This is a genomic window from Flavobacterium sp. FG68 (assembly GCF_057808895.1).
In genome coordinates this window covers 1-115,343 of sequence record NZ_JBMDIY010000004.1, presented here as the reverse complement: position 1 = coordinate 115,343, position 115,343 = coordinate 1, and the positions used below count along the sequence as shown (strand labels likewise).

103 protein-coding genes, 1 tRNA gene and 1 pseudogene (1 of these 105 running past the window's edge) are annotated in these 115,343 nt (G+C 34.1%); 44 read left to right on the top strand and 61 right to left on the bottom strand.

Annotated features, from left to right (window positions below; genetic code table 11):
• The 3 genes from ACODSB_RS03960 to ACODSB_RS03950 all read left to right on the top strand — a co-directional run.
• A protein-coding gene (locus tag ACODSB_RS03960) for an MATE family efflux transporter (RefSeq protein ID WP_488936095.1) crosses the window boundary here: on the top strand, positions 1–855 show its 3' portion. It extends 573 nt beyond the left edge of the window; 855 of the gene's 1,428 nt are visible here — the last part of the coding sequence; its start codon lies off the left edge, out of view; its stop codon occupies positions 853–855.
• Positions 856–951: 96 nt separating this feature from the next.
• Complete coding sequence (locus ACODSB_RS03955; protein ID WP_488936094.1) at positions 952–1,494, top strand: DUF6934 family protein; 543 nt, start codon at positions 952–954, stop codon at positions 1,492–1,494.
• A 16-nt stretch (positions 1,495–1,510) separates the two neighbouring features.
• Positions 1,511–1,735 carry a hypothetical protein gene (locus ACODSB_RS03950; protein WP_488936093.1) on the top strand — a complete coding sequence of 75 codons (225 nt, stop codon included), beginning with the start codon at positions 1,511–1,513 and terminating at the stop codon, positions 1,733–1,735.
• Between the two features lie 57 nt (positions 1,736–1,792).
• On the opposite strand, the gene dusB is transcribed toward ACODSB_RS03950, so the two are convergent.
• From dusB to ACODSB_RS03865, 17 genes are all read right to left on the bottom strand, one after another.
• On the bottom strand, positions 1,793–2,785 hold the full coding sequence (gene dusB / locus ACODSB_RS03945; RefSeq protein WP_488936092.1) for a tRNA dihydrouridine synthase DusB: 993 nt from the start codon (positions 2,783–2,785) through the stop codon (positions 1,793–1,795).
• A 161-nt stretch (positions 2,786–2,946) separates the two neighbouring features.
• Positions 2,947–4,239 (bottom strand): flexirubin biosynthesis putative acyl-CoA ligase FlxY, encoded by a 1,293-nt coding sequence (gene flxY, locus ACODSB_RS03940; protein WP_488936091.1) that lies wholly within the window; start codon positions 4,237–4,239, stop codon positions 2,947–2,949.
• A complete protein-coding gene (locus ACODSB_RS03935) occupies positions 4,236–5,903 on the bottom strand; it encodes a C45 family autoproteolytic acyltransferase/hydrolase (RefSeq protein ID WP_488936090.1) in 1,668 nt (555 codons plus the stop codon). The genes flxY and ACODSB_RS03935 overlap by 4 nt, the downstream gene beginning before the upstream one ends.
• A gap of 5 nt (positions 5,904–5,908) precedes the next feature.
• Positions 5,909–7,426, bottom strand: coding sequence for a phytoene desaturase family protein (locus ACODSB_RS03930; RefSeq protein WP_488936089.1), 1,518 nt, complete (start codon positions 7,424–7,426; stop codon positions 5,909–5,911).
• A complete protein-coding gene (locus ACODSB_RS03925) occupies positions 7,423–11,103 on the bottom strand; it encodes an MMPL family transporter (RefSeq protein WP_488936088.1) in 3,681 nt (1,226 codons plus the stop codon). The genes ACODSB_RS03930 and ACODSB_RS03925 overlap by 4 nt, the downstream gene beginning before the upstream one ends.
• Before the next feature lie 242 nt (positions 11,104–11,345).
• Positions 11,346–12,533, bottom strand: a complete 1,188-nt coding sequence (locus tag ACODSB_RS03920; protein WP_488936087.1) for a DUF2062 domain-containing protein — start codon at positions 12,531–12,533, stop codon at positions 11,346–11,348.
• 18 nt (positions 12,534–12,551) lie between these two features.
• Positions 12,552–13,037: a hypothetical protein gene (locus ACODSB_RS03915; RefSeq protein WP_488936086.1), complete on the bottom strand. Its 486-nt coding sequence runs from the start codon at positions 13,035–13,037 to the stop codon at positions 12,552–12,554.
• A gap of 2 nt (positions 13,038–13,039) precedes the next feature.
• A complete protein-coding gene (locus ACODSB_RS03910) occupies positions 13,040–13,411 on the bottom strand; it encodes an ApeI family dehydratase (protein WP_488936085.1) in 372 nt (123 codons plus the stop codon).
• A 7-nt stretch (positions 13,412–13,418) separates the two neighbouring features.
• Positions 13,419–14,030: an outer membrane beta-barrel protein gene (locus ACODSB_RS03905; protein WP_488936084.1), complete on the bottom strand. Its 612-nt coding sequence runs from the start codon at positions 14,028–14,030 to the stop codon at positions 13,419–13,421.
• Positions 14,030–14,629: a porin family protein gene (locus ACODSB_RS03900; protein WP_488936083.1), complete on the bottom strand. Its 600-nt coding sequence runs from the start codon at positions 14,627–14,629 to the stop codon at positions 14,030–14,032. The genes ACODSB_RS03905 and ACODSB_RS03900 overlap by 1 nt, the downstream gene beginning before the upstream one ends.
• A gap of 37 nt (positions 14,630–14,666) precedes the next feature.
• Positions 14,667–15,302, bottom strand: coding sequence for a flexirubin biosynthesis protein LolB2 (gene lolB2 / locus ACODSB_RS03895; protein WP_053472954.1), 636 nt, complete (start codon positions 15,300–15,302; stop codon positions 14,667–14,669).
• Complete coding sequence (gene lolA2 / locus ACODSB_RS03890) at positions 15,268–15,894, bottom strand: flexirubin biosynthesis/transport protein LolA2 (protein WP_180857043.1); 627 nt, start codon at positions 15,892–15,894, stop codon at positions 15,268–15,270. The genes lolB2 and lolA2 overlap by 35 nt, the downstream gene beginning before the upstream one ends.
• Before the next feature lie 117 nt (positions 15,895–16,011).
• Positions 16,012–16,725, bottom strand: coding sequence for a polysaccharide deacetylase family protein (locus ACODSB_RS03885; protein WP_488936082.1), 714 nt, complete (start codon positions 16,723–16,725; stop codon positions 16,012–16,014).
• A gap of 68 nt (positions 16,726–16,793) precedes the next feature.
• On the bottom strand, positions 16,794–17,855 hold the full coding sequence (locus ACODSB_RS03880) for a beta-ketoacyl synthase N-terminal-like domain-containing protein (RefSeq protein WP_488936081.1): 1,062 nt from the start codon (positions 17,853–17,855) through the stop codon (positions 16,794–16,796).
• A gap of 1 nt (position 17,856) precedes the next feature.
• Positions 17,857–19,056 (bottom strand): beta-ketoacyl-[acyl-carrier-protein] synthase family protein, encoded by a 1,200-nt coding sequence (locus ACODSB_RS03875; protein ID WP_488936080.1) that lies wholly within the window; start codon positions 19,054–19,056, stop codon positions 17,857–17,859.
• 137 nt (positions 19,057–19,193) lie between these two features.
• Positions 19,194–19,451, bottom strand: coding sequence for a phosphopantetheine-binding protein (locus tag ACODSB_RS03870; RefSeq protein WP_012023174.1), 258 nt, complete (start codon positions 19,449–19,451; stop codon positions 19,194–19,196).
• A 2-nt stretch (positions 19,452–19,453) separates the two neighbouring features.
• The gene (locus tag ACODSB_RS03865) at positions 19,454–20,071 is read right to left on the bottom strand and encodes a 3-oxoacyl-ACP synthase (protein ID WP_488936079.1); all 618 of its coding nucleotides are present in this window, start codon (positions 20,069–20,071) and stop codon (positions 19,454–19,456) included.
• A 24-nt stretch (positions 20,072–20,095) separates the two neighbouring features.
• Here ACODSB_RS03865 and ACODSB_RS03860 point away from each other — a divergent pair, with 24 nt between their 5' ends.
• Entirely contained in the window at positions 20,096–20,281 is a 186-nt protein-coding gene (locus tag ACODSB_RS03860) for a hypothetical protein (RefSeq protein WP_291149061.1), read from the top strand.
• Here ACODSB_RS03860 and ACODSB_RS03855 read toward each other — a convergent pair.
• From ACODSB_RS03855 to flxA, 18 genes are all read right to left on the bottom strand, one after another.
• On the bottom strand, positions 20,252–20,833 hold the full coding sequence (locus tag ACODSB_RS03855; protein WP_488936078.1) for a Fic/DOC family protein: 582 nt from the start codon (positions 20,831–20,833) through the stop codon (positions 20,252–20,254). The two genes, ACODSB_RS03860 and ACODSB_RS03855, sit on opposite strands and share 30 nt — an antisense overlap.
• Positions 20,834–20,836: 3 nt before the next feature.
• The gene (locus tag ACODSB_RS03850; RefSeq protein WP_488936077.1) at positions 20,837–21,976 is read right to left on the bottom strand and encodes a beta-ketoacyl synthase N-terminal-like domain-containing protein; all 1,140 of its coding nucleotides are present in this window, start codon (positions 21,974–21,976) and stop codon (positions 20,837–20,839) included.
• A gap of 212 nt (positions 21,977–22,188) precedes the next feature.
• Positions 22,189–22,638 (bottom strand): acyl-CoA thioesterase, encoded by a 450-nt coding sequence (locus ACODSB_RS03845; RefSeq protein ID WP_232679599.1) that lies wholly within the window; start codon positions 22,636–22,638, stop codon positions 22,189–22,191.
• Positions 22,613–23,896 carry an ABC transporter permease gene (locus ACODSB_RS03840; protein WP_488936076.1) on the bottom strand — a complete coding sequence of 428 codons (1,284 nt, stop codon included), beginning with the start codon at positions 23,894–23,896 and terminating at the stop codon, positions 22,613–22,615. The genes ACODSB_RS03845 and ACODSB_RS03840 overlap by 26 nt, the downstream gene beginning before the upstream one ends.
• A complete protein-coding gene (locus ACODSB_RS03835) occupies positions 23,886–24,638 on the bottom strand; it encodes an ABC transporter ATP-binding protein (protein ID WP_488936075.1) in 753 nt (250 codons plus the stop codon). The genes ACODSB_RS03840 and ACODSB_RS03835 overlap by 11 nt, the downstream gene beginning before the upstream one ends.
• A 4-nt stretch (positions 24,639–24,642) precedes the next feature.
• Positions 24,643–25,641, bottom strand: coding sequence for a BtrH-related acyltransferase DarH (gene darH / locus ACODSB_RS03830; RefSeq protein WP_488936074.1), 999 nt, complete (start codon positions 25,639–25,641; stop codon positions 24,643–24,645).
• Positions 25,641–26,045, bottom strand: a complete 405-nt coding sequence (DarG, locus tag ACODSB_RS03825; RefSeq protein ID WP_488936073.1) for a flexirubin biosynthesis protein DarG — start codon at positions 26,043–26,045, stop codon at positions 25,641–25,643. The genes darH and DarG overlap by 1 nt, the downstream gene beginning before the upstream one ends.
• Before the next feature lie 28 nt (positions 26,046–26,073).
• Positions 26,074–26,541 carry a hotdog family protein gene (locus ACODSB_RS03820; protein ID WP_256636558.1) on the bottom strand — a complete coding sequence of 156 codons (468 nt, stop codon included), beginning with the start codon at positions 26,539–26,541 and terminating at the stop codon, positions 26,074–26,076.
• 1 nt (position 26,542) lies between these two features.
• Positions 26,543–26,974 carry a hotdog family protein gene (locus ACODSB_RS03815; RefSeq protein WP_488936072.1) on the bottom strand — a complete coding sequence of 144 codons (432 nt, stop codon included), beginning with the start codon at positions 26,972–26,974 and terminating at the stop codon, positions 26,543–26,545.
• On the bottom strand, positions 26,974–28,107 hold the full coding sequence (gene darB, locus ACODSB_RS03810) for a dialkylresorcinol biosynthesis protein DarB (protein WP_488936071.1): 1,134 nt from the start codon (positions 28,105–28,107) through the stop codon (positions 26,974–26,976). The genes ACODSB_RS03815 and darB overlap by 1 nt, the downstream gene beginning before the upstream one ends.
• A gap of 15 nt (positions 28,108–28,122) precedes the next feature.
• A complete protein-coding gene (locus ACODSB_RS03805; RefSeq protein WP_488936070.1) occupies positions 28,123–29,025 on the bottom strand; it encodes a dialkylresorcinol condensing enzyme DarA in 903 nt (300 codons plus the stop codon).
• Between the two features lie 183 nt (positions 29,026–29,208).
• The gene (locus tag ACODSB_RS03800) at positions 29,209–30,090 is read right to left on the bottom strand and encodes a lysophospholipid acyltransferase family protein (RefSeq protein ID WP_488936069.1); all 882 of its coding nucleotides are present in this window, start codon (positions 30,088–30,090) and stop codon (positions 29,209–29,211) included.
• Positions 30,090–30,344 carry an acyl carrier protein gene (locus ACODSB_RS03795; RefSeq protein WP_053472936.1) on the bottom strand — a complete coding sequence of 85 codons (255 nt, stop codon included), beginning with the start codon at positions 30,342–30,344 and terminating at the stop codon, positions 30,090–30,092. Before ACODSB_RS03795 ends, ACODSB_RS03800 begins: the two co-directional genes overlap by 1 nt.
• A complete protein-coding gene (locus ACODSB_RS03790) occupies positions 30,337–31,572 on the bottom strand; it encodes a beta-ketoacyl-[acyl-carrier-protein] synthase family protein (protein WP_053472935.1) in 1,236 nt (411 codons plus the stop codon). Before ACODSB_RS03790 ends, ACODSB_RS03795 begins: the two co-directional genes overlap by 8 nt.
• 90 nt (positions 31,573–31,662) lie before the next feature.
• A complete protein-coding gene (gene flxB / locus ACODSB_RS03785) occupies positions 31,663–32,394 on the bottom strand; it encodes a flexirubin biosynthesis SDR family reductase FlxB (RefSeq protein WP_488936068.1) in 732 nt (243 codons plus the stop codon).
• Between the two features lie 11 nt (positions 32,395–32,405).
• Entirely contained in the window at positions 32,406–33,632 is a 1,227-nt protein-coding gene (locus ACODSB_RS03780) for a WG repeat-containing protein (RefSeq protein WP_488936067.1), read from the bottom strand.
• 41 nt (positions 33,633–33,673) lie between these two features.
• Entirely contained in the window at positions 33,674–34,783 is a 1,110-nt protein-coding gene (locus tag ACODSB_RS03775) for a WG repeat-containing protein (protein WP_053473034.1), read from the bottom strand.
• 27 nt (positions 34,784–34,810) lie between these two features.
• Positions 34,811–36,331, bottom strand: a complete 1,521-nt coding sequence (gene flxA / locus ACODSB_RS03770; RefSeq protein ID WP_488936066.1) for a flexirubin biosynthesis tyrosine ammonia-lyase FlxA — start codon at positions 36,329–36,331, stop codon at positions 34,811–34,813.
• 101 nt (positions 36,332–36,432) lie between these two features.
• On the opposite strand from flxA, the gene ACODSB_RS03765 reads away from it, so the two are divergent.
• Positions 36,433–37,683 carry an NAD(P)/FAD-dependent oxidoreductase gene (locus ACODSB_RS03765; RefSeq protein WP_488936065.1) on the top strand — a complete coding sequence of 417 codons (1,251 nt, stop codon included), beginning with the start codon at positions 36,433–36,435 and terminating at the stop codon, positions 37,681–37,683.
• A 190-nt stretch (positions 37,684–37,873) separates the two neighbouring features.
• Here the strand turns inward: ACODSB_RS03765 and ACODSB_RS03760 are convergent, their stop codons facing one another.
• From ACODSB_RS03760 to ACODSB_RS03720, 9 genes and pseudogenes are all read right to left on the bottom strand, one after another.
• A complete protein-coding gene (locus ACODSB_RS03760) occupies positions 37,874–38,479 on the bottom strand; it encodes a hypothetical protein (RefSeq protein WP_256636566.1) in 606 nt (201 codons plus the stop codon).
• Positions 38,480–38,798: 319 nt separating this feature from the next.
• Positions 38,799–39,283: pseudogene (locus tag ACODSB_RS03755) on the bottom strand (IS1 family transposase); the annotation flags it as partial.
• A 310-nt stretch (positions 39,284–39,593) separates the two neighbouring features.
• Positions 39,594–40,253 (bottom strand): hypothetical protein, encoded by a 660-nt coding sequence (locus ACODSB_RS03750; protein WP_488936064.1) that lies wholly within the window; start codon positions 40,251–40,253, stop codon positions 39,594–39,596.
• Between the two features lie 2 nt (positions 40,254–40,255).
• The gene (locus ACODSB_RS03745; protein WP_488936063.1) at positions 40,256–43,750 is read right to left on the bottom strand and encodes a DUF6443 domain-containing protein; all 3,495 of its coding nucleotides are present in this window, start codon (positions 43,748–43,750) and stop codon (positions 40,256–40,258) included.
• Positions 43,751–43,763: 13 nt separating this feature from the next.
• Positions 43,764–47,150, bottom strand: a complete 3,387-nt coding sequence (locus ACODSB_RS03740; protein ID WP_488936062.1) for an RHS repeat domain-containing protein — start codon at positions 47,148–47,150, stop codon at positions 43,764–43,766.
• A gap of 481 nt (positions 47,151–47,631) precedes the next feature.
• On the bottom strand, positions 47,632–49,332 hold the full coding sequence (locus ACODSB_RS03735) for a sodium/sugar symporter (RefSeq protein ID WP_488936061.1): 1,701 nt from the start codon (positions 49,330–49,332) through the stop codon (positions 47,632–47,634).
• Between the two features lie 248 nt (positions 49,333–49,580).
• Positions 49,581–50,642 carry a UDP-glucose--hexose-1-phosphate uridylyltransferase gene (locus ACODSB_RS03730; RefSeq protein WP_488936060.1) on the bottom strand — a complete coding sequence of 354 codons (1,062 nt, stop codon included), beginning with the start codon at positions 50,640–50,642 and terminating at the stop codon, positions 49,581–49,583.
• A gap of 15 nt (positions 50,643–50,657) precedes the next feature.
• Complete coding sequence (gene galK, locus ACODSB_RS03725; RefSeq protein WP_053472927.1) at positions 50,658–51,818, bottom strand: galactokinase; 1,161 nt, start codon at positions 51,816–51,818, stop codon at positions 50,658–50,660.
• A gap of 25 nt (positions 51,819–51,843) precedes the next feature.
• Positions 51,844–52,899, bottom strand: coding sequence for an aldose epimerase family protein (locus ACODSB_RS03720; protein ID WP_488936059.1), 1,056 nt, complete (start codon positions 52,897–52,899; stop codon positions 51,844–51,846).
• 103 nt (positions 52,900–53,002) lie between these two features.
• On the opposite strand from ACODSB_RS03720, the gene ACODSB_RS03715 reads away from it, so the two are divergent.
• On the top strand, positions 53,003–54,001 hold the full coding sequence (locus ACODSB_RS03715; protein ID WP_488936058.1) for a GntR family transcriptional regulator: 999 nt from the start codon (positions 53,003–53,005) through the stop codon (positions 53,999–54,001).
• A 405-nt stretch (positions 54,002–54,406) separates the two neighbouring features.
• Here the strand turns inward: ACODSB_RS03715 and ACODSB_RS03710 are convergent, their stop codons facing one another.
• Positions 54,407–55,096, bottom strand: coding sequence for an NUDIX hydrolase (locus ACODSB_RS03710; protein WP_053473033.1), 690 nt, complete (start codon positions 55,094–55,096; stop codon positions 54,407–54,409).
• 561 nt (positions 55,097–55,657) lie between these two features.
• Between ACODSB_RS03710 and ACODSB_RS03705 the strand changes: the two genes are divergently transcribed.
• The 14 genes from ACODSB_RS03705 (at position 55,658) to ACODSB_RS03640 (ending at position 77,338) form a co-directional block, all read left to right on the top strand.
• On the top strand, positions 55,658–58,714 hold the full coding sequence (locus ACODSB_RS03705; RefSeq protein WP_488936057.1) for a SusC/RagA family TonB-linked outer membrane protein: 3,057 nt from the start codon (positions 55,658–55,660) through the stop codon (positions 58,712–58,714).
• A gap of 30 nt (positions 58,715–58,744) precedes the next feature.
• On the top strand, positions 58,745–60,304 hold the full coding sequence (locus tag ACODSB_RS03700) for a RagB/SusD family nutrient uptake outer membrane protein (RefSeq protein ID WP_053472923.1): 1,560 nt from the start codon (positions 58,745–58,747) through the stop codon (positions 60,302–60,304).
• 158 nt (positions 60,305–60,462) lie between these two features.
• The gene (locus ACODSB_RS03695; protein ID WP_488936056.1) at positions 60,463–62,004 is read left to right on the top strand and encodes an alpha-N-arabinofuranosidase; all 1,542 of its coding nucleotides are present in this window, start codon (positions 60,463–60,465) and stop codon (positions 62,002–62,004) included.
• Between the two features lie 12 nt (positions 62,005–62,016).
• A complete protein-coding gene (locus ACODSB_RS03690; protein WP_488936055.1) occupies positions 62,017–63,636 on the top strand; it encodes an arabinan endo-1,5-alpha-L-arabinosidase in 1,620 nt (539 codons plus the stop codon).
• 180 nt (positions 63,637–63,816) lie between these two features.
• A complete protein-coding gene (locus tag ACODSB_RS03685) occupies positions 63,817–64,761 on the top strand; it encodes a glycoside hydrolase family 43 protein (protein WP_488936054.1) in 945 nt (314 codons plus the stop codon).
• Between the two features lie 123 nt (positions 64,762–64,884).
• The gene (locus tag ACODSB_RS03680; protein ID WP_488936053.1) at positions 64,885–65,865 is read left to right on the top strand and encodes an arabinan endo-1,5-alpha-L-arabinosidase; all 981 of its coding nucleotides are present in this window, start codon (positions 64,885–64,887) and stop codon (positions 65,863–65,865) included.
• A gap of 13 nt (positions 65,866–65,878) precedes the next feature.
• Positions 65,879–67,861: a glycoside hydrolase family 127 protein gene (locus ACODSB_RS03675; RefSeq protein WP_488936052.1), complete on the top strand. Its 1,983-nt coding sequence runs from the start codon at positions 65,879–65,881 to the stop codon at positions 67,859–67,861.
• A gap of 164 nt (positions 67,862–68,025) precedes the next feature.
• On the top strand, positions 68,026–70,011 hold the full coding sequence (locus ACODSB_RS03670; RefSeq protein WP_488936051.1) for an alpha-L-arabinofuranosidase C-terminal domain-containing protein: 1,986 nt from the start codon (positions 68,026–68,028) through the stop codon (positions 70,009–70,011).
• A 167-nt stretch (positions 70,012–70,178) separates the two neighbouring features.
• Positions 70,179–71,870, top strand: a complete 1,692-nt coding sequence (locus ACODSB_RS03665) for a ribulokinase (protein ID WP_488936050.1) — start codon at positions 70,179–70,181, stop codon at positions 71,868–71,870.
• Positions 71,854–72,555 carry an L-ribulose-5-phosphate 4-epimerase gene (locus ACODSB_RS03660; RefSeq protein WP_488936049.1) on the top strand — a complete coding sequence of 234 codons (702 nt, stop codon included), beginning with the start codon at positions 71,854–71,856 and terminating at the stop codon, positions 72,553–72,555. The genes ACODSB_RS03665 and ACODSB_RS03660 overlap by 17 nt, the downstream gene beginning before the upstream one ends.
• 127 nt (positions 72,556–72,682) lie before the next feature.
• Entirely contained in the window at positions 72,683–74,191 is a 1,509-nt protein-coding gene (gene araA / locus ACODSB_RS03655; RefSeq protein ID WP_488936048.1) for an L-arabinose isomerase, read from the top strand.
• A 95-nt stretch (positions 74,192–74,286) separates the two neighbouring features.
• Positions 74,287–75,465: an aldose epimerase family protein gene (locus ACODSB_RS03650; protein WP_488936047.1), complete on the top strand. Its 1,179-nt coding sequence runs from the start codon at positions 74,287–74,289 to the stop codon at positions 75,463–75,465.
• Between the two features lie 205 nt (positions 75,466–75,670).
• Complete coding sequence (locus ACODSB_RS03645) at positions 75,671–76,135, top strand: OsmC family protein (protein WP_488936046.1); 465 nt, start codon at positions 75,671–75,673, stop codon at positions 76,133–76,135.
• A gap of 102 nt (positions 76,136–76,237) precedes the next feature.
• Positions 76,238–77,338, top strand: a complete 1,101-nt coding sequence (locus ACODSB_RS03640) for an acyltransferase family protein (RefSeq protein ID WP_488936045.1) — start codon at positions 76,238–76,240, stop codon at positions 77,336–77,338.
• A 64-nt stretch (positions 77,339–77,402) separates the two neighbouring features.
• Here ACODSB_RS03640 and ACODSB_RS03635 read toward each other — a convergent pair.
• Positions 77,403–77,482: transfer RNA gene (locus tag ACODSB_RS03635), tRNA-Leu, on the bottom strand.
• A gap of 218 nt (positions 77,483–77,700) precedes the next feature.
• Here ACODSB_RS03635 and ACODSB_RS03630 point away from each other — a divergent pair.
• The 4 genes from ACODSB_RS03630 (at position 77,701) to ACODSB_RS03615 (ending at position 81,102) form a co-directional block, all read left to right on the top strand.
• Positions 77,701–78,642, top strand: coding sequence for a ribose-phosphate pyrophosphokinase (locus tag ACODSB_RS03630; RefSeq protein ID WP_053472911.1), 942 nt, complete (start codon positions 77,701–77,703; stop codon positions 78,640–78,642).
• Between the two features lie 122 nt (positions 78,643–78,764).
• Positions 78,765–79,376: a 50S ribosomal protein L25/general stress protein Ctc gene (locus ACODSB_RS03625; protein WP_053472910.1), complete on the top strand. Its 612-nt coding sequence runs from the start codon at positions 78,765–78,767 to the stop codon at positions 79,374–79,376.
• Positions 79,377–79,724: 348 nt separating this feature from the next.
• The gene (gene pth / locus ACODSB_RS03620) at positions 79,725–80,351 is read left to right on the top strand and encodes an aminoacyl-tRNA hydrolase (RefSeq protein WP_053472909.1); all 627 of its coding nucleotides are present in this window, start codon (positions 79,725–79,727) and stop codon (positions 80,349–80,351) included.
• A gap of 139 nt (positions 80,352–80,490) precedes the next feature.
• Positions 80,491–81,102, top strand: a complete 612-nt coding sequence (locus ACODSB_RS03615; RefSeq protein WP_053472908.1) for a superoxide dismutase — start codon at positions 80,491–80,493, stop codon at positions 81,100–81,102.
• A 64-nt stretch (positions 81,103–81,166) separates the two neighbouring features.
• On the opposite strand, the gene ACODSB_RS03610 is transcribed toward ACODSB_RS03615, so the two are convergent.
• The 3 genes from ACODSB_RS03610 to ACODSB_RS03600 form a co-directional block, all read right to left on the bottom strand.
• A complete protein-coding gene (locus tag ACODSB_RS03610) occupies positions 81,167–81,472 on the bottom strand; it encodes a hypothetical protein (protein ID WP_488936044.1) in 306 nt (101 codons plus the stop codon).
• Between the two features lie 428 nt (positions 81,473–81,900).
• Positions 81,901–83,799, bottom strand: coding sequence for an amidophosphoribosyltransferase (locus ACODSB_RS03605; RefSeq protein ID WP_053473031.1), 1,899 nt, complete (start codon positions 83,797–83,799; stop codon positions 81,901–81,903).
• 82 nt (positions 83,800–83,881) lie between these two features.
• Positions 83,882–84,805, bottom strand: coding sequence for a PfkB family carbohydrate kinase (locus ACODSB_RS03600; protein WP_053472906.1), 924 nt, complete (start codon positions 84,803–84,805; stop codon positions 83,882–83,884).
• Between the two features lie 245 nt (positions 84,806–85,050).
• Between ACODSB_RS03600 and ACODSB_RS03595 the strand changes: the two genes are divergently transcribed.
• The gene (locus tag ACODSB_RS03595; RefSeq protein ID WP_256636585.1) at positions 85,051–85,329 is read left to right on the top strand and encodes a hypothetical protein; all 279 of its coding nucleotides are present in this window, start codon (positions 85,051–85,053) and stop codon (positions 85,327–85,329) included.
• A gap of 263 nt (positions 85,330–85,592) precedes the next feature.
• Here ACODSB_RS03595 and ACODSB_RS03590 read toward each other — a convergent pair whose 3' ends face one another.
• From ACODSB_RS03590 to ACODSB_RS03580, 3 genes are read right to left on the bottom strand one after another with little or no spacing between them, the layout of a single operon-like run.
• A complete protein-coding gene (locus ACODSB_RS03590) occupies positions 85,593–85,766 on the bottom strand; it encodes a hypothetical protein (protein ID WP_256636586.1) in 174 nt (57 codons plus the stop codon).
• A gap of 12 nt (positions 85,767–85,778) precedes the next feature.
• Positions 85,779–86,183: a hypothetical protein gene (locus ACODSB_RS03585; RefSeq protein ID WP_488936043.1), complete on the bottom strand. Its 405-nt coding sequence runs from the start codon at positions 86,181–86,183 to the stop codon at positions 85,779–85,781.
• Complete coding sequence (locus tag ACODSB_RS03580) at positions 86,167–86,754, bottom strand: RNA polymerase sigma factor (RefSeq protein WP_488936042.1); 588 nt, start codon at positions 86,752–86,754, stop codon at positions 86,167–86,169. The genes ACODSB_RS03585 and ACODSB_RS03580 overlap by 17 nt, the downstream gene beginning before the upstream one ends.
• Before the next feature lie 437 nt (positions 86,755–87,191).
• Here ACODSB_RS03580 and ACODSB_RS03575 point away from each other — a divergent pair, with 437 nt between their 5' ends.
• Positions 87,192–87,539, top strand: a complete 348-nt coding sequence (locus ACODSB_RS03575) for a DUF6249 domain-containing protein (protein ID WP_180857093.1) — start codon at positions 87,192–87,194, stop codon at positions 87,537–87,539.
• A gap of 70 nt (positions 87,540–87,609) precedes the next feature.
• On the opposite strand, the gene rnhA is transcribed toward ACODSB_RS03575, so the two are convergent.
• Positions 87,610–88,089 carry a ribonuclease HI gene (gene rnhA, locus ACODSB_RS03570; protein ID WP_053472902.1) on the bottom strand — a complete coding sequence of 160 codons (480 nt, stop codon included), beginning with the start codon at positions 88,087–88,089 and terminating at the stop codon, positions 87,610–87,612.
• Positions 88,090–88,240: 151 nt separating this feature from the next.
• The gene (gene purN / locus ACODSB_RS03565) at positions 88,241–88,819 is read right to left on the bottom strand and encodes a phosphoribosylglycinamide formyltransferase (protein ID WP_053472901.1); all 579 of its coding nucleotides are present in this window, start codon (positions 88,817–88,819) and stop codon (positions 88,241–88,243) included.
• Positions 88,820–88,994: 175 nt separating this feature from the next.
• Between purN and ACODSB_RS03560 the strand changes: the two genes are divergently transcribed.
• From ACODSB_RS03560 to ACODSB_RS03485, 16 genes are all read left to right on the top strand, one after another.
• Positions 88,995–89,231, top strand: a complete 237-nt coding sequence (locus ACODSB_RS03560) for an acyl carrier protein (protein WP_007137004.1) — start codon at positions 88,995–88,997, stop codon at positions 89,229–89,231.
• Between the two features lie 242 nt (positions 89,232–89,473).
• A complete protein-coding gene (gene fabF, locus ACODSB_RS03555; protein WP_053472900.1) occupies positions 89,474–90,727 on the top strand; it encodes a beta-ketoacyl-ACP synthase II in 1,254 nt (417 codons plus the stop codon).
• A 9-nt stretch (positions 90,728–90,736) separates the two neighbouring features.
• A complete protein-coding gene (gene rnc, locus ACODSB_RS03550; protein ID WP_053472899.1) occupies positions 90,737–91,477 on the top strand; it encodes a ribonuclease III in 741 nt (246 codons plus the stop codon).
• A 125-nt stretch (positions 91,478–91,602) separates the two neighbouring features.
• The gene (locus ACODSB_RS03545; RefSeq protein WP_053472898.1) at positions 91,603–92,091 is read left to right on the top strand and encodes an IPExxxVDY family protein; all 489 of its coding nucleotides are present in this window, start codon (positions 91,603–91,605) and stop codon (positions 92,089–92,091) included.
• Positions 92,092–92,096: 5 nt separating this feature from the next.
• Positions 92,097–93,530, top strand: coding sequence for a pyruvate kinase (pyk, locus tag ACODSB_RS03540; protein WP_053472897.1), 1,434 nt, complete (start codon positions 92,097–92,099; stop codon positions 93,528–93,530).
• A 400-nt stretch (positions 93,531–93,930) separates the two neighbouring features.
• The gene (locus tag ACODSB_RS03535) at positions 93,931–95,598 is read left to right on the top strand and encodes an arylsulfatase (protein WP_488936041.1); all 1,668 of its coding nucleotides are present in this window, start codon (positions 93,931–93,933) and stop codon (positions 95,596–95,598) included.
• Between the two features lie 63 nt (positions 95,599–95,661).
• Positions 95,662–96,675: an HAD family hydrolase gene (locus ACODSB_RS03530; RefSeq protein WP_488936040.1), complete on the top strand. Its 1,014-nt coding sequence runs from the start codon at positions 95,662–95,664 to the stop codon at positions 96,673–96,675.
• 97 nt (positions 96,676–96,772) lie between these two features.
• Positions 96,773–97,603: a hypothetical protein gene (locus tag ACODSB_RS03525; protein WP_488936039.1), complete on the top strand. Its 831-nt coding sequence runs from the start codon at positions 96,773–96,775 to the stop codon at positions 97,601–97,603.
• 39 nt (positions 97,604–97,642) lie between these two features.
• Positions 97,643–99,094, top strand: coding sequence for a DUF1254 domain-containing protein (locus ACODSB_RS03520; protein ID WP_488936038.1), 1,452 nt, complete (start codon positions 97,643–97,645; stop codon positions 99,092–99,094).
• A gap of 36 nt (positions 99,095–99,130) precedes the next feature.
• A complete protein-coding gene (locus ACODSB_RS03515; protein WP_488936037.1) occupies positions 99,131–100,603 on the top strand; it encodes a DUF1254 domain-containing protein in 1,473 nt (490 codons plus the stop codon).
• 10 nt (positions 100,604–100,613) lie between these two features.
• Entirely contained in the window at positions 100,614–102,014 is a 1,401-nt protein-coding gene (locus tag ACODSB_RS03510) for a DUF2252 domain-containing protein (RefSeq protein ID WP_488936036.1), read from the top strand.
• Positions 102,015–102,236: 222 nt separating this feature from the next.
• On the top strand, positions 102,237–102,815 hold the full coding sequence (locus ACODSB_RS03505) for a DUF4136 domain-containing protein (RefSeq protein WP_053472892.1): 579 nt from the start codon (positions 102,237–102,239) through the stop codon (positions 102,813–102,815).
• 130 nt (positions 102,816–102,945) lie between these two features.
• The gene (locus ACODSB_RS03500; protein WP_488936035.1) at positions 102,946–104,136 is read left to right on the top strand and encodes a helix-turn-helix domain-containing protein; all 1,191 of its coding nucleotides are present in this window, start codon (positions 102,946–102,948) and stop codon (positions 104,134–104,136) included.
• A gap of 51 nt (positions 104,137–104,187) precedes the next feature.
• The gene (locus ACODSB_RS03495) at positions 104,188–105,156 is read left to right on the top strand and encodes a SphA family protein (RefSeq protein WP_488936034.1); all 969 of its coding nucleotides are present in this window, start codon (positions 104,188–104,190) and stop codon (positions 105,154–105,156) included.
• A 62-nt stretch (positions 105,157–105,218) separates the two neighbouring features.
• Complete coding sequence (locus ACODSB_RS03490; RefSeq protein WP_488936033.1) at positions 105,219–106,415, top strand: BamA/TamA family outer membrane protein; 1,197 nt, start codon at positions 105,219–105,221, stop codon at positions 106,413–106,415.
• Positions 106,416–106,482: 67 nt separating this feature from the next.
• The gene (locus ACODSB_RS03485) at positions 106,483–107,022 is read left to right on the top strand and encodes an alpha-ketoglutarate-dependent dioxygenase AlkB (RefSeq protein ID WP_180857102.1); all 540 of its coding nucleotides are present in this window, start codon (positions 106,483–106,485) and stop codon (positions 107,020–107,022) included.
• An 84-nt stretch (positions 107,023–107,106) separates the two neighbouring features.
• On the opposite strand, the gene ACODSB_RS03480 is transcribed toward ACODSB_RS03485, so the two are convergent.
• Entirely contained in the window at positions 107,107–107,967 is an 861-nt protein-coding gene (locus ACODSB_RS03480; protein ID WP_488936032.1) for a CPBP family intramembrane glutamic endopeptidase, read from the bottom strand.
• 77 nt (positions 107,968–108,044) lie between these two features.
• Positions 108,045–108,842 carry an AraC family transcriptional regulator gene (locus ACODSB_RS03475; protein WP_488936031.1) on the bottom strand — a complete coding sequence of 266 codons (798 nt, stop codon included), beginning with the start codon at positions 108,840–108,842 and terminating at the stop codon, positions 108,045–108,047.
• Between the two features lie 240 nt (positions 108,843–109,082).
• Here ACODSB_RS03475 and ACODSB_RS03470 point away from each other — a divergent pair, with 240 nt between their 5' ends.
• On the top strand, positions 109,083–110,279 hold the full coding sequence (locus ACODSB_RS03470; RefSeq protein WP_053472887.1) for a C1 family peptidase: 1,197 nt from the start codon (positions 109,083–109,085) through the stop codon (positions 110,277–110,279).
• Between the two features lie 98 nt (positions 110,280–110,377).
• On the opposite strand, the gene ACODSB_RS03465 is transcribed toward ACODSB_RS03470, so the two are convergent.
• The 4 genes from ACODSB_RS03465 to ACODSB_RS03450 form a co-directional block, all read right to left on the bottom strand.
• Complete coding sequence (locus ACODSB_RS03465) at positions 110,378–111,568, bottom strand: hypothetical protein (protein ID WP_488936030.1); 1,191 nt, start codon at positions 111,566–111,568, stop codon at positions 110,378–110,380.
• Positions 111,565–112,011: a hypothetical protein gene (locus ACODSB_RS03460; RefSeq protein WP_488936029.1), complete on the bottom strand. Its 447-nt coding sequence runs from the start codon at positions 112,009–112,011 to the stop codon at positions 111,565–111,567. Before ACODSB_RS03460 ends, ACODSB_RS03465 begins: the two co-directional genes overlap by 4 nt.
• Before the next feature lie 99 nt (positions 112,012–112,110).
• Positions 112,111–112,806 (bottom strand): hypothetical protein, encoded by a 696-nt coding sequence (locus ACODSB_RS03455; RefSeq protein WP_488936028.1) that lies wholly within the window; start codon positions 112,804–112,806, stop codon positions 112,111–112,113.
• A gap of 270 nt (positions 112,807–113,076) precedes the next feature.
• On the bottom strand, positions 113,077–113,466 hold the full coding sequence (locus tag ACODSB_RS03450) for a helix-turn-helix transcriptional regulator (protein WP_488936027.1): 390 nt from the start codon (positions 113,464–113,466) through the stop codon (positions 113,077–113,079).
• 286 nt (positions 113,467–113,752) lie between these two features.
• Here ACODSB_RS03450 and ACODSB_RS03445 point away from each other — a divergent pair, with 286 nt between their 5' ends.
• The gene (locus tag ACODSB_RS03445) at positions 113,753–114,427 is read left to right on the top strand and encodes a hypothetical protein (RefSeq protein ID WP_488936026.1); all 675 of its coding nucleotides are present in this window, start codon (positions 113,753–113,755) and stop codon (positions 114,425–114,427) included.
• A gap of 608 nt (positions 114,428–115,035) precedes the next feature.
• Here ACODSB_RS03445 and ACODSB_RS03440 read toward each other — a convergent pair.
• A complete protein-coding gene (locus ACODSB_RS03440) occupies positions 115,036–115,200 on the bottom strand; it encodes a hypothetical protein (RefSeq protein ID WP_488936025.1) in 165 nt (54 codons plus the stop codon).
• Positions 115,201–115,343: the final 143 nt, after the last annotated feature.

The window sequence follows — 115,343 nt, the reverse complement described above, 5'->3', positions numbered from 1 at the left end:
AAAAGTCTTTGGATTGCCAACATTTGTAATATTATTTTATGTCCGATTTTAATTAACGGTTTTGGACCAATTCCTGCCTTTGGTTTAGTTGGAGCTGCCTTGGCAACAACTTTAGGAAGAAGCATTGGAGTTTTATATCAGGTTTATCACTTGTTCTCTGGAAATGGAATTTTAAAAATTAAAATCGCTTATTTCGCTCCAGACTTTAAGCAGATAAAAGCTTTGGTTAAGATTGCTGCACCAGGAATTTTACAATTTGTAATTGCATCATGCAGCTGGATTTTCTTAGCACAATTAGTCGCAACAACTGGTGGAGACCACGGTTCTGCAGGATATCAAACGGCACTTAGAATCATGATGTTTTTTATTCTTCCAGCTTGGGGATTGAGTAATGCTGCGGCAACTTTGGTTGGACAGAATTTAGGAGCAAAACAAATTGAACGCGCCGAAAAATCAGTTTATACAACAGCAAGATATAACGTAATTTTCATGGCCACGATTATGATTATTACTTTAGGCTTTGGCCAATATATTATTTCATTTTTCACCAATGATGAAGCTGTAAAAACAATTGCTGTCGAAGCCTTACAAATTATGAGCATCGGATTTATCTTTTACGGAATCGGGATGGTTTTGATTAATACTTTTAATGGAGCGGGAGATACATGGACACCAACCGGAATTAATTTCTTCGGATTTTGGCTGTTCCAAATTCCGCTGGCTTTTGTATTAGCCAAACATTTTAATATGGGACCAACCGGAGTTTTCATAGCAATTCCCGTTGCCGAAACCGCTATAACTTTAGCTGGAATCTTTTTCTATAAAAGAGGAAAGTGGAAAAGAGTTCAAGTGTAATAAAATAAAAAATGCCTTCGAATTTGAAGGCATTTTTTATTTGTAAGAAATTTATATTAAATTTGTTTCTTTGTTTTTTATTGAATTTAATATTTTATGATTAAAATTAATTTAGAAAATACCTTTGAAGCTAAATACGTAAGTCCAAATTTTGATCAATATATTTTTGAATCTCTATTAAAAGATAGCACAATAATTCAGCTTAAAGTTAAGTTTAGCAATATTGCAGAATCCTTATTACCCAATGTCTATAATTTAGCTTTTGGTCCATTTGATGTAAATGGAAAAATTAATGATTCTATAAATCTTAAACACAATGATAGTAATAAAGTTTTCTCGACAATTATTTTGTTTTCGATAACTTTTTTAAAAAACAATCCTCATACTTCAATTGGCATTGATGGCTCAGATGATTTACGAGCCAATCTATATCATCGAATGTTTAGATATAATTACAAAGATTTAAAAGATTTTTTAGTGATTATCGGAGTAGATTGGTACGTGAGATTACTGCGAAATGGTACAATTGAATTAGATAGTAATGGATCAGCGTTTTTTAAACCAAAACCAGAATCGTTTGATTTTCAGAGAAAAACTAACGATCTTTATAGATACTATATGTTTAATTTAAATCAATAATGTTTAAATTTGCTTTATGAAAGATTCTATCCAAAATAAGATTAATAAAATTCAGGAAATTGCTTTAGCTTCTGCTTCTGAGAAAAACATTGCTGATGAGAGAGATGTTACAGAATCAAATTATAGCGATAATTTGACTAAATCAATTCGAAATAAAAAAGAAGCTGAATTGTTTTTTTCTGAGTTAAAATCAGCTATTGATCTGGCTAAGAGAAATTCTACAAGAAATGTTTTAGAATAAAAATATAAAAAAAGGCCTTCAATATTGAAGGCCTTTTTTATTCTTAAAGATTATATTTTAAACAAACTCATATCCAGCATAAACCTGTTCGATTTCTTTCATAATCGCAAACAAATCTTCTGGAGCATCAGTCGTAACTAATTTCTGTTTGAATTCTTTAAAAGAATGAATCCCTTTAAAATAGTTGGTATAATGACGACGCATTTCTACAATTCCTAAACGCTCGCCTTTCCAGTCCATTGACCATTGCAAATGATTTCTGGCAGCTTCAACACGATCAATAACCGTTGGAGCAGGTAAATGCTCACCTGTTTTAAAATAATGCTTGATTTCATTAAAAATCCACGGATAACCAATCGCCGCGCGGCCAATCATGATACCGTCAATTCCGTATTCATTTTTATATTTTAATGCTTTTTCCGGACTGTCGATATCGCCGTTTCCAAAAATAGGCATTGTAATTCTTGGATTGTTTTTTACTCTTGCAATGTGTGACCAGTCAGAATGACCTTTGTACATTTGAGCACGAGTTCTGGCGTGAATTGTAAAAGCCTGAACACCAATATCCTGAAGTCTTTCGGCAACTTCATCAATATTAATTGAACTTTCGTCCCAGCCTAAACGTGTTTTTACCGTAACAGGCAAATCCGTCCCTTTGATAACGGCTTGCGTCAAACGCACCATCAAATCAACATCTTTTAAAACCCCGGCACCGGCACCTTTACAAACTACTTTTTTTACCGGACATCCAAAATTGATATCTACTAGATCTGGTTTTACAGTAGAAACAATTTTAGAAGACATCTCCATTGCTTCTTCGTCACCGCCAAAAATCTGAATTCCAACTGGACGTTCATAATCAAAAATATCCAGTTTCATGCGGCTTTTTATAGCATCACGAATTAATCCTTCCGACGAAATAAATTCAGAATACATCATGTCAGCGCCATGCGTTTTGCATAATCTGCGAAACGGCGGATCACTAACATCTTCCATCGGTGCGAGTAATAAAGGAAATTCGGGTAATTCTATGTTGCCAATCTTGACCATCTTCATAATTTTTTGCAAAATTACAACATTTAGTTTAATTCACAGCAAAACATTCAAGAAGCTGAAAATAAACCATATAAGTGATATAAGTTCATTTAATTAAAACGTTCATATGCGAAATCTTTTAAATGAACTTATATCACTTATATGGTGGAAAAACTTTACATGTTTCTGTAGTCAAAAAATCGAATTGGTTTGCGGCTCATTGGGTTAAAAACTAAAGGGTTTAAAGTTTCCTTTGAAGCAAATTCTATTTTTGGCGTTACTCTCAATTTTGCTCTAAAGTGATCTTTAATTTCCTGCAGAAATTCTGGCGTTTGATTTTTAACGGCAATTTTTATCACGATTTCATCAGTGCCTAAATCGTTTGTAGAAATTTCGATAATATGATTTTCGATATTATCAAATCCGCTTAAAACATCGTTCATTGCCGGCGGATAAAGCGTTGTTCCTTTATATTTTATCATTTGTTTTTTACGGCCAAGAACAGGACCAACACGCAAAGTATTTCTCCCGCAGGCGCAAGGCTCGTTATGAAGCTGTACAATATCTCCGGTTTTAAAACGTAATAATGGCATCGCTTCAATACCTAAAGTAGTAAAAGTAAGTTCGCCTGTTTCTCCGTCTTTAACAGGTAAATTATTTTCGTCCAGAACTTCAACAATGATTAATTCCGGATGATGATGTCCGCCATTTCCGTGTTCACATTCTGTAAAAGCCGTACTCATTTCGGTAGAAGCATAAGTCGAAAACAACTTAATATTCCATTTATCCGTGATTTTTTTAGATAAAGTATTCATCGAAAAATCCTGATCACGCAAAGATTCTCCAATGCAAATTGCCCCTTTTATACTCGAATTATTATAATCGATTCCGTGAATTTCGGCATATTCAATCAACTTCAATAAAAAGGACGGAACGGTAATTAAATAACTTGGATTGTATTTTAAAATCGAATCCCATTGCATTTCCGGAATTCCGGCACCAACACGAATCACGCCGACTTTCAATTTTCGAAGACCTAGAAAATAAGCCAGACCCGCCATAAATTTTCTGTCGATTGTCGTCATTAATTGTACAACATCGCCTTCGGCAATTCCGGCGCAGGCAAATGAAATAGCTTCATTATAAGCCAAACGATCTAAATCAGAATCGGTTAAACCAAAAGTTACAGGATCGCCTAAAGTTCCAGAAGTCGAGGCGTAGTCGATAATTTTATTTTGCGGAACACATACAAAATCATCGTTATATTGCTGTAAATCTTCTTTTGTAGTAACAGGTAAATGTTGTAAATCTTCTAAAGTTTTAATTTTTGAAATATCAATATTCTGTCCGGCAAAAAGTCTTTTATAAAAAGGAGAATTTTGACTTATATATTCTAAAAGCTCTGTTAGTTTTTTTTCTTGAAAAATTTTAATTTCTTCTAAAGAATCTTTTTCTATTGCTGGAATCATTTTAATTTTCTTTTGATTTTTTTTAAATATTTTTCAATTTTTTCTTTTTCAGGCAGTGTCGTAATTTCTTTGGTCAAAGCTTTTTCAAAATTAAGTTTTGCCTGCTGAAAATCTTTTATTTGGTAAAAGTACAATCCTGCCTTATAATATACAACCCAATAATCAGGGTTTAATGATTGATAGTTTTGAATGAATTCTGGAGAAATCGTTTCCTTATTTTCAAGCAAAGAATCTATTTTATGATCTTCAACTTTGAATTTTTTATAATTGCGAAAAGCGGCTGTTTCTAAAAACGGATCTTTGGCAATATTTAAATTTCCTTTTTGAAAAGAATTTACAGCATCATTTTTTCTTTCGCCAAAAACAGAATTCAAATCGTAACAAACAAATTCGCCCAATTGATACGGATTTGCCGAAACCCAAACTAATTTTTCTTTAGGTTTAAAAATAATTCCGTGATGCGCCATTAATTGGTTCAAAGCTTTTTCGGAACCATAACCTAGCGGAATATCTTTTAAACCGTTTTTGTTTCGAAGAATTTCTGAAGCAATTTCCGGATTCACTTTTGGATTTTCTGCCAGAAGTTCCTGCATTCTTTCAAAGCGATATTCAGAATGACTGGTTACAATTTGTTCCTGATTTCGTTTATCATTTTTAAATTCATCGCCTTGAAAATGATTCGTACAAATTAACTGATCGGTATTTGGAACATCATAAACATCCATTTTTGTTGGGGAAACTTCAATCAAAATCGCTTTATTGTCGTTTGCACTTCCCACCATTATTGATTCAGAAACAAAAACTTTTCTCTTTTTTGCAATCGAAACGGCTTCGTCTATATTCTTGGCATGCTGTAAAATTTCACGGGTCAAAATTGAAATAGGTGTTTTGGCAATCAGCGGAATTTTAGATTTCGAAGCATTAATCGTTACCGTTAAACCTTCCTGGTTCATTCCGGAAACAGCACCAACCATTCCCGGCCAGGTAACCATCATAAATTTGTAACCTGCTTTCGGGTTTATGAACGCAACGATTTTATTTTCCGCGAAAGCGTCATTTACATAGAAATCAAAATTACGTCCGAGGATTAAATTTCCATCTTCCGTTTTTTCATTCCACGCCGCAAAAGACGAACAGCCAACCAAAGCTAAATCTTGTAAAGCGTGGCCAATATCATGCGCCGCATGAAGATATAAGCCACGCTGATATTTAGGCGCAATGTTATCAAGTTCATCCGAAGTATATTCAGAAACGCCATAAATTTCCGTTTGATATTCTTCGGGAACATTCAAATATAATTTTCGATTGTACCATCTTAAAAACTGGCGGAGTATTTTTTGCTGAAAATTAGACGGGATAAAATCTTTTACTTTGGAGAAAAAAACGCGCTGTTGATTTTTTAAAAGAGAATCGGTTAAAGCTCCGGTGTTTAAACCAATTTCCAGCGGATCGCCTTCGGCATACAATTCCCAAATGCCTTGTTTATTTTTTAAAAGCGAATTTTTACCTGAAATAAAAACCGAATCAGATTTTTTTACAACGATTGGTTTTGCCGAATTATAGTGAGAAAGATCCGGTTTATGATGCATTGATTTTGATGTTCCGCAAGAAACAAGCAAAAATGTAAAACCGATAAAGAAGATAAATAAAATTCGGTTTTTCATGATTTCTATTCAGATTCGGAATTGATTTTCGTAACCAAATATTCTTTGCCCACAATTTCAGAACAGGTTGAAACAGCACCAATTGTTACGCCCAAAACGCCGTGCATATTGATACTCTGCCCTGTAAGATATAAATTATCCAATTTGGTTTTTGCAGGAATCAGCGTTTTCATCGGATTGTTTGAATCCTTAACATAACCGTACATATTTCCGTTGTAACCGCCAATATAATCGCGATACGAAAGCGGAGTAGAAGTGTGAATTGATTTTATACAATCCCTAATTCCCAGAAATTTAATTTCAATTTCTTTTAAAAATTTTTCGGCTTTTCGGGATTTAAATTCCTCATAATTTTCGCCGCGGTCGCTTTCTTCTGCAGTTGTATTAAAAGTGTCGGCCCAGGGCGCAACATCTTCATATTTCATATAAGTAATAAAGGTCATTCCTTCGGCCCAGATCTCTTCTTTTTTTGAAGCATTCATCGAAGCCATAAAACCTTTTGGCCACGAATCTTCATCATATTCATGTGCCGTCCAGACTTCGCTGGTTTTCTTGAAATGATAAAAATTATGATTGATATATTTAAAAGTTTCCGGCTTAAAAACAATATATAAACTAAAGGCCGAAATAACGCCTTCAAGACTTTGCACACGATTGACAAAAGCTTTCCTGAAGTTTTCTTCCCCCGCCATTTTTAAAGTCGTTTTCGGTTCGATATTCGAAATAAACATGGAGCCAAAAACTTTTGTTCCGTCTTTTAATTCAACAAAATTGACTTTATTATCTTCAACATTAAAACGCGTAACTTCTTTATACTTGTAAAATTCTCCGCCGTATTTTTTGAGTTGTTTTAAAAGCTGTTTTGTAATCTGGCTTCCGCCGTTAATACATCGCCACGAACTTTGAATGTATGAGTTTACCGAAAGCGCATGAACGTAAAAAGGCGATTTATCCGGAATGCCGGCATACAAAAAATTAGAACCGGCAAGAACTGCTTTTAGTTTTTCATTCTGGGTACATTCTTCAATTGTTTCTTTTGCATTTAATGCCAGAATTTCGTTGTCGTATTTACCTTCCCAGTTTAAGTTATAAAGCGGAAAAGCGTCACAGATGGTTTGCAGTTTTTCGCAGTACTTTTCAATATTTGCTTTTTCTTCGGGAAAAAAAGCAGTTAGTTGATCAACAAAATTTTGATAACCCTGCGCATGCGGATATTCGTTTTTATCGTCTTCAAACGAAATCATATCGTAACAATTCTCGTCTAATTTTTTTAAATTAAGATGATCAATAATACCGATATATTTAAAATATTTATACAAATTTTGACCTTCGGCTAAACCTCCGATATAATGAATTCCGGTATCAAAAATAGTTTTATCACGAACAAAAGTCTGCAGATTCCCGCCGTATTGATTGTTCTTTTCGAGCACACAAACGCTGTAGCCTTCTTTAGCCAAAATTATAGACGAAACCAATCCGCCTAAACCGCTGCCAACAATTACTACATCGTACTGCTCTTTCATTGCTTTTTATTTAGTACAATTATCGCATTTTCTTCTGAAAAAATTTCGAAACCATAATCAACTAGTTTCGTTTTTAAATTAGAAGAATTAACTAAAATTATTGAAGAAGCGGCAATCACTTTTTCAAGATCCGAAGCATAATTTTCATCAGAAATTAAAACTACGTCATATTGATTTTCAACTACAGAATCTAATTGATCGAGATAAGATATTTTTCTCTTTTTTAGAAAATAATTTGTTTTGGCAACCAATACTTTTTCTTCGTCGTTTATAAAAGAAACTATTTTTCGCTGCGGTTCCTGCAATGCTAATAAAACGTCTAATTGCCCATAATCATTGCCAAGATGTAAAATTTTAGCTTTAGGATTAATGTGTTTATTTAAATTGAAATACGTTTCTAAATTCTGTTTTAAATCTTTTCTTACAGCATCGCCAATTTCAATTTCTTTATAATCGTAACTATTAATCAGCATTTTTTTGAAATAATCCGGCCCTTCTAACTGCTGACGAATTTTGCGATGTTCTGCTTTAAAAAAGGTACTTATTTGTTTTGTTCTTTCGGCATAATTGTTTCCAAACGAAGTATTTTCAGGAGTAATTCTTTCTAAAATAGTAACGGTTAAATTTCCATCATGAATGATAAAATCACCCTTCGGAATTAACTCTGAAGCACCATGAATAACAACCGGAATTATGTCTAATTTAAATTCTTCGGCAAGGAAAAAAGCACCTTTATGGAATCGTTTTATTACATTGTTTTCTGAACGTGTTCCTTCGGGAAAAACCATTAACGAATATCCTTCGTTTACTTTTTTACGTAAATGTTCAACGCCGCCTTCCAAACCTTCAGAAACAGGATAAAAACCCGCTTTTCTAACCACGCCGCCAAAAATAGGAGAGTTGTAAACCCAGTCGCTTACCAAAAATATAATTTTTGGACTCAGCATTCCAATCGACAAAATATCTAAAAACGAAGAATGATTGGCAATAATAACGGCAGGTTTTTCAAACGTTTCATTAAAATTATTAACGACTTTTTTGTGTATAAAAGGGTTCGAATACAATACCGATTTCATGTATTTTGAAACGATATATCTAAAACCTTTCATTTTTGTTTTTTTACTGAGCGGCAAAATCGGCATTAATGTAAAACTGAAAAATGACATTAAAATTCCGCCCATGCCGTAATAGAAAAATGACATTATGCCATAAAGAAAAGTGCGCAATTGAAAAGGCGGGTTTCCTTTTTTAGGACGATTTGATAAAAATAATTTAAACAGAATCGGGTAAAAAATAAACGTAATAATTAATGCCGCAAAAACCCCAATTAACGAAACGGAAGAAATAGAACGCAAGGCCGGATGTTTGGCAAATATCATTGCGCCAATTCCTAAAATGGTTGTAATTACTGCCAGAATAATGGAAGTTCTGTAAATGGCAATTTCGTTTTTGCCGTTTGTATATTCTTTCTGTAAAGCACTTGTCATGAAAATACTGAAATCGACACCGTGACCAAAAATCAAAGTACAGACAATCATGCTGAAAATATTCATTTGAATCCCAAAAATGCCCATAATTCCAGCTGTTACAATTCCCGTTAAAGCAATTGGAATACAGCTTACGATTACTAATTCAATTCTTCTAAAAAAGAAAAACAGAATTAAAATTACAGCAACAAAAGAGTAATTGACAAGTGAATTAAAATCGGTTTTTAAAGTGCTGAAAAACGTTTCGTTCATTTGCTGACGATCAATTGCAATAAGATTTTCTTTTGCAGAAGTCGATTTTACAAATTTGTCGCGCTGTTCCGGCGTGACTTTTACTAAAGTCGAAATCGTATAAAAACCGTTTTTTTCGGTTACGAATTCTTTCAGCTGTAATGCCTGAATTTTTAAATAATCTTTTGTAGAAATTGGTTTGAAATCAAAATCTAAATGATCAAAAAACAGTGAATAAGTGGTTGGCTTAAAGCCGAGTTTTGAACCTTCGGCGATTAATTGAGATTTTAAAATTTGTTTTTTTTCTGCGTTCCAAAATGAATTCCATTTTTCGATTTTCTGAAGCTGTTCTTTCTGCGAAAGCACAATTCCGCCAACAGAACTAAAATTCAATATTTTGTCTTGCTTTTTTTCTTCGGATAAATCAGAAAAAAGCTTGCTGTTGTTTTGCAAAACTTCTTCCAGGCTTTTTCCGTAAGCCGCGACATAAATGGTTTTTGAAGTTAAGCTGGTACTTTCTTCTAATTGTTTTTCGGTCGCCTTAATATCTTTCGGAACAAAATTTAACTGCGACAAATCGTTGTTGAAACCAACATCGTTATATGTAAAACAACAAATAATGGTAATAATAACGCAAAAACCAATTAAGAATTTGTTGTTATGAAATGAAAAATGAGCCAGTTTATCGATCGCATTTTTCTTATGTTCAAAATTGTTTTCTTTTGGTTTGTATAAATGCGGTACAATTAAAAGAGAAAAAATTCCGGTTGCCATAACAATAACGGCAGCAAAAATTCCGAGATCATTTAGGGCATCTGATTTTACAAAAAGCAGACATAAAAAAGCAACAGCAGTTGTTGAACTGCTCATAATTACCGGCATTGTAATGTCTTTATACAATGTTTTGATGTCGCTGTTATGTTTATAATGCGTTAAAATGTGAAGCGAATAATCGATCGTAATTCCTAATAAAATAGAACCAATTCCAAGAGATATGGCTGAGATTTGTTCTTTTACAAAATATAAAAAGGCAACGGCGAATAAAGCCCCGAAAACCGTTGGAAGGAAAATAATTAGCGGAATAAATATTTTTCTGTAAAACAAAATCAGGATCAGCATTAGCGTAATCATCGCAATTGTTGTCGTTAAAACAATATCACTTTTAATTTGGTTGGCATTTGCAACGGCAATCAAAGCAGAACCAAAATAAGTAACAGAAGTTTTTCCTTTAAACTTGGTGTTTAAATTTTCCTGAATTGATTTTAGCTTTTCAGCAAAAAGGGTATTCTTTTCTGTTTCGCTCGATGAAATATCTGAAGTTATAAAAAGCAGTAATTTCTTTTTATCCTTTGTCATTACAAAACCATTGTCGAGCGTAAAATCGTCGCCAATATTTAATTGCTGTAATTTTTTTAAAGCGATAAACGAAATTCCAAGTGGATCTTGCAGAATAAAATCTTTGGTAATAAATCCCGAAGGCGAAATAATTGATTTGTAATTTCCCTGAACGGTTGCTGCAATACTGTCTTTTTGAAGTTTAGTTTGAATGGCAGCATAATCTTTATCTTCAAGAAAAAGCGGCAGATTATTGTAAACGAAATCAATAGTTTCCTGAATGTTTTCTTCATCAACTTTTCCCTGAATTCCGGTTATGTAAGGTTTACAGGATTTAACAACGCTGTCTGAAAAAGCAGCAGCCATTTCTTTTAAATCTTCGGCAGAACCTTTTTTTTCGAGTTTGAAAATAACGGTCGTTTTATCGGCAAAGTTTAATTGTTTTAAAACTTTTGCTGTTGCATCGGCTTTATCGTTTGTTGGGATAAGTTTGGTAATGTCTTCTTCAAACTTAATTCGGGAAGCAAAAAATCCAAATACCAAAAGCATCAAAACGGCCAGTATAACCGAGAGCGATTTTCTTCGGTTTACAAATAAATGAATGGCGTAAAAGTATTGATGCATAATTATTTATTATTGTTTTTTTGCCACAGATTATACGGATTAAAATGATTTTTTTTGCCGCGAATTTCACGAATTTTCACGAATTAATTTTTTGAAATTCAAAGCAACGAAAATCTGTGTAAATCACTTTAATCTGTGGCAAAAAATATTTTCATTATTTCTGTATCATTAATTCGTGAAAATTCGTGGCAAACCGACACGATAGAAAAATCATTTTAATCCGTATAATCTGTGGCAAAACCTTATTTGATATTCGTTTTGTTTTTAGAACTAAAAGCGCTTAAAAGCAAATAACTTATAAGTCCGGCTGATAGTGCTAAAACGGATGCTAAAATAAGACTTCCGACGATATATTGTGCAGCGTTTTTTTGAATATCGTCAAGTGTGGCCGAACTATCTAAAATTAGCGGCGCATCGCTCGTAATAAAAAGACTTCCTGTTTTTAAAGAACCGTAGATTACCAGCGGAATAAACGGAGGAAAACTCACATTTGAAGATAAAAAAGCAATGACTTTATTAAGCCTGAACAAAGCGGCAAAAGTAAAAAGAAGTATGGTTTGAAATCCCCAAAAAGGAGAAATTCCAATAAAAATTCCCAAAGCAATTGAGGCAGATTTCGTAAAATTAGAATCGTTGCTTTCTAAAATATCTTCTAGGAAAAACTTTTTAAAACCTTTTTTTTTTGCTCGCCGAAAGAAATCGCGAGGTTTAATATAAAGCAAAGCATTAATTACCAAAACAGTATTTAAAATACTAATTCGGGTAAAATCCCTGAAAGGACGAAAATGCGAAACACGTTCTGCCGGATCATATAAAACCTGAATTGGAATGTTTTTTACCACAATTCCTTTCCATGCCGAACGAACAATCACTTCGATTTCAAACTCAAATTTATTGGTATAAAATCGTTTTGGAATTAATTTCAAAGGATATAATCTAAAACCAGATTGTGTGTCCTGAAGTTCAATTCCGGTTTCAAACTTAAACCAGAAATTGGAAAATTTGTTTCCGAAACTGCTTTTCTTAGGAACATTTTCCTGCGTCATATTTCGGCTTCCAATTAAAAGCGAATTCGGTTCGTCTTGAATTGCTGAAATAAAATCTGGAATATCAGATGCGAAATGCTGCCCGTCAGAATCTATCGTGATGGCATATTCAAAGTTGAGTTCAATTGCTTTTCTAAAACCATTTCGCAGCGCTCTTCCTTTTCCTAAATTTTTAGGATGATGAATTTGTGTAAACTGCGAATATTGTTTTAAAATTTCGTTGGTTTCATCTGTTGAACCATCATTGACAATAATGATATTTTGAGTGAAATCTAAAATAGAATCCAACACTTTTTTCAATGTTTTATGGTTATTGTAAGTGGGTACAATAACACAAAAAGAAGTTGAATCGAGCAATTCCTGCTTTGATAAAATAGGTTTCATTGAGAATTTTTCATGAGCTTATTTTACAAACTGTTTCTCCTTTTCAGAGAAACTTTTTGATTGTAAAACAAAGTCTTTTAGATAATCTTTCAAAGCGCCATTTTGCTCGGCATAATGTGCTATGATGAATTTTTTATCTTCTTTAATATTTTTTCTGTAACCTGTAATTCCGGGAACATTTTCCTGAATACTCAATCGAATCATTCTGATTTCGATATTATTAGGTTCGCTTTTTATAGTCGATTCCAAAAGTTTTGCACCTTCTTTAAAACGAGAAATCTTGCTTCCTAATACACTTTCAAATTTAGAATCTAATAAAATTGAAGCGGCTTTGTAAGCCACTAAAATTTTATCATCGTTGTTTGAAACTCCGGAAAGTTTTTCGATAAATTCCTTAGAATTGGTTTCTGATTTTGCAACATCAGTATACATTTTGCGGATAGCAGCCAAATCCGGCGTTCCTGCAAAATTTATCCATAGAAGTAATGACAATAGTAATTTCATAATTATAATTTTTTATACACATTGCTTAATTTTAAAGCTATGGTATCGTTAAAATATGTGGTGTTTTTCACCTTTACCAAATCATCTTCTGTGGTTGTAATATCAATTTCTAAACGCAGTTCCGGATTTGTTTCCGGGTTTATTAATGCCATGAATTTTACATTCGAAAGTGTTTGTATAATCAACGAACTTTTTGTGATTGACTCCGCAAGTTCTTTAATAATCTGAATCATGCAAACGCCCGGCATTATTGGGTTTCCAGGAAAATGACCTTTAAAAACCTCATGATTGGCATTAACTAATATACGAAAATTATATTTAGCATCGCCTGTTTTCTCCTCCGAAAGCACTTTGTAAAAGTCTTTTAAAACCATATTTTTATTATTTCACATCAAAAGAATAGGTAACACCTATTTGAAAATTGACATTAGTATTATAATCACCAAAAAAATAATGTTCGTTTGAATTATTATGATAATAATCGCTGTCTAAAACATCATAAAGGCCTTTTTTAAATCGAATCTCAAACCCAAGTCCCGAAGGTATTTTATAAGCAAGGCCTGTAACAAATGAAAGATCATTATTTGTTTTTCTAAAAGCTAAGTTGTCGTCTAAAAGAACGTCTAAAGCCGGACCAAACTGTACTTCTAAACCTTGTGCAAATTTAAATTTGTTAATCAAACCAATCGACAAATAACTTATTTGTAAATCCTGATAAACAGTTCTTTCTGTCTGCGTATTGGGGTCAATAAAATTTCGGGCAACATTATTAGAACCCTGCCTGATATAATTTATTTCGGGCTGAAGCGCATAACGTTTCGATATATTTATTTCTCCAAAACCGCCAATATAAAAATCTGGTCTGTAATCAGCATGCGTTTCGGAAATTGTAGAAAGACTCAAACCAGCCCTTAAACAAGGATTAAAAGTTACCTGAGCTTTTGAGGTAAAGATTCCGATAAATAAAAAAGCAAATACGATTATTTTCCTCATTATTTTACTTTAAAAGTATAGCTGATTCCTATTTGGAAAACCTGATTTAAAATAACATCATTATAATAATAATCATCATTGTTATTATTAAGTCCGTCATAGCCATAAATATCAATCAATCCTTGTTTGATTCTCGCTTCAAAAGTCAATCCATTTGGCAGCGTATATCCAACACCTCCCACAATTGCAAGGTCAAAACCTTCAGGATTGCTGTTGATATAATTATCACCAACTTTTATATCTAAAGATGGACCGGCTAAAACATGAAAACCTTTACCTCCAAAATGATATTTGGCAACGGCACCAAGTGTAAGATAGTTTAATTCATACTTTTCAGAATAATAACGGCCGTTTTCGAAATATCTTCCTTCATCACCTTGTCTTGAATACGTTATCTCAGGCTGTAACGAAAAATATTTATTAAATTTAATATCCACTAGTCCACCAATGTAAAAATCTGTTTTAGACCTATTATCATCAATATTGGTTAATGTTGAAATATTCAAACCGCCTCTAAGGCCGGGACTAACTTTTACCTGCGCTTGTGATTTTACAAGACCGATAAATAAAACGAATGCAATTAAGGTTATTTTTTTCATCTTTTTATTAGTTTAATTTTATGATTAGTTTAAGTTTCTACTCTGATTTAAAATAATTTAGCTCAATTTTAAGCTTAATATTTTGATGAATTATCTGAATCTTCTCAGCAAAAATATTGTTTTCTGAATGGAAAAACAGTGTAAATTTTTCTTTTGTTTTAGAGGCATGAACGATCTTTTCTAATTTTTGATCTTTTTTTGAGATAAAAATATAATTGTCTCTTTTGCCATCTGCCGATTTATAAATGTCATTTGATTCGTTTTCAAATTGTTCCTGAATCAAATATTGCTTTTTTAAAAGCAGTCGAAAATCTTCTTTTAATGTATTAATTAAAATTTTTCGATCTAATTCTGAAACAATCGAATTGACTTTAAAATCATTTTCAGAAATTTCAAAATCCATTAATTTATTTCCGAATTCCGTTGTAAAAACAATTCGGTGTGTGGTGTCGTTTATTTTTTTTGCAATGAAAATTCCCGACAATTCATTTCCGTAAACAGATATATTAGTTTTATAAACATAATCCGTTTTTGAATCTGAAAAATACGGAACCTCTACAGCCGTTTTGTCTAATTTTTTCGGCGTATAGTTTTTTGTGACCGAGCCGCAAGAAACCAAAACAATTGCCAGAAAGCAATTAATTAGTAAAAACTGAATCGTCGATTTTTGCATTGATTACTTTATTTTTAAGTACAATTCTGGTATAATCCTCAGATGATTCTAATAATTTTACCTGAACAACAGTTGCTTCTTCCTTGTCAAAAGTCAGTTCGATTTGTTTGATGTATTTTTTCAGCGTCGCATCTTTCGGAATAAATTTCGCTAAGTTCTGACCTTTCAGTTTAAAATACGAAATCGTAAATTCTTTATCATCAAACATATTTCCGCTTACGCTTCCCACGATTAATTTATTAATTCTCGCAAAGATTTTACTGTTGCCAATATCAACCGCGCTTTTCTTTCCTTCGTCGTTAATCAGTATTTTTCCGTTCTTGAAAACAATGCTGTAATTATATGGTTTTTTATATTGCCATTGCAAAAGTGCAGGTTCTTTAAAAACCATTTTTCCCGAAGTTTCAATGTCTTTCGAAAGGAAATCCAAATGTTTGTACTGAACAAAATCTGTACTTAAAGTTTTGATTTTTTTCGCCACAACATTTACATCTTGTTTAAAAGAAGCAATTTCAGCATCGGTCATTTTTTGTTCCTGAGCGAACAAACCACTTGAAATAAATAGAATTAGTAATGCTATTTTAGTTTTCATAAATTTTTTTAAAATTGTGCTTTAAAATTTTTTTGCCACAGATTAAAAGGATTTACACAGATTATTATTTAATAAAAAATCCGTTTTAATCTGCGTTTTCGCTTTAGCGAATCCGTTTCATCCGCGTTCAATTTCATAAGCATTAAGATTCAGTAATTCTTCAATCGAAACCACTTCATAATCATTCTGCTGTAAAAATTGCAAAAACTGTTCCAATACTAAAACAGAGTGCGATCCGGTATCGTGCAAAAGTACAATTCCGCCCGGAGAAACCCGTTTTATAATGCGATTGAAAATTAATTCCTGATTTTTAGTTCCCCCATCAAGAGAACGAATATTCCAGCCAATTGTTTTATGTCCGGTGATTTTTAAAGCTCTTCTAATCGAAGGCGTCGTAACTCCGTAAGGCGGACGAAAGAAGTTTATTTTCTTAGAAGTAAATTTTTCCAGCAATTCATCTGTTTTACGAAGTTCCTCCGTTATTTTATCTTCATGATAAAAATCGAAAAATTTAGAATGAGAATAAGAATGATTTCCAACCAAATGTCCTTCTTCAATTACTTTTTGAATAATTTCAGGATGTTTTTCAATGTTTTTTCCAATGCAGAAAAATGTGGCTTTAGCATTGTATTTTTTCAGAAGATCTAAAACTTTCAAAGTAAATTCACTAGGACCATCATCGAAAGTTAAGGCAATTTTTTTCTCTGTTTCCAGCGGATTATTGCAGAAAGATTTTACATGATAATTAGAAGAAATTATAGAAGAGCCAACAGCATTTATTCCGATCCAGATAAAAATTATAGCAAAAAAATACCATAGATTTATTGCCATAAAAAAATTCAGAAGAAAAACTAAAAGCAATAAAAAGATAAAAAAGATCGAAATGTTTTTATGCGTTATCATTTTGAAAGTAACGTAAAACTATGATTTTTTCCGTTTAATTGATTGTACAATAAAATGGTTTTGTAAACTGGTTTTACAGCCGAATTTACTTTTATAATTTCTGGAATTTCCTGTGTTTTTAAAATCTTCGAAGCCATCCAAAAAGCAAAAGCCGAAGCCGTATCATATTCGCCGCTCAAATGTTTGTAGTATAAAACAGGAATTTTGGCGAAAGCATTTTCGGCAAGATTTTTATAATAATTTTCGAAAGAAGCATTTCCGTCAAAACCTAAAACCAAAGCGTCAACATCAGAAATTTCTAGATTATTTGATTTCAAAAATGATTTAATTTCAGATTCAATTTCGTTTTCTTCCAGCGTATTTACGATTGCAATATCCAGAAGTTCAGCATAAGTGTTTTCTTTTCTTTCGTTTTCTAAAACAAAAAAACTCGCACCTTCACCATAAACAGCTCCGCTGGTTTTAGAATTTAAAACATCATAAGGAGCAGTATTATCTGCTTTAATACGTCCGTTTAGTTTAAAAAGTGAAGTCGTATAATCACCATTTTCATCAACGCCGCCCACTAAAATTGAATTCGCTTCGTCTTCCTCAATCTGCATTTTAGCATCCAAAAGTGCCGATTCAAAAGAAACCGCACCGTTTACATACGTAAAATTATAACCTTTACATTGCTGTAAAAGTGCAATTTGCGCACCAACTGTATTATGTGTAGATTGAATAAAAGAAGTTGGCGTTAAAAACTCTTCTTTATTATCTAAAATGCTTTTCAGGAATTTTTCAGAATCTTCGATACAGCCTAAACCCGTTCCGGTAATAATTGCATCGACTTTTTCGACATTCGCATCTTTCATGGCTAAAGCCGAAGCTACGATTCCGTTTTTTACACCTTTTGCCATTCTGCGGCTTGCAGCTGGCGAAATATATTCTTTGTATGCCGGCGAAACAATTGCCAATACATTTTCGTCGTGATTAACATTGGCCTCTTCTAAAAAAACAGTATCAAATGTTTTTTGAGTCGAAATACAGCCTACTCCATTTATATATGTTTTTTTCATTTTAGCTTTTTGAAAATATAAGGGTCGAACAATTTCCTCCAAATCCAAAAGAATTAGATAAAACGTGTTCGATGTTTTTATTTTTTAGAGAAGTCTGCGGAGTCAAATCGAATTCTTCCATCTGCGTTTCAAAATTCAAATTCGGATAAACCACATTATTCTGAATCGCCAAAACACTGTAAACGGCTTCAATTGCTGCCGCCGCCGCTAAAGTATGACCCGTAAAAGGTTTTGTCGAACTAAAATCCGGAACTTTTTCTTCTTCATAAATTCGGCGTAAAGCTCTTCCTTCAGATAAATCGTTGTTTGGCGTTGCGGTTCCGTGAACATTGATGTAATCAATTTCAGAAGGTTTTAAACCCGAAACTTCAAACGCTTTTTTCATCGCCAGAAAAGCGCCGTCTCCATTTTCTGAAGAAGCCGTTTGGTGAAAAGCATCATTTGCATTTCCGTAACCGGAAACTCTTGCCAATACTTTTTTGTTTTGCTTTTCAACAATTTCATCCGATTCTAAAACCAAAAAAGCTGCAGCTTCCCCAAGATTTAATCCTTTTCTGTTATTGTCGAAAGGTTTGTTGTAATCGTCAGATAAAATCATCAAAGTCTTAAATCCGTTGATGGTGAATTTTGACAAAGCATCGGCTCCGCCCACAATTACGCGATCCAATTTTCCGGTTTTGATTAATCTTGCACCCAGCATAATAGAATTTGCTGCAGATGAACAAGCCGTGCTGATAGTCGAAACCATTCCTTTTAAACCTAGTTCTTCTGCAATTTTATCCGCAACATCGCCGCCGTCGTGACAGGTAATATATTTTACCAATTCCGGTTTTTCGAAATAATCATAATAATGTTTCTCCGTCATGTCCATTCCACCCACACTTGTAGCCGAAATAAGCCCGGTTCTAAATTCATTTATAGAGGTTATCCCGGCATTTTCAACAGCTTGTTTTGCTGCCAAAGTACCAATCATAGCGGTTCTCGAAAAATTATTATCACTGTTTAATTCCAGTTCGCTGATCAATTCATCGTTGGTTTTTTTGATTTCACCCACTTTAATAACATCCGCATGAACTGTAGAAATATTAGAGATACGGGAAATCCCGATTTTATTTTCGATTAACGAATGATAATTTTCCTCAACCGAATTCCCGATTGCGGAGATAATTCCCATTCCCGTTATTGCAACACCTTTTGCCATTTTAGATTTTAGAGTTTTGATTTTAGATTCTAGAACTTTGTCAAAGTTTTAAACTTTGACAAAGTTGACGGATTTTAAAACATTTTAGATTTTAGATTCTAATAGGAAATCTAAAATCTGAAGTCTAAAATCTAAAATTATTTCGTTCTGTTAGCGCTAATGTAAGCCGCCATAGTTTCGATAGACTGGAAAATTGTTTTCCCTTCTTTCGGATCTACTAATTTAATTCCGTAATCTTTGTCTAAAATCACGATCAATTCAAGTGCATCAATCGAGTCTAAACCTAAACCATCTCCAAACAACGGATCGTTATCAGCAATGTCTTCGATTGTGATATCTTCAAGGTTTAAAGTCGTAATGATTTTATTTTTTAATTCTTCTTTTAATGCTTCCATGATTATTTATTGTATAATGTATTGATAGTTTCGTTTTTATATTCTGTGTTTTCGTCTTTACTTATTGTACAGAGAAAAGCTTTATAATTGTCATTAAAAAATTCTACCCAGCCGCATAAAACCATATCTGCTTTATTCGTATTCAACAGAATATTAGAATAATTCGACATAAATTCCGTGTTAAAGGTGTCAAATATAAAGAAAGAATTTTCACTTTTCAGCTGATGACGGATACTTATTTCGCCCAGACAGATATTTGGGAGCGTATAAACGAAAACCGCCGGACTTGGAAAATAGTTTTCTTTGTCTGAAATTGATTCCTGATATTTTACATCGGTATCTAAACTCGACGATTTATTGGCCAAAACCAAAGCGATATTATGTTCTTTTTCTTCTGAAGTTATCGGACTCAAAAGCAACTCAGATCCTAAAAAAGCCAGTTTACTCAAAGCGTCCATTTTGAAAAATTTTGGATACTGCATTTCAAAATTGCGATACGCTTGTTTGGAGAAATCAGCAAAATCTGTTGGTTCAATTTTGAATACAGAATTTCCGTTCAAAACAATTTCGTTGTTTTGGATTGTGATGTAGGATTGTATGTTGGTTTTATTTTGAGTCATTATTTTTTGTAACTTTGTCAAGTTATGAAATTCTACGAAAAATATCCGCAATTAAAACAGAAAAGCTTTTTGTCAAAAGTGCTTGCTGATACTGTATTCTCTACAATGTCTTTGGAAGACCAACAGGTTTCTAAGAGTAAGGTTGTTAAAATTGTTGATGCCATTTTAAAGGAGAAAGAATTAAAAGGAAATCAATTCTTCACTAATTAATTGATTTAATAATTTATAATCTCCATTGTCAGCCGCTTTCATTGCGCTAATATAAAATTTTCTGCTTTCGCCTTCTCTGTGATATAACTCTAAAGGTTGATATCCAAACTTTAATGCGATAAGATTCATCAAAATCCTTCCAGTCCTTCCATTTCCATTATTGAAAGGATGAATTTTTATAAACTCATAGTGTGCATAAACTAAACAATCAATATGATCTTCTAAAGTTTTAGAAATGGAAATTTTAAAATTAAGATTATCTAGAAACTGATACATAGCTTGTAAAACCATTACTGGTTTTGGAGGAATTAGCTGTCCAACAGAAACTTCTGTTGTTCTCCATTTTCCAGCCCAATCATAAAGCTGTTCAAATGCAATTTTATGAATTTCCAAAACAAGTGAAGTTGAAATCTCAACATCAGTTTCTAGTTCAAAAGTAAAAAGTTCTGCTTTAGCAATTCCAGATGCTTCAAATTCATTGATTTGATTTTTATCAGTCAAACCAAGTAAATTATCATCAGGAAAAGGTGTCCAATTAGTTTGATTTTCCATATCTCATTTCATTTTTTCAAAAACAACAGCCGTATTACAACCTCCAAACCCAGAAGCCGTTTTCAAAAAATACTCAATCTTCTTTTCTTCATTTTTCTCAATCACATTGATTGTTTCACTAACCCCAATTTCATCAAAACCTTTTGATTCAAAAAGCATATTTTGATTGGCTGATTCAATCGCAATTACGGTTTCTAATAATCCCGAAGCGCCTAATGTATGACCGTAAAAACCTTTTAAACTATTTACGGGAACATTTTGTAAACCTAAACGATTAAACGCAATCGCTTCCATTTCGTCGTTAAACGGAGTTGCAGTTCCGTGTGCTGAAATATAATCTAGTTTGTTGGCTTCGATTTGAGCTTCTTTTAAAGCATTCTGAATACTTCTGAATAAACCTTCACCCGTTCTTGAAGGACCCGAAATATGATTCGCATCGTTTATTGAACTGTCGCCTATAACTTTTATTTTAGCGTTTTTAGCTTTCGCCGAAATTAAAACTGCTGCTGCTGCTTCGCCTAAACTTACTCCGGTCCTATTTTTAGAATACGGTTTACAGGGTAATTCGCTCATTGCCTGAAAGGCATTAAAACCAGACAAAACAAATTCTGAAACTTCATCTCCAGCCACTACAAAAATGTTGTCATAAAGTTCAGACTGAATCATTCTTTTAGCAATTGAAACTGCCAAAATTCCCGAAACACAAGCATTTGAAATAACAATGGGCTGAGTTTGAAATTCGAAGAAATCTGAAATGGTTTTTGCTAAAATATCTAAATGTGCGTTATTAAAACTTTCGTCAGAATCATTTGCTAAAGCCGTAACATTTCCTTTTGTGGTAGAAAGTATAAAAGCCGTTTTTGAATTTAATTCAACTCCAGAATTTTTGATAATGGGCTCTAAAGCCAAAATCATCATTTTCTCTAAACGGGAATATTGAGTTTCAGTGCTTATTTTTGAAAAAGCACTGTTTATTTTTTCATCAGAAATAATCGAAGCATAAAATGAATTGGGCATTAAAGAAATGTCATTATGAAGCTGTATGCCGGAATCGCCGCGAAGAATAGCTTCAACATTTGACTCGACATCAAAACCTAAGGGTGTGATACAATTGGTTTGCGTAATGTATATTTCTTTTAACATTTTATGATTCTCAGTTTCTTCTGCAAGGTTTTCAAAACCTTGTAGGTATTTATTTTAAAGCTTTGTCTGAAAAAATGGCTCGCAGATTTTACAGATTAAACAGGTTTACACAGATTATTTTATTTTATACCTACAAGGTTTTGAAAACCTTGCAGGAAACGAATCTTGGTTATTTTATTTTTTTATTCGTGAAAATTAGTGCAATCCGTGTTTTATAATAGTAATCCAACTTTCTTTTTCCATTCCGCATAAAAAGGAGGATTTGTCAGCATTAAATTTCCTTCTTTATCTAAAAAAACCTGAACGGTTTCGCCTGTGCAGGCAATTTCACCTTTGTCATCAATAATTTTAAAACGGTAAATCATTTTTGCAGCGGGCGTATCGACAACTGTTGTTTCGATTGTAACTACATCGCCGTAACGCAAAGACAATTTATGTTCGCAGGTCGATTTTACAATTGGCGTTGTATATCCGGTTTTGGCAATGTCTAAATACGTAAGTCCGTGCTGGCGGCCAAACGCTTCGCGTCCATCTTCAAAATAAGTTATATAATTGCCGTGCCAAACGATTCCAAGCGGATCAGTTTCGTTAAAACGAATTCTGATTTCGTGTGTAACGGTCAGGTTTGTAGCTTCGTTAAACTGCTCTTTTCTTTTTATCATAAAATAATGCGATGGCTGTGGTAAGAATAAAAAACAAAAATAGTAAACTTATTTTTGGGATGATTTCCAGGAAAGTAACGTTACGTAATAAAACGTCATAGAAAGCATCTAATCCCCAGTTCATTGGAGACGATTTAGCAATAATCTGCATGATTTTTGGCATGGCAAAAACCGGAACCCAGATGCCGCCAATTGCTGCTAAAATGATCACGCTTGTTGCGCCAAACGGAGCCGATTGTTCCTGTGTGCTTGCAATTGTTCCCAATAAAATTCCAAACCCGATGGCGGCAAAACCTGAAAATAAGGCAACGACACTCATTAATGCCAAATGTCCTTCGATATTTAAAGACGGCAATCCGATGGATGGAAATAGAAAAACGGCAACGGCAACCATCATATAAAACTGAATCATACAAATGACAGAATAAGTGATCGTTTTACCAATAATCACAACTAAACTAGAAACAGGATTTGTTCTTAATCGAACAAAAGTTCCTTGCGATTTTTCTTTTACAATATTAATTGATAACGGAATCACGATAAAAAATATCGCAAAAAGTGTCCACGCCGGAACGTTATGCTGAACCGAATTTGGACGAACTTCTTTGTTATTAATCTTCGGAATTATCTCTTTGAAAGAAATGAAACTTTTTTGCTCAAAATTGGTGCTACCTTCTCCTAATTGTTTTTCGAAAGTGGTGTAAATTGATTTGGTTTCAATTTGCGAAATCATTTTGTCGATCGAACTCATGACCGCATTTTTAAAACTCATTTGAACCGCCGGATCAAAATACAGTTTTACTTCTTTTTCTTTAATTATGGGTTGAGGTTCGCTTGTCGCAGTACTGTCAGTCATGCCTAAACTGCTGACAATTTTTTCGACATTTTGATCAACTTTGGCTTGTAAATCTGAGCTTAATTTTTGTGGAATTATAATCGCCAGCTGAAATTTCCCTTTGTAAACATTCTCTCGGGCAACATCTTCTGTAATTGTTTTATTGTCGATTTGTGTTACGACGGTAAACAGATTGCTTTTTTCTAAATTATCGAAAACGGTTTTCGAAACAGAACCTTTATCATTATCAACCAATAAAATTGGAATTTTAGAATCGCTTACTGTTTTAAAAGTGCTATCCTGAATTAGTGTAACGGTAATGACCAAAACTAATGGCATTATAAACAGAATAATTAAGCCGCCTAAATCGCGTTTAAGCAGTAAAAATTCTTTTACGATCGACATCCAAATTTTATATAGCATCTCTCAAGTCTTTACCAGTTAATGAAATAAAAACGTCTTCGAGATTTCGGGCATCTTCAACAGAATTAATTAAAGTTGAAGGCGTTCCTTTTGCGTAAATTCGGCCTCGGTCTAAAATGGCAATATTGGTGCAGAAATCTTCGGCTTCAGCCAAATGATGCGAAGTATAAATAATAGATGTTCCGTTTTGGTTCAACACTTTTAGATAATCTATAATGGCATTTTTAGACTGCACATCAACACCAACAGTTGGTTCATCTAAAAATAAAACTTTTGGTTTATGCAGAATTCCGGCAATTAAATTGACACGGCGTTTCATCCCGCCCGAAAAAGTTTCAACAGGTTTATCGGCAAATTTTAAAAGGCCCAAAAGATCTAAAGTTTCGATTACTTTATCTTTTAAATCGGAGCCTTTTAAGCCGTACATACTTCCAAAATAATGCAGGTTTTCTCTCGCCGTAAGAGTAGGGTATAAGGCATATTCTTGAGGAACAACGCCTATAATTTTTTTAATTTTTGAAGAATGATGCTGATAATCTAAATCATCAATTGAGAAATGTCCCGATGTTGGTTTTACCAATCCGCAGAGCATTGAAATTAAGGTTGTTTTTCCGGCACCATTTGGACCGAGTAAACCAAAAATTTCTCCTTCATTTATATCTAACGAAACGTCGTTCAAAGAAAACTGATCGGCTTCTTTGTACTTTTTCGAAAGGGATTCTATTTTAATTATGGATTGCAAAATATTAGCTGATGGCTTTTTTTAATTTTTTGAAAAAGATTTCTTCTCTGTTGGCAATGTCTAAAAGTTCATCGGCAATAGTGTTGTAAGCGTCTTCTTTAGCACTTCTGTTTTTATAAATACGTGAAGCTTCAACGGCAAAATCACGCCATGAATCTCCAATTTTTGTCATTTCTTTCGAAAGTTCTTTCAATTTTTCATTACCTAAAATAACCGAAGCTTCTTGTAAAAATGCCGCATAAATAAAACGGAAACCACCGCCTCCAGTTCCAATTTCTTCCTGCATACGAACCATTTGTGCCAAATAATGATTGGCTTTTTTAGTTCCATGTTTTATAGGCCATTTTCTAATTTGCTTTGAAACAAATTTGATTCCGCGAACACCTACAATTGGCATTGGCGCTAACATATCTCGGCACGTATTTTTAATTCCTTTAATGATGGCACTTTTTAAATCAACGTCTTTCGGAACCTGAATTGGATAATACATTTGTCCGCGCGGCGCAAAAGCACCTTTTGCAAAACGTACTTTGTCTAATTCTTCGTGCGTTAAAGTCGTAACGGTTTCCATTACAGGATCGCTTACTAAATAATCGGTTTCGGTTTTTCCGTAAACGACTAAATTATGCGCGTTGAAGTGGAAACGATATTCGTCTGGGAAATAACTTAAATTGTAAACACCAACTTGTAATCCTGTTGGAATATTATTTTTTAAATTTTCGTCTAATGCTTTATTGGCATTTGATACCGATGAAAATTTTTGTCTTTTTATTTTTAAATTTAAACGATTGGCCACTTTATTGAAAATTTGTCCAGGCAAAGTTCTGTAACTAATTGCCGGAGCATAATTGACTTTTATAAAAGGCAGATATACAAAAAACAATCCGGAGCCAATACCAAAAACCATCGGTTCGCTGATGTTTAGTCCGCTATTTTTTAGCAGATTCGACGCTACTCCATTCTCGCAATGAGCAGACTGATGATGTGTGAAAGTTAACTCCATTATTTGGTGATGCTGTTTTTTAATTCTTCAATTGAAATTTCAAAGGTGTCGGCGTATTTCTTTAAAACCTTATCGTTTAGTTTTGCAAAAACGCTTGGTTTAAAATGCCTTTTTACACGCCATTTCCAAAGTCCTACGTAACTTGATAAAATAGTAAGATCCATTTTATTTACTTCCATAAAATAAACAATCGGGCTTACTTCGCCATTTAAAACCTGTTGTCTGGCTTCGGCAATACGCTCGTTTATTTCATCAATAGAATTAGAGAGTGCTATTGTTTTGGGTTCCCAGCCTGTGCTTAGCGTTGTGGTATAATTGCCGTTTTCATCAGTTGCGTATAAAAGCTCTTTCACGTTGTTTTTAGTTAAGTTGCTTTTATCCTGAGGTACTTTATCTTTTTCCATTACCTAGTTATATTTTCAAGTGGAATTATTACGAAACTGAAACTGTCTTTTGAATGAACAAATTAATTTCGCATTCTAAGAGTATCTGATCTTCAACAGAACTTTGACAGCTCATTGTGCATAAAGTGTAATCGTCGCCGGCAAATTTTGAAACTAAATTTGCTTTGGTAATTATAGTCTCGCCGACTTTTGGCAGCGAATGAATTTTTACATTTTTTAAGGCACTAATAAATCCAATTACATTTACGTTCTCATTTTCTGTTCCGTCTTCGTCAAAAAAGTATTTTTTTCCAACGATTGACGAACAAGTCTGCGCCGTATTTTCAATTAAACCTGCTTCGATAAAAACAGTATTCTGAACAAAAATATTGTCTTCTTTTATCAAAAAAGTGGTTTCTACAAAGTTGGCATCAATATCCAAAATCAAATCGACCATAAGCATTGGCGCTCGGTGCGGTAAATAATTTTGTATGTCAACTCCGGTATTCAAAATCATATTATTTAGCTAAAACGGTTTTCATTTGTCCGTTTGCAATTTCTTCATTATTTAATGTCGTAACGATATTCACCAAAGTGATTCCTGCAAATTCCTGCAAAATAGTTACTTCAGATTGAATGTTGTCGTTTAATTGAGGCAGTTTTTTAATTTCAATTTCTTTAATAGAACCAATGTAACCCGTTGGTGCAGTTTCGTTTCTTAAAAAGAACTGATATCCTGTATGCAATGCCACAGATTGTGCCATATGTTCAATTAAACCGGCTTCCAGAAAAATATCTTTTTTTACGAAAATATTATCCTGCTGAATTGTTAAACCAGAAACCAAAGAAGTTTCGGTATAAGAATGCATAGCATCAACCATTACAAAAGGGAACTTTTGAGGTAATAAATTTTCGACTGTTTCTTTTTCTAAAAGTGCCATTGTTTCCATTAGCAAACTGTTAAATAAGCATATGCAAAAGAAAATCTTCCGCTCTCCGGAACTGATAAAAGAATTTTATCTCCTTTTTTTAAATTTCCTGAATTCATTAATTCTTCTAAAGCCAGATAAATAGAAGCAGAACCTACATTTCCAACTCTGGAAAGGTTCATGAACCATTTGTCATCGCTCATTCCGATTCCTTTTTCGGTTAATCCTTTTTTCAGTCCTTCCACAAAAAAATTAGAAGAAACATGAGGAATAAAATAAGTAATATCGTCAGATTTGATGTTATTTTTTTCCATCGCATCTCTCATGCTTTCGGCACCTTTTGACAGGATAAATTCATCTAAAAGTTTAACGTCTTGTTTAATTGAGAAAACAGATTCGTTCAGCCATTGTTCCGGTGCATAATCGCTCCATGATTTTATTTCTCCGTTTTCTAATTTATCACCTCCGGCATACATGCAGGTTTCTAATTCGTATGCATACGAAAAAGCTTCCATCCATTCTATTTTAAGAGAAATTGTTCCTCGTGGCTTATTTTCTAATAAAAAAGCTCCGGCACCGTCAGATAACATCCAGCGTAAAAAATCTTTTTTGAAAGCGATAATGGGCTGTTCTTCCAGATTTTTTAAATTGTCGGCTTCGTGATTGTATTTTTGAGCATTCAGCCAGGTTGAAACTTTTTCAGATCCCGTGCAGATTGCATTTTTTGAATTTCCAGAACGTACGGAAAGAAAACCAAATTTAAGGGAGTTCATTCCGGCACAGCAAACTCCTGTTGAAGAGTTTAATTCTACTGATTTATTTTTTAGCAGACCATGAACCATCGCCGCGTGCGAAGGCAGAAAAATGTCCGGCGTTGAGGTCCCGCATGAAAGTACTTCTAAATCCTGAGGCGTAAAATTTTCGTCGAACAACGGCAAAATAGCATTGCGTGTTAATTCGGCATTACTGTGTGTGCTTTTTCCTGCTTTATCAACAGCGTAATAACGGCTTGTAATTTTGTTATTGCGCAAAATAATACGTCTTGCTTTTGAGGCAGTATCGTTGATAAGTCCTAAATAAGCTTCCATTTCATCATTTGAAACAGCTTCGTTAGGCAAATATTTTGCAGCTTTTGTTATATATACTTCAAACATAATCTAAATTCTCGTCTAAACTCCTTGATAATATTGAGTTTGTCTTTTTATGGTTTTTAACTTAAAAGGGTAGGAAATAAAGTGCAATATATACACTATTGGTGAGATTAACCAAATTGCCAAGAATAAATAAACATTAAATACTTTTAGAAGCTTTTTTCGGTTTTTTTGATTTTTAAAAATCAGGTTTGACCATTTATTGAAAATTTTATTAGCCGTTTTGTCTACTGTTACTAAGTACGGACTAATTTTTACAGCTCCAATTCCTACCAATTTTGGCTGTAAATCGTCTAAATCATTCTCATTAAATGATGAAAGTATTACTTCTCCAAATTTTGGAGATTCATTAATGTCTTTTTCTGAAACTCCCGGCAACGGAAAAATACCTAAATATTTTTTCTTAACACCAGAAAACATCCATTCTACAATTGTAATAACACTTATTAAATTTCCAACACGATCTACCAGAGCAACATTGCCTACTAATTGTGCATTGGCTTCTTTTAGTAATGTTTTAATTTTTTCCTGCGCCATAATCCACATGTTTCTTGAACCGCTAATGGTTACAACAGGAATATTGTTCAGAATTTTTTTGGCTTCGTCACTTTTCAAAAACGAGTTTATTGGGATTGAAGGTGATAAATACCAAACCTGATAATGGAAAAGTACCAAATCAAATTTTGTGTTTAAAATTTCTTCAGGAACTGGTTTTAATGCCGTTGGAATCTGTAAAAAAGATTCTGGAAAGGCATCAAAAAAAGCATCTTTACTCCACGGAAACGGGAAGGGTTTTTCTAATTGTATTTCGTGAAAAGTCACCTTTATATTCTCTGAATTTAGAAATGGTTTTGCGATGTTTTGCGCAATGGTTTCTAACTGTCCTGATTGAGAATAATAAATAACAAGAACATTTTTCATTGAGGTTTGTTTGCTTTGGTTGCGAACAAAAATAAGTAAATTTATTTAAACGGATTTTTCTTGTTTGTTGCGAGGTTTATGGCCCGCGGATTTTACGGATGAAACGGGTTTACACAGGTTTTTTATAGGCAGATAAATAAAAAGGAATCCGCGTAAACCCGTTTCATCCGTAAAACCAGTGGTCTATTTCTTCAAATCATTCCAAAAATCGAAATAATTAAACCATTGCAAAGGGTATTTTTTCAGGATGCTTTCTACGCTTGTTACGTATTCTTTCAGCAATCCTTTTTCGTCACGGTGTTTTACTGTGGCTTCTCTTGCATATAAATGATAATGTAAATTTGGCTCTTTCATAACATAAACAAACACAACCGGAACTTTTAATCTTGATGCAATTAAAAATGGCCCGGCAGGGAAGTTGGCTTCTTTGCCTAAGATGTTTTCAGAAAGTGATTTTGTGCCTTCAAAATAACGGTCTCCTGTAAAACAAACCAATTCGTTATTAGCCAAAGCCGCATTGATCTCAAATATATGAGACAAGTCTTCTTTGATAATGATGAATTTTACGGTTGGTTTTTGGGTAATGCTTTCCAGATAATTTTTAATGGCAGAATGTTCTAAATCTGTAGTAACTAAATTGATTTGAAAATCAAGATCGATATCGCCTAAGAAATGTTCTGCAATTTCAAAATTTCCAACGTGGGCGCTAATTAAAACACCGCCTTTTTTTTCGGCGAGGAGCTTTTTTAAAATTTCAATTCCGTCAAATTCATAGGTGAATTTGTTTCGCATTCCTGCCGAAATGGAAACTTTATCAATAATGGTTTGTCCAAAAGTGTAATAACTTTTGAAAACCATTTTTTTTGATTTAAAATAGGAGTATTGAAGCCTTTCTTTAAAGTAATAAAAAATAGCGCGATTGCTTTTCTTTAAAAATAAAAAGTAATAAGAAGCAACAAAGTAGAGTAAAACATAAGCAGATTTGACACCCGCTTTTTGAATCAAAAAAACGAATATTCTATAACCTAAAACAGTTCCTTTTGATTTGCCATCCCATTCACTCATTAAGCTGTTTTGGCTTTTAATTTGGTTTCGATAAGGTCATAAAAGCTTTGGAAATCAGAAATTCCAACAAAATCTGCCTCAACTAGTTTTACGCCAAAGTTTGATTCTATTGAAACTACTAAATCAACATAATCTAAACTATCTAAGCCAAGCGTATCTTTTAAATTAGCATTTGGTTCAATGTCGTCATTGTCTACTTCAAATTCATCAACTAAAAAACCATTGATTTTTGCTATAATATCTTCTTTATTCATCGTTCAATTTAAACTTTTTAACCACCAACGCCGAGTTGGTTCCTCCGAAACCGAAAGAATTGGACAAAAATATGTCAAATTTTTTGTTTAACGTAGTTTTAACTAAATTTAATTTTGAAGCATCTTCATCTGGGTTGTCTAAATTGATGTTTGGTGCAATGAAATCGTTCAGCATCATGATGATAGAGTAAATAATTTCGCTTGCTCCTGCCATCCAGCATTCGTGGCCTGTCATTGATTTTGTTGAACTTACATAAGGGTTTTTCTCACCAAAAACTTCAAAAATAGCTTTGGCTTCGTTTGCATCGCCAACCGGAGTTGAGGTTGCGTGTGCATTTATGTACTCAATATCTGACGCTTTTAGTTTAGCATCGTCAAGTGCTCTTTGCATTGCTGTAGCGGGACCTTCAACATTTGGAGTTGAGATATGTCCGCCGTTTGATGAAAATCCGTAACCTGAAACTTCGGCAATAATATTGGCACCACGTGCAATTGCAGATTCGTAACTTTCCAGAATTAGAGTTGCACCGCCGCCACTCGGAATTAATCCGTCACGTCCGGCATCAAAAGGTCTTGAAGCTTTTTCAGGATCACTTTCTCTGTTAGAAAAAACACCTAAACCATCAAAACTGCTCATTGCATATTTATTGATTTCCTGCGCTCCTCCGGTTATAATGATATCCTGAAAACCACTTTTTATTAAAAAGTAAGCTAATCCAATAGAATGTGAACCGCTCGCACAGGCAGCACTTACGGTTAAATTAATGCCGCGAAGTTTAAAAATCGTGGAAAGATTCATCGTTACCGTAGAATTCATCGATTTAAAAATTGCTCCTGAACCAATTAAGGCAGTATCTTTTTTCTCGCGCACGATATCTGTAGCGTCAATTATTGCTTTAGAAACGCTGTCGTTTCCGTACATAATTCCCACTTCGCGAGTGTCAAAAAAAGCATCGTCTATATTCGCATTTTTCAGTGCTTCGATAGTAGCCATATAAGCATATTCGGTTTCTTCACCAATGCTCATACGTTGTCTTCGGGTCAATAGGTTTTTTAAATCAGCTTTAGGAACCATTCCGGTTAAGGCTGACTGAAAACCAAATTCTTTTCGTTCTGAATCAAACTGAATACCCGATTTTCCGTTATACAATGATTCCTTTACTTCATCTAAAGAAGTTCCGATACAAGAATAAATTCCCATTCCAGTAATTACAACTCTCTTATTCATCGTCTTTCAAAGTAATTTTTTATCCTTAAAGTGTAATTTTTAAACAAAGGCACAATTTTTTTAATCTATTTATTATGCAAACATAGTATTTTAAGAATATATTCCTCCGTTTATATTAATAATCTCGCCGGTAATATAGCTCGATTTTTTTGAAATCAAAAAGCTTACCAAATCTGCAACTTCTTCGGCTTCGCCAAAACGATTTACCGGAATCAGCTTTAATAATTCTTTTTCGTCAAGCGCACTTGTCATATCTGTTCTAATGAAACCTGGCGCAACTGCGTTTACCGTTATATTACGTTTTGCAACTTCTTGTGCCAATGCTTTTGTTGCGGCAACAATTGCACCTTTTGCAGCCGAATAATTGGTTTGTCCTGCTGTTCCTTTTACTCCGGAAACAGAAACCATATTTACAATTCGGCCGTATTTATTGCGAAGCATTTTTTGAATAAAAAACTGCGTTACATTAAAAAATCCGTTTAAACTTGTGTTTACAACACTGTTCCAGTCTTCGGGAGTCATCCACATAAAAAGACCGTCTTTTGTAATTCCGGCATTGTTTACAATAGCTTCTACAATAGCTTCCGGATTTGATTCCTGCCATTGCGTTAAAACAGTTTGTACCTGTTCAAAATTGGCAACATCAAAACCTAAAATTTCTCCGGTTGCGCCTAATTTTTGTATTTCCTGAAGTGTTTCTTCGGCAGCAGTTTTGTTTGAATGATAATTGATCAGAATATGATAATTAGATTCAACGGCTAATTTTTTACAAATAGCACTACCAATTCCTCTTGAACCGCCTGTTACTAATACACATTTCATTTATGTTGATTTTATTTTTTTTTCTTAGTTGCTGGTTTGCTGGCCGGTTTTGCTGTTGTTTTTGTTTCAGCTTTTGGACTTTCGGCAGCTACACTTGTTTCCTTTTTTTCTCTTTCTGCTGTTTGCGAAAACAATTCAGCATTTTCAAACCATTGATTTCCTAATACAGTTCCGTCAGGTCTTAAAAATCCCCATTTTCCTTCATTTTTTACTCTTGCAAGACCATCAATAAAACCTTTATCCTGCTGTACAAAAAGTGCAATAACGAATCCGTTTGAAGTGATGCCGTATTGTGTTGGAATTACTAGTTTTCCACTTTCATTAATAAATCCCCAATTACTTTCTTTTACAGGAGCTAAACCATTTGTGCTAAAAACTTCTGCATCGCTGTACGTTGGTTCTATTACAAATGTTCCTTTTAAATTGATGTAACCCCATTTTTTTCCAACTAAAACCGGAGCTAGATTTTTTGAGAATGCTTTTCCTTTGTCATATATAGGCAGGATTACCCAATTTCCGTTTAAATCAATAAAACCAATCTTTCCGTTCTTTTTGGCATAGGTTAAATCCTGAGTTTCAAAATCCCAGATTTTTTCGGCACCATCAACAGGAGTGAATTTTCCCCCGCTTACAAGTCCGAAGGTTTTGTCTTTTCTTGCCCAGGTTGTGCCTTTAAAATAGTTTCCAATTTCTGCGTAAGCCGGTTCAACTAATTCTTTTCCGGAAGTATTTATAATTCCCCAGTTTTTATTTAGTTCTACTCTTGCATAGCCATTTTCAAAAGGTTTGATTTGGTCGTATTTTGGTTCTAAAACCACGGCAAGTTTTGAATTGATTAATCCAACTTTGTTTCCTTGTCTTATAAAAGCAACGCCATTATTAAAATCGAATATTTTTTCAGTAGAAGGCGCTTTTAAAATTTCACCTTTTGTATTAATATAAACCCAGTCCTTATCTTTTTGTACAACTGCAATTCCGCCGTTAAAATCTTTAGCATTATTAAAAGACGCCGGAATTACCCAGCTTCCTTTGGTATCAATAAAACCCCATTTTCCGTTGTCTTCTACGGCTGCTAAACCTTCAGAAAAACTTTTGGCAGATTTATATTGAGGTTCAATTTTAAAGGATCCGTCTTTGGAAATATATCCAATTTTTGAATTCTTTTTAACTAATGCCAGTTCTTGACTATTAACAAATTGAATAAAACTTAGCAACAAAAAAATAAGTGTTTTTTTCATGATTTTTAAGATTCAATATTAATAATATAAAAATTCTTTTTTTATTCCTGAAAGAGTTCAGCATTTTGAAACCATTCGATTAAAAGCTTTCCATCTGGTTTAAGGAAACCCCATTTACCGTTACGTTTTACTCTTGCTAATCCGCCAATAAATCCTTTTTCTTCACGCATATAGCTTCCAAATGCTGCTGAAATTTCATAATCTGCCGGAATAACTACTTTTCCGCTTTCATTAATAAATCCCCAGCCGTATCCTTTGTTTACAGCAGCAAGTCCGTTTTCGCTAAAAGGTTCTGCATCATTGTACATTGGCTGTACCACACATATTCCTTCTAAATTGGTATAACCCCATTTTTCCCGAATGCGAACAGGCGCTAGATTATTAGAGAATGGTTTTGTTTTGTCAAATAGAGGTTTAAGAACCCATTGTCCTTCAAAATTTATAAATCCCCATTTTGCGTCTTTTTTCGCAGCAATTAAATCCTGCGTTCCAAAAGCGCCAAATTCACTTACATCGTCTATTTTAATAAACTGTCCGTTATGAACCAGTCCATAATCTTTTCCTTTTTTAGCCCAGGTTGTGTTGTTGTAGTAATCTCCAACTTCGTCATAAATGGCTTCAACAACTTCTTTTCCAGATGGGTCAACAATTCCCCATTTATCATTTACGGCAGCTTTTGCATAACCATTATAAAAAGCTCTGATCACATCATATTTTGGAGCCAGAACAATTTCAAATTTATTATTGATGATCCCAACTTTATCTGCTTGTCTAAAAAATGCTGCTCCGTAATGAAAATCAAATAATTTATCAGATTCCGGATTACCTTTTAATATTTCGCCTTGTTTGTTGATGTAATACCAAACGGCTTTTTTTTCAATAGCAGCGATTCCGCTGTTGAAATCTCTTGCATTATCAAATGTTGGAGGAATTACAAAAGTTCCTTTTCTGTCCACATATCCCCATTTTCCATTTTGTTTAACAGCTGCTAATCCATCAGAAAAATCTCTTGCGCTGTCAAATTTTGGTTCAACGGCAAAAGTTCCTTCTTTTGTAATAAGACCAAATTTACCGTCTTTTTTAACTAAAGCAAGTTCTTGAGCATTAACTAATTGAAAAGCTATTAGAAATAAAAAAAATATTTTCTTCATGTTTTTTAAAATATGATTCCTGTCCAATTAATTGTTAATCAAATAATCTTTTACATTTTGAACAAATGGATACATTACCTGATCTTCCTTAAATGTTGGAATTATATTTCTAACATCATCATACCATTTTTTGCTTACAGACGAAATTTTATCTTTTTGTCCTAAATAATCAATTGCCTGAACAATCGTAATCATTTCGATTGACAATACTTCAAAAGCATTTTCGATTACTTTTGATGTAATTACCGCAGCGTTTGTTCCCATACTTACAATGTCCTGATTGTCATTGTTATTTGGAATACTATGAACGTACATTGGATTTGAAAGCATCTGACTTTCGGCAGTTGTTGAAGTTGCTGTAAACTGAACTCCCTGCATTCCGAAATTAAATCCTAATGTTCCTAAATTCACAAACGGAGGAAGCAATTCGTTGATTTTTGAATTTAATAAATAATTCAACTGACGTTCTGCAAGCATCGTTAATTTTGTAATAACAATTTTTAGTTTATCCATTTCCAGCGAAATATAATCTCCGTGGAAATTTCCTCCGTGATAAACGTGTTGATTTTTTACGTCGATAATTGGGTTGTCGTTTGCCGAGTTAAATTCGTCTTCCAGAATAGAAGCTACATTATTAATCGTTTCTAAAACCGGTCCTAAAATTTGAGGAACGCATCTTAATGAATAATATTCCTGAACTTTTTCTTTGAAGATTTCTTCGGTGTTTTCTCCAGAATATAAATGGTCTTCCCTTTTACGGATTAAAGTACTGTCTGAAAGATTCTGACGCATTTTAGCCGCAATTTCCTGCTGTCCTTTATGACGTTTTGTTTGGTTTAATTCTGCAGAGAAATGATCATCATAAGCCTGAACCAATTCGTTTATGGCACAAGAGGATTTTAATGACCAGTCTAATAATTTTTTAGCGTGATATACATTTACAACACCAATTCCTGTCATTACAGAAGTTCCGTTGATTAATGCCAGACCTTCTCTAATTTCTACCTGAATTGGTTTTAAACCTTCAATTTCAAAAACTTCCGGAGTTGGTCTTCTTTCTCCTTTATAAAAAACTTCACCTTCACCAATTAAAACTAAAGCTAAATGTGATAATTGTACTAAGTCACCGCTGGCACCAACGCCGCCGTGTTCAAAGATTAAAGGCGTAATATCTCTGTTAATAAGTTCAGACATTAAATGAATTACTGACGGATGAACACCAGAATTTCCTAATGAAAGCGTATTTAATCGAGCCAAAATAGCTGCTTTTGCACAAGCTGCATTTAATGGTTTTCCAGTTCCAGAAGAGTGGCTGCGGATTAAATTATATTGAAGCTGAATTTGATCAGACTCTTTAATTCTGTATTGCGCCATTGGGCCAAAGCCTGTGTTTACGCCGTAAATTACTTTATTTCCAGAGAATTCTTTTAAGAAATTGAAGCTTTCGTTTACTCGGTTTAGAACTACATCACTAATTGTAACTTTTTGATTCCCAAAGATTATGGCTTCAAACTCTGCTAAACTTAAATATTCATTAATTGTATTCATTAACTCGTTTTTGGTTGTGCTAATTTAATTTTATTTATCAAAATAAATGTAGTTATTTTGATGATGGCAAATGTAGGTTAATAATTGATAATATTTTTATTATGATAAAGGAGTTTGTAGATGTTTTAGTAATAGGCGCCGGACCATCCGGATGTGTATCGGCATCCTATCTTCATAAAAACAATGTTAAGGTGAAAGTTGTTGAGAAACAGAAGTTTCCGAGACTTGTTGTGGGCGAAAGCTTAATTCCGAGAGTAATGGATCATTTTGCGGAAGCAGAATTGTTTGATGCTCTTAATTCAATGAACTTTGAAAAGAAATTGGGAGCCCGTTTTATTAGGGGAGAAGAGATTTGTGTTTTTGATTTCAGTAAAAAATTTGGCGAAGGCTGGGATTGGACCTGGCAGATTCCAAGAGCTGATTTTGACAATACAATGGCGCAGGAAGTGGTTCGTAAAGGTGTTGACCTTGAATTTGAAACGGAAGTTTTAGAGGTTTCTTTTGAAGGAAAAAAATCAAAAACAATTGTAAAAGATAAAGACGGAAATTTAAAAGAGATTCATGCTAAATTTATCGTTGATTCCAGCGGATACGGCCGTGTTTTGCCAAGACTTTTAGATTTAGATACGCCGTCGAAATTAGACCCGCATTCTTCGATTTTTACACACGTAAAAGATATTAACAGACCGGAAGGTGAGGAAGGAACTCAGATTTCATTTGATATTTTGGAGACTGAAGTCTGGCTTTGGGTAATTCCGTTTTCTAACGGAAATACGAGTTTAGGTGTTGTTGGGCCAACAGATTTTATTAATTCGCTTTCTGAAAATAAAGATAATGCCGAGGCTTTGAAAAACGCTATTCAGCTATCAGATTATTATATTAAAAGATTTAAAGGCACAGAATTTTTATTTGAACCTGTAAAGCTGGAAAATTATTCGAGAGCCGTAAAAAGAATGTACGGAGATGGTTTTGCTTTAACAGGAAACAGTTCTGAATTTCTTGATCCGGTTTTTTCATCCGGAGTAGCTTTTGCAACGGAGTCTGGAATGCTGGCGGCAAAATTATATTTAAAAGAATCGCAGGGAATTCCTGTGGACTGGGAAGTGGAGTTTACACAATATATGAAACGTGGAATTTCAGTATTTACAACATATGTGAAGGAATGGTATACCGGAAACCTTCAGACTTTGTTTTTCCATCAGCCGGAAAATCCTGAAGTAAAAGAAAAAATTTGTGCTGTTTTAGCTGGATATGTTTGGAACGAAGAGAATTCGTTTGTCAAGAAACATGATCATGTAATAGCCAATATGGCGTATTTACTAAATATGCAAAAAGAACAAAGCCCTGAATAATCAGGGCTTTTTTTATTCGAAAAACAATTCATTCCGTAGGAATGTCTGCTTGGTAGAATTAAATTAGAATTGCGGTTATACGTTCCATAGGGACGTTTGATTTTTGTAACAGATGTCCCTACAGGACACAATTCAAAAACAAAACTATTTTTTCTACCAACGAGATATTCCTACGAAATATTAAATGTTTTTATTTGAATGCTTTTTTCAATAAAAGCTTAGATAATGATTTTGCAGTTTTGGCGAATCCTTCTCCAATTCTTGTTTCATTGCTAAAATTACTTCCCCATTGATCTCCGGGAGCTTCTTCGCTTGTAATTTCTAATAAAACATTTGATTTGTTTGCTGTTTCAACAAATTTAAGATTTGTAGTAACTTTTGCAGGCTGTTTCATAATTCCTGCATCCCAGCCAGGATAAATCCATACCGTTTGTACAATTAAAGTATAAGGAGTATTTAATCCTTCCTGAAAATTTACATCTTTTCCAGCTTTAGATAATACGATGTTTCCTATTTCTAAAAATTTAGGAGTCCAGATTTGATCTTTTGCAACAACCCATCTTTTTTCCCAAAGATTTCCGTTTCCTTTTGCTTTTTCGTCTAAATCGGCTTTGTGTTCTTTAATGTATTGTGCTTCAGATTTTTTTTCTTTCATCATAGTGAAGCTGCTATAATCAAATATGGTATTGATTTCTTTTTGATCTTTTAAGAAATCAAAGTTTCCTTTTACTACTTCCATGTCCTGAGCAAAAGCGGTTCCGGAAATAATAAATAAAGCAAAAATTAATTTTTTCATTTTTTATTTATTTTGGTTAATTACTGGGCTAAAAGTAATTAAAATGTTTATACAAACATTTTTCTTGTTAAAATAAAAATATTTTAAGACATAAAAAAAAGGGATTCCAATTTTGGAATCCCTTTTCACAATGCTACGATAATCAGTAATGTAATTACAATTAAAACTGTTGTTTGTGGTTTTAAACGCTTTTGGATTTACTTTAAAACCTGCAAAGCTCATTAAAACGATTATTAAAGTGTTGAAGAAGAACAATAATTACTTCAGATTGCTCATGAACGCAAAGTTGGCACGAGCGAGACGCTCGCGCCAGCGAGGGGAATATTTTTTTAGCTTCTGATAATTTTAAAGTATCCAGAACACACAGCTCAGTGTTTTGTTGGTTAGCTTTCCAAGATTAAAACTCACAACGGTTTTAGATTTCTTTTCTAAAGCATAGACTAGCCATATATAATTTTTTTTGTACCTAATGTATGTACACAGCTCATCAACTTCATAACTTTTACCTTTGCTTATAATTGGTTTGGGAATACTTCTGGCAATTGATACAATCCTTTTTAATAATGTTGTCGCTGATATTTTCAATATTCTTGCCGTACTCCTTATTCCTAGGCCTTCTTTTGTGAACCGAATGATACTTTCATTAATATCAGGCTTGTAAGCTTGATAACTATAACTTTCAACTCTAGTTTTCTTGCAAAGTCTGCAAATATATCTTTGATTACCAGACTTTGTTTTCCCATATTTTATCATATTTTTAATTTCACCAACACATCTGCAACACCAAGTCGGGTTTGAAGTCATTTCTTTCGATTTAATGCATTATAAAATAAAAAAACAACCCGAAGGTTGTTTTTAATTTTAATGCGATATTATTATAAATCGTTGATAATCTGCAAATGTTAGATGAAATTATTAACAACCAACACATCTGATACATTACCTGATTTTTAGTTCATGAGTAAGATGCTCAAGCCGGTGAGAAGCCACTCTGTTATAGAATGGCTTTTTACTTTGATTTCGTTCACAAAACAAGATGCTCGCGTCAGCAGAAGAAACATTACCTAGATTGCGGTGCGAAGTCAGAGATTAAATTTATAGCCATGGCTGGACTTTATTTCGTTCTCTCTAAATTTATTAATTCATGTAAACTTTTAAATTGATTATTACCTATCGGAAATAAATTTAACACAAATAAATCTCCTTTATGTTCAACAAAACTTATAGATTTTTTCTTTCTAACTCCACCGTAACCAAAATCTTTTCTAGTTTCATTTTTAATAGAAATATTAAAAAAAGTAAATACTGTTTCTATCTCATAAAACTCAGATTTATTTACATTTAATATTTCACCATCAGTGTAATAATAAATTAGTTTAGTATTAAATGGATAATTATTCAAATCTATATATCTAGAATTTTCATCTTCCGCATCTGAATTATCAAACAGATTAATATCTGAACTATTGTTTGGTTTTTTATCAGTTTTAACTATCTTAAAATCTTGATGCACCCTTCCAAGTTTAGTCACTGTCACAAAATAATTTTTATCAAGGATAGCATTAAAACCTATAAATTCATTATTTATATAAAAACTTCGACTATAGTTAACCCTTTTTTCTGAAATATTAGTAAACTCACTCATTTTAATTTTAGGTTTTACATTGTCAAATCTAATTTGTGAATCTAAAACAAAAAAGGCAATAGTTTTATATATCATATAAAAAAGTACACAAAAGAAAACAGTAAAAGCAAGAGGATTTTTTTTAATCATGTCTAATTCGTAATTTGGTTTGTTGCAATTGGTGTAATAGTGTTATATTGTATTCCTGCTGGAATTAACTGGGAAGAAACAGGAACAATTCGATTAAGAATAATTGTTGCAGCTGTGACTAATATTCCCACTGGTTTAATTCCTAGACTTACTGAACTTGATGTATTATCTCCATTTAAATTAGCATTTCCATTAATAGAAATATTACTATCCAAAATATTATAAGCTGTAGTTACTGATACGCCTAAACCTAACCGTCCAAAAAGAGATATTTCGCCACCGTTGGTCGTTCCTGAGGTTCCAATTTCTGAATTAAAATTAAGAACTTGAAGATTCAATTGCCTATCAATTGAATAGTCAGTACCACCTGTACTCATATTATAATTAGTTTTAGAACTAGTATTAAATATTTTTGCATTACCTATCGTTTTTGAAGTGCTATAATCAAGTTTAATTAAAGGATTTTCTGGAATAATATCAGCTTGCGTTGTACCTACACTTGTTTCTGATGTAACTTGAGATATTCCCTCTTCAATTGGACCTGCAGAGACATTGTTATTATTTTGTGCTACAGCACTACTAGCATCACTATGCCCCCAAGCCCCAAAAAATCTTCCAACTGCATCCCAACCTCTTCTAATTGCTCCGTGAGGACAATTAGGGTCGTCACACATTCCTGTTGGATCTATTCTATTTATTGGACTATTTGAACAATAATGATACAGTGTCTTGTTAGGGGAATGCTCTGCCAATGGGTCAATATTCATCCATCTACCTAAAGCAGGGTCATAATTCCTCGCTCCATAATCGTAGAAGTTAAGTCCCAGCTCGTCTTGCAGTTCTTTTCCATTATACTTATACTTATTTTCTACACCAGTTTTAATAGTATTATACCCTTCCTGTTTTAATCCAAAAGGATAGAAATTACTTTCTTCTTTAATAGCAAGTGTTTTATCATAACTCAAACGAACGTTACCTAAATGATCTTTGTACTGGTAAATATATCTATAAGCCCCAGATACAGGTTCCACATAACCTTCAGTGGTTGGAAAAAACTTTAACACAGCGTTATCATACTGATAACCTCCCAGATAATCCGTTGTTGTTGCACTTGCCGGAGAAACAGTAGTTACAATTTTTTGCACTTTCTGCCCCGCAGCATTGTAAATATACACAATATTGCCAGTAGTCGCAAAGGTAATTTTGGCCGGCAGGTTTAAGTGGTTATAGGTTATAGCTGTTATGTTTTTGTTGTTATCAGAAATCATATTCCCGTTAGCATCATAAGTATAATCATTGACAGTATTGGCGGCACTGTCCACAAAACCATACCCTTTATAAGTTGTGGCATTGTCTGCCACTTTTGCCAGCTGATTGCTGTAAGAGTTCAGATAAGTATAAGCCAGGTTATCAATCTGGTTTGCTGCCGTATCACTGTTTCCGTTACGCAGCAGGGTCATGATATTTCCATTTTTATCATAGGTCAGGGTTTCATTATAAGCATTATTAGCTGCTGCTGTCCCCCTTTTGAACACTGCATCTTTTAATCGGTTCAGGTTATCGTATTTATAACCGTAAGTACGGATAACCGGAGTAGTTTCAGAAGCACTTGTCCATTGCGTTTCGGCAATATTTCCATTGTATAATGCCAGTACCCCGCTGATACCTGAAGGAATGGTATTGTAATTTATTTTAAAAGCAAATAAATCCTTAGGATCCCCTGATTTGGCCAGTGCGTTTATATCGTTTATAGCAGTCAGCCATCCGCGGATATTATAGGTGTAATCCACTTTCTGTATTGGCAGGGCTTCTGTATTTCCTGTTTTTTTAGAAATCAGCTGTCCCAGTTCATCATAAGTATTGCTGGTCATAAGTTCAACTGTTCCCGAGTTGATCTGATGAGTCTGGGTAAGCAGACGATCCTGTGCAGAGTAGGTAAAGACATCTTTGGTCATAAGTTCCGTATCTGTGCTGAGCCTTCTGTGCCTTGTTATACTGTACTGCGGTTTTCCTGAAAAATCAAGCCTTTTGTCTGTATAGGTATATCCACCTAAATGATTTGTGGTATAAGTCCTGATTGGTCTTGCGTTATTATCATAAAAAGTAGCTGAGGTTTCTCCCAGTACAGCGGTGCTGGTGGTGGGGATCCTTGTCCAGGATGCAGCTGCAAGGCCTTTTATCTGTGCGGCTGTCAGCACGGTCTGTGTTTCCACAGCTGTAGGCACGGCGATTGTCGGCGTGCTTGGAAAAGTATAATTGTCATAATAATTTACCGTAAGGAGTTTAAAAGCCGCTGGGGAAACGACATTGGTATAATAAGCGGCTATACCGTCAATAGTTCCGCTGGCCTGTTTGCTTTCGTTAATTACCGATGCGCTGTTTTGTGCTGTCTGCAGGTTAATCCTTCCGGCAGCGGTTGCCGCAGCAGTAGTTGACCATCCTGTATATACCGGACGATTGAAAGCATCGTATTTGGTTATAAGCCATCCCACGGTTGTTAAATCCGAAAAAGGGGAATTTGCAGGACCTGTTGCGGTAACACGGTCCAGTTTGTCATATACGATAAACTCCCATTGTTTCCCCGGCAGTTTTTTCTCTGCCAAACGATTGCGGCTGTCGTATTTGTACTGGTAGCATAAATCGTTTAATATGGCAGCGGTAATGGCAGTGTCTGCTTTTGGCGGGATTACATAGGTTAGGTTTCCGTAAATATCATACACATAATAGGTATCGTGTTTAACCCCAGCATCATAGGTTCTTTTTAAAACAACTTTTCCTTCCTTGTCTTTAAATTCTACCGTTGATCCACCAGTTTCTACAGGACTGGCAGCCGTATTTTCATCATAGGTCACCGTTTTTATAAGTTGTGCGGCATTATAAAAAACATTGGCTGAGGCATTTCCTAAAGCAATATCATATAAACCGGATGCTGAATTCCATGTCGTAGTAACAGTGAACAATTTTACATCACTGGCAATATTGGTCTGGTAATCCATTTTTATTTCATGTCCTGTTCCCGAGCGCCAGTCGTTGCCCGGTGCGGCCTGTTTCAGGACACGGTTCAAGGGAGAAGACTCCAGTTCTTTTCGGCTGAAAGGAAAGGCTGTAGCTTCGAGTGCAGGATTTCCGTTTACGGTGCTATTAGGGCTCCCATAATAGGATACCAGTTTTGCTTTTGCGGCGGCATCAAAAGCCATGGCAGAGGTTTCGGCTTTAAAAGGCAGATATTCTTCGACCTGTCTTCCAAAACCGTCATATTCCATATGGGTTACGATGTCTTTTCCTGATTTGGACTGCTGATAGTCTATTTTCTGCACTGGTCTTCCCAGTCCGTCAAAATAGGTTACGGTCTGTGCGGCCTGCAGAATTGTTGGTGCTGTTATTTTTACGGTACTTGGTGTTTTGTAAGTAACGGTTTTGACGTAATTCTCGGTTTGTGTCTGGCTGTTTACCATAAGGGGAAACAAAACCAAAAGTAGTTTTAATATGTTTTTCATGTTGCTTTTGGTTTTATGGCTTGTAATTGTACTGGTTCTCAGATAGGATATTTCCGTTATTGTCTTTAACCAGTTCCAGTCTGTTGTTACTGTCATACTGGTAAGCAGCAGTAAATCCTTTAGGATCTGTTACGGTGCTTACTCCAACCAGCGGTTTATACGTATAAGTGGTAACCATGGCATTTGGCAGTGCTGTTCTTAAGGCGTTAAGGGCAGTAGTCAGTTCCGCTTCAGTTCCTGTGTCTGATTTGGTCTGCAGGTTTGTTACATAAGCAGTAACCTCGGTGTAAGCGGCATTTTCAATTTTGGCAATAGGCTTTGTCTGGCCGTATCCCCAGATAATGGAAACCGGCGTGCCGCTTTCAAGTGTATATTGTATAATGTTTCCTTTAGTATCATACTGGTCAAAGGTGATTTTTTTATCTGCAGCAGCTATAGCAGAAACCCCTTTATTGGCATACACATATTTAGGCAGTAATAAACTGTTTGTATTTATACTTTTCTCGTAACTGGTTTTCTGCTCAGAGAGTTTTACGGTATTTCTAAAAGTCTGCGTATCCAGAGGAGGTTCAGCCATATTAGTGGCGATTAAAGAACTTACCAATGGTTCGCCTGCCATTTCAGCATCTTTGGCATAAAAATATTTAGTTTCCAGTGTATCCAGATTTGAACTACTTGAGGTTTGTGACGATAATAATGTATGATTAATGCCTCTGTAATTATAATTAGTGGTTGTGCTTACAGGATTATTTCCATTGCTGTCATAAGCAATATCCTGAGTAGATTTTAAGTAATGCCAGAATGCATAGTTTTTATAGGCTACAATGCTCAGGTTATCAATATTATTAATATTTGTGATTGTTTTTGGGAGTGTAGCTCCATAACAAGGATGTTGATAATATTCTGTTATGTTGTTATTACCTGGGGCTATGCATTCAAAACTGTCTACTAAGGAAAAAAATAGTCCATTAATGAATTTTATATGCTTATGATTTGCAATACATCTAATCATTGAAGTTCTTTTGGTTAAGTCTGCCTCTGTACATTGATAATTAACAGGTGCTGAAAGAATTTTTTCGTAATTTTTTCTGGCACTGTAAGATATAATTTCTTTTCTTAAAGCAGATCTTTCTTCATACTCGTTTATAGTTTGTTTAACTGTTTTAAGATCTTTATTGAAATAGGTTACTTTTTTCAATAATCCATTATCCCAGCCTAAATTAGAAAAAGGGGCGCTTCTTACATCATAAGTCCCTAGCACAAAACCATCTGCCCCGTCACGGTGAACAATAAATTCGTGTTCTTCTCCTCCGTTTAAAAAAGAATCTGATCCGTATGAAATAGTTACATAATTATAAAATACATTGGAATTTCCGGTATCAAATAAAGAAGTTAAACTGCTTGAAGATAAATTTAAATAGGTTGCTGTGCTTGTTACTCCTTGAACACCAGGACCTCCTTCTAAAATTTTCTCGACTTTATATAAATCTATATAGTAAGGATCCTGTCCTTTATTTCCTGTTGATTTGGCCAGGTCGTCTTTTTTTGCATAAAAAAACCTTTTAATTACCGGAGCAGATGATGTAGAAGCATAGTCAGAGGTGCGCTGTACTCTTATACCGCCAGTAGCAACATTACCCGGTACAGTAGTAACTCCTCCAGGAAGATAATTATAATTTAGTGTTGATGAAGTACAAAACCAGTCAGAACTTAGACTAATACGGTAAGTTTGGTTTGCTGTGGCAACAAAATAGAAAACTTTAGCTCCAGAAGCAGTATTGGGTGTTATTTGATAAGGACCAGTAGCCAGAGCAGAATTATTATCTGTCCTATAAAGCGTTTCGTATCTGCTTGCTGTAGTATTATAAACACTTATGGTTGCTTTGTTTTTGCCTATGTTCAACTCTGGATCTGAACAGTAAAAGCTTACACCAGCTACAATAGGGATGTTTTGTGTTGTACCGCCATTAGTATACATGGATTGTGAAGATGCATTATTTGTTTCTTCTGTAGTTATAGCACTTATAGATTGATAAACCCTGGCAGGTTCAACAGTTATCTGACCATAATAATCATTTGGTTCATAATCGAATGTAGTATATCCTTTTGCTGGATAAGTAATTTTTGTCAGCAGACCAATTTTTGCAAAATTTCCATCAGGATCCTTATTCGCGCCATTATAATTTACAGATTGTAACTCGTAAGCCGTAAGAGCAGGTACAATATTGGTATTGCTTTTACCATTATAATAGCCCCAATGGTCCTGGCTTAAAGATAACCTTGCCGGAAAACTGTTTCTGTTGTTGTATTCAAACTGATAGTTTTGGTTGATGTCCTTAAACTGAATTTTATCAAGAAATACCCTGTTATTAGGAGTTGTGGTATAAGTAAAATTGATACGGTCAATTTCTGCGGCATTTTTATCTTTAATGGTAATTTGAGATATTTTGTTATTGCCGGTTGTTACATCTGCGCTGGAAGCAGTAAGATAGGTAAATGCAACTTCTCCATAAAAAGGGTTTGTACTTTTTATTGATTTTATTGCTTTGCCTGCTAAGCTTATGGTGTGGTCATACATTGGGCTTAAACCGCCTGTATACTGTTCAAGGTTACCAGTGGCATCATATTGAATGCGCGGGTAAAGCATTCTGTAAGTTTGGGATTGTGAAGCTGTATAAGTAGCCCCGACAGCATCATAAGTAAACTGAATTTCATCTCCTTTAGGGTGTACAATCCTGCTTATATACCATGATGAAACAGTTATATTAGGAATAGAATGACCTCCTCCTACAACTCTTTGTGTGGTGATTTCCTGATTGTCAAAATAATATTTGACACCATCAGGTGCTGTAATTACAAAATTGATACTTTCAGGGGATAGTGTATACTCAATTTTTAATTCCTGAGCCGGCATCAAAACTACACCGCCTTCGTTGTTAAGTAAAAATTTACCTGAATATTTACCAAAATTAAAACTAAAAATGTCAGATTCTGTATCCACATCATTTTCTCCAATATACTGGTAAAAATCTAAAGCGGGAGGAGAATAGCGTCCCATTGATTCTGTTATTGATATTGGAATAGGATATTCTCCTCTGGTTTCATCTGGTTTATCTCTTATTATTCTTGTAATGGTACCACCAAAACTAAGATTCCAGCTTTGTCCTACATTTGAAGAAATCTCATCCACCTTTATACCATTTGAACTGTAAAACATAGTAATAGGAACTTCTAGATTTGCCGTTTTATAGGTGTAAAGAGGAATATTTATATTTTGTGATCCTGTAAATAATCCAATAGGAGTATTCCCGTAAGTACCCAACGAGTAAGCCGTAGGGGAAGGAGGAATGATATTCGGGACATATTTACTTGGATCATTTTCAGCAATTTGTGCTTTCAAAGAGACTGTCAAGAAAAAAAGGACATAGCACAGTAATAGTTGAATAGAATTTTGAAAACTGGTTTTTTGATTAAAAGAAAATTTCAAAAAGAATAGCGGTAGAAATTTTTTCATTGGCTTAATTAGAATATAAATTAAAATTTGCACACAAATCTAATAAAGTACTCTGTTAGTTTTTTACGGGAAACCTCATTTATAATATAATTTTTATTTTTTATAAAAAAGAAGAAAGCTGTTGATTTTTTTTAATTTTTATAAAAATATATCTTTAAAACAATTAAAAATTGATAAAACAGCAATATGAAAACTTAAATATCTTTTATGAAATTCTTTTATGAGGTAAAATTTAATATTGTTGACTATTTAATTTCAGTTTTTAAATTGAAAATAGGCGTATTTTTTACAAACTATTGTAATCAACAAAATAAAAAAGGGATCCCATACAGGATCCCTTTTCACTTCAAAATTACTTATTAAAAAATTACCAGAATTTAACGTACAATGCTACGATAATCAGTAATGTAATTACAATTAAAACTGTTGTTTGTGGTTTTACTTTAAACATTTCAGAGTCTATTTCAAACGCTTTTGGATTTACTTTTGGACCAGCAAAACTGATTCCGATCATAGCTAACATCGTAAAGAAAAATGATAATCCCATACAGATGTGGAAAGGAATTTCGTATACAGGAACACCGCCTATAACTTTTCCAGTTGGCCATGCGGTATATAGTAAAGTTTCGTTTCCAAATAAAGCCGGAGCATATTCGTTGAATAATACAGATAAAAGAAATCCTAAAATTACCCCAACAATAGCGGCAGTTCCAGTAGTTCTTTTCCAGAACATACCAAGGAAGAACATAGCGAAAACTCCAGGGCTAATGAAACCAGTGTATTTTTGAATGAATGTGAATCCACCTTCTCCTCCAATTCCAAGAAGGTCATTCCATGTAAATAAAACAGCCAAAAGCATAGCAGCGAAAACAGCAATTCTACCAATATTTACCTGTTGTTTTTCGCCAGCTTGTTTTTGAATATATTTTTTATGAACATCTAAAGTATAAATAGTAGAGATACTGTTTACTTTTCCAGCTAATGAAGCTACAATTGCAGCAGTTAATGCCGCAACAGAAAGTCCTTTAAGGCCCGTTGGAAGAAACGTTAACACAGCCGAATAAGCTCCATCTTTTCCACCAACTAATTGAGGTAAATGACCGTCTTTGTACAAAACAAAAGCTGCAATTCCAGGAAGCATTACAATTAAAGGCATTAATAATTTTAGCATACCAGCAAATAAAATTCCGGTACGAGCCGTTTGTAAATCTGCACCAAGAGCTCTTTGTGTAATGTATTGGTTACATCCCCAATAGTTTAAGTTGATGATCCAGATACCTGCAAGGTAAGACATCAAACCTGGGAAAGTTAAATATTTATTGATTTCAAGTTGAGATGAAGTTGCGGTTGGTCTTGGTATAATCATTTTGAAATGTTCAGGAGCTTCTCTCATTAAAACTTTAAAACCTGCAATTGCATTTTCTCCAACTCCAAAAGCACTCCCAACAGTTGTAAGCGCAATGTATGAAGTTACTAAACCTCCAATGATTAAAACCGCTACCTGAATAACATCTGTATAAGCCACAACTTTCATTCCTCCAAGAGAAATAAATAAGGCAAACACAGCCAGACCGATCATAATAATGTGAAGATATCCTCCACCGGCAAGACCGTCAATGGCAACTGCCCCTAAATACAGGATAGAAGTTAAGTTTACAAATACATATAAAAACAACCAGAAAACAGCCATAATCAACGCAGTCGATTCGTTATAACGTGTTTTTAAGAATTGAGGCATAGTATATATCTTATTTTTAAGATACACCGGAATGAACCAAACGGCTACAATAATTAAGGCAACAGCAGCAAGCCATTCATAAGCAGCAACGGCGATTCCTAAAAAGAAACCTTCACCACTCATCCCGATGAATTGTTCTGCTGAAATGTTTGATGCAATTAACGAAGCTCCAATTGCCCACCAGGTTAAATTTCCTTCGGCAAGAAAATAAGCTTTAGCATCGTGCTCGTCTTGTTTACGTTTGCGATAAACGGTGTAACCGTAGACAGATACTACGATAAAATAAATAATAAAAACCGCATAATCTGCGAGTGCGAGGTTTGACTTCATTGTTAATAGTATTTTAGATAATTAGTATAGGTGATTGTTTAAGTTAAAAGTTGAAATTAATATTTATGTGGTTTAATGTGTTTAAAAATGAAATATGTGTTTTTATTCTGTTATTTTTTTATTAAAAAAAGAACGAAAGCCAAATTTAAAATAAAAACTTAAAAAACAATCATTTTAAATGTGCTATTTACATTTATAAACAAATTATTCTGTTAAATTTTCAAATTACAGGCTATCAGCGTAAAAATTTAGTCAATTTTTACTGCATTTTTATAATGCACTTCCGCTTGTTGTCTTAAAATTTCGGCACTTTTCTCCGGAGTAATATCTCTTTGAGATTCTCCCATCATTTCGTAACCCACCATGAATTTTTTTACAGTTGCAGAACGAAGCAATGGCGGATAAAAATGCATGTGGAAATGCCATTCCGGATGATCAAAACCATCTGTTGGTGCCTGGTGAATTCCAGACGAATATGGAAATGAAGTGTTGAATAAATTATCGTATTTGATCGTTAATTGCTTTAAAATTTTGGCGTAAGCCGAAACTTCTTCAGCCGTAAAATCAGTGATTTTGCTAATCGCTCTTTTGCTTACAATCATTGTTTCGTAAGGCCAGATTGCCCAAAACGGAACTAATGCCACAAAATATTCGTTTTCAATCACGATACGGCTTCCTACTTTTAATTCGGCCTGAACGTAATCTTCTAATAAAGTTCTTTGGTTTTTATCAAAATACGATTTTAAGCTGTTATGTGTTTTTTCAACCTGAGTTGGCAATGAAGACTGTGCCCAGATTTGTCCGTGCGGGTGCGGATTGCTGCAGCCCATAACACTTCCTTTATTTTCAAAAATCTGAACGTGGTTAATATATTTTATATTTCCTAAATCTGTATATTCCTTCTGCCAGGTTTTTACAATATTTTCAATGTCTGAAACTTCCATTTCCGGAAGCGTAAGATCGTGTCTTGGAGAAAAACAAACCACTCTCGAAATTCCCTGTTCTGGTTTTGCCTTAAAAAATGTGTGCTTAATATCTTCTTCAAAAATAATTTCATCCTGTTTTAAAGCAGCAAAATCATTGTCGAAAACAAAGCTGTTTTTGTATGCAGGATTACTTACTCCGTTTGCACGAACATTTCCCGGACATAAATAGCACTCGGGATCGTGTTTAGGAAGTGATTCTGTCGAAATGGTTTCATTTTGTCCCTGCCACGGACGTTTTGCACGATGAGGTGAAACCAAAACCCATTCATTAATTAAGGGATTAAAACGTCTGTGGGGATCTTCGTTAATGTCAAAATTTTTCATTGTGTTGTGTCGGTATTAAAGTAATGTTGTTCCGTTTGAGATTTTTACATCATAAAATTTTAATTCAATCCCAAATGTATCTAAATAAAGATTTGAAAACTTACTTTTTACCTGATTTTCATGTCCTTTTTTAATTAAATTTATGGTGCAGCCTCCAAAACCGCCTCCCATAACGCGAGAACCAATAATGGCATCATCTGCTTTTGCAGTGTCTACAAGCATGTCTAACTCAGCGCAGCTTACTTCATATTCCTGCGATAAACCATAATGCGTTTCAAAAAGCAATTGTCCTAAAAGTTCAATATCTCCATTGTCCAGCGCTTCGCAGGCTTTTATAACCCGGTTGATTTCTTTTACAACAAAATGAACTCTTTTAAAAACCGTTTCGCTCATTTTATCCTGAATACTTAAAAGCTGTTCTTCAGAACAATCCCTGAAACTTTTTACTTCAGGAAAATTACTTTTAATAATAGCCAAACCTTGTTCACACTCAATTCTGCGCGTGTTATACTCTGATGTAAAAAGAGAATGTTTTACATTACTATCCATTAAAATCAAGGAATAATCTTTAAAATCGGCATTGTGATATTCAAAATCAAGCGTGTTACAATCTAATTTTATAACTTTATTTTCAAGACCGTGAACGCTCGAAAACTGATCCATAATTCCGCAGTTAATTCCAACCCAGTGTTCTGCTTTTTGTCCTAATAATGCTATATCAACTTTTTCGATTTTTAAATCGAAAAGCTGTTTGATTCCAAATAAAGTTCCGCACTCTAAAGCTGCAGAAGAAGACAATCCGGAACCAACCGGAATATTACTGCTAAAAACACAATTGAAACCATCAAACGAATATCCGTTATCCTGCAATTGTTTTATAACACCGCGAATATAATTTGTCCAGACAACATCGCTAAGTTTTACTTCCTGAGTTAAATCAATTTCAAATTCTTCATTTAAATCAATTGCGATTACTTTTGATTTTTTTGAATTGTTTTTTTCAAATGCAAAACAAATCACTTTATCAATTGCAGCCGGTAAAACAAAACCGTCATTGTAATCAATATGTTCTCCAATAATATTAATTCTTCCCGGAGAAAGCACCACTTTTTCTGGCTTAGAGCCAAATGATTTCTCAAAAAAAGCAGTAGTATTTTGTATTAAAATATCATTCATTATAGTGTAATTGGTTCGTTGTTTTTTAGTTTATATTTTCAAATTTATAAACGGTTTTCTGGTTATATTCTTCGCCTTTTTTCAAAATAGAATTTGGAAAATGTGCCTGATTTGGAGCATCTGGAAAATTTTGATTTTCAAAACAAATGCCGCTTGTTTTATGGTAAACAACATCGTTTTTCCCTTTTAAAATATCAAAACAGTTTCCGCCTACATATATATGTACACTTGGCTGATCTGTATAAACGCTCATTTTTAAATTATTTTTTGAACTTGATAAAATTGCCGCAACGTTGTTTGTCGGTTCGATCACAAAAGAATTATCTATCGACGCTGGGCAGTTTTTAGCTGTTCTAAAATCAAATTCATGATTTGTAAGATCAATAAATTTTCCGGTTGGAATATTTTCGTGGTTTGTCTCGACTATTTTTTCGGCATCAATAAAAACGGTTTGATCTAAAACACTTCCATCGTGTCCGTCGAGATTAAAATAACTGTGATGCGTTAAATTTATAACCGTATCTTCTGTTGAAACCGCTTTATAATCTAATTTCAATTCATTTTCTTCTGTTAAAGTATACGTTAAATCAACATGTAATTCTCCCGGATAATTTTCATCTAAATCTTGACTTATTAAGCTAAATGTTATCGAAGGATTTTCTCCTAAAGTTTGATTGGTAACATTCCATACTTTTCTTCCAAAACCATTATTTCCGCCGTGAAGGGAATTTCCGTTATTGTTTTTGGCCAACTCATAGGTTTTTCCATTCAATGAAAAAGTTCCTTTATTAATTCTTCCCGCATAACGTCCAACGGTTGTTCCAAAATAAGGAGCACTTGGCAGTAAATAAGATTCTAAATAAGAAGAAACAGAATCAAAACCCAAAACCACATCAACAAGATTTCCATTTGAAACCGGAACTTGTAATGACGTCACAGTCGCTCCATAATTTGTAATCTCGACTTTCATACCATTTTTATTCGATAATTCTAAAGAAAGAATTTCGTTATTATCTGGAGTGAAACCAAAGGATTTAGAATTATAAGTTTCTTTTAAATGCGATTTATGTTTTATTTCCATGTAAATTTTGCCAAAAGTGAAATTCAAAAATAGAAACATTTCTTTAGTTTTACATACCAGTACCTACCAGTTTTTGTATATTGCACAAAATTTCACTTTTCCTATGAATATAATTTCGATTCAAAACAACATTGGTCTGCCAAAATATAAGCAGATAATTCTTTCAATAGAAAAAGCAATTGAAGAAGAAAAATTAGTAAAAGGCGACAGGCTTCCATCAGTAAATAAAGTATGTCTGGCGTTTTCATTATCACGCGATACCGTTTTGCTGGGCTATGAAGAACTCAAAAAAAGAGGGATTATTTATGCCATTCCCGGAAAAGGATATTACGTTAAAAGCGTTGAAATCACTATAAAACAAAAGATTTTTTTACTTTTTGATGAGTTGAATATTTTTAAGGAAGATATTTATAACTCGTTTTTAAACAACATTGGAAAAAATGTTCAGGTCGATATTTTCTTTCACCATTTCAATAGTCAGGTTTTTCAAAAGCTGATAAACGACAGCAACGGCAATTATACCAAATACATTTTGATGCCCACAAATTTAAAAGATATCGTTGCCTCGATAAAAACCCTACCAGTAGGTGACGTAATTATACTGGATCAAACAAATTCAGATTTAAAAATATATCCGGCAATTTATCAAAACCACCAAAAGGATATTTTTGAAGGACTGAAAAGAGGAAAAGAGCGCTTGCGTAAATACAAAAAACTGATTTTAATTTTTCCTGGTTTTCGCGAACCGCTGGGAATGAAATTGGGTTTTGAAGATTTTTGTGCCGAATATAATTTTGAATCGGAAGTTATTGCCGAATTTACAAACAGAGAAATTACCGAAGGGGATTTATATATCATTCCGAATGATCGTGATTTAGTTCGCGTAATCGAAAACGCCAGAGATAAAAACTTAAAACTCGGAGCTGATTTTGGAATTATATCTTATAATGAAACACCGCTGAAAAAAATTGCCGCGAACGGAATCACCACTATTTCGACACATTTTGAAGCCATGGGAAAAATCCTCGCCGAAATGGTTCTTAAAGGAAAAAAGGAACAAATAGAAAACAAATCATCGTTAATTATGAGAAATTCTTTGTAAAGAGTTGATAAAGAATTTTAGCAAAATGATTGTTTATATCACAGTAAAACAGCTTTTTGTTTGAAAAATCTAATAGTAAATTAATAAAAAACAATTTCTTGTTTTTGAAGATATATTTTGCTTACATTTGCAAATGTAAATTTTACACTTATTAATTTGTTTTAACGGTTAGTGTTCATAATGACCGCTTAAAGCAAGGTTAAAAAAGATAATAAATAATTTTGTTTATTTTTTTAATAGTAGTTTTATTGAAGAAAAAACCCTGAAAATTGTGGATTTCAGGGTTTTGTTTTTTATGGATATTGCCACAGATTAAAAGGATTAAAATGATTTTAAAATCTGTGCAAATCCTTTTAATCTGTGGCTAAATAAAACTTATAATCTGTAGTATCTGCGTGAGACTTTTTATAAATTCAATACAAAATCGTTAAGTAATTTTTCTTCATACTTCTCTTTATTAAAAGTGTATAAATAAGATCCTTTTCTGGACGACTGCATATCTTTTTCTTCCAGTTTATTCAGGATTTCAAGAGAATTTATTTTACTGATAAAGTTTCTCTTATCTAATTCTTTGCTTAAAATCGCTTCATACAATTCTAAAAGCTGACGCATTGTGAATTTTTCAGGCAGCAATTCAAATCCGATTGGTTTTATCGAGGTTTTATAACGAAGCCTTTTTATCGCATTTTGAACCATGTCGTTATGGTCAAAAATTAAATGCGGTGCTTCATTAATAGGAAACCATTCAGCGTGATAATTTTTAATTAATTCTTCATTGTGGTTTTCGATATTAATCAAAGCAAAATACGAAACCGAAATTGTTCTTTCGACAGGATCACGATCAATTTCACTGTAAGCATATAACTGCTCCATATAAATATCGTTAAGACCTGTATATGTATTTAAAATTCGGATAGCCGCATCGTCTAAAACTTCATCACGTTTTAAAAATCCCCCAATTAAAGACCATTTTCCCTTTTCAGGTTCAAAGTCCCTTTGAATTAAAAGTATTTTTAAACCGTCACTGTCGAATCCAAAAATAATACAATCTACCGCTAGTAAAACCTTATCGGCAGAGCTATAACTGTTTAGCATATTCAATATTTTATTGGTAAAGATATAAACTTCCTCAATTGTTTCATAATTTATTAATGTAGATTTCACACTTACAATAATAACACTTCAAAAATAGAGTTAAAAAAATCACTTTTTGGACAAAAATAACATTCATTTTTCTTTTTTAAGATTTTTTTAATTCAAAAACAGGATAATACAGGACAGTTTTTTGAAAAAAAGTTAAAACCACCAATTGTTTAAATAGGTTTTTATTTACAAAAATAGCAATTAAATTGTATTTAAATAATTAAAAAACAACTCATTTATATCTTTTTTTAATAAGGCGGTTTTTTGATTAAAAAGTGGCTTTTTGATTAAAAGTGTACTTTTTACACAATTAACGCATCAAAAAAGTTTCTTTTTTTGAAATAAATAGCAATTTTTTAAACGTTACAAATACACTTAAATTACGATATATGTTTTTTTTAAGATGTTTTTTTGTCATATTAATTTGTTTTTGCGCATTTTTTTTATTTAAATTTACAAATGTAAGATTAACACTTATTAACTAACCACAAAACCAACCTTAAACAAACCATTATGATAACAAACCAACAATTAATTTTTTACTGCAATTTTTTATTGCCAAAAAAAGACTGGATTTTAGCAATTTGCATGCTAATTTTTTCTGTTAATCAAATGTCGGCTCAAGGCAAAACGATTAGCGGAGTTGTTACTTCGGCACAAGACAATCTGCCTTTGCCGGGAGCAAACATTATGATAAAAGGAACCAAAACAGTTGTTACAACTGGATTTGACGGAGAGTATACGATTAAGGCATCTTCAACAGATGTTTTAGTTTATTCATTTATAGGATTTCAAATTCGTGAAATCCCAGTAGCAAATCAATTAAAAATAGACGTAGCCTTAAGCGAAGACACCAACAAATTAAATGAAGTTGTTGTTATTGGTTACGGAACTCAAAAGAAATCAGATTTAACCGGTTCTGTAAGTGTTGTAAACTTAGAGTCGGCAAAAAAAACAGTTACTTATGATGCGGCAAAAATGCTGCAAGGGCAAGTTCCGGGTGTAACCGTACAATCATCAGGAGAGCCGGGAGGTTTTGTCAATATCAAAATTAGAGGAATAACTTCCTTTACCAATAACAATCCGCTTTTTGTAATTGACGGTATTATGGTAGACGCTCCTTATGATTTTGCTCCGGGAGAAATAGAGTCAATGCAGGTTTTAAAAGATGCCTCTTCGGCAGCGATTTATGGTGTTCGCGGTGCAAATGGAGTTGTAATTATTACCACAAAAAAAGGTAAAGCGGGCCGAATGGACGTTAAATTCAAATCGATTGTAGGACTTCAGAATGTAGCTAAAAAATGGGATGTTACAGATCGTGAAGGTTATCAAAAAATTACCAGCGAAGCCGAAAGAAACAGAGATATTAGAGCGGGTGTTCCGGTAAGTATTGCACCGGGAAATGATCCAAACAGCCCTTCTTATATTACAAATGTAAACACAGACTGGCAAAAAGAAGCTCTGCAAACGGGAGTTGTACAAAATCAAGCGCTTACACTTAACGGAGGTGCAGAAAATATAGCCTATAGTTTTAATGTCGATTATTTTAAAAACACGAGTTATATTAAAACGCCTCAGGATTATGAAAGATTGTCTACCAATTTGAATTTAAATGGTAAAAAAGGAAAATTCAAATACGGTGTAAAAATAGGCTACACACAATCTGATAAAGAAATTTTTAATGAATACAATGCGGGGCAAACGGTTATCAGCGATATTCTGGGTGCAGTTCCAACAATGCCGGTTTATGATTCTAACCGATTGGGCGGCTACGGCGGAACAGATAATTTAACGCAAAGAGCAATTTCGATGAATCCAATTGGATATAATAATTTAATTGAAAATAATGGAAAAAGAAACCGTTTCCTTGGTGATGTATGGGGAGAAATTGAAATCGTAAAAGGATTAAAATATAAACTCGATGTAAGTTACGACAGAACCGATTGGCAAAACAGAAAATTCATTCCGCCAAGTGATTTAGGATGGTATTATATCACCACAAATGACGAAGCTTCTCTAGACATTTCTAACGGAAATGAATTAAGAACGTTTTTGAATAATTTATTAACTTATGAGGTTACGCTTGGGAAACATAAAATAGACGCTCTTGCCGGATGGATTCAGGAAAGAAGAGAAAATTACAATCACTGGTCAAGAGGAGTAGGTTTTAAACCGGGCGAAATCAGCATGATGCAGTACGCAGATTCCAGAGACGCAGGAGAATACAAGTTTACCATAACCGGAATATCGTATATCAGCAGATTAAATTATTCTTATGATGACAGATATTTGCTGCAGGCCAATTTTAGACAAGATAAAACCTCTCTTTTTAGTGAGATCAATAATTCGGCAAATTTTTATTCTTTTTCAGGAGGATGGAAAATCAGCAATGAAAAATTCATAACCTTACCAAAATGGATCAGCAATATTAAACTTCGCGGCGGTTACGGTACATTGGGTAACAATACAATTCCGCAATACTTTTTTGCTTCAACAGTGAACAGTTTCGCCGGATACGATTTCAACAACGAACTCGCGCCAGGTACAACCGTAGTAAGTTCTCTTGACCCAAATGTAAAATGGGAGAAAACAAGCAGCAATAACATTGCCTTAGAACTTGGTTTTTTTAATAACGACTTACAATTTACAGCAGAATATTTTTCTAAAAAAGTTACAGATATCTTAGTTACTGTGCCTCTGCCGTTTTCTACAGGAGCTTTTCCGGCAAGTATTTTTACTAATGCAGGAGACATGAAAAATCATGGTTTAGAATTTACAGCATCATATAGTAATCATCATCATAAATTTAAATATGATATCTCAGCCAATTTTGGAACACTGAAAAATGAAGTTACCAAAATTGGAGTGAACTCAAATCCACTTTATGGAGCAGTTTCAAAAACAGAAGTAGGAAGATCTGTGGGTGAACTTTTTGCGTGGGAAGCGATTGGTATTTTCCAAAATGCAGCTGAGGTTGCGGCTTCTCCAACACAAACGGGTGCGGCTCCCGGAGATATTAAATTTAAAGATGTAAACGGCGACGGCGCCATTACAGATGCCGATAGAACTTTTCAAGGTGTAACAATTCCTAAATATGGTTTCGGAGTGAATTTTAGCGCTTCTTATGCCAATTTTGATTTCTCAATGTTCTGGCAGGGCAGCGGCGGAAATAAAATTTTCAATGCCATGTACCGTAATTTGATGATTGGGCAATATACTAACCATCACACAGATGAATTAAATTATTGGACGCCAACCAATACAAATACGAATGTTCCGGCTCCGGTTATTGGTGATCCTAACGGAAATTCAAGAGACTCCAATAGATTTATTGAAAGCGGTGATTATGTAAGACTGCAAACAATGGAATTAGGATATAACATTCCGTTAAAAGATAAATTTATTCAAAGTGCTAAGGTTTACATAAATGGGCAGAACTTATTAACGATCACAAAATATAAGGGTTACGATCCTGATTTTAATAGTGACGGACTACTTTCAAGAGGATATGATGCAGGATCTTTTCCAAATCCAAGAACTATTTCTTTGGGTGTTGAAGTAAATTTTTAAACGAGCCTAACCAACTAAAAACGTATTAAAATGAAATATAAAATATTTAACTATATAGCGATTTTCTTTTCACTGGCTGTTGTAACAACAAGCTGTGTTGATGATGAAGATTTGACCCAACTCGACCCAAATAATGATGCAGTAGATTCTTTTTGGAAAACAGATCAGGATGCATTGGAAGGAATTAATGCCGTATACGGGAGTTTATTAACAGATGGAACGTACATGAGAAGTACGCCATTATTATTAGATGCAAAAGCCGATGATTCTCGCACAAACAGCCCTTGGCCATCTATGTACAACGTTGGACATTTTAACTCCAATGTAGCTGATGCTGCCATTTACGGATGGGCTTTTGAAACGTATTATCAAGGTATTTATCGTGCCAATCAGGTCTTGACAAATGTTCCAGATATTCAATTTGAAAATGAAGCGCTTAAAAACAGAATTTTAGGGCAAGCTTATTTTTTAAGAGGATTGTATTTATTTCACGCCGTAAATATGTTTAAAAATGTACCAATTCCGTTAGATGTTGAGGTATATCATCCGCAGAAATCAAATGAAGAAGGCTGGGCTCAAGTTATTGCCGATTTTAAAACAGCAGCCGAATTACTGCCTAATTCTTACGTTGGAGTTACAGGTCCGGATGCAGGCCAAAAAGGACGTGCTACAAAAGGAGCAGCGTTAGGATATTTAGGAAAAGCCTATTTATTTACTAAAGACTTTACAAACGCCAGAACTACTTTTAAACAAGTAATTGATTTAGGAGTGTATTCTTTAGTTTCAAACTATCGGGACAATTTTACAACAGCAAACGAAAACAATTCAGAATCCCTGTTTGAAGTGCAATTTAGCAGAGATGCCGGCGGTGTTGATTTAGGCTGGGGCGGTGCACCCGCATCTGGCTGGGGAAAAACATCTGCACGTGCCATTACGTATGCGCCAAGAGCTTTTGGATGGACAGATGTGCAGCCAACATGGGCATTATTTAATGAATTTCAGGAAGAAAAAACAAAAACAGGAGACGTTGATCCGCGTTTAGATGCCACAATATTTTACAATAAACCCGGAACAAAATTATACGGAAGAGATTTTGCTGCTTTTTATGCCTCAAGCCCAGGAGATTTAAACGATTTGTTCTGCAGAAAATATCAAAATTCTGATGGTGAATTTGCAGACGAATACGACTGGCGTTCGGGAATTAACGAACGATTGTTAAGATACGCCGATATACTTTTAATGTATGCCGAAACTTTGAACGAAACAGGCGATACACCGGGAGCATATACATACATTCAAATGGTTAGAAACCGAGTAAATCTGCCCGATTTATCAGTTACAAAACCGGGAATGAACCAAGACCAGATGAGAGAACAAATCGGGCACGAAAGATTTTTAGAATTTCCATTGGAAGGCCACCGTTTTGATGACATACGCCGCTGGGGTTGGCTTCAAAATCCAACAAAATTAGCATGGCTGAAAACAAGAGATGCTGAGTTTAATTCGTATACAGCAGGACGTGAATATTTCCCAATTCCGCAGTTAGAAATGGATAATAATCCGGGAACAAAACAGAATGACAGTTATTGAGTTTTCAGTCGCAGTCTCAGTTTTCAGTGAGACTGGGACTGTAAACTGAAAACTGAGACTGCAAACCGAGACTAAAAATAAATTTTGAGTTAGTTAGAATACCTAATATCATGTGAAGAATTCAAAATCTTCACATGATATTCCAACATTAAAAACCTATGAAAAAAGCACTATTAATTACATTTCTTATCGCCTTTTGTAATCAGGCAGGATTCTCCCAAAGCACAGTTGTTACTATAAAAAACAACGCAGATGCTCCAACAATCAACAAAAATATCTACGGGCATTTTGCAGAACATTTAGGACGCTGTATTTACGGAGGTTTTTTTGTGGGAGATACTTCAAAAATACCTAACACAAAAGGAGTTAGAAATGATATTATCGCGGCTTTAAAAGATTTAAAAATTCCAAATTTAAGATGGCCCGGAGGATGTTTTGCCGATACTTACCATTGGAAAGACGGAATTGGCCCAAAAGAACAAAGACCAACAATTGTAAACCAATGGTGGGGAGGTGTAACCGAAGATAACAGTTTTGGAACACATGACTTTTTAAACCTTTGCGAAGTACTGGGAGCAGAACCGTATTTATCAGGAAACGTAGGCAGCGGAACCGTTCAGGAATTATCAGACTGGGTTCAGTATACCAATTTTGGAGGTAAAAGTCCGATGAGTGATTTGCGTGTAAAAAACGGAAGAACAGAACCTTGGAAAGTAAAATTCTGGGGAATTGGAAACGAAGCCTGGGGCTGCGGCGGAAATATGACAGCAGATTATTACGCTGGCGAATACCGCAAATTTACCACATTTATGTCAGATTGGAATAATTCTGGCGGGATCACCCGCATCGCATCTGGAGCAAACAGCAGTGACTACAACTGGACAGAAGTTTTAATGAAAAACATTCCGCTAAATATGTTAGGCGGAGTCGGCGTTCACCATTATGCCGTAATTGACTGGGGCAAAAAAGGAGACGGAGTTAATTTTTCTGAAGAAGAATATTTCAAAACCATGCAGTCTGCCTTAAAAATGGAAGAACTGGTTACCAAACATGCAGTCGTAATGGATAAATACGATCCAGAGAAAAAAGTGGCTATGGTTGTAGATGAATGGGGCGGATGGTACGAAGTAGAAAAAGGAACAAACCCAGGATTTTTATATCAGCAAAACACGATGCGCGATGCCGTTTTAGCCGGAGCAACTTTAAACATTTTCAATAATCATGCAGACAGAGTTCGTATGGCAAATTTGGCACAATGTGTAAATGTTCTGCAAGCCGTAATCCTTACCGATAAGGCTAAAATGATTGTAACGCCAACCTATCATGTAATGAAAATGTACAGCGTTCATCAGGATGCAAAATTACTGCCAATCACTTTTCAGTCGCCATTGTATACCGTTAAAGGAGAAACACTTCCTGCGGTATCCGTTTCAGCATCAAAAGATAAAAACGGAGCCGTTCATATTTCAGTAGTCAATGTTGATGCTAAAAATAAAAACAAAATAGAAATCGACACCAACGATCTTGGCGTTAAAAACTTTACAGCAACAGTTTTAACATCAGCAAAATTGCAGGATTACAATTCATTCGATACACCAAACAAAATTGTACCAACAGTTTTTAAAGGTTTTGAAAACAAAAAAGGAAAACTTGAAATTACTATTCCTCCTTTCTCAGTAATTGTTTTAGAAGGAAAATAAAAGATAAAAAAGATGAAAAAATTAAATTCCATTTTAAAAATAGTTCCTTTCATCGGGTTTTTGGTGATAGCTGTTTTATCCGGCTGTTCCAAAGATGATCCGGCGCTAGAAACTCCTACTCCGCCCGTAGTCGTAGATCCGCCTGTGGTTACGCCAGCTTTTCCCGGGCCGACTTATGCAGATAATTATACAGCAATAGGAAGCTGGGGAAACAGAACCCAATGGAATTTAGCCAATGTACACGATCCGTCAGTAGAAAAATCGGGAGAGTATTATTATATGTACCAAACTGACGCTTCTTATGGAAATGCCCATGAAGGAAACGGACATTTTTTCTACAGAAGATCAAAAGATTTAATCAATTGGGAATTCATGGGATCTTCAATGACTCAGGCTCCGGCTTGGGTAAAAGATTCCTTAAATAATAAAAGAGCCAGAATGAATCCGGCACTTCCTCCAATTGCAAACCCAAATTATGGATATTGGGCACCATGCGTGCGTAAAGTCGGGAACATCTACAGAATGTATTACAGCATTGTAGTAACCAATCCAATTACAGGAACAGATACAAATACTTCCTGGACAGAACGTGCTTTTATAGGTTTGGCAGAAACGAATGATTTGGCTTCAAACAATTGGACAGATAAAGGAATGGTAGTCTGCTCAGAACCCGACGGCGTAAAAAGTTACGTCCGAAACGGAGGAAACGATTGGGATGCTTATTTTAAATTCAACGCCATCGATCCAAGTTTTATTGAAACTCCAGAAGGCGATCAATATTTAATTTATGGTTCATGGCATTCCGGAATTGCTGCTTTAAAGCTAAATCCGACAACCGGAAAACCAGACAAATTAAAAACAATCGATGATTACGGAACACGAATCGCCGGACGCGGAAATGTAAATACAAACCGCTGGCAGGCACTCGAAGGTCCTGAAATTATTTACAATCCAGATACGCAGTTTTATTATTTATTTCTGGCTTATGACGAATTATCGGTTGCCTATAATACTCGTGTAGCACGTTCAAAAAACATTTTAGGACCTTATGTAACCAATACAGGAATCAGTATTACCAATGGAGCAGAATGTTACCCAATGGTAACGCATCCATATCAATTTAAAAACCATACGGGCTGGGTTGGATTTTCGCACTGTGCTGTTTTTCAAAATCCTACAACCAAACAATGGTATTACGCTTCACAAGCACGATTGCCCAAAGGTGTTGCCGGAATCAACGTTTCAAACGCTGTCATGATGGGACATATTCACGGAATTCAATGGACAGAAGACGGCTGGCCTGTTGTAGAACCGGAACGCTATGCAGGAGTTCCAGCAACTACAATTGCAGAAGCCAGTTTAGTGGGAACCTGGGAACAAATTACAATGAATTACCAATATAAAACCATGCAGAAATCGGTTACGATTTATTTAACAGCCGATAAAAAAGTAAGCGGTGATGTAACCGGAACCTGGTCGTATGACGCGACTAAAAAAATTGCAACCATAAACGGAGTTAAATGTAACGTAGTTGATGCCTGGGATTGGGAATCAGCAACAAGAAAAGTGACTTTAACTTATACCGGAATAAACAGCGCAGGATTAGCCGTTTGGGGAAAGAAAATAAATTAGGGTAATGCCACAGATTTCACAGATTAAAAGGATTAAAAAATCTGTGTGATAAAAAATAAGTCACGAATTACACAAATTAAATTCGAGAAAATTGGTGCAATTCGTGGCAAAAAAAATAAAGCCAAAGATTTAAAAAAATCATTTTAATCCATTTAATCTGTGGCAAAAAAAGCAATAATAATGAAGAACCTATTTACAAGCCTATCCATTTTGCTTTTATCGATTGCAGGAACTGCCCAATCGATAAAAACAAACAATCCTATTATAAAAGACAAATACACTGGAGATCCGGCAGCATTGGTTTATAAAGACAAAGTGTATTTATATGCCGGTCACGACGAAGCACCAAATGATTTTCATTTCTATAAAATGAATGAATGGCTGGTATATTCTTCATCAGATATGAAAACGTGGGAATCGCATCCCGTGCCCCTAAAAGTAACCGATTTTAAATGGGCAAAAAATGATGCATGGGCTTCGCAGGTAATTGAAAGAAACGGAAAATTTTATTGGTATGTAACGGTCGAACATGGTTCTATACCCGGAAAATCAATTGGAGTTGCCGTTTCAGACAGTCCAACAGGCCCTTTTAAAGATGCCTTGGGAAAAGCCTTAATTACAAACGACATGACCAAATTTTCAAATATAAGCTGGGACGATATCGACCCAACAGTTTATATCGATACCGACGGACAAGCTTATTTGTTTTGGGGAAATACGGCCTGTCATTACGCCAAATTAAAAGAAAACATGATCGAAATCGACGGTGAAATTCATCACATAGAATTACCGCATTTTACCGAAGCACCATGGATTCACAAACATAAAAACTGGTATTATTTATCATACGCCTATGAATTTCCCGAAAAAATCGCATACGCGATGAGCAAATCCATTAACGGACCATGGGAATTTAAAGGAATTTTAAACGAAATCGCAGGAAACAGCAACACCAATCATCAGTCGATAATTGAGTTTAAAGGACAATCCTATTTCATTTATCACAACGGAGCATCAATTCCTGACGGAGGAAGTTTTAGAAGATCAGTCTGCGTTGATAAATTATTTTATAACAAAGACGGAACAATGAAAAGAGTAATTATGACATCAGAAGGAATTCAATGATTAGTGTTCAGTATTCAGGTTTTTAGTGATCAGTCACAGTCACAGTCACAGTTTTCAGTTTCAGTTTATATGAGCTAAAAACATTCAGCTAAAACCAAACTTAAATTTACTTATATAACTTATATGGTTTACAAAAACATAAAATACGCACTCTCTATTCTAATCTTCTGGATTGGTTTAGTTTCATATGCACAGGAAATTGTAGTACACGACCCCGTTGTCATCAAACAAAAAGATACGTATTATTTGTTCTGCACCGGAAAAGGAATAAGTGTTTTTAGTTCCAAAGATTTAAAAAACTGGAATCCCGAACCACAAGTTTTTGCAGAAAAACCAGTTTGGGCAGATGGCGTTGCAGCCGATTTCAAAAACCATATTTGGGCGCCGGATATTTCATTCCATAACAATACTTATTATCTGTATTATTCCGTTTCGGCTTTCGCCAAAAATACTTCGGCGATTGGCGTTGCGACTAATACAACTTTAGATTCAAAAGATAAAAATTACAAATGGGTCGATCAGGGAATTGTCATTCAATCGCAACCCAATCGAGATATGTGGAATGCTATTGACCCGAATTTAATCTTCGATGAAAACAATACACCATGGCTTGCTTTCGGTTCTTTTTGGGAAGGACTAAAAATGGTAAAACTAAATTCTGACTTAAAATCAATCGCACAGCCTCAGGAATGGCATACGATTTCGAAACGTAAAAGAACTTTTGAATTACCAGATTCCGATCCCGGAGATGGCGCACTCGAAGCTCCTTTTATCTTTAAGAAAAACGGTTATTATTATCAATTTCTTTCTTGGGATTTATGCTGCCGCGGAGAAAAAAGCACTTATAAAGTGGTCGTAGGAAGATCAAAAAATGTAACCGGACCTTATGTTAATAAAGACGGGAAATTATTGACAGAAGGCGGCGGAAGTGTAGTCGTTCAGGGCGATGAAAATTATTTTGGTGCAGGCCATAACAGTGTTTATACATTTGACGGTAAAGACTATATTTTTTACCATGCTTACGAAAAGAAATCAAACGGAACGCCAAGATTAGTAGTAAAAGAAATGAAATGGGACGCAGATTTATGGCCAATTTTAAAATAGAATAATCAATAGAATGAAAAAATATACTTTCATATTAATACCAATTTTAATCGCATTTTTTGTTTTGATTTCCTGCAAAGAAACCAAAAACGATGTCGTGCAGTCTACTAAAACTTCGGCCTTAAAAGCAGGTTACGAAATAGAACCAGTCAACATTCAAAATTTAAAATTGACAGATTCTTTTTGGCTGCCAATTATCAAAAGAGTGCAGGAAGTTACGATTTCATACGCCATTCAGAAATGTAATGAAGAAGGCCGTTTCGAAAATTTCTTAATTGCAGGAAAACAAAAAACAGGAGAAGTTCGCGGGCAAATGCCTTTTGACGATACCGATGTTTATAAGATTATTGAAGGTGCATCAAATACTTTAATTTCTGCTCCAAATCCTAAGTTGGAAAAAGTGCTCGATTCCCTAATTGCCATTGTAAAAATTGGTCAGGAAAAAGACGGTTATTTAACCACATGGAGAACCATAAATCCTGCAAAACCGCCAGCTCCGTGGGTTCCGGTTATAGAAGGAAAACGCTGGGAATCATTACAAATTAGCCATGAATGCTACAATGCCGGACATTTGATCGAAGCTGCCGTTGTACATTATGAAGCCACAGGAAAAAGAAATTTTCTTGATATCGCGATCAAAAATGCAGATCTGTTAGTGAAAACTTTTGGCGATAAACCGGGTCAGGTAAAAGGAGTTCCGGGACATCAAATTGTAGAAACAGGTTTGATTAAATTATATCAAATTACAGGAAAAGAAGAGTATCTAAAACTGGCAAAATACTTTCTAGACAATCGCGGAAATCCAAACAATCATAAATTATATGGCGAATATGCACAGGATCATATTCCGGTAATTCAGCAAAATGAAGTAGTTGGACATGCCGTAAGAGCTGTTTATATGTACGCAGGAATGACTGATATTGCCGCCATGACAAAAGATCAAGGTTATACTAATGCCGTAAATAATTTATGGGAAAACATGGTAAACAAAAAAATGTACATCACAGGTGGAATTGGTTCAAGACATGACGGAGAAGCTTTTGGAGCCAATTACGAATTGCCAAACTTAACCGCATACAACGAAACCTGCGCTGCAATTGGCGACGTTTACTGGAACCACAGACTGCATAATTTATACGGAAAATCACAATATTTTGATGTGATCGAAAGAACCATGTACAACGGATTAATCTCTGGAATTTCGTTAGATGGAAAAGAATTTTTCTATCCAAATGCCTTAGAAGCCGATGGTGTTTTTAAATCAAACAGAGGCTCTTGTACGCGTCAGGCTTGGTTTGACTGTTCTTGCTGCCCAACCAATTTAATTCGTTTTATTCCGTCGATTCCGGGGCTTATTTATTCGAAATCAAAAGATGTTTTATATGTGAATTTGTATGCTTCAAACAACGCATCATTCGCTCTAGGAAAAACCGATTTACAGATTTCACAACAAACATCTTATCCTTGGAATGGAAAAATTACAATCTCAGTAAATCCAAAAAAAGAAAGCCAATTCACAATTAAATTTAGAGTTCCGGGCTGGGCAAGAAATGAAGTTTTACCGGGAGATTTATATTCTTATAAAAAAGCTTCAACTGAAAAACCAACTATTAGTTTGAATGGAGAAACATTGACAATTCAGCCTGAAAATGGATATTATATCATTACAAGAAATTGGAAAAAAGGCGATAAAATCAATCTTAATTTCCCAATGGAAGTTCAGGAAGTAGAAACGAATTCAAAAGTAGAAACTAATAAAAATAAAGTTTCTTTAGAATACGGGCCAATCGTTTACGCCGTAGAAGAAATCGACAACAAAACCAATTTCGACAAAATAAATGTAGCGTCTGAAGATACTTTCAAAGTAAAAAAAGAAGCCAATTTATTGCAAGGCGTAAACGTCATCGAAAATGAAAAATTCAAAGCAATTCCATATTATTCTTGGTCAAATCGCGGAGTTGGGAAAATGAAAGTTTGGTTGGACTATAAGAACTAAGATTCTATTCCTGCAAGGTTTCCAAAACCTTGTAGGTTTAATTTTTAAACTTAAGGAACTTAATAATACCTACAAGGTTTTGGAAACCTTGCAGGAGAACAAAAAATTAAAAATCCGTTTTTATCCGCGTCCTCTGCGTGCCATAAAAACATAAACATAAAAAAATGAAGCCCAATTTAATTACCAAAATTACCCTTTGCGGAGTGTTACTGACAAGCATGTACACATCGGCACAAAAAAATAACCTTGAGGTTGATGCATCCAAAACAATCACAAAAATTCAGCCCACGATGTACGGAGTATTTTTTGAAGACATCAATTTTGCTGCCGATGGAGGTTTGTACGCCGAAATGATTAAAAACAGATCGTTCGAATTTCTTTTTCCAATGATGGGATGGAACGAGCCAAACAGCGATCGTCATAAACTAAACCAGCAATCCGGAATTGCAACAGTAATTCAGTATTCTCAAAAAGGAACAAACCACAATTATTGCAGAGTTACGATTAACGATGCAAATGGTTATCAATTGGTAAACGAAGGCTTCAGAGGAATGGGGATCAAGAAAGATTTGAAATACAATCTGACTTTAAAAGCATCTAAAATATCAGGAAACATTTCGAAAATTAAATTCCAGTTTATAGATAAAGACAACAAAGTTTTAGGAGAAACTTCGATTGTTCCAACATCAAAAGACTGGTCAAATTATAGTGCACAATTAACATCAAATGCAACAGAAGCCAAAGCAAAACTCAAAATCACTTTTGAAGGAAACGGAGTAATCGATCTGGATAATATTTCATTGTTTCCGGAAGATACCTGGGCAGGAAGAAAAAACGGACTTCGTAAAGATTTAGTACAATTATTATACGATTTAAAACCGGGATTTTTACGTTTTCCAGGAGGCTGTATTGTTGAAGGAAGAACTTTGGCAGAACGTTATCAATGGAAAAAATCAGTTGGAAATGTTGAAGAAAGAGAAACCGCAGTAAACCGCTGGAACATGGAATTTGCACACAGACCCGCACCGGATTATTTCCAAAGTTTTGGTTTAGGATTTTTCGAATATTTTCAGCTTTCAGAAGATATTGGCGCTTCTCCGCTTCCCATTTTAAGCTGCGGAATGGCATGTCAGTTTAACACCGGACAATTAGTTCCGATGGATCAGTTAGATCCTTATGTGCAGGATGCATTAGACTTAATCGAATTCGCAAATGGCGGAACAGAAACCGCTTGGGGAAAAGTTAGGGCTGATATGGGACATCCAAAACCATTCAACTTAAAATTCATTGGAGTTGGAAATGAACAATGGGGACCAGATTATATTGAGCGTTTTAAAGTTTTTCAAAAAGCTATCAAATCAAAATATCCAAACATTACAATTGTTTCAGGTTCAGGACCATTTCCCGACGGAGATTTTTATGATTACGGCATGAAAGAATTGAAGCAGTTAAATGCAGAAATTGTTGACGAACATTATTATAAAGATCCGGCCTGGTTTCGTAAAAATGTAACACGTTACGATAATTATGACAGAAAAGGGCCAAAGATTTTTGCCGGAGAATATGCAGCGCAAAGTGTGGCGATTGCAAGTCCTGATAATAAAAACAATTGGGAATGCGCGTTTTCTGAAGCCGCTTTTATGACCGGAATGGAGCGAAATGCTGAGGTTGTTCATTTAACATCTTACGCACCGTTATTGGCGCATGTTGAAGGCTGGCAGTGGACTCCAGATATGATTTGGTTTAACAATTTACAGTCGTACGGAACGCCAAATTATTATGTTCAAAAGTTATTTTCTAATAATAAAGGAACAGATTTGCTCCACATTACAAAAGATGGAAAAGCTGTTACAGGGCAAAATGATTTGTTTGCATCGGGAGTAAAAGATGTGAATTCTAAAGAAGTAATTCTGAAAATTGTGAATGCTTCTCCAATGGCTCAAAATGCTTCAATTGATGTCAAAGGAGCAAAATTAGAAGCAAAAGGAACAGCGGTAATTTTAAAAGGAGATGGAATAAATGATGAGAATTCTTTTGAAAATCCGACTAAAATCAGCCCAAAAGAAAGTGAATTTAAAGTGTCTGGAAATAAAGTTCAATATGATTTTCCGGCATACTCGGTTACCGTTTTGAAAATTAAGATGAAATAATCGCAATGTAATAAATGTAACACTAACATTTATTTTTTGTTTTAGTCTTAAACCCTTGTTTTAATGCATTATTTGTAAAAATTCAGAAGCTATATTTTATTAAGTGTTTTTAATACACTTATAAATTATTTATAATTATATTTGTCATTATTTAAAATTAATTTCGAATGAAAAATTACGTAATAGGATTAGACTACGGAACAGATTCTGTTCGTGCGGTGCTTATCGATACTGAGAATGGACAGGAATTAGCATCTAATGTTTCTCATTACAAAAGATGGAAAAACAAACAATATTGTGACGCATCTATAAATCAATTTCGTCAGCATCCTTTAGACCATATTGAAGGTTTAGAAATCACAATTCAAACCGTTATAAAAGAAAGTAAAGTTGACCCGGAACTGGTTCGCGGAATTTGTATCGATACAACAGGATCTTCTCCTGTTCCGGTAACAAAAGACGGAACTCCTCTTGCATTGACAAAAGGTTTTGAGGAAAACCCAAATGCAATGATGGTTTTATGGAAAGATCATACATCAATAAACGAAGCAAACGAAATCAACGAACTGGCACTAAGCTGGGGTGGAGAAGATGTTACGAAATATGTGGGCGGAATTTATTCATCAGAATGGTTTTGGGCAAAAATCCTGCATATTGCAAGACAAGATGAAGCGGTTAGAAATGCAGCGCATACCTGGATGGAACACTGTGATTTAATGACCTATTTATTAATTGAAAATAAAGATTTAAAAACATTCAAAAGAAGCCGTTGCGCAGCAGGACACAAAGCAATGTGGCACGCAGACTGGAACGGACTTCCGCCAGTTGAATTCTTAGAAAAATTACATCCGTATTTAGCACAGCTTCGCGGAAATTTATATGATGAAACGTATACATCAGATTTATCAGCAGGAAATTTAAGCAAAGAATGGGCAGATCGTTTAGGACTTTCTACAGAAACAGTTGTAGCTGTGGGAACTTTCGACGCACATTCTGGAGCTGTTGGAGCTAAGATTGGAGAAAATACTTTAGTCCGCGTTATGGGAACTTCAACCTGCGATATTCTGGTTGGTTCTTATGATGAAGTAGGAACAAAAACTGTTCGCGGAATCTGCGGGCAAGTTGACGGATCGGTTATTCCAGGATTTATTGGTCTTGAAGCCGGACAATCTGCTTTTGGAGATTTATTGGCTTGGTACAAAGAATTATTGCTTTGGCCGACTGAACATTTATTAGGTTCTTCAGCCGTTTTAAATGATGCTCAAAAAGAACAATTAAGAGAAGAATTCAGTGATAAATTAATTGTAGAATTAACAAAAGAAGCAGAGAAAATTCCAGTTTCAGAAAGTCTTCCAATTGCTTTAGACTGGATCAACGGACGCAGAACTCCAGATGCTAATCAGGAATTAAAAAGTGCGATTTCAAACCTTTCTTTAGGAACAAAAGCTCCACATATTTTCAAAGCTTTAGTAAACGCAATTTGTTTTGGAGCGAAGAAAATCGTAGACCGTTTTGAAGAAGAAGGCGTAAAAATTGACAGCGTAATCGGAATTGGCGGTGTTGCCCGTAAATCTCCTTTTATCATGCAGACTTTGGCAAATGTCTTAAACAAGCCAATTAAAATAGCGGCTTCAGATCAAACTCCGGCTTTAGGAGCGGCAATTTATGCAGCTGTTGCAGCTGGAATTTATCCAAACGTAATTGAAGCAAGCCAAAAAATTGGAAGTGATTTCGACGGAGAATATTTCCCTGAATTAGATAAAGTAGCAGCGTATCATAAACTGCTTTTAGGATACGAACAACTTAGTGCTTTTGCAGATCCAAACCTTAAAATATCGGAACATGAGCTCTCTTTATAAAGATTTAAAACAAGAATGTTACGAAGCCAACATGCAGTTAAATGCATTGAATTTGGTGGTATATACTTTTGGAAATGTGAGTGCCGTGGACAGAAAAAATGGTGTTTTTGCTATTAAACCAAGTGGTGTTCCGTACGAAGATTTAAAACCGGAAGATATCGTAATTGTTGATTTTGATAACAACATTATTGAAGGTACAATGCGTCCGTCATCAGACACAAAAACACATGCCTATTTATATAAAAATTGGCCAAATATTGGAGGCGTTGCACATACACACGCAACGTATTCGGTTGCTTGGGCACAGTCGCAAAGAGATATTCCAATTTTTGGAACAACACACGCCGATCATTTAACGGCAGATATTCCGTGTGCTCCGCCAATGGCAGATTCGCTTATCGAAGGAAACTACGAACACAATACTGGAATTCAGATTTTGGATTGTTTCAAAGAAAAAAAACTTTCTTATGAAGAAGTAGAAATGATCCTGATAGGAAATCACGGCCCGTTTGCGTGGGGAAAAAATGCAGCAAAAGCGGTTTACAATAGTAAAGTTTTAGAAGTAGTTGCCGAAATGGCGTACCTGACTTTGCAAATAAATCCAAATGCTCCAAAATTAAAAGATTCATTAATAAAGAAACATTACAACCGCAAACACGGAAAAGATTCGTATTACGGACAGTAAGGATTTTAGATTAACGATTTTAGATTTAGGATTGAAATGTGAAACAAAACAAAACAAAATAATAAAATAACAATTCAGGCTTTTTAGGTTCAACAACCTGAAACTTGAAACAAAATAAACAAAAACAATGATAGACATTTCTCAAAAAGAAGTATGGTTTGTAGTAGGAAGCCAGGAATTATACGGTGAAGAAACACTTAGAAAAGTAGCAGAACATTCACAGATTATTGCAAAAGGATTAGATGCATCGTCTTCAATTCCGGTAAAAGTGGTTTATAAAGATGTGGTAAAATCGCCTTCGCAGATTTTAGATGTTTGTTTAGCGGCGAATTCTACTAAAAACTGTATTGGAATTATTGCCTGGATGCATACTTTTTCACCGGCAAAAATGTGGATTGGCGGATTAAATATCCTAAAAAAACCATTATGTCATTTGCATACACAATACAATGCTGAAATTCCGTGGGGATCAATCGACATGGATTTCATGAACTTGAATCAATCAGCTCATGGAGATCGTGAATTTGGTTTCATTATGTCAAGATTACGTAAAAAACGTAAAGTTGTAGTTGGACATTGGGAAGATCAAAGAGTTCAAAAACAATTAGGAATCTGGTCAAGAGTTGTGCTTGGATGGGATGAACTTCAAAACCTAAAAGTAGCTCGTATTGGAGATAATATGCGTGAAGTTGCCGTTACAGAAGGCGACAAAGTAGAAGCTCAAATTCGTTTTGGAGTTTCAGTAAACGGATATGATTCTTCAGATGTTACCAAACATATCGAGAAAGTAGCAGAAAAAGAATTAAACGATTTATTAGCTGTTTACGAACAATCATATACTTTAACCGATTCTTTAAAAGAAGGCGGAGCACAAAGAAGTTCTTTAGTTGAAGCAGCAAAAATAGAATTAGGATTAAGAGCTTTCCTTGAAGAAGGAGGATTTGGCGCTTTTACAGATACATTTGAAAACCTTGGCGTTTGGAAACAATTGCCAGGAATTGCAACACAAAGATTAATGGCCGATGGTTATGGCTTTGGCGGCGAAGGAGACTGGAAAACAGCTGCAATGGTAAGAGCTTTAAAAGTAATGAATATTGGTTTAGAAGGTGGAACTTCTTTTATGGAAGATTATACGTATCACTTCACACCACAAAAATCATATGTTTTAGGATCACACATGTTGGAAATTTGTCCATCTATTGCCGATGGAAAACCTTCTTGTGAAGTACATCCTTTAGGAATTGGAGGAAAAGAAGATCCTGCTCGTTTGGTATTTAATTCGCCTGCCGGAGATGCAATTAATGTTTCTTTGGTAGATATGGGAACTCGTTTCCGTTTAATTGTTAACGAAGTTGAAGCGGTTAAACCAATGGCTGAATTACCAAAATTACCAGTTGCCAGAGTTTTATGGGATTGTAAACCAAACCTAGAGATCGCTGCAACGGCATGGATTTTAGCCGGAGGAGCGCATCATACTGTTTACAGTCAGTCATTAACAACAGAATATATGGAAGATTTCGCTGATATTGCCGGAATCGAATTATTGGTTATTGATGAAAAAACTACGGTAAGAGAGTTTAAAGATAAGATTAATGCAAATGAAGCTTATTTTCATTTGTTTCAGCATGGACTTTAATTGAAGTTGCAAATGTTCAAAGAGGCAAAGATTCAGAGTTTTTTGTACTTTTAACCTTTAACATCTAACTTTTTACAAACCAAAAAATATCATTTATGAATGTATTAAAACGTTGTATTTTTGGAATCGGCCTGTTAAGTGTGGCTTTAGTTTCAGTTCAATGCAAAAACGATAAAAAAATGGATTCGACAGTTTCAGATCAAAAAGCAGCGGTAACAATTGAGAAATCCTCTTATGGAACAACTGCGAAAGGAGAAAAAATCGATAGTTACAAGCTGAAAAACCAAAACGGAATGGAAGTAGATATCATCACTTTTGGTGGTATTATTACTGATTTAAAAGTTCCGAATAAAGAAGGTGTTTCTGAAAACGTGGTAACGGGATTTAATTCTTTGGCAGAATATGAAAAAGAAAACCCATTTTTTGGAGCTTTAATTGGAAGATTTGGAAACCGAATCGCTAAAGGGAAATTTACTTTAGATGGAAAAGACTATCAATTAGCAATCAACAACGCTCCAAATGCTTTACACGGCGGACCAAAAGGTTTCTTTAAAGTGGTTTGGAAAGCTGAGGAAATTAAATCTGGTGAAACAGCTTCTTTAAAATTATCTTATTTAAGTAAAGATATGGAAGAAGGTTATCCTGGGAACCTAAAAGTTTTTGTAACCTATACATTGACAAAAAATAATGAATTAGAAGTTTTGTATGAAGCTGAAACGGATAAAACAACGGTTGTCAATTTAACACAGCATACTTATTTCAATTTATCGGGAGATTTTTCTAAAACAATCCTGGATCACGAATTGACTTTAAATGCTGATAAAATTGTTCCGGTTGATGCAACTTTAATCCCAACAGGAAAATTAGACGATGTTGCCAATACGCCTTTTGATTTCAGAAAACCAAAATTAATTGGGAAAGACATCGAAGTTAAAAACGAACAATTAGAAAGAGGAAAAGGATACGATCATTGCTGGGTATTGAACAATCCTGAAAAAGGAAAAACAATCATCGCAAAAGTATATCACGCACCAAGCGGAAGAGTTTTAGAAATGACAACTGATGAACCTGGAATTCAGTTTTACTCAGGAAATTTCCTTGACGGAACTTTATCAACCCGGGATGGAAAAACATACGGACACAGAACTGGACTTTGTTTAGAAACAGAACATTATCCGGATTCTCCAAACCAGAAAAATTTCCCAACAACGGTTTTAAACCCGGGAGAAAAGTACAAAACTAAAACTACCTTTAAATTCTCTGTAAAGAAATAGTTTTAGAATTTGTTTATTAGTTTAATTCTCTAAGAAACCTCGAAAATTTATGCTTTCGAGGTTTTTTTATGTTTTCTGCGGTTTAAATAAAGTGAATTTTTTGAATCTCAAAAAGGCGCGAAGACGCCAAGAAAATAAACTTTGCGCCTTCGCGCCTTTGCGAGATTAATCTATTTACAACTTATAAAAATCTTAACTTAGCGAAATGAAACATTTATTTAAAGCGCAACTAAACTGGACTTCGAAACAAAGCCCATCTGAAGAATTAAAAAAATTCTACAGCAAAAACCATCAAATTAAAATTGAAGGAAAACCAGTTTTAGATGTTTCAGCAGCAAAAGCGTTCAAAGGAGATCCTTCATTATACAATCCTGAAGATTTATTGTTAAGCAGTTTGGTTTCGTGCCATATGATGTCCTATTTATATGTCTGCTCTCAAAACGGAATAGAAGTTCTCGAATATTCAGACAATGCAGAAGCCACGCTCGAAGTTTCTCCTGACGGAAGCGGACGTTTTGTTGAGATTAGATTATATCCGAAAGTAAAAATCTCAAATCCAGATCAAATCGAACTAGCTCTGGATTTACATTTTAAAGCAAATCAATTGTGTTTTATTGCTAATTCGTGCAATTTTCCTGTTTTGCATGAGGCGAGTTGTGATTCAATTTAGTTTTTATAGAAATAAAATCTTTAAAAAGATATATATTCGCGCCATAAAAAGAAAATTCTCAAACCAATAATTACTTGTAAAATTAATACTTTAAATAAATTTTTGGAGATTTTTAAAATAGATTCAAACACGGATAGAAACTTCGGATTGGATTTATTGCGTTTTATAGCAATTTTTACAGTGCTGGCCAGTCATTCCATAGCATTTTTACCAGAAAAATTTAATGTTATTCATCATTTAATCTTTGACGGGGTTCTTGTTTTCTTTGTATTAAGCGGATTTTTAATTGGAAGAATTTTTATTAAGCAGTTTGAGAATCAAATTAATATTGTTGAAATACTCAAATTCTGGAAAAGAAGATGGCTGCGAACACTTCCAGCTTATTTTTTTACAATACTATTAATTGTTTTGCTAAGTCTTTTTTTAGAATTAACATTTGATAAAAAAGAAATAATTAAAACCATCTTTTTCATTCAAAATCTGACCTATAGACATGGAGCATTTTTCCCGGAATCATGGAGTTTATCTATCGAAGAATGGTTTTATCTTGCTTTGCCAGTATCGACAATGTTTTTCTCTTTGCTTTTTAGAAAAAATATCAGGTTAATCGTAATTCTGGTTGCTTTTCTTGTAATAATAAGTTCGTTGTGTTTTCGATATTACATTTCTCTACACAGATCAATTATTAGTATTGAAGAATGGGATTATAACTTGCGATGTGCAGTAATTACAAGACTTGATAGTTTGATCATAGGAGTTTTAGGAGCGTGGTTTTATCAATATAAAAATCAATTGTTCTTTAAATATAAAGAGAAAACATTTGTTTTGGGACTGATACTATTTTTTATAAATAAATTTTTAATATCTTTTGAAGTACTAACTTTTACGGGCTTTTATATGAAAGTTGTATACTTTATAGTTTTACCTCTTTCTATTTTATTGATGATGCCTTTTGTTTATTATTTAAATCCAGTTAAAAATAAACTTATCAATAATATTATCGTTAAGGGAAGTTTGATATCCTATTCACTGTATCTTTTAAATTTAACGATTGTCTCATTAATACTTTTAACTCCATTGCAAATACATTATTGGTACAAGTTTTCTTTATTTTGGATTTTATCAATTGTTTTTGCGATTTTAATGTATAAATATATTGAAGTTCCATTTATGAAACTCCGGGATAAGAAGGTAAAAAAGTAGATATTTTTAATTTGAAAAGTTTATAAAACTAAAAAAACCTCTTCCGTTAAGAAGAGGTTTTTTGTACCCGGAGCCGGAGTCGAACCGGCACGGTTTCCCACAGGTGTTTGAGACCAGCGCGTCTACCAATTCCGCCATCCGGGCTTAGCAGACGAAAAAATAATGATAAATCAGTTATTTTAACGCAATAGAATGAGATCAAAAATGTGCCCATTCCTTTAACACGGTGCAAATGTAAAAAATAAAATTAAATCATCTACTAAAAATACTTAAATATTTCCTTTCAGTGTCCAATAAATTTTATAAATTTGCACCTCGCTAAAACGACGCACACACAACTAACTACAAAACAACAAATTATAATGTCGCACCTAGAACCAGAAGCTAAAATTTTTGCTTGTTCACAAAGTGTTTATCTTGCAGAAAAAATTGCAGAACAATACGGGATTCCGTTAGGAAAAGTAACGATGTCAACGTATAGTGACGGAGAATTTCAACCGTCTTACGAAGAGTCAATCAGAGGATTACGTGTTTTTATTGTGTGTTCAACTTTCCCATCTGCAGATAATTTGATGGAATTGTTATTAATGATTGATGCGGCAAAACGTGCATCAGCAAGACATATTACAGCTGTTATGCCTTATTTTGGTTGGGCAAGACAGGATAGAAAAGACAAACCAAGAGTGCCGATTGGAGCGAAGTTAGTAGCAAATCTATTAACCGCTGCAGGAGCAACAAGAATCATGACAATGGATTTGCATGCAGATCAAATTCAGGGATTCTTTGAAAAACCGGTAGATCATTTATTTGCATCTACAATCTTTTTGCCTTATGTACAGAGTTTAAATTTAGAAAATTTGACTATTGCATCTCCAGACATGGGAGGATCAAAAAGAGCTTATGCTTACTCTAAGTTTTTAGAATCAGATGTAGTAATCTGTTATAAACAAAGAAAAGCAGCCAACGTTATCGACACTATGGAATTGATTGGTGAAGTAAAAGGTCGTAACGTAATCTTAGTAGACGACATGATCGATACAGGAGGAACTTTAGCAAAAGCTGCCGACTTAATGATCGAAAAAGGAGCGCTAAGCGTAAGAGCAATTTGTACACACGCTATTTTATCAGGCGGTGCGTATGAGAAAATTGAAAATTCGAAATTAACAGAATTAATCGTAACAGATTCAATCCCGTTAAAGAAAGAGTCAAATAAAATTAGAGTAGTGAGTTGTGCACCTCTTTTTGCAGAAGTTATGCACATGGTGCACCACAACAATTCCATTAGTGGAAAATTTATAATGTAAAAGCAGTAGGCTGAAGGCTTTAAGCCGTAAGCTTTTGTTTCTCATTTTAAAAAGCCTAAAAGCCTATGGCCTAAAGCTTAAAGCAAATTAAGAATATTTATTAATAACTATATTTTTTTACAATGAAATCGATTACAATTAAAGGATCAGAAAGAGAAAGCGTGGGCAAAGTGTCAACTAAAGCCTTACGTAATGCTGGAGCGGTTCCTTGCGTGTTATACGGAGGAAATCAGGCAGTACATTTCTCAGCGGACGCTGCGGCATTCAAAAACTTGGTTTACACTCCAAACGCTCACACAGTTGTGATCGAACTTGGAAAAGGAAAATCATTCAATGCAATTTTGCAAGACATTCAGGTTCACCCAGTATCTGACAAAATTTTACACATTGACTTCTTCCAATTATTTGATGACAAAGAAATCACAATGGAAGTTCCTGTGAAAATTGTTGGTACATCTAAAGGTGTTCTTGCTGGAGGTGTTTTACGTTTAAACACTCGTAAATTAAAAGTAAAAGCTTTACCTAAAAATCTTCCTGATTTTGTTGAAGCTGATATTACTCCACTTGAAATGGGTAACAAATTATACGTTACTAAAGTTGGTGCTCCAGAATACAAAATCATGCACCCAGACAACACAGTTGTTGCTCAAGTAAGAATTTCTCGTGCTGCTATGAAAGCTGCTCAAGAAGCTGCAAAAGCTGCAAAAGCTCCTGCAAAAGGAAAGAAAAAATAATTTTTTTCAACTCAATACAAAAAGCCTCAATCTTACGATTGGGGCTTTTTTTTTAAAGGTTCTAAGTTGCTGAGATTCTAAGGTTCTAAGTTTTTCTGCTGTCAGGCTGAGCGAAGTCGAAGCCCACACAAAGTATTGTAATTTAGATTATCGAACACCTTATGGTCCTTCTCCCGAGGCTTCGGGATCGCTCAGGATGACAATATTATACATACAAATAAAAAACCAGTGTAAAACCTGTTTCATCCGCATCATCCCTGTGCCATCCTTAAAGAATATTTACAGTTAAAAAATAATTATCTAATTAACCAATTGGCACATTCTCTAATTAATCTTACTTTTGCAAACATGATAAAATGGATAACAAAACTGTTTTCATCAACACAAAAAGAAGAGAACATAGATAATATGAAGAAATATTTAATCGTTGGTTTAGGAAATATTGGAGCCGAATATGTCAACACAAGACACAATATTGGATTTAAAGTATTGGACTTTTTAGCCAGAAAAGAAAGCCTGTCATTTGAAACCGTAAAACTAGGATCTTTAGCCGAATACAAGTTTAAAGGAAGAACATTTCTTCTGCTTAAACCAAACACTTACATGAACCTTAGTGGAAAAGCAGTAAAATACTGGATGGATAAAGAGAATATTCCGCTGGAAAATATTCTGGTAATCACAGACGATTTAAACCTGTCTTTCGGAACAATCAGAATCAAACCAAAAGGAAGCGATGGAGGCCATAACGGATTAAAAAACATTAATCTCGTTTTGAATACACAGCAATATACCCGTTTTAGATTTGGAATCAGCGATCAATTTAAAAAAGGACAGCAGATAGATTATGTTTTGGGAGAATGGAATGATGATGAAAATTCGAAATTACCGGAACGTTTAGAAACTTCAGCCGAAATTATTAGATCTTTTGGAACGGCAGGATTAGAAAATACCATGACAACGTTTAATGGAAAATAAAGATTTTCAGTTATTTATATTAAAAAAAATCAATTTATCAATTAATTAAATTGAATTATAACGAAATAGTATTTTCAATTCCAAAGTTAAATGTCTAAATTTGGGATAAATTATTATAAACCATAAAAATCCTTATATCATGGCTTTTGAATTACCACAATTACCTTATGCATATGATGCATTAGAACCACATATTGATGCGCGTACAATGGAGATCCACCATACAAAGCACCACAATGCATACACTACAAATCTTAACGCTGCTATCGCAGGAACAGATTTAGAGGGAAAAACAATCGAAAATATCTTAATTAACTTAGATAAATCAAACGCTGCAGTTCGTAACAATGGTGGAGGTTTTTACAACCACAACTTGTTTTGGACAGTAATGTCTCCAAACGGAGGAGGATTACCAACAGGAGATTTATTAGCTGCTATCGAAGATTCTTTTGGAACTTTTGAAGAATTTAAAGCAAAATTCGCTAAAGCCGGAGCAACTCAGTTTGGTTCAGGATGGGCTTGGTTAACAGTACTTAAAGGAGGAAAATTAGAAGTTGTAGGTACTCCAAATCAAGATAATCCATTAATGCCGGAAGTTGCTGGTAATGGTGGAACTCCAATCTTAGGAATGGACGTTTGGGAACATGCTTACTATTTAAACTACCAAAACAGAAGACCAGATTATATTGAAGCTTTCTTTAGTGTAATTAACTGGACAGAAGTTGCTAGAAGATATGCTTTAGACAAATAAGAAGATAGAGCAAAGAATAAAGAGAAAAGACGGATGACTAAAAAGTTATCCGTCTTTTTTTATTTTACCATTTTCCGAAGAAACTGTTGATGTCAAAATAATATTTAACCTCTTCTCCTTTTTCGTTAGTTAAACTTAATAAATCGTAATGTTTATTTCCTTCACTCAGTAGAGCCTGTCCGTTCATTTTGCAATTAGGGCACAGCTGTCTCACAATTTGATATTCTTCTGAAACACTTTTTACTTTGATGGCATTTTTAATAGAACTGCCATCTTTAGTTGTATTTGCAGTAGTAGATTTTGTTCCGGAACAACTGATAAAAGAAAAACTTAGGATAATAAGAATAAAAAACTTTTTAAGAAATTGCATATGATTGGTTTAAATAATTGAAGTGTGATATTAATAATTTTATAAACCGAAAAACTTTGATTTTATTGTAATAAAAAAGGCGGAATCTCTTCCACCTTTTTTGCCCCAAATCTACCATAAACTTAACCTACTAATGTTATGGTTTTATAAATGTATGACAGTTATTTTTATTAAGAAAATTTTTCGGATGAAAGGTAAATATATCCGATGAAATGACTATAATATGTTAAAGGAGAAATACTTGAGTTTATTCCAATAAAAAAGGTGGAATCTCTTCCACCCTTTTTGCCCCAAATCTACCATAAACTTAACCTACTAATGTTATGGTTTCCCAAAAGTATTGTAGCTTTTCATTTTTACCAAACAAACAGGATAAACGGCAAAAAAAACCGATGAAATGCACAAATTAACCTTTTATTAATACTTTTTTAATACGCTCTGGCGTCTTTTCCTTCGTAGAAATTCATAAATGCTCGATTTACAACGCGGTTTCCTCCTGGGGTAGGATAATCACCTGTAAAGTACCAGTCTCCTAAGTTTTTAGGACATGCAATATGTAAGTCTTCTACTTTTTGGAAAATAATTTTTACCTCGGCATTAATTTCCGGAGAACTTAACATCTCGGCAATTTTATCTGAAATTTCTTCTGGTGTAAATTGATCGTAAATTGCAGTTACATAATTGACAACATCTGTGTCTGCGAAATTTTCCTGTGCTTTACATTTAGCATAAACTTCGTCAACAATATGATATAAGTTTCTTTCTTTCAATAACGTTAAAGCAGCTCTAAAGGCAACAAGTCCTTCAAGTTTCGCCATATCGATTCCGTAACAGTCAGGATAACGAATTTGTGGTGCCGATGAAACAATAACAATACGTTTTGGTTTTAAACGATCCATCATTTTAATGATACTCATTTTCAATGTAGTACCACGAACAATACTATCGTCAATAATAACCAAATTGTCTTCTGGTTTAATTACACCATAAGTAACATCGTAAACGTGAGCCACTAAATCGTCACGACTGCTGTCTTCAGTGATAAAGGTTCTAAGTTTAGCATCTTTAATGGCTACTTTTTCTGTACGTATTTTTACAGCTAAAAGCTCCTGAAGCGTTTCTGCAGTAAGCGTATTTCTGTTTTCCAGAATATAATTGTTTTTTCTCTGATTTAAGAAATCCTGAGCAGCTTCAACTAAACCATAAAATGAAGTTTCGGCTGTATTTGGAATATAAGAGAAAACCGTATTATCTGTATCGCTGTCAATTGCGTTAAGAACAGCAGGTAAAATTAATTTACCTAAATTTTTACGTTCCTGATAAATTTCAGCATCACTTCCTCTTGAAAAATAAATTCTTTCAAACGAACAAGCTTTCTTAACCGTTGGTTCTAAGATTTGATTCATAGAAACTTTTCCGTTTTTCTTGATAATCAAAGCGTGACCCGGATCGATTTCCTGAACACTTTCAAAAGGTACATTAAATACAGTTTGAATAACAGGTCTTTCAGAAGCTACAACAACTACTTCATCATCCTGATAAAAGTAAGCTGGACGAATTCCCGCTGGATCTCTAAAAACAAAAGCGTCACCATGACCTAATAAACCGGCCATTGCATAACCACCATCTAAGTTTTTAGCAGAACGTGCTAATATTTTTGCAATATCCAAACGCTCAGCAATTACTGGCGAAGCTTCTCTTTTTGAGTAACCTTCGGCTTTACAGTCTTGGTACAATTGCATAACTTCTTTGTCTAAGAAGTGACCAATTTTTTCCATTACTGTAACAGTATCTGCCATTTCTTTTGGGTGCTGTCCAAGTTCAACTAAGTTTTCGAAAAGTTCTTTAACATTCGTCATATTAAAGTTTCCTGCCAAAATCAAGTTACGGTGCATCCAGTTACTTTGACGTAAAAATGGATGAACACTTTCGATGCTGTTTTTTCCGAAAGTTCCGTAACGAACGTGTCCTAAAAACAATTCGCCAACATATGGAATTTCAGATTTTATTTTTTGAACATCATCACCAATTTCAGGCTGTGCTTTTAATTCCTCACTGATTCTCTCATTGATTTGTTTAAAAACATCTTGTATTGGCTGCGAATGGTTTGAACGAACTCTGCTGATGTAGCGTTGTCCAGGCTCAACATCAAGTTTGATGCTTGCAAAACCAGCTCCGTCTTGTCCACGGTTGTGCTGTTTTTCCATCATCAAATACATTTTCTGAATTCCGTAAAAAGCAGTTCCGTATTTTTCTTTATAATATTCAAGCGGTTTAAGAAGTCTAACTAAGGCTATACCACATTCGTGTTTTAAAGCGTCGCTCATTGTTTCTTGTATTTTGTGTTGTTGTAAGTTGTGTGTATTAACGTAATAAAAAAAAGCCCCGTGTTATCGAGGCTTTTGGGCATTATATTTCTATGTCAAACTGAGTTAACGACTTAAATTGCTGTAATCGAATCGCTACTTCTGCTTTGCTTAATGTTTCCATCCTTTCAGTTCCAAATTTCTCTACGCAGAACGAAGCTAAATTTGAACCGTAAATAATTGCATTTTTCAAATTGTTAAACGAAATGTTTTCGCTTTGTGCAATGAATCCAGAAAATCCTCCTGCAAACGTGTCTCCGGCTCCGGTTGGGTCAAAAACATCTTCAAGCGGTAAAGCTGGTGCAAAAAATACTTCTCTGTTGTGGAATAAAAGTGCGCCGTGTTCTCCTTTTTTGATCACAACATATTTTGGTCCCATATCCTGGATTTTAGCTGCTGCTTTTACTAATGAATATTCACCAGAAAGTTGTCTTGCTTCTTCGTCATTGATTGTAATAACATCTACACGTTTAATAACGTCTAATAATTCCGGAAGAGCACAGTCCATCCAAAAGTTCATTGTATCTAAAACAACTAATTTTGGTTTTTTCTCTAATTGATCTAAAACGCTGCTTTGTACTAACGGATGTAAATTTCCTAACATTACAACATCAGCATCTTTGTAGTTTTGAGGAACTTTTGGCTGAAAATCAGCTAAAACGTTCAACTCAGTTACTAATGTATCTCTAGAATTTAAATCATTGTGGTATAAACCGCTCCAAAAAAACGTTTTACCGCCTTTTACAATTTCGATACCAGAGATATCAATATTTTTTGAAGTTAATAAGTCTAAATGTTCTTGAGGAAAATCATCGCCAACTACAGAAACTATGGCCGATTGCAAGTTGAAAAATGAAGCTGATAAACCAATGTACGTTGCAGCACCACCTAAAATTTTATCTGTTTTTCCGAAAGGAGTTTCAATTGCGTCGAAAGCAACCGTTCCAACAATCAATAATTTATTCATTTTATGAATTTCGAATTAGGGTGCAAAGATACTCTATAAGTTACAATCTTGCAACGGTTTAGGTTCTCAAAATTTTCTTAAAAAAACAATAACGATTTCGGGTCTAATTCTATTGTAAATGAATGAATTATATTTAGTTTTTCCGAGTGCTTAAAATATGTTTTCCGGATTTAAATTGCAAGTTTTATTTTGAAAAAAAGCAGTAAAGATTTTTGCTAGATTTGTTCAAACATCAAAACTCATTTATGAAGAAAATAATAAACTTATTAATATTGTTTTGTCTTTTGATTTCCTGTGAAAGAAAAGATCCTAATTTTTCTGAAGAAATGATAGAAATTTTAGCTGATCGGGGAGAAATAAAAGAAGGAGTTGTAAGATTGCCACCTCCGCCAACGTCATTTACAGATTTATATTTTCGCATTAAAAGCAATGAAATTGTTTTAATAAATAGTAATGAATTGTTTTTCTTTTATAATGAGTATTATTCTGAAAAATTTAAATCTTTCAAGGATTTTTTAAATTAAGTTTTAAATGAAAAGCTTGTCTTGGATGAAAGATTGTTTGGAAAACCGAATTATCCTCAAAGGTTTAAATTGAATTCAAAAATAGAAAATGAATATTTAAATTTAGGATTTGATAAATTTTTAAAAAAGTATTCAAAAGAAACAGCATCAAAAAGATTAGTTCTTAATCGAGCGGTCATAAAAGAAGGGGAGCACTCAACTATAGCCTACTTTCTTTATATAAACAAATATGATATAAGCTCCGATTGTTATCGAGCAATTGATTATTTAAGTAAAAGAGAAGATTCTTTTAAATGAAGTTTTTTTATTTGTAATATTTTTTCTTCCCATTTTTCATTAAACTCTTCTAAAGAAATCACTGGAGATTTTTCAGCTTTTTTTATCCAATTTGAAAAATCTTCCTTAGATAAATTATTTTCTGTTTTTTCTATTTTCATTTTTTAAATAATCTACAACTGATACTTCTTATCAAAATAATTTTTCAAAAGACCAACCTGAACTAAAATCATAAAAGGAACAATCAAAAAGGCGTACAAAATATTTTTCGAAAAATGAATTCCTGAAAATGCTGTTGAAATTTTGTCAGAATATAATTTTCCAATTTCGTCGATTTTCAAATTGTTTTCTGAAACTGAAAAAAGAGAAATATAAATCACTAATGCTGCTACAGCCAATCCGATAAAAATCCAAACCGGTTTAGAAATTAAAGGTTTGTATACTTTGATTTTTTTCTCTTCTAATAATTCGACTTTTGCCATTATCTTTGAGGTAAAATCTATTGATGGCGACTGCAGTTTTTCTTCGGCCATCATTTTTTCAATAAGCTGCTCTATATTTTTATCGCTCTCTTTCATAACATTCTATTATTTCAGGTTCTAACTGCTGTCTCAAAATTACGGCTAATTTTTGTCGGCTTCTAAATAATTTTACTTTCGCATTATTTGCGGATATATTCATGATTTTTCCAATTTCTTCTAAATTTTGATCATCAAAATAAAATAAAGTTAAAAGGAAATTTTCATCACTTGGTAACAAATTTAAACATTTTTGAATGGTTTGCTTTCGTTCTTTGTCTTCTAAAGCGCTTAAAGCAGTATCCATTGTTTTTATTAAATGAGATGAAAAATCATCTATCGAAATATTAAAATCATCTTTTTTACTTTTCTTTAATCTGTCCAGACAAGTATTATAAGCAATTTTATAAATCCAGGTCGAAAATTTAGATTCACCTTTAAATTTATTCAATGAACTATAAATTTTAATAAACGTGTCTTGTGAAACTTCTTCTGCTTCTTCTCGATTTTTAACCATTTTGAGTGCCAAAGTAAAAATCATATCCTTATAACGATCCACCAGAACGGCAAACGCATTTGTCTCGCCCTGCAGAACTTTATCGATATAATGTTGATCACTTATTGTACTCATATTATATAGGACGACAGTTTGTTTAATTAGGTTACAAGAAAATTAAAATAAATTCTATTTTTTTTGAAAGAACAAATTCTAAATGGAAAATCCAATAAATTCCAAATTCCAATTTGGTTATATATATAAGTATAGAACTTTGTCAAAAACTTATATTCAAAATTTGTTCACGTATTCTTGTCATTTCGACGAAGGAGAAATCTCCAAGTAAACTCCGCAACGAGAGTCTAATCTTTGACGAGCTTCTCGCGGAGATTTCTCCTTCGTCGAAATGATAATTACGACTCGTATTTGTTACTAAATCTCAAAATTAACTGATAATCAGTAGGTTTTGGAATTTGGAATTAAAAAATTTTAATTTTTTTTAATTTTCTTGTAACCTCAATTTAAAAAGCCTCGTCATATGGAGTATCAATCAATTAAAAAAACATAAAATTATGGGACCAGAAATTTTAGTACCACTTAGCTTTTTTGCAATGATCTTCGGGATCGTTTATTTAGTTTACTCAACAAGAAACAGAGAGCGTTTAGCACTTATAGAAAAAGGTGTTGATGCTAGTATCTTTTTACAAGCAAAAAAAAATGGAGTCTCGCCTTGGAAAATACTTGTTGTAAATCTGGCATTTTTATTAATAGGAAGTGGCGTTGGAATTTTTCTTGCTTTATTGATTACAACTTACACTTCACTAAATGACGGAGCGGTTTATCCTTCAATTATTTTTATAATGGCAGGAATTGGACTTTTGACTGGATTTAAAACAGCAAAAGATTTGGATAAAGAGTAGCAGAGTTTGTAAAGATTTTAAGTTAGTAATTAAAAACGCGTTTAAAGCAATTGTTTTAAACGCGTTTTTGTTATTCTTTAGATCCAATAGTTTCGTAATAAACATCTACAGAAAGCTTTGGCTGTGCTGATGCCATAACAGCAAGTTCGTCGCAGCGTTCGTTTTGTGGATGATTATTGTGACCTTTTATCCATTTAAAATCTACTTGATGTTTACGATAAATAATTAAAAAGCGTTTCCATAAATCGGGATTTTTTCTACCGGCAAATTTCTTTTTCTCCCAGCCTAAAACCCATTTTTTTTCAACAGAATCCACTACATATTTAGAATCAGAAATTACAAGGACTTTCATATTTGGCTTTTTCAATTTTTCTAAACCAACAATTACAGCCAGAAGTTCCATTCTGTTATTAGTAGTAAGACGAAAACCTTCGTAAAATTCTTTTTTATGCGGAGTTCCCACTAATTCCATGACCACGCCATAGCCGCCATTTCCCGGATTTCCTTTTGCAGCGCCATCTGTATATATATGTACTTCGTGTTGGGTCATTTTATTTTTTTGTTAACCATATAAGTTATATAAGTCCATTTAAAATATTGTCTTATATTTCTTAGGTTATTAAAAGTTCATTCTAATTTTTAGTATTTCTTATCTAGTTTTAAACGCCAGCCTTAAATTATCTTATATAACTTAATATGGTTTAAATTTTAGAATCTGAATCTTCAAGTATTCTATGAATAATCTCAGGAAAATGTTTTTGTTCTAATTCATGAATCTTTTCAGCCACCGTTTCAGGAGTATCTTCATCAGTTAAAACAACATTTTGCTGAAATATGATCCCGCCTTCATCATAATTTTCGTTTACATAATGAATAGAGATTCCGGTTTCTTTTTCCTTATTATTAACTATCGCCCTGTGTATATGCATTCCGTACATTCCTTTGCCTCCATATTTAGGTAAAAGTGCAGGATGAATGTTGATTATTTTGTTTGGATACTGCTCAATTATGTTTTCAGGAAATTTCAACAAAAAACCAGCAAGAACTATCAAATCCGGGTCGATTTTTTGTATTTTTTGTAATACGTTTCTCTCTAAAAGTTCGTTTTTTTCGAAAATTTCGACTGGAATTTGATGATTTTTTGCTCTTTCAATAACTTTTGCCGAAGCATTATTTGTAAAAACCGAAACGACCTTTGCAATTTCAATGTTCGAAAAATATTTTATAATGTTTTCTGCGTTAGTTCCTGATCCTGAGGCAAAAACGATAATTTTTTTCATAATAGAATTTATTTTGAGAATGCAAAAAACGGAATAAAAATCGAAAATAAATAGCTTTAAAAGACCTTTCTTGAAATTAATTTTATAAATTAGTGTCACATTTATAAACTAAATAGTTGTTTTAAAATAAAGTTTTTTATTTTTGCCAACAAATTAAATTCTAAAATTAAAGATTATGTCAGACATTGCATCAAGAGTAAAAGCGATTATCGTAGACAAATTAGGTGTTGACGAAAACGAAGTTGTAACAGAAGCAAGCTTCACTAATGATTTGGGAGCTGACTCATTAGACACTGTTGAGCTTATTATGGAATTCGAAAAAGAATTTGATATTCAAATTCCAGACGATCAAGCAGAAAACATTGCTACTGTAGGTCAAGCTATTTCTTATATCGAGGAAGCTAAAAAATAATAATACCACACCCGAATTTTAAAAATTCCAAAGTTTGAATGTCCAAATTCCAAAATTGGAATTTGTTTTTTAAAAAAATTGGAATTTCTAGAAATCGGGTGTTATTATTTTTTTAAATTTAAATTTCGATTGATTTTCAATCAAAAAGATATATTTATATTGTAATACCCATGGCTCTTAAGTAACAAAACTGTTAAGAAAGCGTGGGTTTTATTTGTTTAAAGACACAAAATACATAATTTATGACATTAAGGCGAGTTGTGGTAACAGGATTAGGTGCACTTACTCCTATCGGGAATAATATCCAGGATTATTGGAATGCACTTGTGAATGGGGTAAGCGGAGCCGCTCCTATCACATATTATGATACAGAGAAGCATAAAACGAAATTTGCCTGCGAAGTGAAAAACTTCAATATTGAAGATTACATGGATCGCAAGGAATCTCGAAGATTAGATAAATTTGCTCAATATGCAGTTGCTGCCAGTGATGAAGCTATTAAAGATGCCGGACTTACAGATGATAATGTCGACAAAACTAGAGTTGGTGTTATCTGGGGAGCAGGAATTGGAGGTTTAGAAACATTCCAGGAAGAAGTAATTTATTATGCAAAAGGTGATGGAACCCCAAAGTTCAATCCGTTTTTTATTCCAAAAATGATTGCCGATATCGCTCCAGCGCATATTTCTATGCGTAACGGCTATATGGGACCAAATTATACTACAGTTTCTGCATGTGCATCTTCTGCAAATGCATTAATTGATGCTTTCAACTACATTCGTTTAGGAATGTGTGATATTATTGTATCTGGTGGTTCTGAAGCTGCAATTACCATTGCCGGTATGGGAGGTTTTAACTCTATGCATGCTTTATCAACAAGAAACGAAAGTCCGGAAACAGCTTCAAGACCTTTTGACGCAACCAGAGATGGTTTTGTTTTAGGAGAAGGAGCAGGAGCTTTAGTTCTTGAAGATTACGAACATGCAAAAGCAAGAGGTGCAAAAATTTACTGTGAAATTGGAGGAGGCGGAATGTCATCTGATGCTTACCATTTAACAGCACCACATCCGGAAGGAATTGGAGTTATTGCAGTAATGAAAAATACGCTGAGAGATGCTGGAATGAACCCTGAAGATGTTGATCATATCAATACTCACGGAACTTCTACTCCACTTGGAGACGTTGCAGAATTGAAAGCTATTAGTGCCGTTTTTGGTGATCATGCAAAAAACATCAATATCAACTCAACAAAATCAATGACAGGACATTTACTTGGTGCTGCCGGAGCTATCGAAGCTATTGCTTCTATCTTAGCAATGAAACACGGTATTGTTCCTCCTACGATTAATCATACAGTAGTTGATGAGAATATCGATCCTGCATTAAACCTTACCTTAAACCAACCTCAAAAAAGAGAAGTGAATGTTGCTATGAGTAACACATTTGGTTTTGGCGGACACAATGCTTGTGTGTTATTTAAAAAAATCGCTGACTAATTTTCGTATATGAATATTATCAAAAAAATATTTTCTAAATCCCGTTCTCTAGAAGACGGGATTTTTTTTGACACTATTCAGAAAATTCTTGGTTTTCAGCCTGTAAATATTGAATTTTACAAAAAAGCTTTTACCCATAGATCGTCAAATAAATTAGATGAAGCAGGGCATCCTATAAATTACGAGCGTTTAGAATTTTTAGGAGATGCGATGCTAAGTGCTGTAATTGCTGCGCATTTGTTTAATAAGGCGCCAAATGGAGACGAAGGATATCTAACAAAAATGCGCTCAAAAATCGTTAGCCGCGAACATTTAAATGAACTTGGCAAAGATTTGAATTTAGTGCGTTTTGTAGAAAGTAAAGTACCTGTTCAGCATTTTGGAGAAAATATTCATGGTAATATTTTCGAATCGCTTATTGGTGCTATTTATTTGGATAAAGGTTATTCGTATTGCGAAAGATTTATCCAAAAAAGAGTAATTACGCCTTATGTCGATATTGCAAGACTTGAAGGAAAAGTAATTAGTTATAAAAGCTTAGTTATCGAATGGTGTCAGAAAGAAAAGAGGATCTTTCATTACGACATTTTCGAAGATAACGGTATTGACGGACAACGCTTGTTTGGTGTCAAATTAAGTATAGACGATAAGGTGATCGCACGAGCGCGGGCAACCTCAAAAAAGAAAGCAGAAGAGAAAGCTTCACAAAGAGCCTATTTTGCATTTCAGGAAAAAATAGATAAGAAATAATTACAATTTTGATGTAATTTTCTTAACGCTAAATCGTTTTCGTTTATAAATTAACAAAAACAAGCTGCTTATAACTATTGATGCTCCGTTAGAAATAGTATATTTACAACTTGATTTTTCATGACATGGCTATTCATAGATTGGATTTAGACGAATTTGACGAAATTGATTATTATTTAATGGCAATTCATACTTCATTAGAAGATTATAGACTGGCCTATTTTATCAATAAGAACCTTCCGATTAACTTAAGTAAGAGCAAAAACGAGATCCATGCTCAGACTAAAGAAGGTGAGGCAAATTTTTCGAGATTTTATTATTATGATTCTGAGAAAGCTGTATCGTGGAATTTGATTCAGAATAAAAATGAGATCATTTCTGTGAGTACAAATGATTTCCAGAATTTGTTTTCTAATGAGACAAGTGAGGTTTCTACAACAATTCATTTACTTCCTGAATTCAAAAAAGTAGATTTTTTCCTGAAAATCGATAACAGTGAGGAAGCTGTCGATTTTTCAGAAATTCAGCAACAACTAAATTCAATAGAAAGTATTGCGGCAATTTATGCTGTGGATACCAATAAAATAAAATCAAAAAACAATCTAATTTTTTAAAAAAAATGTTAACAAACAAGAAAACCAAAATTGTAGCTACATTAGGCCCTGCATGTGGTACGAGAGAGATTATCAAGGATATGATCGACGCAGGGGTGAATGTGTTTAGAATCAATTTTTCGCATGCAGACTACGAAGGAGTAAAAGAAAAAATTAACATTATTAGAGGCCTGAACGAAGAGTTTGGTTATACTACAGCGATCTTAGGAGATTTGCAGGGACCAAAACTTAGAGTTGGTGTAATGGAAGAAGGAACGGTTGTACATGATGGTGACGAAATTACTTTCACTACAGCAGAAGATATTATCGGAAATGCAAAAAAAGCATTCATGAAATATCAAAATTTCCCAAATGATGTAAATGTTGGAGAACGTATTTTGCTTGATGATGGTAAACTGATTTTCGAAATTGTTTCAACAGATAAAAAAACAGAAGTTGTTGCTAAAGTAATTCAGGGTGGAGAATTAAAATCTAAAAAAGGAGTTAATCTTCCAAACACTAAAATTTCTTTACCGGCTTTAACTGAAAAAGATATTGCAGATGCCATTTTTGCAATTGAACAAAAAGTAGACTGGATCGCACTTTCATTCGTGAAAACTCCTCGCGATTTACAAGATTTACAAGAATTAATCGCTAAGCATTCAGAATATAAAATTCCAATTATTGCTAAAATTGAAATGCCGGAAGCTCTTGAGAACATGGATAAAATTGTAGCATATTGCGATGGTTTAATGGTTGCTCGTGGAGATCTTGGAGTTGAACTTCCTGCTCACGAAGTACCATTAGTACAAAAAGATTTGATTCGCAGAGCAAAAACAGCTAGAATTCCTGTTATCGTTGCAACCCAAATGATGGAAACAATGATTACAAGTTTAACGCCAACAAGAGCAGAAGTAAACGACGTTGCTAACTCAGTAATGGATGGTGCAGATGCTGTAATGTTGTCTGGAGAAACTGCAACTGGAAATTATCCGGTACAAGTTATTCAAAGAATGACACAAATTTGTGAGGCTGTTGAGAATTCTCCACTAATTCAGGTTCCACAAAACACTCCACAAATTAAAACAAAACGTTTTGTTACTAAAACAGTTTGTCACCAGGCAGCCTTATTAGCAAACGAAATTGAAGCTAAAGCAATTTGTACATTGACAAACAGCGGTTATACAGCTTTCCAAATTTCGGCTTGGAGACCATCTTCAGCACATATTTTAGTATTTACTTCAAACAAAAGAATCTTAACACAATTGAATTTATTATGGGGAGTTAAATCATTCTTCTATGATAATGAAGAAAGTACAGATGATACTGTAACCGATGTAAATAAAATTGCAGTTGAAAAAGGCTATGCATCAAAAGGAGATTATTTAATTAATCTTGCTGCAATGCCAATTAAAGAAAAAGGAATGGTTAATACCATGAGAGTTTCTGAAATAGAATAGTTTTCTTTTTAAGATCACGATATTTTAAAATCAAATCCACCCATTCGGGTGGATTTTTTTTGTTTTATATATTCTTCAGTTTATAAATCCTGACGTTTCAAGTTATAATTTGCAACATCATGGAGCAAAATAAAACCATTTTCATGTTGCAAGTTATAATTTGCAACAACGTAAAGCCTTAAAAATAGGATTATTCGTGTTTTTATTACTTAATTTTGAGATACTTAACAAAACGTTAAAAAAACAGTTGCTGCAAATTCCCTCAAAGGCAACAGCTAAATGTTCTAAGAAATTGCTTTACATACAGGTTACTTTTTCTACTTCATTTTTGTAGAAAATTATAGTTCGATTTTTAGATAAAAACCATTATACAAACGAATTATTAACAAATCTTATTGCCATGAAACAAAGTAAATTTAGAAATGCCATAATGCTTTTTGCATTCATATGCTTCACGATTGTTCAGGTGAAAGCTCAGAAAAAAGTCAACATTTTAGTATTGTGGGGCGATGATATTGGAACAACCAATATTAGTGCCTATAGTGATGGAATTATGGGATATACCACACCCAATATTGATCGTTTAGCTAATGAAGGATTACGTTTCCTGCATTATTATGGAGAACAAAGCTGTACTGCTGGGCGTGCTGCTTTTTTAACGGGACAGCATGGTCTTAGAACCGGACTTACAAAGGTTGGTTTCCCGGGAGCACCAATGGGTATGAGCCAGTTAGATCCTTCTATTGGAGGAATAATGAAAAGTTTAGGATATGTAACAGGTCAGTTTGGTAAAAATCACGTAGGAGATCGTAATGAAAATTTACCAACCGTAAACGGTTTCGATGAATTCTTTGGAAATCTGTATCATTTAAATGCTGAAGAAGAACCAGAATTGCCGGATTATCCTAAAGATCCGGAATATCTAAAAAGATTTGGACCAAGAGGTGTATTAAAATGTACCGCCACAAGCGCAGATGACGGTACTGTAGATCCTCGCTTTGGAAAAGTTGGAAAACAAAGAATCGAAGATACAGGTCCACTTACTAAAAAAAGAATGGAAACGGTAGATGACGAAACTTCGGCAGCAGCTATTGACTTTATCAAAAGACAAAATGCAGCAGGCAAACCATTTTTCTGTTGGTTCAATGCTACACGTATGCACCTTCGTACACACGTTAGAGCAGAACATAGAGGAAAATATACACATGGAGACAGTGAGTATATTGATGGTATGATTGAGCACGACGAAACTATTGGAAGTATTTTAAAAGCTTTAGATGATCTAGGAATTGCCGACAATACGATCGTGGTTTATTCAACAGATAATGGCCCTCACATGAACACATGGCCAGATGGAGCAATGACACCATTTCGTTCTGAGAAAAATACAAACTGGGAAGGAGCTTTCCGTGTACCATGTATAGTACGCTGGCCAGGAGTTATTAAACCAGGAACTGTAACTACAGAATTAATGAGCCACAATGACTGGATTCCAACTTTTGCATCAATAGCAGGAGAACCTGATATAACAAACAAACTTTTAAAAGGATATTCTGCAAACGGAAAATCATATAAGGTACACTTAGACGGTTTTGACCAAAGTAACTTTTTACGAGGTAAATCACCAAAAAGTGCCAGAGATAAATTCTTTTATACAGATGACGATGGTCTTTTAGTTGGTTTAAGAGAAGGCGATTATAAATATGTTTTTGCTGAGCAGCGTTTGGGAGGTACAATGGGAGTTTGGGCAGAACCTTTTACCAAACTGCGTTTACAAAAAATATTCAATTTGTACCAAGACCCTTTTGAAAGAGCCGATATCACTTCAAACACATTTTGGGATTATCAATTGGATCATGTACAGTTAATGTATGGGGCAATACAAGATGTAGTTGTATTTGCAGAAACATTTAAGGAATATCCTCCAAGATCAATCCCGCCAAGTTTCTCAGCTTACACTATTATGGAAGAAGCGATGAAAGATATTAAGGCACAAAAATATATAGAAAAAAATGTGATGCCTAAATTAAAAGAGGAAGCTGAAGCAGAATCTAAAAAGAAAAAATAAAACATAGTAAACGGAGCTTGAATTATCCCCTAGTTCAAGCTCCTTAACTTAAAAATCAATACCATGTATAAGAAAATATATGTATTGTCTCTGCTTATATTTTTACTGGTTTCGTGCAAAAATAAATCAGAAGACGCTACAACTGTTGATCCTAAAGACAGTTCAGCAGTTATAGTTGGAGATCTGCTTCCCAGCTGGAATAAAGGTGCTTTAAAAGATGCTATTATTGCTTATGTTGAAAAAGTAACCAAAAAAGGAAGTCCCGATTTTATTCCGATAGAGGATAGAATCGCGACTTTTGATAACGACGGAACATTATGGGCTGAAAAACCATATGTTCAGGAACTATTTGCTTTTTATCAGGTAAAAAAAATGGTTGGAGCCAATCCTGCTTTGGCACAAAAACAACCTTTTAAAGCTGTAGTAGAGAAAAACAAAACCTTTTTTGAAAAAGGAGGCGATAAAGCCCTTATAGAACTTGTAGCTGCAACCCACACCGGAATGACAGAGGACGAATTTGAAAAATCTGTAAATGATTTTTTTAAAACGGCTAGTTATCCGGGCAAAAATATTCCGGTAAAACAAATACGATATCAGCCTCAATTAGAACTGCTGAATTATCTCCGTGCCAACGGATTTAAAACCTATATCGTAACAGGCGGTACAATTGAAGTGGTAAGAGCAATATCTCAGGATTTTTACGGAATTCCAAAAGATCAGGTCGTAGGAACTTCTTTTAAATACAAATACGACGATGCTAAGAATGCCGTACAAAGAGAACCAGCTTTAGATCATTTTAATGATAAAGTAGGAAAACCGGTTGGCATCCAGCTGCATATTGGCCAGCGTCCGGTTTTTGCCTGCGGAAACGAAGGCGGAGCAGGAGATATTGCCATGCTCAAATATTCGCAGGGAAACAAATACCCATCCTTTCAATTATTGGTCAATCACAATGATTCAATTAGAGAATACAGCTATCAGGAAAAAGATAATTTGTCATTAAGCACAGCCGCAAAAAACAAGTGGCATGTAGTAAGTATAAAAGACGACTGGAAAAAAGTTTTTGCAGATAAATAATTTGAATTAGTTAGGATCTCAAATGAAGCAGCTTTTGACATCAAAAGTTGTTTCATTGAGATTTTTAGATGGATTAAAAAAACTTAAAAAAACAGTTATGAAACGAATCAGTTATTATATCAGTCATAAATTATTTTTCAGCGCTCTGTTTTTTACTTTCTCTTTTGTTATTTCCGCTCAGGAAGCCACGCCAAAAGCCGGAGCAAGTGCGCAGGAATTGGCAGATAAATTGGCAAATCCAGTGGCAAGCTTAATTAGTGTGCCTTTGCAGAACAATTTAAATTATGGTATTGGCCCTTTTAACGGATCAAAATATACAATAAATATACAGCCGGTAATTCCGTTTAAATTAACAGAAAATCTAAATCTAATTACCCGTTATATATTGCCAGTAGTTGATCAACGAGATATTACAGGAAACAATACACATCAATTTGGATTAAGCGATGCAACGGTTACCGCTTTTTTTGCTCCAAAAACAAAAGGCCTTATTTTAGGTATAGGTCCGGCATTTTTAATTCCAACTGCAACAGATGAATTATTAGGAACAGAAAAATTTGGAGTCGGTCCAAGCGCATTAGTAATGCATCAGGGAAAAGGACTTTCAGTAGGTTTCATAGCCAATCAAATATGGTCAGTTGCCGGAAATGAAGACCGTGCCGATTTTAATCAGTTTTACACCCAGATATTTCTTTCTCACAGTTATAAAAGCGGTGCCAGTTTAGGTGTAAACGCCGAAATAACTCAAAACTGGGATGCAAAAACAACCCTAATCTCATTAAATCCATCTATTGGTGCCGTAACAAAATTAGGCGATCAGGTCGTTCAGTTTGCGATTTCGCCTTTAATTCCAATTACAGGTCCTTCTGAATCAAAACCAGATTGGGGATTACGTGCTATTTTGGCCTTTGTTTTTCCGGGTTCATAACATCGTTTAGGAGTTTCTTTCATCTTAAAAAAACAAATCATGAAGTTAAACATTTTAGCAATTATAATAACGGGCTGTTTGTTCTCGTGTACCAATTCAACAACAAAAAAAGAAACTTCAACACCTGCCGATACTACAAAAACAGCAGTATTTAAACCCGCAGATTTTGAAGAACAGCTTGTTTATAATCGGGCATTTGAAGCCGTTATTTGGGGAATTCCCGCTGTTAATTCAGAATTGCTTCATGAAAGTCTTATAAAAGTAAAAGGCGATTACAATCAAATTATTTATTGGTCTGGATTAATCAGTTCCAAAAATCAAACCTTAACCCCAAATCCAGACGTAATTTATGTAAATCCATTGTACGACACACGACAAGGCCCTGTTGTTTTAGAAATTCCTCCCGTTGAAGGCGTTTCATCATTAACAGGAAGTTTAGACGATGGCTGGCAGACCGCAATAGAAGATATTGGCCCCGCAGGTGTAGATAAAGGAAAAGGTGGCAAATACCTCATTTTACCGCCCAATTATAAAGATGCCGTTCCGTTAGGTTACATTCCAATGCCATCTTCAACTTTTACAGGATATGCCATACTTCGTTCAAATCTTACAGACGGAAGTCCAAATGATATTAAAAGAGCAGTTGACTACGGAAAAAAAGTTAAGATATATCCTCTTTCTGAAGCAGATAATCCACCTGCAACAACATTTGTTGATTTATTAGAAGTTCCATTCAGTAACACCATTCCGTACGACTTTCATTTTTTTGAAATATTGAATCAGTTTATTCAAAGAGAACCTTGGATAACCCGCGACTTAGCAATGATTGATCAGTTAAAAACGATTGGAATTGAAAAAGGAAAAATCTTTCAGGCCGATGTCAGAAGACAGGAAATTTTAAATGCCGCAATAAAAGATGCTCACATCTGGATTGATTCAGAATATCAAAATGCGTTTAAAATGCCTTTTTACAATGATACTAAATGGGCATTACCGGTTTCGCAGGATTTTGTAAAATCAATAGCGAGTGATTATTCCATACCAAATCTTTATCCGGTACGCGAAAGAGCGATTGCCTATTCAATAGCCTATTTTAGTGCCAAACATTTAGGAACGGGACAATTCTATTTGATATCAATTAAAGATGATAAAGGAGAAGAATTTGACGGCTCAAAATTGTATAAACTTCATTTGCCTGCAAAAGTTCCGGTAAAATTATATTGGTCCGTAACAGCCTACGATCGTGAAACCCATGCACTTATTTTAGGAATGAAATATGCAAGTCGTGCCTCAACATCGCCGGGACTTCAAAAAAACAGTGACGGTTCTGTAGATATTTACTTTGGTGGAAAAGCTCCGGCAGGAAAAGAATCAAATTGGGTTCCGACAGATCCAAAACGAAAATTTGAATTACTGGCACGTTTCTATGGCCCGGAAAAAGGATTTTTTGACAAAACATGGAAAATGGGAGATGTTGAAGAAGTAAAATAATTACTCCCTGATTTTAAACCAAAATGATTAATCATTATGAAAAATAGATGTTTTATAATTTTAGTAGTAATTACTCTGATATTAAATTTTGGATGTAAAAAAGAAACATCAGAAACCACATCATCAACGCTGGTTTCAGAAAATGGAACTCAGATTAAATTAGATGGCGAACTGCCTTCAAAAGAATCTATTCCGGCATTGTTTGACGAAATGGATTTTCAACAGGCAACGCAATGTTACTTATGGGGATTGCCTATTGTGGCTTTCGCCGAATGGCAGCAGCAACACTACAAAACATTTAAAGCATCAAGTAACGATCTTGTTTTATATAACTCTTATGACGATCGTTTAGGAATTCTTACCGCAAATGCTACAACGCCTTATATCATGACGTTTATAGATTTAGCAGCAAATGGTCCAACCGTTATCGAAATGCCGGCTGGACATACTGCCGGTGGACTGGCAGATTTTTGGCAACGAGAACAAGCAGTAATTGGAGAAATGGGACCAGATAAAGGAAAAGGAGGTAAATACATCCTGGTTCCTCCAACAATTAAAGATTTTAAAGCCGATGGATATTTTATAGTTCCATGTAATACAGTAAATATGTTTTTCGGGTTTAGAGCTTTAGATCCTGATCCTAAAATTACAGAAACGCTGCTAAAACAAGTAAAAATTTATCCGTACGCACAAAGAGCAAATCCCGGACCAACAAAAGTGGTTAGCCCGCCGGCAGGTAAAAAATGGTTAGGAATTCAGCCGGCAGGAATTAAATATTGGGAACGACTTCATGCTATTTTACAAAATGAACCAGTGGAAGAAAGAGATCGTTTTTTTATGGCTTGGTTAAGAAATCTTGGTATAGAAAAAGGAAAAGCTTTTGCTCCAAATGAACGTCAGAAGAAAATTTTAATTGCCGCTGCCGAGAAAGGACAGCAAATGGCAATGGCAAATTCATTTGAAAAACGTTTTGCAGATATAAAACACTGGCCGGATAAAAAATGGGACTATGTACTAATTATGAAAGACCCATCGCAGCATGCCGATAATTACGATGAATTTTTTGAAAGATCATCCTATTTCTATGAAGCCGTTACTTACTCAAAAGCCATGATAACCAAAATACCAAATGTGGGTCAGGCCTACTTAGGATCGTATTATGATAATGAAGGAAATTGGTTAGACGGAGGAAAAAATTATACACTAAATATTCCGGCAAATCCGCCAGCAGTCAATTTTTGGTCCATTACGATTTATGATTCGGCAACCCGCTGTTTAATAGATAATCCGCAGAAAAACGCAGACTTATCTTCCCGTAAGGATTTAATAAAAAATAAAGATGGTTCTGTCGATTTGTATTTTGGACCAAAAGCTCCGGCAGGAAAAGAAAAAAACTGGGTTCAGACTTTACCGGGAAAACATTGGTTTACTTATATGCGTTTTTACGGACCAACGACAGCTTATTTTGATAAAAGTTGGAAAATGGATGATATAAAAGAAGTAAAATAAGAATCATTTTATGGTCGAAAAAGCAGCAGATAAAACAGAAATTTCATTTGATCCACTAGCATCAAAAGCAGAACGTTATGAGAAAGGTGCAGCGATTAGAAAGACCGTTCCGCACGCTTCACATCAGGAATATATTGCTGCAAAAGACAGGCAAGATCCTATTGATATTTTGATAAAAACCAGTATTGGAAGAATAGAAAGTTTACTGCCCATTCGATACAGGAGAATGATGGAATCGCCATTTGCCTTCTTTCGTGGTGCGGCAGCAATTATGGCAGCAGATTTGGCAGAAACACCAAACACGGGAATCGATTTACAGCTTTGCGGCGATTGTCATTTAATGAATTTTGGAGGTTTTGCGACACCAGAACGTAAATTGGTTTTTGATATAAATGATTTTGATGAAACTTTTCAAGGCCCTTGGGAATGGGATGTAAAACGTTTAGCCGCAAGTTTTGCGATTGCAGGAAGATGGCTCAAATTTGCTGATAAAAGCAATAAAGAATTTGCCTGGCACGTGGCAGACAGTTATAAAAGGCATATGCTGGATTACAGCAAATTATCGGCGCTTCAAATTTGGTATGCTGATATTGATCTTGCCGAACTTATTGAACTGGGAAAAGATGAAGAAATAAAAGAATTTCATCAAAAGCGAATAAAAAAAGCAGCCGAATATACGGCACATGAAAAGGAATTTGCAAAAATGACGTATCAGGATGGAGTTCGGGCCCGAATAAAAGATGAACCGCCTTTGATATTTCATTCCTCTGGAAATGATGAAAAGATCATTATGAAAGAAGCAGAATTGGTTCATAAGCGATACATAGAATCATTGCCAGAAGACAAGCAAATTTTGTTAAGCAGATATTCTATGCATGACTTTGCCATAAAAGTGGTAGGCGTAGGAAGTGTAGGCACACTTTGCGGTATAAGTTTATTAATGTCTGCCACGGGCGAGCCCATTTTTTTGCAGTTTAAAGAAGCAAGACAAAGTGTTTTAGAACAATATGTAAAGTCGAAAAAGAAATACAATCAGGAAGGCGAGCGAATTGTAATGGGACAAAAACTAATGCAGTCTGCTTCGGATATATTTTTAGGATGGACCAATGACGATAGGGGAAGATTTTTTTACATCCGTCAGCTTCGTGATGCTAAAGTCAAACCCGTTCTTGAAATAATGAAAGAAGAAAACCTGAAAGATTATGCCAAAGCCTGCGGATGGGCACTTGCAAGAGCGCATGCCCGCTCTGGAGATCCATCTGTTTTATCCGGATATATTGGTGATAATAATGAATTTGCCAACGCAGTTTCGAAGTTTTCTCTTTTATACGCAGATCAAAATGAGTTAGACTACAATAAAATGATCCAAGCCATAAAGGAAGGCAGACTGCCGGTTTCTGCAGAAATATGATTTTGCAGGATAAATAAAGCAATTATAAATAAGTAAGAATTTTTCGCTAAATGTTTATGTCAATAAAATAAATTGATTATCTTTGAGTGTTTGCTAAAAGCCTGTAATATAGTTCTTTGTGTTTTTTAACGCATTATCGAAGCCGTATATTCTTTCATTCAAGATTTTTCAGAATTAATAATTTCGAGTTAAGTAATTAATCATTAATTTAAATTCTACAAAATGAATATTAAAAGAACAAATCTTCGCATAATCCCAATTTTGTTTTTGGGTTTAATTTACAGCTGTTCCCCAACAGTTAAGGTTACAACAGATTACGATCACTCTGCAAATTTTAGTGAATATAAAACTTTTGCAGTTTATGATTTAAAAGCGCAGCAAGGTCAGGTAAATCAATTAAATGTAGACCGTGTTACAAATGCAATTCGTGCTGAAATGATTGCAAAAGGATTTACAGAAAGTTCAAATCCTGATTTAAAAGTAAATGCAGTTTCTATTTTAAAAAATAAAACACAAGTTACAGCCGATTCTAATTTTTATGGTTATGGCGGAATGTATCGCCCATACGGATATTGGGGCGGTGGAGCCATGATGGGCGGCGGCACAACAACATTTAATACTTATGATTATGTTGACGGCTCATTAGTTATCGATATAGTTTCTACAAAAACACAAAAATTACTTTGGCAGGGAATTGGAAATGCTCAAATTGACAGTAAACCAGATAATCCTGAAGAATTTATAAATAATTCTATCAAAAAAATCTTAGAAGGATTTCCTCCTGGGGCAGTAAAAAAATAGCATAAAACTACTGTTTTAAATAGGCTGTACTTTCAAATTTAGTAAGTACAGCTTATGATCGCACATTTTATTTTCTTTGAAAATCCCCCTTCTCAAAGAAAAAGGACAAACTAATCAAAGCTTAAAACGTATGACCGATATAGTACTTTCGCTTTTCTTTTTTATAGCTACAATTGTAGGATTTGCTACTTCATTTATGGTTCTTTTCTCGAAGAAAAACTACTCTAAAAGTTTTTTCTTAGGACTGTTTTTGTTTAGTCTGGCAATTGTAAGCGTCTATAATTTTTACTTATCGGCAAATGTTTTTAAGGAATTTCCGGATTTGTTCATGATCACTAAATCGTTTATTTTTTTAGCAGCTCCCTGTGCATTTTTATACGTTCGAAATATTTTATTTCCAAATTCATACTATAAAAAATACGACTGGTTTCATTTCCTGCCATTCCTCATTTATTTCTCATTAACTATTTTAGTCTGGATTGGAAATTATACCAATATTTATTTGATAGACTATATTTCGGTAAAAACAAAAAATCCTTTTTCAATGTTAAGTCTCAGCGTTTGGCTTATGTACGCATTTTGCCAAACTATGATGATTTTAAATTATGACATTAAAAAATTTAAGGAAAATCACCTGCAGCGAATCAAAATATTAGGCTGGATCAGGGTTTATAATCTAGTCATCTTGTTTTTATTTTCAACACTTTTCGTGCATTTCTTTTTAATCAATAACGTCGATAATTTAGATTTATCCTGCTACATTCTTATTTCATCGGTTTTAATGTTTACGGTTGGCTGGCTGTATTTTAAACCGCAGCTTTTTTATGATGCAAATGAAAACGAAACAGATTTTGTCAATGAAGATTTGAGAACCTATGCTTCACAGGAAAGCAAAAATTCACAGCCAATAGTAAAAGAGTTAACGCTGGAAAAACGACAGCTGTATCTGGCCAGACTAGAAAGTATTTTTGATTCTAAAAAACTCTTTTTAAAGAAAGATTTAGTCATTCGGGATATTTCAGAAGAAACCGGAATTACCGTAAACAATCTTTCCTGTTTAATTAATTCAGAATTCAACCTGCACTTTCAGGATTATATTAATTTAAAACGAATCGAATATTTTAAAGAAAAAATAAACGATTCAGACTGGAAAGATCTTTCCCTCGAAGGAATGGCCTGGGCATCTGGTTTTAAATCCAGAACAACCTGCTTTAGGGCTTTTATAAAACATACAGGAAAATCTCCTTCAGAATATTTTAGGGTAATCAGGATTAACCCTGAAAAAAGCAGTTCTTATTTTTTTAAACAGTCTACAAATTGAAATAGTTTGTAAAAATGGATTGTAAAGTCTCATTAATTTAAAGAAGAAACCATGAAAACGAAATCAAAACAAACCATAAAATCAGTATTCATCTTATTATTTCTGTTCGTTTGTTTTTTAGGAAATGTACAGTTAAAAGGCGGACATATTCTTGGAGCAATGGGATTACAATCCGGAACTCAGACTCCGGCAAATACTTTAAGCGTTTACGTGCCGGGTTATTTGTATGATGCGGGTTCCCTTCGAAATGCAGACGGTGACGAATCTGTTGCAAATCCAGATATTACCATGTTTATAACAGGAGTTGGAGCTAATTATGTAAGTGATTTCAAAATTTTAGGAGCTAATTACGGAGCGACTATTTTGCTGGCTTTTGCTTCAAATACCATTCAGGGAAATTCACTTGATGCAACAAATTCACTCGCTTTTACAGATATGTATGTACAGCCCATTCAATTAGGCTGGCACAACAAAAGAGCCGATTTTGTTTTTAGTTATCAATTGTATCTTCCAACAGGAAAATTTAGCGCCGGAGCTTCAGATAATGCCGGTTTAGGAATGCTGATGAATGAATTTTCGGCCGGAACAACCGTATACTTTAATGATAAAAAAACATTTCATTTTTCGGCTTTAGCCTCTTACGAAATAAACGGAAAAAAGAAAGATACCGATATTAAAACCGGAGACATTTTAAGTGTTGAAGGAGGTTTAGGAAAAACCTTTTACACGCTCAATGCTGCGAAAACTGTTCCAAGCGGAATACTAAATGCAGGTTTAATTTACTATTTGCAATATAAAATTTCAAACGATAAAATTCCGGTAGGCAATTTTGTGATTGAACCAGACAAAGACAAAATTGGAGGCGTTGGTGCTGAGGTAAATTATTTCCACATAGGCTGCAAAACTTCTGCAGGACTTCGCTGGATTTCAGAATTTGGAGCCGAAAGCCGTTTTCAGGGAAATACTTTTTTCCTGACACTTGCGCATGTATTCAGCTTGGCAAAAGAGAAAAAAGAATAATCCTCAGAATGATTTAAGTTGATGTTTTTTAAAGGAATAAGATAAATTTTAAATTGATTTAAATGAGAAATACATATTCAGATTCTTCCATAAAAAACAGAAAACTTTTTCTACAACTGGTTTTCATTTTTGCTTTGTGTTTTTTTTCTCTTCAAAACACAATCGCACAAACAGCACAGAAACCGCATATAACCACAAAAGATTCTCTCGACGGAGCTTTTGACTTAAGCGATTATATTATTTATGCACACGGCTTTATTGTAGTGCCTACCGTTATTACAGAACCGGCTTTGGGCGGAATTGGAGGTGCAATCGTTCCCGTTTTTCTTAAAAAACGTCCGCCGGTTGTAGACGAAAATGGCAAAAAACGTTTTATAAACCCAGATATAACCGGAGGAATTGGTATGTATACCGAAAATAAAAGTTGGATGGCAGGTGCATTTCGGTCTGGAACTTTAGTCAAATCCAGAATTTTATATCGTGTTATGGCAGGTTATGGCGATATGAATTTATCTTTTTATGCCAATAATATCCCCAATGCAAAAGATCAGGAATTTAAACTCAATTTTAGGTCTACTATTTTTTATACACAATGGCTAAAACAATTTAGAAACGCAAAATGGAGTGCCGGGCCTCAATACCTCTTTTTAAACTCAAAAATAAACCTGCCCGATGTTGATCTTCCGCCGCCATTTGTACAGCCAAAAGACATTAAAAGTACGATAAGTCAGCTTGGAGCGGCGCTTCAGTTTGACGGACGCGACAATATATTTACACCAGATAAAGGAATCCGGCTTCAGTCAGATTTCTTTTGGTCAGATGATGCAATAGGGAGCGATTATGATGCGTGGCGCGTCAATTTATCGGCAATAGGATTTTATCCCTTAACAAAAAAATTAATTGGCGGGCTTAGGGTAGAAGGAGAGCAGGCGTTTGGGAGTCCGCCTTTTTATCTTTTGCCCGGAATCAATTTACGCGGAATTCCCGCTGCCAGATATCAGGGAAAAACAAGCATTGTTACCGAAGCCGAATTACGATGGGATTTATACCGAAGATGGAGTCTTATGGGTTACGGCGGCCTTGCAAGTGCTTTTAACGATTGGGATAAAGCTTTCGCAAAACCCGTTGTATACAGTTACGGAACAGGTTTCAGGTATTTATTGGCCCGAAAATTCAAACTCAGAATGGGTGTCGACGTTGCAAAAGGCCCCGAAGATTGGGCATATTATATTGTTTTTGGTAGCAATTGGTTACGATAGAAAGAGCTTATAAACTTTCAGGGTTCTCATAAATCTTCTTATTTTTATATCCAAAAAGTAAAAAATAATGGATTTAAACCAGTTGTTAAACGAAATAAAAATAGAGAACAATATTGTAAACAATCATGATTTTTTGTTTGAACTGGTAAAAAACGCTTCAAATTGGGATACCTCGATAAAATCCAGAAAAACGGTTAGTTATGGTACTCCTTACAACTATTCTGAAATGGAATATCCATTTTTGCCATTACCAGATCATATTGAAAATGTGATAGATGTAATAAAAGACAAAATTGATTTTGTTCCAAATAACTGTCTTATCAATTATTATACTGATGGAAAATCGAAAATGGGATTTCATTCTGATCAAACCGATATATTGTTTGAAGGAACAGGAATCGCAATTGTTTCATTAGGAAATAATAGAATAATGAGATTTAAAAATAAAATAAACAAAGAGATTACTCATGATATAGATTTAGAACCTAATAGTTTATTTTATATGAGTAAAGAAGTACAGGAATTTTGGCTTCATGCAATTTTACCAGATGAGGTTAATGATAATGCCGAAAGAATAAGCTTAACGTTTAGAAAACTTATAGAATAATTTCAAAAAAAATTCCCGATAATAACGATCGGGAATTCAAATATAATTTGTGGAAATTCGTGCAATTCGTGGCAGAAAAAAACTCTATTTCGCCCAATACGGCTTGATAATTTTATTCTGTTTGTGGTTTAAAACTAATAGAATAATAGTTGCAGCGGCACAGAATATAATAGCCTGAATCGATCCTTCGGGACCAAATTCTCCTCCGGTAATAAATTCCGGACCTTGTATTTTGGCTTCTAATAAACTACTTGTTTTTTCGTTTCCAGATGTTATGGCTCCAAAAATTCCCGACTGCGTAAAATTCCATGCAAAATGCAAAGCAATTGGCATCCATAAATTACGGCTGTAAATAAAAATGGCTCCAAATAAAAAACCTGCAGTTGTGATACAGATTCCCGAAATCAAAGTACCGTGAGGGTTTGCAAAATGAAAAACACCAAATAATACCGAAGAGATCGTAAGAGAAATATAACTTCCCAGTTTTTCTTCTACAATTCTAAATATAATCCCGCGCACCAATATTTCTTCAATAATGGCAACGGTAAACATTATAGTAAACGGAATCAGGATAAACGAAACAGGATTGATATTTACAACGCTGTAACTTCCGTTAAGGTAAATTACTAAAATGGTTAGGGATTGTAAAACAAAACCAATTAAAGTTCCAATACTAATATTTTTGGCAAGTCCTTTTGTAGAAAATTCTGTAATAGTTCTTTTTTCATATTTTTTAAAGAAAAGAATGTAACTGAAAATACACGAAAAGGAAACAAAAAGTCCTTTTAAAAGATTTCTATAATCTTTGTCAAGAGATGTCAAAGCCAATAATTTTACGGCAATTTGCTGGCCAATAATAACAACAGCCATAAAAGTAAGCAGAGCAAGTAAGATTTTGACAACAGGGAAATTAAATATTTTCTGTTTTCTGGTAAGGGTTTCCATTTGATTTGTTTTATTGATTTATGATGAGACAAAAGTATCGCGCATCAAAAACAAAAAATAGAATGAAATTTGCCTCTTTATAATTTTTGAAATTGTTTCGGCAGAAATCCTGTTTGGCTTTTAAAAGTTCTGATAAAATGACTTTGATCTGCAAAACCGCATTCGAGGGCAATTTCGGTTAAATTACTTTCGTGCGATTGTATCAGCGAAAGCGAACGGTTTATTTTTATTCGGCGCATATATTCGCCCAAAGTACAGCCAAAATACTTCGGAAAATGTTTAGAGATCGTAATGGGATTTAAATTTAAAACCGTTGCCAAATCCTGCAGATTCGGGTTTTCGTTCCAGCAATCATTTAGTAATTCCTGTAAACTTTTCACCCAAAACGGACTTTTTTCAAAACGTTCTAAATGATTTTGAGCATTCGAAATCTGCGAAAAAAGCATTGTAATAGTATCGGCAGAAAAAGTATCAGAAGTAAGCGTTTCTTTAAAAATCTTTAAAATTAAAAACTTAGTAAACGCCGAATTTTGAACCGATTTTTCGATCACGGCTTCTGATATTTGAAGTTCTTTCAGCAGATTTTCTTCAATTTCGATATTGATATTTCGGGAAGGAAAAAGCGTATTTTGGTTTAAATGCAGTTCGTCGCTGTGGTAAAACAATAACGAACCGGGACCAACAGTTTCGCTGAAATTTTTTCGTTTTTCAGTTGTTCCGCCTTTCAGGAAAAGCGTTATATGCGCATTATTGTGCGAGTGCCAGCCTTCGTAAACCTTGTTTTGATACTCGGTTTCGACAACCGCAATTCCCTGCTGGGTATTGAAGCTCTTTTTAGTATTGCCTAAGTATTTCTCTTTTTCGAGTTCGTACATTTTGGGGTTTATAGCGTGGCATTTCAACAGCCAAATTACTATTTATTTGCATATAAAATCAAAAAACATTTGATTGTAAACAGATTATGTTTTTATATAGTTTGTAAGGTTTTGAGGATTAATAAAAACATTGTATAAACATTAACTGTTAAATAATAGTTTATTTACCGAATATTTAATTTTTTTGTAACAAAAATATAATACAGGCTACTAATAAGTAACTATTTAAATCTTTTGATTATGTATAAAAATACGATGAAATCAGTTTTCGCGGCATCTGCTTTTTTAGTTGGTGTAAGCGGCTGTTTTGCGCAGGACATTTTAGTAAATTCCTTAAAGCTAAATGCGAGTGATAAAAGTAAAGAGGCTTTTAAATTCACTGAGGTAGTTAACTTAGGAACAACGTCGATTAAAAACCAGGGTTCATCTGGAACTTGCTGGAGTTATGCATCAAACTCATTTTTAGAGTCTGAAATGATTCGTTTAGGAAAACAGCCTGTTGAGCTTTCTCAGGTTTTTTCTGCAAGAAATGTGTATGTTGACAAAGGAGTAAATTATGTTCGTATGCACGGCGCGATCACTTTAGGTGACGGAGGTTCGCTGCACGACGTAATTAATATGTACAAAAAATACGGAACCGTACCAAGAGAAGTTTACACTGGTTTGAACTACGGAACAGATAAAAATAAATTTGCCGAAATGTCTGCACTTATCGAAGGTGTTTTGGCTGCGGTGGTTAAAAATCCAAACGGAGAATTAACTCCAAACTGGCAAAAAGCATACGCTGCTGTTATCGATTCTTATTTAGGAAAAGTGCCGGATAACTTCAATTACAAAGGAAAAAACTATACGCCGCAGTCTTTTGCTAAAGAAGTGGTAGGAATTAATCCTGACGAATATGTAGAAATGTCTTCGTTTACAACTTCTCCATATTACCAAAAAACTGTTCTTGCCGTGCCAGACAACTGGTCTTTAGATCAGGTTTACAACGTAAAAGTAAATGACATGACAGATGTTATCGACAATGCATTGAAAAAAGGATATACTGTAGCTTGGGCAACAGATGTAAGCGAGAAAAGCTTTAGCTGGAAAAATGGTGTGGCATATGTTCCAACAAAGAAATTTGACGACATGACGGCCGAAGAAAAAGCAGATATGTTTAACGGACCAAAAGCAGAACCGGAAATTACTCCAGAAATGCGTCAGGCTGCGTTTGACAATTACGGTACAACAGACGACCACGGAATGCACATTATTGGTCTTGCAAAAGATCAAACCGGAAAAGAATATTATATCGTAAAAAATTCTTGGGGAGAAACAAACGACTACAAAGGTTTCCTGTTCGTTACCAAAAATTTCGTAAAATATAAAACGACTGCCTTAATGGTAAACAAAGGCGGAATTCCTGCTGAAATTGCTAAGAAATTAGGGGTTTAATTTTATTCCAGATTTAAAATAAATAGAAAAAGCGCTGCAACTAATTGCGGCGCTTTTTTGAAATTGCTAATTCTGAATCTTCAATGAATTAAAAAAAATTAAATATCAAAAGGAAAAATTGAATGAATTGAAACTCCCTCTCCATCAAAGATTGCTACAATATTTTTGTATCTTAAAGAATTGGGAAAAGTTTTTATCGCTGTTACAGGTTTGTTTTCAAGTATTATTTTTTTGTTGTTTTTGACAAGTAAAACTTTATCAAAATATTCAATAATAGTTCCGTTCAAAATGGTTTTTGCTGAAATTGGTTTTATAACTTGATTGTTTTTCTTTTCAACATTTGGTAATTTATAAATCTTTGAACTTAATTTCACATCTTCTAATTTATGATCCTTTCGAAAATAAGTATGAAAAAATTCTCCATTTTTTAAAAAGAAAAAGCAAGAATCTGAACTATTAAATGAATACACTATATCGCTTTCTTGAAAGTTTAGTCCTTTTATTAAATTTTCAAGAGAATATGTTTTTTCGCCAATTACATCGATAGATATTTTTCTACTACTTTCATCTTCTTTTGAATAAAGATAATTTCGTTCTTCAGTTGCAGAATATTCACTTTTTAAATAATTAAAATTATTTTGAGTTTCGTAATTTACCAAATCAAATCCTGACCAACTGGTTCGTATTGACTTTTTTGAAATTGCTTTATCCTTCACGGATAATTTATCCTCATAACCAATTAATTGACCGTGAAATAATCCTTCTGTGTTAGAAGAAATAATAACTGATCCAGCTTTACTTGAAATTTGTGTTGTTCTAGCATCAAATACCCTATTAATAGATTTGTTTAGTCGGACAACATTCTGATCATTTATACTTATTGCTGCTTCATATAAGCCTTCTCTATTTCCAGCATACATTCTCATTCCATATAGTTGAAAATCAAATATTGGAGCATTATCAATTTTTCCTAATACTAAATTTTTTTGTTCGGGAAGATTAAAATGATATTCAGTTTTAGAATAAGTTTGCCAAATTGATTTGAAATCTTTTTTAAATTTTAAAATACCTAAATACGCATTTGCTTGATTATTATTTAGCCAATTATTTTGTGTAAATGCTAGTTTAAAAAAATGATATTCATTTGAATTATGATTAAGGTTTTGAGCTATGACGTTCCATAGATTTATTGATTTGATTTCGCCACTATTTCCCACCAAAAATAGTTGACCTCCATATAAATATCCGTCTTGAAATTGTCCTTTTATATGTATTTTTAATGTATTCATAGATGACTTCTCTCTATCCTTAAACGATTTACCAAAGTTATTTTTTCATTTTTGAAAAGATTATCAAGCATTTCAGATGTTGGTCTATTTTGTGATTGATCAGTAGAAACTGGATAACCGTGCCAAGGTTCGTTAATGTTTCTTTCATTTGGAAATTTCGCGACTCTTTCTCCTCCCTGACCTAAAATAAAATCTGCTTTATCAATAAAACTGAAGAGGCAATTATTCTTCCCGCAATACCATAAATCATATTCTTCATTAGCAATTTTAAAAACATCATATTCCTCACCTTCATCAATTAGCCACCTGGTTTTTGTTACTACGCCTTTACTTTTCTTTATTTTTGCGGTTCTTCTATGATCACCCTTAGAAGTATAGTAATCTCCTCTTTTGGTAGGTCCATAATTACCGTCAGAATTTCTAGTGTGTTTGTTTAGAGGCATTGATATGTGGTTGTTAGTCAGTTTTTTATTGGTTGAATATGTTCAAATATAATTTAATATTTTAAAACTTTAGTAATAAAAATTTCATTGATCATATTTCTATTTATTAATTTTTGTTGAAAATTTTGAATAGGAAACTTCGCTATTATTGATAACAAATGTTTCTCTTAGGCACTTATGATTTTCAATTAAAATAAAATACTTGTCATTCATAAAAGTTATAAATTTTCCTTTTATAGTTTTATTATCGTTCAATATGATTTCAATGTCATTCGTATAGTCGGATATCATTTTTGTAGAATCTTTTTTAGCTACATATGGATAATAAAAGAAGGATATAAAATAACCTACTATTATTATAGTAATTATATAATTCCTACGGTTAAGAGTTGCCAGTTTATTTATATGTTTTTCGGAAAAAGTAATAATTGTTATAATAACTGCAAGAATAAGTGTTGGGATTAAGTATCCATCGCTTAGATTGTTAGCGATATAAATTATCATAATTCCAAAGCTCAAATATATAATTGCATTAGTTAAGGAAGTTGCTTGGTTTGGTTTTAGTTTTAAAACATCTTCAATTGATCTTAACAATGCAAGAAATACTAAAATTATAGTTGTCCAAGTAGTTGAGATAATTTTTTCAATAGAAATTTCAATAAATGAACTATTAATATTTAAATTATTGAGATATGTTTCCCAATATGACCATCCAAGTTGATATAGTAGTATCCCACCAATTGAAATAAATGCAGTATAATTAAATATGTTTTTCTTGGTAGTTTCTTCTCTCATTCACTTATCTGTTGTAATTTTAAATTCTTAATTTATTGTAAATAAAGTGTTTTAAATAATAATATTAAAGCGTATAAGTACCTGTTTTTCTGTGTAAATATAGAAATCTATTTTTCGGCTATTTTACGGATTTCAATAAACGCTCAAATAAAAAAAGAAATAAAAAGAAATAGATCTTTCTCAGAAGTATAAAACAAAAAAAGACCATCATTTAATGATGGTCTTTTAATTAACTTCCTTGTTAATTTATATATGTTCAAAATAGAAATTCTATTTTCCTTTCAACAACTTCTCCAAATACTCAACCTTATCTTTTTCAGCCTGAACCAAACGTTCATAAAGTTCCACAACTTTATCAAGAGGATTGAAATTGCAACTATAATTAAATGAAGAAGCATTATCATGATTATTAATTGTATTTCCAATAATATTTAAAACCGCTTCTTCAGAGAAATTTTTAATTCCTTCAACAGTCACGCCTAATATTTCGGCAATTGCCTGAAGTTTTTCATCATCAATTGTTTCGCTGTTTTCAATAGCAGAAACAGTCTGCTGGCTTGTGCCTAAAGCCTGCGCCAAAGCTTCCTGCTTCATATCGCGAAGTTCACGAATACGGCTTATTTTTCGCTCTATATGATTTGGTTTTGTTAGTGTGCTCATAATTCAAAGATATTTAAAATCCTGAAAAAAGTATTTCTGTTGTAAAATACAAGTTGTTTTTGTGTGATACAATTTGCTGCGATTTCGGGAGAAAGCAAAAATACAATTTTTCGCACAACGAATAAATAAAAACTAAAATTATAAAAACAATCAGCGTTGGGCAAAAAGCAAAACACACACTTAATCGTTTTTATAAGCACTTCGCGGTCAAAGTAATGCATAAACGTCACGAAATCAGTAGCTTTATATAGTGTTTTACGGAGTATCAACTTAAATTTAATTACTTATGAAAACATATTTACTACATTTTGCGGCTTTTGCCAGTTTGTTTTCAATAAGTGGTTTTGCTCAGCAAACCAATTATATGGTAGCAAATGCAGATTCTCGAAGAGCGCCTTTTAAATTTGACAGCAAACCAACAGATGATCGTGTTATAGAATCGTATTTGGTTGTAGAAGTGATCAATATGCCTTTCGGAAAAAGAACTACTCAATACGAAGTTTCTAAGCTGGATATGGTTTATACAAATGATCTCGGTCCAAATAATACCAGAACGGTAACTCCAATCTATAAAAAACCAAAAGCAAGAACAGCAAGCACAATTTTACCGTCAAAAGCAATGGCCGATGCAACATCTGAAAAAATTAAACCAGTAGAAGTTGAGGTTACTGCTCCGGCTTATAGCGAGAAGTTTGTAAAAATAGATATTCTCGATACCTACGCCAATGTTTTGGATAAAGGGTACGAATCTATAGACATGCTAAAAAAAGTCGCTGACAAGTTCTATTTTGAAAGTAATTTTGAAGATGCCGTTAAATATTACACGGAGTTATTTACTCTCGAAGCAAATTTAGACACCATTTATTATTTTAGATACGCGCAATGTTTAAAAGCAACAAACGAAAAAGAAAAAGGCGAAGAGATGATGAAATTGTTTGAAAGCAAGAATTTGAATCAATAGAGACGAAGTAATAAAACTCAGTTTTGTCATTTCGACTGAAAGGAGAAATCTCCGCGAGAAGCTCCATACAGTATGTCGCCAATCTTTATAGAGTTACTTGCGGAGATTTCTCCTTCGTCGAAATGACAAACTTTGAGTAGAAATTGTTTGAGAGCAAAACCTTCAGTTATAAAATAGGCAAGGAATTAAACCATAAAGTACTTAATAGGTTTTATAAACATAGCCCACGATTTCAACCGCGGAGATGCAATTTTTGGGTAATACATTTTTTATAATTTGTATCGCGTTTCCCGTGGTTGAAACCACGGGCTATGTTTGAAATAGGATTGAATTGAGAGGGAAATAATGAAATTGTTTCAGGGTAAAAATTTAAATACAATGAAACTTAAAAATAAGCAAGAAACTAAATCGCAATAAAGGTTTTGCACAATATAATAAAACATAGCCTGCGGTTTCAACCGCAGGAACGCAATGTTTGGCAATGTATTTATTGTGATTTGTATAACGTTTCCCGTGGTTGAAACCACGGGCTATGTTTGAGATGCGATTGAATTGGCGGAAGAAATGATAAAATTATTTGAGAGCATAAGAATCTAGAAGATGTAATCTTAAATGCTATTAGCTTGTGGTATTGCTGTTGGATTCTTTTTGGTTTTGCCTAAACGGACATTTTCTTCGTATATAGCTACTTGTTTTCTAATAGCAGGCATAGCTTTTTCCATTTGTTTTAAAGCAAATTGGATTCTTTCAGTTGTATTTGAAATGTCTTTCATAGTTGTAAATTTACAAAAGATATTAAATAGAAGAAGTAATAAAAGCTTATAAACAAAAAAAGACGATCGTTTGATCGTCTTTTTTTAAGCTCCCCCTCTTGGGCTCGAACCAAGGACCCTCTGATTAACAGTCAGATGCTCTA

Coding starts and splice junctions, on each gene's coding strand:
- ACODSB_RS03955 (WP_488936094.1), top strand. CDS start 952: ATGATTAAAATTAATTTAGAAAATACCTTTGAAGCTAAATACGTAAGT.
- ACODSB_RS03950 (WP_488936093.1), top strand. CDS start 1,511: ATGAAAGATTCTATCCAAAATAAGATTAATAAAATTCAGGAAATTGCT.
- dusB (WP_488936092.1), bottom strand. CDS start 2,785: ATGGTCAAGATTGGCAACATAGAATTACCCGAATTTCCTTTATTACTC.
- flxY (WP_488936091.1), bottom strand. CDS start 4,239: ATGATTCCAGCAATAGAAAAAGATTCTTTAGAAGAAATTAAAATTTTT.
- ACODSB_RS03935 (WP_488936090.1), bottom strand. CDS start 5,903: ATGAAAAACCGAATTTTATTTATCTTCTTTATCGGTTTTACATTTTTG.
- ACODSB_RS03930 (WP_488936089.1), bottom strand. CDS start 7,426: ATGAAAGAGCAGTACGATGTAGTAATTGTTGGCAGCGGTTTAGGCGGA.
- ACODSB_RS03925 (WP_488936088.1), bottom strand. CDS start 11,103: ATGCATCAATACTTTTACGCCATTCATTTATTTGTAAACCGAAGAAAA.
- ACODSB_RS03920 (WP_488936087.1), bottom strand. CDS start 12,533: ATGAAACCTATTTTATCAAAGCAGGAATTGCTCGATTCAACTTCTTTT.
- ACODSB_RS03915 (WP_488936086.1), bottom strand. CDS start 13,037: ATGAAATTACTATTGTCATTACTTCTATGGATAAATTTTGCAGGAACG.
- ACODSB_RS03910 (WP_488936085.1), bottom strand. CDS start 13,411: ATGGTTTTAAAAGACTTTTACAAAGTGCTTTCGGAGGAGAAAACAGGC.
- ACODSB_RS03905 (WP_488936084.1), bottom strand. CDS start 14,030: ATGAGGAAAATAATCGTATTTGCTTTTTTATTTATCGGAATCTTTACC.
- ACODSB_RS03900 (WP_488936083.1), bottom strand. CDS start 14,629: ATGAAAAAAATAACCTTAATTGCATTCGTTTTATTTATCGGTCTTGTA.
- lolB2 (WP_053472954.1), bottom strand. CDS start 15,302: ATGCAAAAATCGACGATTCAGTTTTTACTAATTAATTGCTTTCTGGCA.
- lolA2 (WP_180857043.1), bottom strand. CDS start 15,894: ATGAAAACTAAAATAGCATTACTAATTCTATTTATTTCAAGTGGTTTG.
- ACODSB_RS03885 (WP_488936082.1), bottom strand. CDS start 16,725: ATGGCAATAAATCTATGGTATTTTTTTGCTATAATTTTTATCTGGATC.
- ACODSB_RS03880 (WP_488936081.1), bottom strand. CDS start 17,855: ATGAAAAAAACATATATAAATGGAGTAGGCTGTATTTCGACTCAAAAA.
- ACODSB_RS03875 (WP_488936080.1), bottom strand. CDS start 19,056: ATGGCAAAAGGTGTTGCAATAACGGGAATGGGAATTATCTCCGCAATC.
- ACODSB_RS03870 (WP_012023174.1), bottom strand. CDS start 19,451: ATGGAAGCATTAAAAGAAGAATTAAAAAATAAAATCATTACGACTTTA.
- ACODSB_RS03865 (WP_488936079.1), bottom strand. CDS start 20,071: ATGACTCAAAATAAAACCAACATACAATCCTACATCACAATCCAAAAC.
- ACODSB_RS03860 (WP_291149061.1), top strand. CDS start 20,096: ATGAAATTCTACGAAAAATATCCGCAATTAAAACAGAAAAGCTTTTTG.
- ACODSB_RS03855 (WP_488936078.1), bottom strand. CDS start 20,833: ATGGAAAATCAAACTAATTGGACACCTTTTCCTGATGATAATTTACTT.
- ACODSB_RS03850 (WP_488936077.1), bottom strand. CDS start 21,976: ATGTTAAAAGAAATATACATTACGCAAACCAATTGTATCACACCCTTA.
- ACODSB_RS03845 (WP_232679599.1), bottom strand. CDS start 22,638: ATGATAAAAAGAAAAGAGCAGTTTAACGAAGCTACAAACCTGACCGTT.
- ACODSB_RS03840 (WP_488936076.1), bottom strand. CDS start 23,896: ATGCTATATAAAATTTGGATGTCGATCGTAAAAGAATTTTTACTGCTT.
- darH (WP_488936074.1), bottom strand. CDS start 25,641: ATGGAGTTAACTTTCACACATCATCAGTCTGCTCATTGCGAGAATGGA.
- DarG (WP_488936073.1), bottom strand. CDS start 26,045: ATGGAAAAAGATAAAGTACCTCAGGATAAAAGCAACTTAACTAAAAAC.
- ACODSB_RS03820 (WP_256636558.1), bottom strand. CDS start 26,541: ATGATTTTGAATACCGGAGTTGACATACAAAATTATTTACCGCACCGA.
- ACODSB_RS03815 (WP_488936072.1), bottom strand. CDS start 26,974: ATGGAAACAATGGCACTTTTAGAAAAAGAAACAGTCGAAAATTTATTA.
- darB (WP_488936071.1), bottom strand. CDS start 28,107: ATGTTTGAAGTATATATAACAAAAGCTGCAAAATATTTGCCTAACGAA.
- ACODSB_RS03805 (WP_488936070.1), bottom strand. CDS start 29,025: ATGAAAAATGTTCTTGTTATTTATTATTCTCAATCAGGACAGTTAGAA.
- ACODSB_RS03800 (WP_488936069.1), bottom strand. CDS start 30,090: ATGAGTGAATGGGATGGCAAATCAAAAGGAACTGTTTTAGGTTATAGA.
- ACODSB_RS03795 (WP_053472936.1), bottom strand. CDS start 30,344: ATGAATAAAGAAGATATTATAGCAAAAATCAATGGTTTTTTAGTTGAT.
- ACODSB_RS03790 (WP_053472935.1), bottom strand. CDS start 31,572: ATGAATAAGAGAGTTGTAATTACTGGAATGGGAATTTATTCTTGTATC.
- flxB (WP_488936068.1), bottom strand. CDS start 32,394: ATGAAATGTGTATTAGTAACAGGCGGTTCAAGAGGAATTGGTAGTGCT.
- ACODSB_RS03780 (WP_488936067.1), bottom strand. CDS start 33,632: ATGAAAAAAACACTTATTTTTTTGTTGCTAAGTTTTATTCAATTTGTT.
- ACODSB_RS03775 (WP_053473034.1), bottom strand. CDS start 34,783: ATGAAGAAAATATTTTTTTTATTTCTAATAGCTTTTCAATTAGTTAAT.
- flxA (WP_488936066.1), bottom strand. CDS start 36,331: ATGAATACAATTAATGAATATTTAAGTTTAGCAGAGTTTGAAGCCATA.
- ACODSB_RS03765 (WP_488936065.1), top strand. CDS start 36,433: ATGATAAAGGAGTTTGTAGATGTTTTAGTAATAGGCGCCGGACCATCC.
- ACODSB_RS03760 (WP_256636566.1), bottom strand. CDS start 38,479: ATGAAAAAATTAATTTTTGCTTTATTTATTATTTCCGGAACCGCTTTT.
- ACODSB_RS03750 (WP_488936064.1), bottom strand. CDS start 40,253: ATGATTAAAAAAAATCCTCTTGCTTTTACTGTTTTCTTTTGTGTACTT.
- ACODSB_RS03745 (WP_488936063.1), bottom strand. CDS start 43,750: ATGAAAAACATATTAAAACTACTTTTGGTTTTGTTTCCCCTTATGGTA.
- ACODSB_RS03735 (WP_488936061.1), bottom strand. CDS start 49,332: ATGAAGTCAAACCTCGCACTCGCAGATTATGCGGTTTTTATTATTTAT.
- ACODSB_RS03730 (WP_488936060.1), bottom strand. CDS start 50,642: ATGAAAAATTTTGACATTAACGAAGATCCCCACAGACGTTTTAATCCC.
- galK (WP_053472927.1), bottom strand. CDS start 51,818: ATGAATGATATTTTAATACAAAATACTACTGCTTTTTTTGAGAAATCA.
- ACODSB_RS03720 (WP_488936059.1), bottom strand. CDS start 52,899: ATGGAAATAAAACATAAATCGCATTTAAAAGAAACTTATAATTCTAAA.
- ACODSB_RS03715 (WP_488936058.1), top strand. CDS start 53,003: ATGAATATAATTTCGATTCAAAACAACATTGGTCTGCCAAAATATAAG.
- ACODSB_RS03710 (WP_053473033.1), bottom strand. CDS start 55,096: ATGCTAAACAGTTATAGCTCTGCCGATAAGGTTTTACTAGCGGTAGAT.
- ACODSB_RS03705 (WP_488936057.1), top strand. CDS start 55,658: ATGATAACAAACCAACAATTAATTTTTTACTGCAATTTTTTATTGCCA.
- ACODSB_RS03700 (WP_053472923.1), top strand. CDS start 58,745: ATGAAATATAAAATATTTAACTATATAGCGATTTTCTTTTCACTGGCT.
- ACODSB_RS03695 (WP_488936056.1), top strand. CDS start 60,463: ATGAAAAAAGCACTATTAATTACATTTCTTATCGCCTTTTGTAATCAG.
- ACODSB_RS03690 (WP_488936055.1), top strand. CDS start 62,017: ATGAAAAAATTAAATTCCATTTTAAAAATAGTTCCTTTCATCGGGTTT.
- ACODSB_RS03685 (WP_488936054.1), top strand. CDS start 63,817: ATGAAGAACCTATTTACAAGCCTATCCATTTTGCTTTTATCGATTGCA.
- ACODSB_RS03680 (WP_488936053.1), top strand. CDS start 64,885: ATGGTTTACAAAAACATAAAATACGCACTCTCTATTCTAATCTTCTGG.
- ACODSB_RS03675 (WP_488936052.1), top strand. CDS start 65,879: ATGAAAAAATATACTTTCATATTAATACCAATTTTAATCGCATTTTTT.
- ACODSB_RS03670 (WP_488936051.1), top strand. CDS start 68,026: ATGAAGCCCAATTTAATTACCAAAATTACCCTTTGCGGAGTGTTACTG.
- ACODSB_RS03665 (WP_488936050.1), top strand. CDS start 70,179: ATGAAAAATTACGTAATAGGATTAGACTACGGAACAGATTCTGTTCGT.
- ACODSB_RS03660 (WP_488936049.1), top strand. CDS start 71,854: ATGAGCTCTCTTTATAAAGATTTAAAACAAGAATGTTACGAAGCCAAC.
- araA (WP_488936048.1), top strand. CDS start 72,683: ATGATAGACATTTCTCAAAAAGAAGTATGGTTTGTAGTAGGAAGCCAG.
- ACODSB_RS03650 (WP_488936047.1), top strand. CDS start 74,287: ATGAATGTATTAAAACGTTGTATTTTTGGAATCGGCCTGTTAAGTGTG.
- ACODSB_RS03645 (WP_488936046.1), top strand. CDS start 75,671: ATGAAACATTTATTTAAAGCGCAACTAAACTGGACTTCGAAACAAAGC.
- ACODSB_RS03630 (WP_053472911.1), top strand. CDS start 77,701: ATGTCGCACCTAGAACCAGAAGCTAAAATTTTTGCTTGTTCACAAAGT.
- ACODSB_RS03625 (WP_053472910.1), top strand. CDS start 78,765: ATGAAATCGATTACAATTAAAGGATCAGAAAGAGAAAGCGTGGGCAAA.
- pth (WP_053472909.1), top strand. CDS start 79,725: ATGATAAAATGGATAACAAAACTGTTTTCATCAACACAAAAAGAAGAG.
- ACODSB_RS03615 (WP_053472908.1), top strand. CDS start 80,491: ATGGCTTTTGAATTACCACAATTACCTTATGCATATGATGCATTAGAA.
- ACODSB_RS03610 (WP_488936044.1), bottom strand. CDS start 81,472: ATGCAATTTCTTAAAAAGTTTTTTATTCTTATTATCCTAAGTTTTTCT.
- ACODSB_RS03605 (WP_053473031.1), bottom strand. CDS start 83,799: ATGAGCGACGCTTTAAAACACGAATGTGGTATAGCCTTAGTTAGACTT.
- ACODSB_RS03600 (WP_053472906.1), bottom strand. CDS start 84,805: ATGAATAAATTATTGATTGTTGGAACGGTTGCTTTCGACGCAATTGAA.
- ACODSB_RS03595 (WP_256636585.1), top strand. CDS start 85,051: ATGAAGAAAATAATAAACTTATTAATATTGTTTTGTCTTTTGATTTCC.
- ACODSB_RS03590 (WP_256636586.1), bottom strand. CDS start 85,766: ATGAAAATAGAAAAAACAGAAAATAATTTATCTAAGGAAGATTTTTCA.
- ACODSB_RS03585 (WP_488936043.1), bottom strand. CDS start 86,183: ATGAAAGAGAGCGATAAAAATATAGAGCAGCTTATTGAAAAAATGATG.
- ACODSB_RS03580 (WP_488936042.1), bottom strand. CDS start 86,754: ATGAGTACAATAAGTGATCAACATTATATCGATAAAGTTCTGCAGGGC.
- ACODSB_RS03575 (WP_180857093.1), top strand. CDS start 87,192: ATGGGACCAGAAATTTTAGTACCACTTAGCTTTTTTGCAATGATCTTC.
- rnhA (WP_053472902.1), bottom strand. CDS start 88,089: ATGACCCAACACGAAGTACATATATATACAGATGGCGCTGCAAAAGGA.
- purN (WP_053472901.1), bottom strand. CDS start 88,819: ATGAAAAAAATTATCGTTTTTGCCTCAGGATCAGGAACTAACGCAGAA.
- ACODSB_RS03560 (WP_007137004.1), top strand. CDS start 88,995: ATGTCAGACATTGCATCAAGAGTAAAAGCGATTATCGTAGACAAATTA.
- fabF (WP_053472900.1), top strand. CDS start 89,474: ATGACATTAAGGCGAGTTGTGGTAACAGGATTAGGTGCACTTACTCCT.
- rnc (WP_053472899.1), top strand. CDS start 90,737: ATGAATATTATCAAAAAAATATTTTCTAAATCCCGTTCTCTAGAAGAC.
- ACODSB_RS03545 (WP_053472898.1), top strand. CDS start 91,603: ATGGCTATTCATAGATTGGATTTAGACGAATTTGACGAAATTGATTAT.
- pyk (WP_053472897.1), top strand. CDS start 92,097: ATGTTAACAAACAAGAAAACCAAAATTGTAGCTACATTAGGCCCTGCA.
- ACODSB_RS03535 (WP_488936041.1), top strand. CDS start 93,931: ATGAAACAAAGTAAATTTAGAAATGCCATAATGCTTTTTGCATTCATA.
- ACODSB_RS03530 (WP_488936040.1), top strand. CDS start 95,662: ATGTATAAGAAAATATATGTATTGTCTCTGCTTATATTTTTACTGGTT.
- ACODSB_RS03525 (WP_488936039.1), top strand. CDS start 96,773: ATGAAACGAATCAGTTATTATATCAGTCATAAATTATTTTTCAGCGCT.
- ACODSB_RS03520 (WP_488936038.1), top strand. CDS start 97,643: ATGAAGTTAAACATTTTAGCAATTATAATAACGGGCTGTTTGTTCTCG.
- ACODSB_RS03515 (WP_488936037.1), top strand. CDS start 99,131: ATGAAAAATAGATGTTTTATAATTTTAGTAGTAATTACTCTGATATTA.
- ACODSB_RS03510 (WP_488936036.1), top strand. CDS start 100,614: ATGGTCGAAAAAGCAGCAGATAAAACAGAAATTTCATTTGATCCACTA.
- ACODSB_RS03505 (WP_053472892.1), top strand. CDS start 102,237: ATGAATATTAAAAGAACAAATCTTCGCATAATCCCAATTTTGTTTTTG.
- ACODSB_RS03500 (WP_488936035.1), top strand. CDS start 102,946: ATGACCGATATAGTACTTTCGCTTTTCTTTTTTATAGCTACAATTGTA.
- ACODSB_RS03495 (WP_488936034.1), top strand. CDS start 104,188: ATGAAAACGAAATCAAAACAAACCATAAAATCAGTATTCATCTTATTA.
- ACODSB_RS03490 (WP_488936033.1), top strand. CDS start 105,219: ATGAGAAATACATATTCAGATTCTTCCATAAAAAACAGAAAACTTTTT.
- ACODSB_RS03485 (WP_180857102.1), top strand. CDS start 106,483: ATGGATTTAAACCAGTTGTTAAACGAAATAAAAATAGAGAACAATATT.
- ACODSB_RS03480 (WP_488936032.1), bottom strand. CDS start 107,967: ATGGAAACCCTTACCAGAAAACAGAAAATATTTAATTTCCCTGTTGTC.
- ACODSB_RS03475 (WP_488936031.1), bottom strand. CDS start 108,842: ATGTACGAACTCGAAAAAGAGAAATACTTAGGCAATACTAAAAAGAGC.
- ACODSB_RS03470 (WP_053472887.1), top strand. CDS start 109,083: ATGTATAAAAATACGATGAAATCAGTTTTCGCGGCATCTGCTTTTTTA.
- ACODSB_RS03465 (WP_488936030.1), bottom strand. CDS start 111,568: ATGAATACATTAAAAATACATATAAAAGGACAATTTCAAGACGGATAT.
- ACODSB_RS03460 (WP_488936029.1), bottom strand. CDS start 112,011: ATGCCTCTAAACAAACACACTAGAAATTCTGACGGTAATTATGGACCT.
- ACODSB_RS03455 (WP_488936028.1), bottom strand. CDS start 112,806: ATGAGAGAAGAAACTACCAAGAAAAACATATTTAATTATACTGCATTT.
- ACODSB_RS03450 (WP_488936027.1), bottom strand. CDS start 113,466: ATGAGCACACTAACAAAACCAAATCATATAGAGCGAAAAATAAGCCGT.
- ACODSB_RS03445 (WP_488936026.1), top strand. CDS start 113,753: ATGAAAACATATTTACTACATTTTGCGGCTTTTGCCAGTTTGTTTTCA.
- ACODSB_RS03440 (WP_488936025.1), bottom strand. CDS start 115,200: ATGAAAGACATTTCAAATACAACTGAAAGAATCCAATTTGCTTTAAAA.